Genomic DNA, 115,343 nt, shown 5'->3' on the forward strand with positions numbered 1-115,343 from the left:
CGGTTGCTTGAGCTGGAGCAAGCCGCTTTGGCCGGAGGCGGACGGTGAACCCAAACGACCGGCCTCCGACGACTACCGCTTATACTACGCCTAAGACACTGCTTAATAAGGGGACTGGCTTCCTGTCCCCTTATTCCCACTCGCTTAATCCTTATGCCGGGTGCGCCTTTGCCTGTTCGTATTGTTATGTGCGTCAGCTGCCGGTTGCTTTGTTCCGCAAGCAGGAATGGGGAACTTGGGTGGACATCAAGCAACAGGCAGCAGAGCTTCTCCGCAAGGAACTGCGCAAAGCCAAAACCAAAGGACCGGTGACGATCTTTATGTCGTCCAGCACCGATCCGTATCAGCCCGCTGAGTATAAGGAGCAGATCACCCGGTCTTTGCTGGAAGTGATGGGAAGCGATCCGCCCGACTTTCTGCTGGTGCAAACTCGCAGCCCCCTCGTCACCCGGGATATCGACCTGCTGCTGCCATTGAAGGATCGGGTTCGCGTCAGCTTAACCCTCGAGACGGACCGGGAGGAAATCCGCCGGGCCTTTACGCCCCACGCTCCACCGATTGCGGCACGCCTGCGTGCTGGACGGCTCCTGGCGGAGGCCGGCGTCCCGGTCCAGGCGACCATCGCGCCGGTGCTTCCCAGCAGCGAGCAATTCCCGGCCAAGCTGCTTCCTTGGGCCAACCGCGTTTGCCTGGACGATTACTTTATGGGCGACGGAAGCAGAGGCGCTCGCACGGCTAAGCTGGGTATGCGCTCGATATATGAACAGCTTGGACTCGAATCCTGGTATACGCCGGGAGCTTACAAAGTGGTGTATGAGCGTTTGCTGCGGGTTTTCCCCGAACACCAAGTGTTTCTCAGTCAGGATGGATTCTCCCCCTAAACAGGGAAAACCGCCGGAGCCCTGCTCCAGCGGTTTTTTCGTTTTCCCAACTGTTTTCCACCCTAAGGATGATCACGTTAACATAAATGCACAAAAAAACTCCTGAAGAACATAAAATTAACTCTTTCTACCGTTCCACATGCCCTTTGCCGGACAGCAAACGTTCAATCTCCGCAGCGCTCGGCAACCCTTCCCAATCGCCTACGGCTTGAATAACTTGAGCCCCAACAAGATTGCCTAAGCGAACCGCCTCGACCATGCTGTATCCGCGTATGACGCCCGCCAGAAATCCGGCGCAAAACCCGTCGCCCGCTCCCACCGTATCGATTACATGCTCCACTTTAAAATACGGGACAGAGGTCAGTTGTCCTTGCTCCAGCACGTAGGTGCAATCGTCCCCGCCTTTGATGATACTGATGGCGGACAACTCCTTCAGCTTGCCGAAGATCGTATCCACCGAATCGGTCTCGTATAACAGCTTTAATTCATCGAGCCCCGGCAGGAAATAATCCGCTTTTATCGCCAGCGGCAGCAGGATCTTGCGCGCGTCCTCGATGCTCCACAGCTTCAAACGCAGGTTGGGATCAAAGCTCACCTTCACCCCGTGCCGCTTGGCGATATCCACTGCCGCATGGGCCGTTTCCACGCAAGAGGCGCTGAGTGCCGGTGTAATCCCGGTAAGATGCAGTACCTTGGCTCCGGCAATGTACGACTCGTCCAGATGCTCCGGACGCATCATACTAGCTGCGGACAGCTTGCGGTAGTAGTAAACCGAGCTTTTGCCCGCCACGTTCTCCCGCACCATCATGCCGGTAGGCGCTTCATCCGTCAATTTCGCCCGAGACACGTCAACGCCTTCACCGCGGATCGCCTTCAGCACGCGCCGGCCAAACGGATCATCTCCCAAGCGGCCGCACCATCCGGAGGTTTGTCCCAACCGGGCCAATCCGATCGCTACATTCGATTCCGCACCGCCAAACGATGGCGAGAGAGCGCTTGCATATTCGAGTCCTTTGCCCCCTTCCGCAATCAGCAGGGCCATACTTTCCCCGAAGGTTACGACTTCGGGACTTCCTTGCCGGGTTGAATCGGGAATATTCATCTGTCGCTCCACCTTTTTCTGGATAATCATCATAAATCCTTGCCTTTATTATCTCATGATCCGTTAAAGATGACTATGAAGAATATGGGAGATTAAGAAAGCCGATGCGCACCGGAATCTTTCCCTGTACGATCGGCTGTGTATTGGAGTCGCTAGGTTATCCAAGGGTTACCTTCTCTCCTTAACCCCCTACCCCGTTCTCATAAGCTGTCATTTGGCCCCCATGACCGATGCTGCCGAAGACTCCTGTGCCTAAACTAATGACCAGGACGAACGCCACTACCCACTTCCGCACCTTTCAACACCTCCCCCATCAAGGATTCGTACTCCTGCAGCTGCTCTTGCGATGCAAAGTTACGATGCTGCTCAAATAGCGGAACCATTTTCATGAAGAATTCCTTATGATTGAGAGAAACGGCATATTTGAGCGCATAGATCAATTTCTCCAAGCCTTCCTCCATCTCCTGTTTTCGCAGCAGATAAATCGCCAGCTGATAGTTTAGATCCAAGAACCGGTCCTTATTTACCGTGGAAACATAGTGATTGGGAAACAGGCTATATAAATCCGTATTCACCGGAAACTCTTTTAATACGTCATCGATCAGAAAACCGTTGAGATTGGCGGCTTCGACAATAATCCTCAAGCTGGGAAGAACTTCATAGGGATGCTCTTTAAGCAGGTTAAGATACTCCGGAAGGATCGCTGCATTTCCATTCAAAATCTCCAGGTTGTAGCGATTCGCTCTGGCCCAAACTTTAAACTTCTCGACTTCTTTTAAGCCGGTCTCATCCAGGCCTTCAAACCAGCTTAAATCCTCGTATCCCGCCACACACGCTAACGCTTCCTCATATTTGCCCTGATGCTCCAAAGCCGAGCTTTTTAACAAAAAGCCCTGGCCATAATAGACCACCAGATGGCGCTCACAACGCAGCTCGTGATATGGATGGGGGCTCGATGATTTACGGCATAATTCATACATCTGCCGGGCTAGCGTTTGCAGCTCCTCGGCAAATCTCTCGACATAGGTCCACTTTTGCAACGTGTAATAGGTGTTCGCTAATTGCAGCAGTCCATCGAGCTGAAGATCCTCGGGAAGCCGGTTGCGGTAAGGCTCAAACCAAGTTGCCGATCGCAGGTTGAGCTCCGCATCATCGCCTAGGTTCATCCGGAACAGTCGGTATTGGCTGATCGCCAACCGCTCCGAATGCTGATATTTCTCGTATTCGCATACCGATTGATAGAAGAGCCTCGCCGCTTCGCGCTTTCCCGCTTCATAGAGTTCCTCGCCAATCGCAAAGATCGTCGGGAGATAAGACAAGTCTTCAGCAAGACGGGACAACACCTGTTCAATGCAAGCCAATTCGTCGATCTCCGCACAGCGCAGCAAAAATGACTTTAGCCTCCGCCGGTTTGGATGCCCGGAATCGATACACTCCTCAATGTATAAAGGATAATACCGCCCGATCGGCTGTTCGAGCGCATCGGTGATTAAGTCCAACTGCCCGATCGAGATCGGTTTAGGGGGATTTCCGTTAAGAATGGCGCTGAGCGTTCCCCGATTAATCCCCGAACGGTGGGAAAAACTGTGCAAGGAATACCCTTTCCTTTCCAGCTGGCGACTGATCACGGAACGAATCGTGGGTTCATTCGTCATACGATCTCCCTCCCTCGGAATCTCCTATATTTTTACACATTATACGGAAATACGAACACGGGGTCAAAATCGGGTAGGAGGCTACCCATTAATTGAGTAGCCGACCTCCCACACCACCGTACGTACCGTTCGGTATACGGCGGTTCCTAAGTTTTCGCAGTTACTTGTCGATAATAATCCGAGAAGAAGAGAAATCCTAAGCCCTTGAGGGTGTTATTTCCGAGGGACTTCGAGAGGACGGAGCTATTGGAGATTCTCCAGTAGCCCTTTCTCGTGTTTGCGTATTCCCATGCTTTTTGTCCTTGGATTCCGAGCGATTGCAGTTTCTCGAATTTCGTCCTCACTCGTTTCCACTGCTTCCAGAAGATCATGCGAATCCGCCTTCTCATCCATTCATCCGTGGATTGGAGCATACTTTTCATATCCGCTATTTTGTAGTAGTTGATCCACCCCATGATGTAGCGTCTAAGCTTTTCGGCTCGTTCTTCATTTCCCATCCCGTTGCTTCTGGACGTGAGCTCCTTTACTTTGGCTTTCATCTTGGCAGCGGATTTCGGATGAATGCGGACTCGTGTCTCTCCTTTCCTTTTGTAGAAGGAGAACCCAAGAAATTTAACCTTCCACGCCTCGTCCACCACTGTCTTTTCCCGGTTCACTTTGAGAAACAACTTCTTTTCAATGAAGGGAAGAATGTTCTCCAGTGTCCGTTCCGCGCTCCTTTTGCTTTTGCTGAAGATCAGGAGATCGTCCGCATAGCGCACGAAGCGGTGCCCGCGGCTTTCCAGTTCCTTGTCCAGTTCGTTCAGCATAATGTTGCTGAGAATTGGACTCAGATTGCCCCCTTGCGGTACGCCGATTTCCGTATCCTCGAAGCGGTGCTTCACGACAACGCCGGCTTTCAGGTACTTGTGGATGAGCGAGATGACCCGCCCGTCTTTAATGGTTCGGGATAAGACTTCCACCAATTTGCTTTGGTTAACGGTGTCAAAGAATTTCTCCAAGTCCATATCGACCACGTATTTGTACCCTTCTTCGATGTTTGATTGGCTTCTCTGAATAGCGTTATGTGCGCTTCTCTTGGGTCGGAATCCGAAACTGTTCTCCGAAAACTGTTTTTCGTAGATCGGGGTAAGCACTTGAGCGATCGCCTGTTGGATAACTCGGTCAACAACCGTAGGAATTCCCAGGTTTCTCTTCTTTCCGTTCTCTTTCGGGATTTCTACCCTTCGAACAGGATTCGGACGGTAGGTTCCGTCCAGAATGGATTCCTTGATGGTTTCTCCGTTCTCTCGGAGATATTGTAGAAGTTCATCTACTCCCATCCCGTCGATTCCGTGAGATCCTTTGTTAGTTTTGACCCGCTTGAACGCTTCGTTCATGTTGTCTCTGCTAACGATTTTCTCAAGCAACTCGTCCTTCGACTCGGTTGCGTCGGTGCTGTCGGTTTCAGGTATCCGCTCAGGACTGTGCGCTCCCGCATATTCTCCATGTTCCGCATGTACGTTTTGCGTCGAGCCTTCTCTTCGAAGTTGGCTGCACTTGACTCCTGTTTCGGTACCATTCATTAACCCACACCTCCTTAGGTTCAGCCCTTCCCTCAAGTTGTCGACTAACCGAGGTACTATGGCGTCTGCTGACTTCTCATGATAAATCTTGTTTCAACCATGATTTGAAATTCATCTCCTCACGTCCATGAGACCTCCCACGGTAAGACGCGTAACTTTCATCCCGTATACCCGCCGCATTTACATCCGCGTGTCCGTGCAGTTTATTGGATTTCGTCTTGTTTAGCAGACTCATCCCACTTTGGATGCCTGATGCGATTCGTGTTCCTCAGGCCGGGACTTTGCCTCCAGCTTCCTTCAGATTCCACCTCACGATGGACACCCTTGCTCTTGGCTAATGGTTGGCAACTGCCAGCCCCCATAGCGGACTTTCACCGCCTAGCTACGCGCCATGCGTGGCGCACTAAAAAGAGGAGCCTCCCCATTTCCCGGGAAGCTCCCTTCCAGTTGCTAGACTTCCAGAATAGACGGCATGATGTGCGGAGTTCGTCCGACTTCTTTGGCAAAATACCGCCGCAGTTGCTGCTGTGTCGCTCGCAGCCAAGCGTTCTGATCGTAAGATTCCTTCTCGCCTAGCCGGTTCAAGCTCCGCTTCAGCATCGCTTCGGCCCGGCGCAGCAGCGGCCTGGCATCCTGCATATAGACGAAGCCGCGCGAGACGATATCCGGTCCAGCTAGGATTTGCCGCGTTTTGCGGTCGACCGTCATCACGACGATAACGATGCCCTCCTGAGCCAGCTCCATCCGTTCAACCAGCAGCGCGTCTTCATGGGTAGGGCGCATCTCCCCGTTGCTGATCAGCACCTGCCCGGAAGGTATCGTACGCCCGCGTTTCGCTCGGTTTCGGTACACCGATAACGTATCCCCGATGTTCATGACGAACACGCGATCTTCGGGAATGCCCGTTTGCAGCGCTAAATCCCGGTGATTCAACAGCATCCGATATTCGCCGTGGATCGGGATGAAATATTTCGGACGGATAAAGCTGAGCATCAGCTTCAGGTCCTCCCGGCAACCGTGCCCGGACGTATGAATGTCGAAGATCGATCCGTAAATCACGTTAGCGCCTGCCCGGAGCAGCAGGTCGATACTGCGGTTAATGTTCTGCGCGTTGCCAGGGATCGGCGAAGACGAATAGATAACCGTATCGCCCGGATAGACCTGGACATTTCGGTGGGCCCCCGACGCAATCCGGCTGAGCGCCGCGTTAGGCTCACCTTGGCTGCCTGTGCAGACGATAAGCACTTGTTCCTCCGGATAACGGTCAATATGCTTTACATCGATCAGCATTCCTTCCGGAACACGGATGTAGCCCAGATCCTGGCCGATGGCGAACACTTTCTCCATGCTGCGGCCGATAACGGCGATTTTGCGGTTCACGAGGGTCGCTGCTTCTACGACCTGCTGCAGCCGATGCACGTTGGAGGCAAAGGTGGCGAACAGGATCCGCCCCTGGCAGCCGCGGAACGACTCCAGAATCGCATCGCCAACCCGGCGCTCGGAAGGGGTGAAGCCTTCCTTCTCACTGTTTGTGCTGTCGGCGAGCAACGCCAATACTCCGTCGCCGCCAACGCTGGCCATTTTGAACAGATCCGCCGGACGGTCCTCCGGGGTGAAATCGAATTTGAAGTCCCCTGTGTGCACAATCGATCCGTAAGGGGTGTCGACCACGATACCAAAGGCATCGGGAATACTATGGGTGGTCCGGAAGAAATGAACGGCCAGATGCTTAAACGCATACCGGTCGTTCTCATGGAACACGTGAAGCTCCGCCTGGCCGAGCAGACGATGCTCCTCCAATTTGGCTTTAACCAGCCCGATGGTCAGCGGGCCGCCGTATATCGGCAGCTGGAGCTGGCGCAGCACGTACGGAATGGCGCCGATATGATCCTCGTGACCATGCGTGAGGAACAAGCCTTTCATTTTATGCTTGTTATCAATCAAATAACGAATATCCGGGATGATGCAATCAATTCCGGTCAAACGGGAGTCCGGGAATTTCAGACCAGCGTCAATCAGAATAATCTCATCTCGAAATTCGATGCCGTACATATTTTTGCCGATCTCCCCGATCCCGCCCAACGAGAAAATCCGTACAGGCGGCGGAGACGACTTGGAACGTCGATTCGTCTTTACTGGTTTAGTTGCTGCTACATTCATTAGGTCGATAATCCTCTCTGAAGGGTTCGTTCTATAGGCTCATAAGAGAATTATACTGAATTATCGGCACAATAACTATTTAATTTTTGCAGAATAGAGGAGGAAACCGAGAGTCAAGGAGTAACTATTTAGGCTAATAGATCATTTTGTTTCATTTTGCTGATGAATTCCTGATAAGTATCAATAACATGAGCCGAAGCAAATCCCCTGTAGCGTTCGAATAATTCCACGTATTTGATAATTAATCCGCGATGCGTATTATTCAATTGATTGGATTGCTTCAAGCTCTTGATAAAATAGCTGAACCCCTCTGAGTACCTTGCTTGACGCAGATAGTAGGTCGCTAGTTCAAGGAACAGACGTGAAATGCGATCAAGGATGATTTGTTCGGTGTACATCCCCAGCGCTAACGGTTGATGCTCCAATGCCTGAATCATCATGTCCAATCGTTGCAAGCAGTCATCAATATCGAAACCAAATTTATTTGCATTTTCAACTATATTGCATAACATGATGACTTTATCTTCTTTTCTACTTTCAAAGTAGTCGATATACTCATGTAGCACTGTGGCATCCCCGGAGGAAAGTCTGGTTACAAGAGCATTTGCATACGCCCACTCTTGGAATAAATTCTTCCAATGTAATGTATCCGAATCGGTTTCCTTTACCCAACTTAGATCACTATAGAGTTGGATGAACCGCAGTGCTTCTTTATATTCTCCTCGTAAGTCATATATATTCCCAAGAAGCAAATAGGAATAAGCCAAATAGAAAAATAAAGGTCTTTTTGGCTTTTTGGGAAGCATTGCTATATTATTTTCTGAAAAGTAATAGATTCTAGCTTTGTGTTCCATTCTTCGAACAATGTTCTCTACTTTATCCCAGCGATATAACGCACGGTAAGCATTCGCTAAGTCCTTTAGCGCATCCAGTTGACTTGCCTCATCCAAACGTTCGACAAAGGGCTCAAACTGAATCGCGGCCTGGTAATTTTTATCCTGGTCCGTACCCTGACCAATAAGGAATAAACGGTATTGGCAGAGCGCAAGCCGTTCGGAATGCTGTTTACGTTCGGTCAACGCTACATTTTCGTATAAGATCGCTGCCGCTTCAGTTTTCCCCTCCTCATACAGTTCTTCAGCTAACTCAAATAGAAGATGAGCATACAATGGATTGTCTAGTAGCAGACCGACAATCTCACGAATGTGAGAAAGCTTGTTCAATTCGGCACATTTTAGAAGCAACGGCCTTACCCTGCGCCAATCCGGATCCTTTTCGTGTATATATTCACTAATATAGGCCTGATAAAAATACCCTTCAGGGTGCCCCATTACAGCAGTAAGCCGCTCCAGTTGTTCAACTGCTAGAGGGCGATTACCACTTAGGATAGAACTGACCGTTCCTGGATTCAAATCCAAAAGCTTTGCCATTTGAGTAAGGCTTAGCTTATGATCTTCCATGTATTCTTCCATCGCCATAATAATTGTGGTACGGTGTTTCAAGGATATCCCCCTCATTCTTACAAAAACAACTATACAAATAACATTTTAGGGGATAATGTCTATATTTAGAAAAAGCAAAGTTATTAAGCAAATATTTATTCACAAAAAAAAGCTAGCCTGTATAAGCTAGCCTTTAACATATCAAATTTGATTAACCTGCACCAATGTGAATAAAGAAATTGTATAAATGTTCATTTAACAATAGGAGACTACTTAAGATGAGCAATATCGTCCACTTTCTTCTCATTCTCATACACCTCATTAATAATAGTTTTGTAGGCCAATAATATATCCGATGATGCGTAATCCCTATAGTGTTCAAAGAGTCCTACACATCTAATTATACATGCTTTATTGTTAATACTTGAAGATATTTTCAAACTTTGGATGATATATGTAAATCCGATTTCATATTTTCTTTTACACAAATAATAGATTGCTAATTCGATGAAAAGTCGGGAAATACAATCAGAAATCGTCTGCTCCGTGTACAATCCCAATGGTACAGGCTGTTTGCTTAATAGATCAATTTCCATTTTGTAACGCTCTAAGATCTCATCAACTTCGATATTGAACCGATTAGCATTCTCCATAACATTTAGCAATGAAGGGATTATATCATCCTTATTCGACTCAATTTTGGTCACAAACTCTGGAAATACGCTTAAATCTCCAGAAGATAATTTTGTTAAGAGAGAATTTGCATCAGCCCACTCTATAAATAATTTCATCCAATATCTTGTTTCCTGATCGTTTTCTTTCACCCAGCTTAAGTCCCCATAACATTCGATATAACGTAACGCCTCTTCGTAATTCCCTTGTAACTCGGAAATATTTCCTCGAAGAAGGTAGGAATAAGCTAGATAAAAAAATAAAGGTCTATTGGGTTTATTAAAGGTTGACTTTACCCTTCTATCAGAAAAATATATTAACTTGGCTTTATGCTCGAGCCTCTCAACAATCTTCTCCACTTTATCCCAGCGGTTCAAGGCACGATATGTATTAGCCAAATCTTTAAGCGCATCCAACTGCTCCACCTCATCCAACCGCTCCACAAAGGGCTCGAACCGAATGGCCGCCTGATAATTCTGCTCTTGATCCGTTCCTTGACGGATCATAAACAACCGGTATTGGCAAACCGCCAACCGTTCCGAATGTTGCTTCTGCTCGCTCTCAGCGATCACTTCATACAGGAGTGCGGCTGCATCACGCTTGTTCCTCCGAAAGAAGTCCTCCGCCACCTCAAACAACGGGCTGGAATACATTAAATTGTCCATCAAGAAATCTACGGTTTGTTGAATGCAACCCAGCTTGCCGAGATCGGCGCAGCGGTAAAGGAAAGGTTTGATTCGCCGCCAGTTGGGGGAAGCCTCTGTCAAATAGTCTCTTACATACTCCTCATAAAAGAATCCTTCGGCAAGCCCCATCAGCGCCGTCAACCGATCCAATTGCTCAACGCTCATCACCTTCCTTCCGTTGATCATTGAACTTACCGTACCGGAGTTTAAACCCGCCAGTCTGCTCAATTGGCTAATATTCAGGCTTTCCCGGTGCATGAAGTCGCTTATTTCCGCTAAAATCGTGGTGGTTTGATTCATCCGACAACCACTCCTTACAACCCTTCATTTCCTCTCGTTCCCCGTCACATCACCATGGAATAGGAATCTTCGCCAGTTAATGGGTAATATTGCTATTTCAAATCTAATATACCAGTCTACTCTTGTCAATAATATGCAATATAGAACTTGTAAATTCTTTTTTAACGAATATGCAACTTATAACACTCTGCAGTTCACCCCTCGGCTTGGACTAAACTTATTACGAGAGGTGGCTTCTATGGAAGTAGCTAAGCAAGTCGGGAAGAACGTCAGATACTATCGTAAGCTCAAAGGGCTAACACAGGAACAACTGGCTGAATCTACGGAAACCTATGGTTCCTATATCGGGCGGTTGGAGCGCGGAGAGCAAAATGTGCAGCTCGAAACGCTGCATAAAATCGCGGATGCGCTGCAGATCAGCGTATATGCACTATTTCGCAATCCAGGATACGACGAGCTCCGGGACCAGACGTGGATTTGGCAAATCGTACAGCTGCTGCAGGAGCAGCCCGCGGAAGAACAAGCACGTGCTTACCGTGTCCTGAAGGAAATATTCCGATCCAAATAAAAAGGGTTTAAAACGGAATCCCTCCGCTTTAAACCCTTTTGTTATGTTCGCTTTAGTCCCACAATCCGCTGCGCTCCACGACCTCCAGCCAGCGTTGGGCGATCAAATCGTGGCCCGCTGCCGTCGGATGGACGCCGTCCCAGATCCAGTAAGCGGCATCCGCTTTTTGGGTCGCCGCATCAAAAGCGTCCTGCAAAGGCACAAGCACCGCACCAAACTCCTCAGCCAATTGGCGTACGGTATCCTGGTACCGGCCCACGAGACGCTTCCACTCGGTCCATTTTTCCGCCGTAGCTCCGGTGTTCAGGATAAACGGTTCGCATAACACCAGCTTGGTGTTCGGCAAAACTTCCTTCGTCTCCTCCAGCAAATGACGGTACGCCCGCTCGAAACGGTCCGTCGCCCCGCTAGGTTCACCGCTCATTTGCCGCCATGCATCGTTCACGCCAACCAGCAGACTGATCACGTCCGGCTTCAGGCTGATCGCATCCTCATTCCATCTGGCGTATAGATCGGACACCCGGTCGCCGCTGACCCCTCGATTAATGAAGGTCGGCTGCAGCTCCGCAAATTCGTGACCTAGCTTCGCCGCGATAATATAGGCATAGCTGTGACCCAGAACATGATTCAAATCCGTACCGCGGTCCCGTCTCCCGTCCGTAATCGAATCCCCTTGGAACAATACCGTGCATTGCTTCTTCATGCGTTTCCCCTCTTTCCATTCGTCTCTAGTTCCCCATTATAACTTTGGGAGACAGCGAGCCTCCATGAAGAAATTAGTGCAAAAATACAGCTAATTCTTCAAATTTGTTCTCAAATTCGCGAATTGCTGCAAAAATGCAGTTATTTTTGAGAGTATAAGGGCAAAACCCGTTCATCACCAAAAATAACTGCACTTACGCACTTAATTCGTTATAGGCATCAAAATGACCCCAAAATAACTGCACTATCGCATCTATTATCGTTATGAGTCGCCGCCACGGCAGCTTCACAAGGATAGGAACCCTCTCACTTCACCGCCACAAAAAAGAGCCGGGCCGCATCCTCCACCGCCTCGACCCACTCGAAATCCGCATAGATGGAAACGTCGCGGAAGCCGCAACGCAGCAGCTCGCTCTTCATCCAAGCCGGGTCGTAGGCCCGCTGAATATGCGTCTCTTCAAACCGGCGATACAGACCGGGTCCTTGCTCCTCCTCGCGGGCGAAGATCGTCAGATGATGTTCGATCTCGTTGCGATACGCATCCCGCTCGCACGTCCAGATATAGGACACGCTGGGCTCATCCCAAATGAACGGCTGCTCCTCCTCGTACCGGATCAAAGTGTTAGGATGATGCACGTCGAACAGGAACGTCCCTCCGGGCTTCAACCCCTCGTATGTACGGCGGAAGGTCCGGATGATATCGTCCTCTTCCAGCAGATAGTTCAGGCAATCGCAAAAAGAAATGACGGCATCAACCGGCTCAGGGGCGGTCCACTCCGTCATATCCTGCTGCACCCAACGCACGCTGCCCTCGCGGAACAGCCGGGCTCCTTGGGGTGTGGTTTCCATTTTGCGGCGGGCCACCGCCAGCATGTCGGCGGACAAATCGATGCCCGTCACCTCAAAGCCGGCATTCACCAGCGGGATCGTAATGCTGCCGGTTCCGCAGCCGAGGTCAACGACCGTCTTTGGCATCCCGTGCCGTTCCCAGGCCGTGCGGGCAAACCGGATCCAGTCCGGGTAAGGCATGTCCTCCATCAATTCGTCGTATACATAAGCAAATTTCCGATATGATGCCATGGGCTAGCTCGTCACCGCTTTCTGTCTGGATGCTGCTTATTCCGTTATTTAAGCTTCCGGTTGGTTCGTGTCGTCCCCGCTGGCGGCCGGTTTTTCGACCAAATAGGTCCAGTTTTCCTTCTGAACGACTTTGCCTTCCTTCATCAATTTGCCGATCGCCCGCTTAAACGCGGATTTGCTGATGGCAAACCGCTGCTTGATCAAATCCGGCGGCGTTGCGTCCGAATACGGCATCCCGCCGCCCGGCCGGCTCTCCAGATACGCGAGGATCTTGTCCGCGTCCTGGCCCATGCCGATTTCCTTCCGCGGGGCCATCGCCAGGTTTACGCGCCCGTCCTCGCGGATATGGGCCACGCGGACCTGTAGCCGCTCGCCCAGCCGTAACAGTCGGTTCCGCTCGGTCGAATGAATCATGCCAATCGCGCCAAATCCCAGCACACCGCCCTGAACGACAACAAACGTGCCCATTTGCAGCGGCTTATAGACGATCGCGTCCAGCCATTGGTTTTTCCAGGATTCCGGGGCATGGAAGGTCTGTGGAGCCAGCTCTTGCTCGCCCGCCAGCTTCGCTTTAAGCCGTCCTTGCTTGTCGTGCTCCATGATGACGTACACCTGGTCGCCAACCTGGGGGTGCAGCTCCTTCAGTTCGGGCAGTTCGCGGATCGGCAGCAGCAACTGACGGCCCAGCCCCATCTCCAGGAAGCAGCCCAGCCGCGGATGCACGTCCGCCACTTCGAGCAGCGCCAGCTCACCCAGCGTCAGATACGGCTTTTTCATCGTGGCCGCCAGACGGTCTTCCGTATCGTAGAACAGGAACACCTCTACCGTTTCCCCCGGCTTGACCTGGCGAGTCAGCTCGGAATAATGCAGCAGAACATCCTGCCCCCCAGCGCTAAGAAAATATCCGTACGGCGATACCTCACGATCAATCGGTAAAGATACGATCGTTCCCGCGACCAGACTCATACGGTCTCCACTACTTTGGCATCCGACCAAAGCCGTTCGATATTGTAATATTCGCGCTCATCGCGATGGAACACATGGACAACCACATCGCCCAAATCCATCAGTACCCAGCGGGCGGAATCCATCCCTTCGATGCCGCGGACATTCGCGCCGGCTTCATGCGCTCTTTTTCGGACCTCGGTGGCGATCGCCTGCACCTGTGTGTCCGAGTTGCCGTGACAGATCACGAAATAGTCTGCAATCAGGGAAATCCCCTTCAAATCCAGCGCCACGATGTTCATTGCCTTTTTATCGTCAGCGGCTTGCACCGCCATGTTCATGAGTTCGTTCGAACTTATTGCCATTCACTCAGCCTCCCTAGTTTTTGATCTTATTTACGATTAAATCGTTCCGCGCCAATACCGTCAGCGGGAAGATCGGTTTCCCCTTCTCCAGCAAAAAGGAAATCGTCGAATCAAACCCCGCCACCAGCGCGTCCTCCAGACTCGTTTCCGCCAGCTTGCGAATGTTCTCCACGCCCGGGAATTCGCGACCCGGCTCGATATAATCGGCCAGGCAGACGATTTTGTCCAGCAGGGTCATCCCCTCTCGGCCCGAGGTATGGTAACGGATCGCATCCAGTACCTCCTCGTCCTCCACGCCATAATCCCGCTGGGAGATAAAAGCCCCTACCTCGGCGTGCAGCAGTTGCTTGTCATGCCGGAGCAACTCGGCGTTCAGGCCGTTATCGCGGATAATTGCCTCCTGCTCCTCAATCGGCCAAAACTTGGCCAGATCATGCAGCAGGGCGGCCAAATCCGCCTTGACCGGATCGGCCCCGTACCGTTTGGCCAGGATCACCGCGCTCTCCATCACGCCTTCGACATGCTTCCAGCGTTTGGCCGGCATCCCCGCCGAAACGGCGGCGATCAGTTCTTCACGGCTGTAGCCCATACAATCTGCTCCTTGTCATATATTCATATACGGCGTCCGGCACCATATACCTGACGGAACGTCCGGCGGATAAGCGGCTTCGGATCAGGCTTGAGGAAATATCGACGAGCGGCATTTCCGCAAGCTGCACCGCTTCCTGAATAAAGGGAGGTAGCGCGTCCAGCTCCAGGAAGCTTCCGGGGCGCTGCAGCCCGATAAACGAGAGCATCCCGGCCAAATCCTCAATCCCTTCCCATTTGGGAAGATAATTTACCATGTCCGCCCCGATAATAAAATAAAATTCCAGATCGGGATGCTGCGAACGAAGCTCGCGGATCGTATCCACCGTATAGGATACCCCGCCGCGTCGCAGCTCTATGTCGAGCGGCTTAAAGGCGGGATGGCTGGCGATCGCCGCCCCCACCATCTCCAGCCGCTGCTGGCCGCTGACGCCGGCCTGATGCTTGTGCGGAGGGATATGAGAGGGCATGAACCAAACCTCTTCCAAATGGTATTGTTCTCTAGCGGCCTCCGCCGCCAGGAGATGGCCGAGGTGAATCGGATCAAACGCCCCGCCCATAATTCCGACTTTTTTCATTTTGCCTATCCTCCACGAACCTATGGAAGTTCGATTTGTTTGTATTCGCGGGACTCTTTATACAAGATAATCGTCCGGCCAATGAGTTGTACCAGCTCCGCGCCGGCCCCTTCTGCCAACTCTTCGGCGATCTCCTTCGGATCGTCCAGGTTATTGTTCAGCACGGAGATTTTGATCAACTCCCGACGCTCCAACGCTTCCGAGATTTGTTTAATCATATGCTCGTTCGTGCCGCCTTTGCCCACTTGAAAAATCGGCTGCAGCCCATGCGCCATACTGCGCAGATAACGCTTTTGTTTTCCCGTTAACATATCGTTTTCATAACTCCTTAATATTCAATTATGCGACAACCAACTTTATTGATGCATGCTTGCCAGCACCGCAGCCCGCATCGCTTCGATCGGAGCGGACCGGCCGGTCCAACGCTCAAAAGCATAAGCGCCCTGGTAGATGAACATCCCCAGCCCGCTGTGGATCGTACATCCCCGAACCTCGGCCTGCCGCAGCAGCTCCGTCTTCAGTGGATTATAGATCAGGTCGCTGACGACGATCCCCTCCGGGATCTGCCGCGCATTCAGCGGGCAATCTCCAACGTGCGGATGCATCCCAACCGAGGTCGTGTTGATGATGAGGTCCACCCCCGGCAGCACCGCGTCCAGCTCCTCCATCCCGCAGCCGCTCAGGCTGCCGAGATGGGCCCATTCCGCGGCCAGCTCCCGCGCCTTCTCGGCGGTACGATTGGCAATCGTTACGAGGCCTGGCTGCTCCTGCAGCAGCGCGTAGACGATGCCGCGAGCCGCGCCGCCGGAGCCCAACACCAGCACGCGCTTGCCTTTCAGCTCGGGAGCCGCCTCCTCCTTCAGCGATCGGATATACCCGATGCCGTCGGTGTTATAACCGGTGAGCACGCCTTCGTCGTTGACGATCGTGTTCACCGCCCCGATCAGCCGCGCGCCTTCGTCGATCCGGTCCAAGCAGCTCATCACTTCCACCTTATGCGGAACCGTGACATTGATGCCCCGGAATCCCAGCGCGCGGATGCCCCGGATCGCTTCCTCCAACCGGTTCCCCTTGACGTGAAACGGCAAGTAGGCCCCGGCGATCCCGCAGGCTTCCAGTGCAGCGGTATGCATCGCGGGCGATTTGGAATGCTGAATCGGGTCGCCGATCACGCCCAGCAGCAACGGCTGCTGCCCCGCGCCCGCGCCTTCCGTCGCCCGTGCCTCTTCCCGTTCCCGTTTCTCGTGACTCGCTTGCTCTCCCATTGGTTCTCCTCCGCTTTGCTTTGTTCCGTGCCAACCTCCGTAAAATAAGGTTAAAAAGTAACGCTATTCCCCCTAATCAACCTATTCACGGGAAAATAGCGGTAATAAATCACCTTAATTCCTCGAAAACCGGTCATTCGGACACTCTTCTCCCCAAATAGAGTGAAATCGTAACGCTATTTTATCTAAAATACACATATCGTAGAAAATAACGCTGTTTTATACTCTTATTGAAGTTAAGGAGCGTCAATCACCAATCACCAATTAAATCAACGATGACCGAACCAGCACCTTCACGCCTTTTGGCACGTGTGCGGCAACGACGGCGCCAAAGTCGTTGTTGATCTTAACCCAGCCGAGACCGGAAATAAACAGGTCGCTCCGGCTGCCCTTCGGGATGCGGAACTCGTGCCGCGTCCATTCGGGCAGGGCTTCGAGATGCTCCTTGCTTGGCGGCGCCAGCATTTCCCCGGCATGCGTCGCGAACAGCTCGTCCGCCCGCTCCAGCTTCGTGCGGTGAATCGGCACCCGGCCGCTGACAAAGCAGGTGAACGACTGGCGTTCCCCCTGAATGAAGTCAAACCGGCCAAAGCCGCCAAAAAAGAGCGTCTGCCCCTCATTCAGCTGGTACACCGCCGGCTTCAACGCTTTGTCCGGCATAATCACGCCTAAATCCGCAGGGGCCACCAGCTCGCTGTATCGCGACGGATACATGATCCCCGGCGTGTCAATGATCGCCCGACCGTCATCCAGCGGGATGTGCACCATATCTAGCGTGGTCCCCGGGTAACGCGATACCGTCAGCTCCTGCTCCAGATCGCTGTAATCGCGAATCAGCCGGTTGATCAGCGTCGATTTGCCGACATTGGTCGCGCCAACGACATAGACGTCGCGATCGCCGCGCCGTGCCGCCACTGCTTCCAGCAAGCGGTCGAAGCCGCTGTTTTGCTTGGCGCTGCACAGGACGACGTCTTCGATCTTCAGCCCCATGTCCTTCGCTTCCTTCTGCACCCAGTTCCGCACCTTGTTCCAGTTCGTCACCTTCGGCAGCAGGTCGGTCTTATTTACCGCCAGCAGCACCGGGTTGTTCCCGACGAACCGCTGCAATCCGGAAATCACGCTGCCTTGGAAATCAAACAGATCCACAATATGAATCACCAGCGCTTCCTTGCCGCCGATCTGTGACAGCAGCCGCAGGAACTCGTCCTGCTCCACCGTCACCGATGAGGATTCATTGTAGTTCTTGATCCGGAAACAGCGTTGGCAAATCACCGGTTCTTTCGTTAAAGCTTGCTCCGGGACGAACCCCGGCTTACTTGAATCTTGCGTTTGCAGCGCCACGCCGCATCCGCTGCAACGAAGAGCGCCTTCCGCGCTCCGTACTTCCGTCATCGTTTCTTTTCCTCCTCGAGCCATAATCCTACCTTGCCCAACCGCCGCTTCACGATGCGCTCCATCACGCGGTTCATTTTCGTGCCGATCCCTTCGTCCTGGACGGCAATCGGGAGCACGAGCACAGTGTACAACCCTTGTCGGTTCCCGCCAAATACGTCGGTCATCATCTGGTCGCCAACAACGATCGTCTCCTGCGGGCCGAGGCCCATCATTTCCATGGCTCGGTGAAAAGCCGTGCCGGAAGGTTTTCTGGCTGCGTGCACAAACTCAATATTCAAAGGGTTTGCGAATACCGACACCCTGTCCAAATTATTGTTTGACACAATCACAAGTTTAAACCCGCATTTCTTCACTTTCTCAAACCATTCGATCAGTTCGGGAGTGGCGAGCGGCGCTTTGGCTCCAACCAGGGTGTTGTCCAGGTCGGTGATGATGCCGCGGTAGCCTTGGGCATAGAGTCCTTCCAGATCGATATCGAATACGCTGTCCACGCGTAAATTCGGCATAAACTTCTCAAACAAATACGTTCACCTCGGTTTCATACGACAAACTATACCATATTCTTCCCCCGACATGCTTCTATTTTAAAAAAGAAAACGCCTCCCGCGCAAGCGCGGGGGCGTTGAGGAAGCCAACAAGTCCGAATTGCAGATTCCCGCCGGATGAACCCACATCAGGTTCCGAACAGCGGCCCCCCGGGGGATCACCGATCGAGGAATCGTTTCCCGCCAACCGGCAACGCTTGCCGCAGCCCATTTCCGCCGGCCAGTTTAACCGCTTTACGCGTCATTTCCCGCGCCGCACGCCAATCCGACGCGGCCGGGCTCCGGCCATAGCTCGCTTGTTCATACAAGAGCAGCAGCGGATCCAATACCTCCGCGAGCTGCGGCCGCTCGCGCTTCCACCGCCCGAACGCTTCCCGCAGCGTCTCCTGGTCACTGCGGGCTAGACCTTTTCGGCGCAGCCGCCTTACCAGACGCAGCGTTTCATAAATCGTCTTCTCTCCCGGCGTCAGCGGCCGGCCCAATCGCAGCCGGAGCCAGAGGAAATACAGCTCCGAACGCAGCTGGTATAAGGTCCAAAGCAATAACACGCTGACGGCGGATACGAAAATCCGCTGCATCACCACCGGATCCAGCTTCGAGAAGAAGCTTTCTTCGGCGGCGGCAACCTCTGTATTGGTATCCGTATCCATCGCGAAAGCCTCATCGCTCTCTTCCGGCGCCTCCATGATCGGCGATACGAAGCCCGGCGTTGCCTCAAACGGAATCCAGCCGTAATCGCCGAAATACAACTCCGCCCAGGAATGGGCATCGGCGTTGCTCACATTGTACGCCCGACCCAGCTCCGGACTGCGCATCATCATCTCGTCGCTCGGCTGACTGCCGGGGGCGTAGCCTTTAACCCACCGCGCGGGAACCCCCAGCGAACGGGCCATAACGACCATCGCCGTCGAATAATAATCGCAGTATCCCTGCCGGATTTCAAATAGGAAACTATCGACAAAATCGTCACTGCGCTTCCGGGTTAAATCCGGTTTGTTCGTATATTCATAATTCTGCCGGAGGTATTGCTGCAGCAAATCCATTTTGGCATAAGGCGTTTCGCCCTCCGCAGTAATCTCCTCGGCTAGGTCTTTCACCCGCTGCGGCAGATTATTCGGCAGCTGCAAATACTCCTCCGGCGCGCCCTCCGAATATATTGTTTCATAACTCGCCTGCTCCAGCTTCTCAAGCGGGATCAGCGGAATATTGGCAACCACCTTATACTTCCTAGGATAATCCGGCAAATCGCCGGGATTGCGGTAGCCGTTCCAGAACAGTTCCGCTTGTTTGCCGGCCCAACGCATATCCGGTTGCTGCCGGTCGTCCAGCAATTCGGCGCTTTCGATGGCGTAACCGCCGAACAGCACGGGGTATTCCTTATCGGTATTCATCGTGACCGTTTGCTCCACCCGCATCGTTTCTACCTTGCCCGGCTGTTCGTGCTCAAGCGGATCCTCGTTGGGTGCGCCGCGATAACGTTCCGTATCCCGACCTTCCTCTTCCAGATCCGCCCATCCTTTGCCGGAGTAGAGACGCCGGGTTTCCCCGCGCCAATAGGACCTTACCGGCGTATCAATCGACATCACCGGGCTATAGCTAAATTCGAACCCATCGCCCAGAGTGGTGTCGTCGCGGCTGTAGCCGGAGACGATCTCCTCCTGAACTGCCGCCGGACCTTCTCCCAACACGCCGGACAGGGCCGAGGGCCCGCCTCCGCCTCCCCCGCTGCGCTTGATCCAAGCCGTGTACGGATCGGTCAGCGTGGGCGACACCGACGGCATACTGATCCCGATCAACAGCACGCAGGCAAAGACGATGCCGATATTCACGGCGATTTTGATCGGGCTCTGCCGTAAACGATGCCAGCCCTGCGGATATTTTCGGCGGTATTCATAGAAATGCGCGCTGACCAACCAGCCGAGACCGGCGAACACAATCCAGGCTACGTTTTGCCATAAATAATAATGCGTAAAAGAGTCCAAAATCGCAAACGCAACCAGATGAACCGCCAAAAACGCCAGAATTCTCGGACGAGTAACGACTAGCCGCAATACCGCTTCGAGCAGCAACCATGCGATAAGGGAAAACCAGATATACGGTGTAAAGGTCAACGCCATCCCGCGGATCTGATCAGGAAAAAACGGTCCAAACGGGACATAAACTCCGTAACTAGTCAGAATAAAACGCCATACGGTCAGAAGAACGAAAATTTTGATCGTCCATTTCCACCCCGCCGGCACCGGAAGCAGCCATTCCACCAGCGCCATCATGATTATCGTCACGGTCACCAGGGTGGTCGTCACCGAGAACCAGAGCGGCTCCGTAAAATCAATCCACTGCATGGCGATAATAACGACCCATAGCAGGGTCAATGTCTGATAAGACTTCGGATATTGAGGTTTGGCCGCCGGTTTCATAGCTTCGCACCCCCCATCGCCGCGGGAAGCTCGCGGAGGGAGGAGACGTAGACGCCGCGCAGTCCCCGCTCCTGCAGGGTTCCCTGCCAGGCGGAACGCTTGCCAGCCCGGTAGGCGTTCGGCACGCCCGACGCCGCGGACTCATCCCCGATCTGGATATGATACGGGATCATCTGCCGCGATTTAGCTAACCTAAGCATCGAGAGCACCTTATCGTCCGCCAATGGGCTGATCAGGATAAAGAACGCGCCCGGCTGAAACAGGTCCTGCTGCGCTTCCAGGCGATCCTTATAGTTGCCGAACCCGTCCGCGTTGATATCTACGAGCTGATGCAGCATTTGCTGCCGCTCCAGATAACTTTCGGCCGGCGGGAAGTAACGGAGGGTTTTGCCTAAGGTGCACAGCCCCATGCTAATGCGTTCCCTTGCCCCATATTCCAGCAGCGAAGCGGCCGTGGATACGGCCAACTCGAACTGCGCCGAGCGGAGGTATCCGCTGGTATGAGCGTCTAGCACCAGGAGCATTTTGGGCAGCGATTCATGCTCAAACTCCTTGGACTTCCACGTCCCCGTTTTCGCAGTGGCGCTCCAGTGAATCCGGGAGATCCGATCCCCGTACACGTAGTCGCGCACCCCGTTGATCTGGGTGGATTCCCGCCGGGACAACGCCACGGCCGTCTCCGGGCCGGCGAGACGTGAATTGCGGCTGTAGAGCTCCCAGTGAGGGATAAACACCGTCCGGGGAAGGATGCGAAACTCTCCGCCGGTGTGAAAGGCGCTGGTGTGCTCCACCAGGCCAAAAATATCCTCGGCACTGCAGTGCGTACCGGTAAATCCGTATTTACCGCGCTCAAGCGGCGGCGTTTTATAGACCAGCTCGGACCTGGAACTGAAATAAGGCACAACGCTGTCCTCGAACACCCAGGTATCTCCGTTATGACGCCGGAGCGTTTCCCGGACGACGATATAAGGCAGCGGCAGGAAGGCCGGAAGCTGCAGTTGCAGCTTCACCATTACCTGATCTCCGGCCTGAAGCACCGCGCCCCGTTCACCGGAGAGGGACAAAGTTCTGGATCCTCTGATCCGCTTCACGCCGCCCAGGCCGCCGATCGCCCAATAGAAACCCAGCACCGAAACCATCATAAACAACATCAGCGAGGTTTTCCCGCCTTGAAACAACACGTAGAGCAGGCAGACCAGCCAGACGGACGCAACTCTCCAGAACTTGCGGGAGGTTAAGCCCATTTTGACGCCTTCGACCAGCGCGCGCATCGGTTACCGTCCTACGGCGACCGGTACATGGACCTGCCGGAGAATTTGCTGCAGCACTTCGCCGACGTTCCGGTGCCCCAGACGGGATTCGGGACGCAGCAGGATCCGGTGTTCCAACACAAACGGTGCCAGCGTCTTGATATCGTCGGGCAGCACGTAATCCCGTTCCTCCAGAAAAGCATACGCTTTGGCCGCGGCCATAAAAGCCAGCGAAGCGCGCGGCGACGCCCCCAGCAGCACATCTTCATGCTCCCGTGTCCGGCGTACGATCTCCAGCAAATAATCGGCAAGCGGTTCGCTGATATGCACGAGTTGAACCTCGCGTTGGATGGCGGTGATCTCCTCCATCGTTGTAACCGATTCCAACTGATCGGTCGGTTGTCCTTGGCTATGGGAACGCAGCATCGCTTTCTCCGTACCTGCATCAGGGTAACCGATCCCGATTTTCATCATAAAGCGGTCCAATTGGGCTTCCGGCAGCAGGTAGGTGCCTTCGAAGTCAATCGGGTTCTGAGTTGCGCAGAGCATAAAAGGATGAGGAAGCGGGTAGGTTACGCCGTCGGCGGTTACACTGCGCTCCTCCATGACCTCCAGCAAGGCCGATTGTGTTTTCGTGGTCGCCCGGTTGATTTCATCCGCCAGCAAAATATGCGTCATCACCGGACCTGGCCGGAATACGAATCGTTCTTCATGGGGATGGAAAACCGAAACCCCCGTAATATCGCTGGGCAGAATATCCGGGTTACATTGAATCCGACGGTAATCGCCGCTCATCGATTTGGCTAGCGCCTTGACGAGCTGGGTTTTGCCTGTACCAGGTACGTCTTCGATTAATACATGGCCGCCGGCCAACAGTGCCGAGAGCAGCAGCTTGATCTCAAACGACTTTCCTAAAATACACGACTCCAGGTTGTTCTTTACGGCGTTCAAAGTTTGCATCGATTGCTCATGTACGGGCACGCATTTTCCCTCCCAAATAAGACCTGTATATATCTACCTATTTTACATGAAGATAGATAGGGAGTACACTGATACCCGTAAAAAGCTGAAGGAATTCCAAAAATTTTATCCTTTGGGCCGGGCGACCAGCGCCGCCAAGAAGGAAAAGATGATCGCCGCCGAGATCCCCGCACTGGTTACGTCAAAAATCCCGGTGATGACCCCGATCCATCCATCCCGCTGCAATTCGGTTAACGCCCCGTGAACCAACGAGTTCCCGAAGCTTGTAATCGGCACGGAAGCCCCCGCTCCGGCGAACTTCACCAGCGGATCATACCAGCCGATCGCGTCCATCACCGCGCCTGCGACCACCAGCGAGCTCATCGTATGCGCAGGAGTCAATTTCAATACATCCATCATCAGTTGGCCAACAACGCAAATTAAACCGCCAATCAAAAACGCCCATAAAAATATCATTTTTCGTTATCCTCCTGTTCCAGGGCGACCGCGTGAGCGATGCAGGGGATGCTCTCGCCTTGCTGATAAGACAGCGGCGACAATAGGGCACCCGTGGCAACGATCAGCACCCGGCCCAGTTCCCGGTTCTTTATTTTTCGCAAAATATGGCCGTAGGTGACAACGGCGGAACAACCGCAGCCGCTGCCTCCCGCGTTGACGTAGGTTTGCTTCTCGCGGTCATAGATCATCAGCCCGCAATCGTTAAAATCCGTCTTGTCCATGGCTACGCCGTCTTTGTCAAGCAGATCCTTGACGATGGCATGTCCCACCGAAGCCAAGTCTCCGGTAACGATCAAATCGTAATCCTCGGGTCCGCGCCCCGTATCGCGGAAGTGAGAGACCAATGTATCCGCCGCGGCCGGAGCCATCGCCGCTCCCATGTTAAACGGATCCTTGACGCCAAGATCCTGGATTCGGCCGATCGTGGCATGGGTGATGCGCGGACCGGACCCTTCCTTCGAGACGACTGCACAGCCCGCTCCGGTAATCGTATATTGGGCCGTCCCCGGTTTTTGCGAACCGTATTCGGTTGGATAGCGGAACTGCTTCTCCACGGTACAGTTATGGCTGGCCGTACCGGCCATGACGTAGCGCGCCCCCCCGGCATCCGCCAGAAAAGCTGCAAGCGCCAGGCTCTCCATCGAGGTGGAGCAAGCCCCGAACACTCCGAGGTACGGCGCGGCGATCGTGCGGGCCGCAAACGTGGCGGTAATAATCTGGTTCATCAAATCCCCGCCGATAAAGAAGGACAAGTCCTCCCGGTTGATGCCGGCATGGATCAGCGCGAGCGACGAGGCGTGCTCCAGCAGCTTGCGCTCCGCTTTTTCCCACGTCTTCTCGTCAATCTCCAGATTGTCATAGACAAAATCAAACGTGGAGGACAACGGCCCTTCGCCTTCTTCAGGCCCAACGACCGTCGCCGCCCCGATAATCGCCGGTTTGGAGCGAAACTCCCAGGTTTGCGAGCCGATCAGCATCCGTTAATGCACTCCTCCCAAGCCGAAAATGACATGAATGACGCCTACGATAAAAGCGGCGACAACGCCAAACACAATCACCGAGCCCGCCAGTTTGAACATATTGGCCCCGACGCCGAGGACAAGCCCCTCCGCCTTGGATTCAATGGCCGAAGAGCACATGGAATTGGCAAATCCCGTCACCGGCACGGCGGTGCCGGCCCCCGCCCACTGGGCGATTTTATCGTAGACGCCCAACGAGGTGAGCACGACGGAGATGAAGATCAGCACGGCGACCGTAGGACTCGCCGCCTCCCGCGCCGTCATGTCGGCAAAGGTCATGAACAGCTGCTGGATACATTGGCCGAGCAGACAGATAAGCCCTCCGACCAAAAATGCCCGCAGGCAGTTGCCCCAGATATTTGTTTTGGGTTTATGCTGGTCGGCAACCTGCTTGTACTCTTGCTCCGTCAGCAGCAGGTGGTTTAGCTTCACCCGAGCGCCCGGCTTGTTTTTCGCTTTTGCAGGCAAACGGCATTCCTCCTTATTTTCCTAACTTGCACGGTATACTCATTATTTGTCATCCGACCGCTTGTTATGTTTGGAAAATCATCCATGGTTTTCGGTATGTAAAAACCCGCAGGATTGAGCTCTGCGGGTTCGTGTCAGGCGTATTCACAGATACAGAAGGATAATGACCAGGAGGATAAAAAGAAGACAGATCACCAGCCAATCCATGGCATACCGTTCCATTAAGCCTAGCCTCCCTCACATTCGCCCATCAAGCTGCTGCATGCTGCAGTATATGCCTGCCAAGAAAAGCCGGTGCGGCGAAAGTCTGCCTGATGAATAAAAACCGCAGGGAGAATGGACAATCGAAAAAAGGTAGTTCATACTAAAATAGAATGTTCACTTGCGATTTTGATGACTTCCTTATAAAGAAAAAAAGGAGAGAAAACAATGAACGAGAAAACACGCGAGCTGTTTAAGCAGCTGACGGAATTTCCGGCGGCACCCGGATTTGAACGGGAGCTGCGAGCCCTCGTTAAGAACAAAATGTCGGCCTACACCCAGGAATTCGTACAGGATAACCTCGGTGGGTTGTTTGGGGTATTGCGCGGCGACGAGCAAGGTCCGCGGGTCATGGTAGCCGGCCATTTTGACGAGGTTGGCTTTATGACCACCGGCATCAGCGACAACGGGATGGTCTCGTTCCAACCGCTGGGCGGCTGGTGGAGCCAGGCTGTATTGGCGCAGCGCCTGCAGATTATTACGCCGGCTGGCCGGATCATCGGTGTGGTCGGATCGATCCCCACTCACCTGCTGGACGAGTCGCAGCGCAGTAAACCGGTGGACATCAAGACGATGTATCTGGACATCGGCGCGGACAGCCGCGAGGAAGCGGAAGCCGCAGGGGTGCGGATCGGCCAACAAATCGTACCGATTTGCGAGTTCACCCCGCTCGTGAATCCGAAGAAAATCATGGCGAAAGCCTGGGATAACCGCTATGGCGTAGGTTTGGCTATCGAGCTGGTGGAGGCGCTGCACGGCGAGAAGTTGCCGAATACCCTCTACGTCGGGGCCAACGTGCAAGAGGAAGTGGGCTTGCGGGGCGCGCGGACGGCGGCTAACCTGATTCAGCCGGACATCTTCTTCGCCTTGGACGCCAGCGCCGCCAACGACATGACCGGCGATAAGAAGGCGTTCGGCCGACTGGGCGACGGTGCACTGCTGCGCATCCTCGACCCGACGATGATCACCCATCGCGGCTTGGTCGAGTATATCCGCGATACGGCGGATACGCACAAGATCAAATACCAATACTTCGTGTCGCCGGGCGGTACGGACGCCGGTCAGGTGCATCTCAGCGGCACCGGCGTGCCGTCGAGCGTCATCGGCATCTGCTCCCGCTACATCCACACGTCCTCCTCGATCATCCATACGGACGATTACGAGGCCGCGAAGGAGCTGCTGATCCGCCTCGTGCGCGGGCTGGACCGCACGACCCTGAACACGATTTTGGAGAACAGCTAAGCCTGAGCGTTGCATCGGACGGCTCGCTGACTTCGGCTGGTCCCGTCATTTGGAATGTTGCAAAAACGGCAACATTTTTCCCGCCAAACCGGTCTCTCTGAGCGAAATGTTGTAATTTGTACAACATTCTCTCCCGGTTATGACGAGATCACGTGAAAATGTTGTACAAACTGCAACTTTCCGCTGCGTAACCGCATATCCCGCCGAAAATGTTGCAGGATTTACAACATTTCCAAGGGAACAGCGCAAAAAACCGCAAGGCCGACAACAAATGGCCTTGCGGTTTTTTCAATTACTTCCGGCTCTCCAGGATCACGACACCCCGCCCAGGTACGGTGATCGTGCCCGACACCTCAGCCTGCGCCAGCAGGTCCTTCATGCCTTCAGCCCCGATCTCCACCTCGGCGGCGCCTTCGTTATGGTTGAGCAGGAATAAGAACGCTTTGCCGTCCTTGACGCGGCGCGCCACCTCGACGCCAACTGGCGCGTCCAGCAGCGGGCGGATCCCCTTTTCCTCGCACAGGTTCTTGAGTAACCCTTGCAGGAAAGCGGCGTCCGGGCTGCTCGCCACATAATAGGCGCGGCCTTGGCCAAACCGGTTGACCGTCACGGCCGGCATCCCTTGATAGAAATCGGAGCCGTATTCCGCCAAGACTTCGGCGCCTTCGGCGTGAATCAAATCGCACAGGAGGCCGCATTCGTATTGGCCCGACAGCCCGCCCCAAGCGTCTTTCATCACAATTTGGTTCGTGCGTCCCGGCAGCAACGCATCGATCTCCTCCGCCCAGATGCCCAGGACGGAGCGCAGCTCGCCCGGATATCCGCCGGTCGTCACCAGATCGTTCTCATTGACGATGCCGCTGAAGAAGGTGGTGATAAACGTGCCTCCATTGGCGACAAACGCCTCTACCTTTTTGGCAAACCCCGGCTTCACCATGTACATCACCGGCGCAATCAAGATTTTATACTTGCTGAAATCCTCCTCCACCGACACCATGTCGCTCTCGACGTGCATTTGGAACAGCGCATCGTAATATTTGTGGACCTCGTTCGCATAATTCAAAGCAACGGTTGGGCCGCTGGATAACTCGATCGCCCAACGATTCTCCCAATCGTAGACGATGCCGACCGAAGCTTCGGTCCGCGAATCCAGCAGCGTATCGCCCAGCTGCTCCAGCTCTCGGCCCAGCTCCGCCACCTCGCGGAAGACCCGGGTGTGCTCGTGACCCACGTGCTCGATCACCGCCCCATGGTACTTCTCGCACGCGCCAATCGAGCGGCGAAGTTGGAAGAACAACACCGTGTCCGCGCCGCGGGCTACCGCCTGATAACTCCACAACCGCATCACGCCGGGACGCTTCAGCGAGTTGTACGGCTGCCAGTTCTGCTGGCTTGGCGTCTGCTCCATCAGCATAAACGGCGCACCGCTCTTCAGCCCGCGCATCAAGTCGTGAGTCATGGCCGTGAGGCTGACCGGCGTATCCAGGGATGGGTAGTTGTCCCACGAAACGATATCCATGTGTTTAGCCCATTCGAAGTAATCCAACTCCGGATAAAGCCCCATCAGGTTGGTCGTTACCGGGATGTTGGGGGTATGCTTTTTGATTTCGTCATACTCCAGCTTGTAGCACTCCAGCAATGATTCGGACTGGAACCGCCGGTAGTCGAGCGAAATTCCTTGGAAATTGGTGCGGTTGCCGCCCCATTCCTCGCTGAGTTCGTTGGGCACGACGATCTCTTCCCAGTCATAGAACGTATGGCCCCAGAAACGGGTGTTCCAAACGCGGTTGAGCTCATCCAGCGTCTTGTAACGTTCCCGCAGCCACACGCGGAAGGCGGAAGCACAGTTGTCACAATAACAGTACCCGCCGTACTCGTTGGAGATATGCCAGATCAGGAGGCCTGGATGGTCCTTGTAGCGTTCAGCCAGCTTGCCGGCCAGACGGGTGGAATATTTACGGTAGGTTGGCGAATTCGGGCAGGAATTATGACGTCCGCCAAACCGGCGTTTCCGTCCCTGCACGTCTACGCGCAGCACGTCCGGATATTTATGGGCCATCCACGCCGGATGAGCCCCGGTGCTGGTCGCCAGGCAGATATGAACGCCGCTTTTGTATAGTCGGTCGATCGTTTCGTCCAATTGTGTAAAATCATACGTTTCCTCGTTAGGTTGATTTAGTGCCCAGGAAAAAACGTTTACCGTAGCCACGTCGATCCCGGCCAACTTGAACATCCGCTCGTCCTCTTTCCAAACGTCCGGTCCCCACTGCTCCGGATTGTAGTCGCCGCCGTACCAAATTTTCGGCAATTTATCGTTGATCACCATACCCACATCCTTTAGTGATATATAACTTCTAAGTCCATTGTAAGGTTGAATTTTTCCGCTTTATATATAATAATCTCGAAATGTAATATAATTATATGGATCAAATTTAGGAGGCAATCATCACGATGAGCTCACGGGCCTTTACCCGTTTCGTTTTCTCTCCAGCCGCAACCCCGGATCTTCCCTTGCTCCTGGAAAGTGTCGGCTATAATCCGAACCAGGAGAAAATCGCCCGCCCCGACGGGTACCCTTACTATCATTGGCTGCAAACCGCCGAAGGCGAAGGCGAGTTGACCTTCGGCAGCGGAACGGTTCCGCTCCCGACGGGCAGCGGGCTGTTGTTGCCGCCGGGCATGCCGCACGCCTACGAGGCCAAGCGGAGCTCGAAATGGGAGACGTATTACCTCACCTTTGGCGGAGCGGCCGCCGGGTCGATCCTGGCAACGTTTGGCATCCGGGAGGCCGCCTTGTTCCGCTGGGACGCGGAGGCTCCGCTCACCCCATTGCTTGGTCAACTGCTGACCAAGCTGGACAGCCTCCAGGACCTGTTCGGCCTGGAAACCTCCACAGAGGTATACCGGTTCCTCGCCGTCCTGAGCCAGTTTGGTCAGGTAAGCAGCAGCGCTGTTCCCCGGAATATGGAGAAGCTGGGGCCGCTGCTCGCCTGGATGGAGCGGGAATACGGCAATCCCGACGTTGGGCTGGATACCTTAGCCGAGGTGGTTGGGATGTCGGGCCGCCATCTCAGCAAGCTGTTCCAGCAAACGTTTGGCATCGCGCCGTACAGTTATCTCACGCAAATGCGCATCCATAAAGCGAAGGAGCATCTGGCCAGCGAGCCCGGCGTCACCGTCGCCGCCATCGCCGGCAAAACCGGCTTCCGCGATGCCAGCCACTTCGTCGCCACCTTTCGCAAGCATACCGGCATGACGCCCCAGCAGTTCCGTCGGCTGCATTAGAGCCGAGTTCCGTCCATTTTCGAAGAAAAAACTGCACTTTTGCATCAATTTGACTCATCGCCATCACCACCGCCGCCCGCGAGGTCGCAGGCATAGGTCCCTAGCTTAAGCCTAGCCAAGCCTGGCCTAGCCCACGAGGTACGTCGCTCCCGCTTCCGTAGGGAAGCGTTCGCCCTCCTGCGCGGTTCGGCCGTCCGGCAAGCGGACGGACAGGCCATGCAGCCCGCGCAGCGTGCACTCGCCGCCGACCGTGGACGTGAGGCGCCCACGCCTCCGGCAGCGCCGGCAACAAGTCGATGCCGTCCATATGGCTTTGCAGCAGCATTTCGGCGATGCCGGCTGCGCCGCCAAAGTTACCGTCGATCTGGAACGGAGGATGATCGTCGAACAGGTTCGGGTACGTGGAGCGCGACAGCAGCGTTTCCACGAACCGATGCGCCGTCTCCCCGTCGCCCAGCCGGGCGTATAGGTTGATCAGCCATGCGCAGCTCCAGCCGGTATGGCCTCCGCCGTTCCGGATACGCTCCTCCAGCGTGCGGTGCACGGCCTCGGCCAGCTCCGGCGTCTGACGCACGGTGATCGCATCCCCCGGGTAGAAGCCGTACAGATGGGACACGTGCCGATGTCCCGGCTCGGCTTCCGCAAACGGCTCGCTCCACTCCTGCAGCCGACCGTCCGGGCCAACCTGCGGCTGAGCCATATGCGAGAGCGTATCAGCTAACTCCTGCCGCCAGGCCTCGTCGACGCTGAGGATCTCCGCCGCCCGGATCGTATGCTCCAGCAGCTCGCGGATCAGGAACAGATCCATCGTGCTGCCGGCGGATACGCTGCAGGGCTCGCCGCCGTCCGGCGTCAGGAACTTGTTCTCCGGCGAGGTCGAAGGCGCCGTAACCAGCCGTCCGTCCGGGCCAGCCACCAGCCAATCCTGGCAGAACTCGGCGGCTCCCTTCATCAGCGGATACGCTGTCTCCCGCAGGAACTGCTCGTCCATCCCAAATTCGTAATGCTCCCACAAATGCCGGCACAGCCACACCCCGCCCATCGGCCAAAACGCCCAACTGGCTTCGCCGTCCGACGGCGTTGACTGACGCCATAAATCCACATTGTGATGGGCGACCCAGCCTCTAGCGCCGTAATGAATCCGCGCCGTTCGGGCACCGCTCACGCTAAGGTCGCGGATCAGCTCGAACAGCGGCTCATGGCAGTCAGCCAGCCCGGCAACCTCCGCAGGCCAATAATTCATCTGCGTATTGATATTGGTCGTATAGCCGCAGTTCCACGGCGGCTGCACACGTGGGTTCCAAATGCCCTGCAAATGGGCGGCCTCCGTCCCCGGCCGGGAGCTGGCCATCAACAAATACCTGCCGTAGTGAAAATACAACGCCTCAAGCCCAGGGTCCGCAGCAGCCCCTTTACGGTATGCCTCCAGCCGCTCGTCCGTCGGCTGGGCCGCCCGCTCCACCGCCGCCGAAGCGCTGCCCAGGCGCAGCTCGATACGGCCGAACAGCCCCCGCTCCCCGGCGTCTTGTCATAGCCGGCGAAGTCCGTCGCGGCCGCCAGCAGCAGCGTCACCGCTTGGGCCCCGCGCACCGTCAACCGTCCCGTTCCGTCTGCCTCCGCCGTGCCGCCCTCCGGCAGCGCCAGCACTTGCACCTCGAAGGAGAGGCCTAGCCCTTCCTCGTACAACACCGATTGTGGGTGATCCCCACGATAGTTGTCGGCGACGTGGCTGGGCGCCCGGCCCGTCATAATGATACGGTCCGGTCCACTCCCGAGCTGGTGTTGGAGCAACGAATCCAAGGATGCAGCCAGATTAACGGACTGGTTCCCCAACGCCGCGATCCGCACGACCAACACTTGGTCGACCGCGCTGACAAAGACCTCACGGAGATAGGCCGCCTCGCCGATCCGATAGCTCGTCGCGGCGATCCCTGTGGCCAAATCCAATTCCCGGCGGAACCCGCGAACCGTGCTTTCTCCACCTGTCTGACCTGCCGTCTCTTCTCCTGCTCCTTCTCCCTGCTCCAGCCGCAAATTCCCCAGCGGCTGGTAGGATTCCGTACGCCGGCCCAGCATTTCCGCGTCGATCAGTTGCTCCGCTTCTTTGTATTTGCCGGCAAAAATTAGCTCGCGCGCCGGTCCGAGATGACGCAGCGCATCATAGTTCTGCGGATCCCGAGGAAATCCCGACCATAACGTATCCTCGTTTAGGGCGATCAACTCCCGGTGGATCCCGCCGTAAACCATCCCGCCCATCCGCCCGTTTCCGATGGGAAGCGCCTCTTCCCAGCGGGAAGCGGGCCGGTCATACCACAGCTTCCATTCCGTTTGATCCGAATGGGTCAACGTCGTCACATCCTCTCAAATTCTTCGATATTGGCGCAAAAAGGCCCGAGAAATCACGGGCCTTTTCGCTATTTATTTCATTCTCTAAAATATCAAACTATTGCAATTTCTTGCCGGTAAACAGCTCAACTCTCTTCTTCACCAGTTCCGTATATTCGGCTTCCATTTCCTTGGCGCCGGCTTTATCCAACTCGGCAAGGAATGCGTCATACACTTTGTCAAAGTCGGCTTCTTTCGCCAGAACCGCTTCCGGAATCCGTTTGCGGACGATATCCTGCGTTTTTTGGTAGATCACTTGATAATCTCCATCCGTAGGCGTAGGCATGTTGTACAACGCGCCCCAGTCCTTCGCAGGGAAGGCATCTTCGCCTGGGAACAGGTCTTTCCAGGTCGTTGCGTTATAAGCCTTCAGCGTTTCTTTTTCCGCTTCCGTATAACCGGCTACGATTTGCTCAGGGAAGTTCGTGGTATAGTAGTTGCCCGAAGGATCTTTGACGCCGTCGCCATAGTTCGCACCAAAGATGCGATATTGGCTGATGCCGGATTCCTTCGTAAAGTTCGTGGTGTCATTCACTTTGCGTTCTTGAATGTCGGCCGGAACGACGCGTTGACCGTTTTCGTCAATCGTGTAGTGCTTGCCTTCGACTCCCCAGTTTCTCAAAACTTGACCTTCGTCAGAAGACAACCAGTCGATGAATTTAATCGCGCGAACCGGATCTTTACAAGCCGTCGTGATGCTGATGCCATAGCCGTCAACCCCCGCTTGCTGGAAGGAGTGATCTTCGTATTCCTCCGACAAAGTGACCGGGAAGTGCGCGTAAGTGTACTCGTCTTTCCCTGCCGTCTTCAGGGCGTTCTCGGCATCTTGATAACCCCACTCCTGGTCGATAAGACCAAGCACGCGGCCGCTGGCGATTTTCGCTTTGTATTGGTCTTCTTTTTGAACAAATGTATCTTTATCCAACAGACCTACGTTGTACATGTGGTTCAGCCAGCGGAAGTAGTCTTTCTCTTCCGGACGTTTGTAGTGCAGCATCGCTTCGTACGTTTCCGGATCGACGTAGTATTCTCCATCATCCGGTGCGCCCGTTGCCAGGAACGCCGGGTTCGTGACCGTAATCATGATTCTCCAGTCGTCGGCGCTCAGCGTCAGTGGAATCGTTGGCTGACCGTCCGTCGTTGGGTGTTTCTCCACGTATTGCTTCAGGACGTTTTCGAAGTCTTGTACCGTACGAACCTTCGGATATCCGAGCTCCTTCAGCACGCGTTGCTGGATTTCAAAACCGCCGCCGGCGTCAAAATACTGTTGATCTACGCCGCCGTTCGTAAAGATCGAATAAATCGCTTGATCATCGTTGCTGTATTTCAGGCGGTTCATATTTTCGCTGAACATCTTCTTCAGGTTTGGCGCATGCTCTTCAATCAACGGAGCCAGGTCAACAATCAGTCCCGCATCCACAAGCTTGCTTAATTCGCCTTTGGCAAAAATCAGATCCGGCACGTCGCCACTCGCAGCCATCAAGGCGATTTTGTTCTCACCGCCGCCGGCGCCTACGTCAAACTCGGCTTCGATCGTCACGCCGGTTTTCTCCGTAATGACCTTACCTACATCGTCCTGCATATTGTTCCAGTTCGGACTGGCATCCGCACCAAAGAAAGTAAAGGTAATTGGGCTGGTGTCCGCGGACGCTTCCGCGTTGCTCCCTGCGTTCCCGGTGTTTCCTGTATTTCCGCTATTGGCTGCATTGTTTCCGTTGCTCCCGCAACCTGCCACCAACATCGTACTTGCGAGCAAAATGGCTGCAAAAGCTTTCGGGCTTCTCCATTTCATTTCTACTTTCCCCCTCGTCGTCATAGTAAAACTTGTATTGTATAACAGGCTTTCGCCTGCTGATACCGAAACGGTGTTGACCTTTCCCGGCACATCCGGATAAGAAAGGGCTTACATCATTGGCTGAAAAAGAAATCTACTCTTGAAGGATGCCCCCCGCCGCCAGTCGGCGGCGGAAGCGAATCCATGAACGTGATCCTAGGCTTTGACTGCACCCAATGTCATCCCGTCTACGAAATAACGCTGCAAGAACGGATACACGATCAAGATCGGAACCGTGACGACAATCGTGATCGCCATCTTGATGGACTCCGGTGAGACCTGAGCCATCATATTGGCCATGTCGTTGGCATTGGTCATTCTTGCACCTTGGTTGGTGCTCTGCAGGATTTTCATCAACTCGTATTGCAAGGTTGTTAAGTGCGCCTTATTCCCGTTGTACAGATAGGTATCAAACCAGGAGTTCCACTGGCCTACCGCCAAGAACAAGGCGATCGTTGCCAGAACCGGCTTACAGAGCGGCAGGATGACCTTATAGTAAATCGTAAAGTCGTTGGCCCCGTCCAGCTTGGCGGATTCCTGCAGCGCATACGGCAAGCCGTCGATAAAGGAACGGATGATAAACACGTTAAACGCGCTCACGATTCCCGGAAGGATGTAAATCCAGAATGTGCCGATCAAGTCCAGATGGCGCATCAGCATATAGGTCGGAACCAAGCCGCCGGAGAAGTACATCGTCAGCGCCAGGAACGTGGACACGAACTTCCGGGATTTGAAATCCGGCCGGCTTAGCGTGTACGCCAGCATCGATGCGCTGATCAACCCGAGTACAGTCCCAAGCACCGTCCGGTAAATCGTAATTTTGAAGCCCGTAATCAGGCTGGAATAATTGAAGATCGTTTTATAGTTCTCCAAGGTGAATTCCCGCGGCCAGATGTAGATGCCGCCTCGAACCGTGTCCGTGGAATCGTTGAAGGAGATCGCCAGCACGTTCAGGAAAGGGTACAACGTGATGATCAAAATCACGGTCATCAGAATGAAGTTGCAGATGTTGAAAATTTTGTCGCCCCGCGTGTCGTTAAAAGCTTTGCTTGAGCTTGCCATCGTCGTCTCCCTCCCCCTACATGATGCTTTCTTTGGTTGTTTTCTTCATGATTCCGTTGGCGGTAAGCAGCAGGATAATGCTGACCACGGAAGTGAACATACTGATCGCGGTACCGTACGAGAACCGGCTGATATTAATCCCGTAGTTCAATGCATAGAGATCCAGTACTTCGGAATAGTCGGTCACCAACGAGTTGCTGAGCTGGAACTGCTTCTCGAACCCGATGCCGATCAAATGGCCGATCGACATGATCAGCAGCACCGAAATCGTGGTCCGGATCCCCGGAAGTGTAATGTTCCAGATTTGGCGGAAACGTCCGGCTCCATCGACCCGTGCCGCCTCATAAAGCTCTTTATCGATACCGGTGATCGCCGCCAAGTAAATGATGGCGTTCCAGCCGGTTTCCTTCCATACATCGGAAGCGGTTACAATTCCCCAAAACCATTTCCCTTGGGCCATAAATTGAATCGGCTCGTTAATGATGTTCAGGGATACCAAGAGATCGTTGACGATCCCTCCGTCAATGGAGAGCATTTTGGTGATAATCCCCCCAACGACAACCCAGGACACAAAGTGCGGTAGGTAGGAAACGGTTTGTACCGTCCGCTTAAAGTATTTGCCGCGCAGCTCGTTCAGCAGCACTGCAAAGGTAATCGGAATCACAAATCCCGCGACCAGTCCCATGAGGCTCATGGCCAGCGTATTGCGGAGGACCAGATAGAACCGTTCATCCTGGAACAGGTCCACGAAGTTCTTGAATCCGACCCATTCCTGTTCGGAGAAGGATTTTGACGGCTTGTATTTTTGGAAAGCCATCGTCCAGCCCCAAACCGGCAAATAGTTGAATACAAACAACCAAATGACGAATGGCATGGACATTAAGTATAAGTACTTCTGCTGTAAAATGCTCCGCCAGAACCCGGTCTTCCGCTTCTTCGGCGGCTTAGGGGTTGCGCTTACATTTTTGGTTTCCGGCCGAGGTGACAGCGTTTCCATCTCTTTACTCCCCCCTTGTCTGCTATAGCTTAATGATAAGGCAAGGGGGACCGGTGAAATACCCGAGAGATTTCGAACAAAACCATATAATAATTAGAGATTGCTTCCGGAAGGGATCGTAAAGCTGATCTCGGTGCCAACTCCATAATCGCTCTTAATCCGCAAACCATGCTCTTCCCCGTAGGAGAGCACGAGCCTTTGATGCACGTTGCGCAGCCCGATCCGCTTCTGTTCCGGCTCCTTGATGCCGGAGATAAAGCTCATCACTTCCTGAAGGCGTTCAGGTGTCATGCCCATCCCGTTATCCCGAACCGTGACACGAACCAGCTCATCGGCTCTTTCGATTCTCACCTCGACATGAACGCCCTCTTCCTTGTCCTCCACGCCATGTACGACGGCGTTCTCAACCAACGGCTGAATGATTAACGGCGGCACGCGAATGAAACTCGCCGCGGGATCGATCGACAAGGTATAGCTTAGTCGGTCCTCGTAACGGAACTTCTGAATCTCCAGGTAGGAGCTGACCATCTCCAGCTCTTCCTTCAGCGGGGTGCTCTCCCGGCCGACCTCCAGATTCTTGCGCATCATCTTGCCCAGCAGCCGGACGACGTTGGCGATCTCCTTGTCCCCTTTTAAATGGGCATTCATCCGAATGGACTCCAGCGCATTAAACAGAAAATGCGGATTGATTTGGCTGGCCATCATTTTCAGCTTGATCTCCCGCTGAGCCAGCTCCAGTCGGTTGTTTTGCTCGGTTTTCTCCACGACCTGCTCCATCAGCCGGCGAATGCTGTCTACCATGTAGTTAAATTGCCGGGACAGCTGCCCGATCTCGTCGTTGCCGTCAATCCGCGACACGACGTTTAAATCCCCCAAAGCTAGACGATTTAAGTGGCGGCTCAGCCGCAGCATCCGGCGTGACGTTAGGAACGAGACGATATAGACGAAGGCCAGGGCAATCAGCAAGACGAGCAAAATAATCAGCAAGCCAACCAGACTGACGGTATTCGCGTCCTTCACGATCGGTTCCGTCGCAAACACGGAGATAAATTTCAAGCCGTTCATGCTGGCTTCCGGCGTTAAAGTATCGATGACCAGATAGGAGGGAACCCCCTGGATATCTACTTTAAACGTCCCCTTTTGCTGCGTTCGCAAATCGATGCCATAATCCAGCGCTTCCAGCGTTTTGCCGACGAGCGACGGATTTTTGGCGGCCACGACGTAACCCAAATCATCGGTAATCAGGGTTTCAAAAGGCTCCTGCTGCAGCATCCGGTTGAGCTCCTCCTGATTCATGATGACCATGAGCACGCCGCTCTTTCGGGTTCCTTCAAACGAAATTTGCCGCACCAAGCTCAGCCGTTTGACCGGAACCTCCTGATTATCGTTGATATAAAACCAGCCGATGTCTTTGCTCTGCATCGCCTGCTTGTACCAATACATGCTTTCGATTTCCTCATTAACCGGGATGAGTTCCAAGTTATTGATCAAGGTCGGGTTGTCGTAGTAAAAACGAATCCCCGACACCTCGCGGTACGTCCGGTCATAATTGCGGAAATCGTCATACTCGAGGTACGCCTTGGTCAGCTCCAACACATTGGGATACCGGGTGTTCACCATCTTCTCCAGCCCGCCGTCAAGCATAAAGAAATCGGAGATATCGGTAGGCACGCGAAGCATCGTGGCGGTTCGGGTTTTCACCTTCTCCACGTTGTTGGTGGTTTGGGCAATCGCCCGCTCCATCGCTTGATTACGGAAGTAAGCGGTTACAGTTGCCCCAACGATCAGTACGGGAATCATCACGACGACAATATAGGAAATCAGCAGCTTATGCTTTAATCTCAGGTTATTGGTGATGCGAATCAGTTTGCCCAGCAATCGAATCACCTCTCACAGAAATGGAAATATCCCCTTCTTTAAGGGGAGGGGATATTGAGCCCCCCTGAGCACTTGCCGTACGCAGGGGTGCCTGTCACATATTAAATTACTGAAGCGGTGGGGTCCAGGACCAATTATTTCAAGGTGATTTGAAGTTCGGTTTTCCCTGTGAAGGCTGCGACTTCCACAGCCCCGTTCCCTGCCAATACTGCGCCTTGTACCTCAGCCGCTTCGCCCATGCCGTGCAGCGTGACGAAGAACGGTTTGCCAGCGCCTTCCGCGGTCAATTTAATCGTATTTCCGCTGCGAACGACCGTGACTTGAAGCTCGACATCCCCTTTGGCATTCCGCACCGTACGAGCGAGTGTTACCCCGTCTTCGATCGCGTACAACCCGAGTTCCACGCCGTCTGCAAAGTCATAGTCCGGTCGAACGTCGTTGGCTCCCGTCGCCAGAATCGAGTTTGGACGGACGAACAGCGGTAAGCTGAAGAAGTCGTATTTCTCTTTGCGCCATTTGCCGCCTTCCACCGTCTGTCCGGACAGCAAATGCGTCCACCGGCCTTCCGGCAGATAGTAGGTCACATCGCCCTGTTCGCTGAAGACCGGGGCTACGAGCAGTGAGTCGCCCAGCATATATTGACGGTCCAGCGTATCGCAAGCCGGATCTTCCGGGAATTCGAGGAACATCGCCCGCATCGTTGGCACGCCCTGCTGCGTCGCTTGTACCGCGGTATCAAACATATACGGCATCAACCGGCATTTCAACTTGGTGAAGAACCGAGTAACATCCACAGCTTCATCGTCATAAGCCCAAGGCACACGGTAGGAGCTGCTGCCGTGCAGACGGCTGTGGCTGGACATCAGGCCGAAGGCCAACCAGCGTTTGAACACATGCGCCGGTGCCGTGTTTTCGAAGCCGCCGATATCGTGGCTCCAGAAGCCAAAGCCGGCGAGGCCCAGCGACAAGCCGCCGCGAAGGCTTTCCGCCATCGACTCGTAGTCGGCGTAGCAGTCGCCGCCCCAGTGGATCGGGAACTTCTGGCCGCCAACCGTTGCCGAACGAGCGAACAAAGCCGCTTCATTTTTGCCTAACTTCTCTTCCAGCACTTCAAAGACGACTTTATTGTACAGGTACGTGTAATAGTTATGCATTTTCACCGGATCCGAGCCGTCATGGTAGACGACATCCGTTGGAATCCGCTCGCCGAAGTCGGTCTTAAAGCAGTCGACGCCCATGTCGACCAGCTCCCGCAGATATCCGGCAAACCATTCGCAAGCGGCCGGATTCGTAAAGTCCACGAGCGCCATGCCCGGTTGCCACAAATTCCATTGCCATACGTCGCCGTTTGCTTTTTTCACCAGATAGCCTTTTTCTTTGCCTTCTTCAAACAAACGGGAACGTTGTCCGATATACGGGTTGATCCAAACGCAAATTTTCAGGCCTTTTTCTTTCAGGCGCTTCAACATACCCACTGGATCCGGGAATACGCGCTCGTCCCATTTAAAGTCCGTCCAATGGAATTCGCGCATCCAGAAGCAGTCGAAGTGGAACACGTGCAGCGGGAGATCGCGCTCCGCCATGCCGTCCACGAAGGAATTGACGGTCGCTTCGTCATAATCGGTCGTAAAGGAGGTGGTCAGCCACAGGCCAAAGCTCCAGGCCGGCGGCAGCGACGGCTTGCCGGTCAAATCGGTATATTTGTTCAGCACGTCCTTCGGCTCCGGACCGTCGATCACGAAATATTCAAGCGATTCGCCAGGAACACTGAATTGAACTTTTTTGACTTTTTCCGATGCGACTTCGAAGGAGACTGCGCCCGGATCGTTTACGAATACGCCATACCCTTTGTTGGTCACATAAAAAGGAATGTTCTTATAGGACTGCTCGGAGCTTGTACCGCCGTCCTTGTTCCAGATATCGACGACTTGACCGTTCTTGAGGAACGAGGTGAAGCGTTCGCCCAATCCGTATACCCATTCGCCGACGCGCAGGTCAAGCTCTTCGCGCATATAGGTATTTCCGCCGGTTTCGGTGACGTGCGCCATCGATTTAAAGCCGCTGCCCGTAATCCGCTCGCTGCCGCGATAGAAATCAACGGACCATTGCGGACCTTTGTTGATACGGACGCTAAGGTTGCCGCTTTTTAGTTCGGCATATTGCTCGTTTTCGGAGATTTCGACATGGTCGCCGCCCTGCGCCAATTCGAAATGCGGACCATGGTCAACCGTGCCGGCAAAATGGATCAATTTTACGCCAATCACGCCCGGCAAAGGAGAGTGAAATTGCATCGTCAGTAAAGTCGTATTAATCATATCGCCGCGTCCGCGGAGTGGCGTTGTGGATGCGGAGGCGATCAAAGTGTGGTCTTTAACGTGAAAATCATAGGCCTGCACCGCGGTAGAAAGCGTAAATTCGTCGCGAATCAGCCAGTTGCCATCGGTAAATTTCATGGGTGAAAAACCGCCTTTCTCGTCACATTGTTTTTCAAATGAAAACGTTCTATACTTGCATTATACTGATACGACGTATATTAAACTAACATTATCAAGCGAAAATATAACACTATTTTGACGAGGTGAACAAATATGGATCAAGCGCTCCGCCGCTCCCTGAAGGAGAGCAAGAGCCACGGGAACGATCGGCTGCCGTTCGGCACCTATTGGTACCGCTACGGCCCCGGCGAGCATGTCATCGACTGCCATTGGCATGACGAAGCCGAGTTTTTCTATTGCCTCGAAGGGGAAACGCTGTTTCAGGTCGATACCGACTACTTCCCGGTCCGGGCCGGGGAAGCGGTGTTTATCGACGGCGGCGACATTCACGCCGCCCATGCACACGGCGAGCAGGGTTGCGCGTTCTTCTCCCTGGTCTTCGACACGCAACTGCTGGCCAGTGCGCATTACGACGCGGTCCAGGAGAACCTCGTCCTGCCGCTGCAGGAACGAAAAGCGACGTTCCCCCGTCATATCCGCCGCGAGACAGCGGTAGACCTTGCGCTGCTGGAGCATATCGTGGCACTGATGCGTAGCTGCAGCACCGAATCGCCCGGCTATGAAGGGGCCGTCAAAGGCCACCTCTACCTGATGCTGGCGGAGACAGCAGCGGCTGGCCGGGCCGTGAACCGGTCCCAGGGCAGCAGCCGCAGTGAATCGTCCAAGATCGACCGGCTGAAAACGGTCATTCAGCACATCCAGCAGAATTACGGCCATCCGATCCGGTTAGCGGAGCTAGCAGCGCTGATCCCGATGAGCGAAGGCCAATTCTGCCGCTTCTTCAAGTCGATGACCCGGCAGACGCCGATGGACTACATCAACTCGTACCGGATCCGCCAGGCCGCCGAGCTGCTGCGTGAACCGGAGCGCAAAATCTCCGATATCGCGCTGGAGGTCGGCTTCGACAACATCAGCTACTTCATCCGCGTATTCCGCAAGGCGATGAATTGCTCGCCATCGGAATTCCGCAAGCGGCTGCTGGCGCCGGTGGAGCTTTAGTGCTTTTCGGTCGTGATTTACTGATCGATCGTTCTACTAGAACCTAATTCAGCCGGAACCAGCTGATTTGCGCTTCCCCTTGCAGATGCAGGTATACATCATGCCGGCCCGACAAGCTGACCGCAGCTTCGGCGTTAACCGTCGTCCAGGCTTGTCGTCCGCCAGTAGGCAGGAGCTTGCAGCTCATGACAACCTCGCCGTCCGGGGAATCGAGCGTCACCGCAATTTCGCCGCCCTTCAAGTTCCCCGATACCCGAGCTTCGAACCGGGACGTTGCTTCGCCTAATTCGACATCGCGGAAGGCGATCCAACCGCGCTCGGCTTTCAGCCGGATGCTTTCGCCGCCCTCGCGGCATTCATCAAGGAAAACCTGCTCGTAATCGTCATAATTCACCGCACGGACGTGTTCGCGCAGCGAGCGCGGCGGCACGGTTTCGCCGTCCACTCGTAGTGCAGCCGTCATGGCAATCACGCCCGAGGACGGTCCAACCATCACCGTATATTCGCCTGATTCCACGCAGTAACGATCCCGCGTCACATCCCAGAACGCCAGCTCTTCCGCTTTCAGCGTAAACGTAACCCGCTTCGACTCTCCCGGCTGCAGATGCAGGCGAGTAAAGCCCTTCAACGTCATCAGCGGCCGTTGTACCCGGGACTTCCCAATTCGGACATACAGCTGGGGCACTTCATCTCCGGCCATTTTTCCGGCATTACGCACATCAAACGAAACTTGAACCTCACCGTCCTGTGCAACAGCCGTCCGATCCAACTTAAGTCCGCTATATTCAAACGTCGAATAGCTCAGCCCATGTCCAAATGGGTATAACACCTCTCCGTCAAAATATTGGTAAGTCCGTTTCCCCTTAATAATGTCGTAATCCTTCAGATCCGGCAGTTGGTCCACCGATTGGTACCAGGTCATATTCAACCGTCCCGCCGGATTGTAATCGCCGAACAGCACATCGGTTACGGCATGGCCCAGTTCTTGCGCAGCATGAGAGGTAAACAGGATCGACGGCACATGCTCGTTCTCCCAGTTCACTGCAAAAGGATAGCTGCCGACGATGACGACCACCGTATTGGGATTCGCCGCTCTAACCGCCTGAATCAGTGCTTGCTGCGCCGGCGGCAGTACGATGTCGGCCCGGTCGATCGTTTCCTTCGCATTGATGAACGGGTTGTTGCCAACGAAGACCACCGCTGTCTCCGCGGCTTTGGCCGCCTTCACCGCTTGCTCAATGCCGCTCTCCACGATCTCTACGATCCATTTTTCGCCCGGAAGCTTGCTATCTACCTTAATGGCATTATCAAAAACATTCTCCCCGACAGCCATCAATCCGCCGCGGTCGTTCAGGACGATCGGGCGTCCGTTCCATGCTTTCAACTCTACCGTGCCGCCGGATGCCGCATGGAAGTCAAACGCTTCTTTCACGAACCAGCCGCTGGCTTCATTCGCTGTCGCTGTCAGCAGCCCCGAATCGGTCTCCGTCACGAATTTGCCGGTTTCCGCCAAGCGCAGCGTATTGGAGCCCCAGCCCCAATCGGCCCGCTCAAATACCGCCGCCTCTGCCGCGCTGTCGCCGGACGCCGTCAGAACGGCTTCTGCCCCTTCGCTGGAAGTGATTCGAACATATTGGCCGGTCGCTGCGGAGCGCAAGCGAATCCGGTCCAGGCCGGTTCCGAACTCAACCGGGCGATCGCCCATTTTCTCCTTTATGCCCTGCAAGGGGGTGACCCGGTACGGTGGCGTGCCGCTGTACCAGTCGGTAATCGCCTCGTTGGCGAGCGGCCCAACGACCGCCACGGAACTTAAGGATTGCGGCAAAGGCAACAAGCCTTCATTCTTCAGCAGCACAATTGATTCGCGGGTTGCGGTCAACGACAAGGCCGCATGCTCCGGTGCGCACAGCTTAGCTTCCGGCACGTTGCTGTACGGGTTCCGCTCCTCCGGATCGAACTCGCCCAGGCGGAAGCGAACGCGGAAGGCGTTACGCAACGCACGGTCCAGGTCCGACTCGGCCAGCAGCCCTTGCTCCAGGGCGTTACGCAAAGCCTGGAACATGATCGGCTGATCGTCCGTCATGCTGTCGATGCCCGCCTTTATGGTTCCTGCCACCGCTTCAGCGTAGGATTCCACGTAACGGTGATCCAACACCGTGCCCATCACGTCGCCAGCATCACCAACAACAAAACCGTCCATCTCCCATTCGCCTTTGACGATGTCGTTCACTTCCGAATTTAAGTTGCATGGCGTCCCATTAATCCCGTTGTAAGCCGTCATCATTGAACCGGCCCGGCCTTCCCGGAACGTCCGCTCAAACGCTTTCAAATAATACTCTCGTTTATTACGCGGATCGATGCTCACCGAGTCGCTGCCCCGTCCAACTTCATTATTATTCCCATAAAAATGCTTCAGCGTCGCTACCGCCTTGTAATAAAACGGATGATCGCCCTGCAGCCCCTTTATCAACTCGGTCGTTAAAGCTCCCGTAAGGTGCGGATCTTCACCATAGGCTTCTTCCGTCCGACCCCAGCGCGGATCACGCTCCATATCGACGGTTGGCGCCCAGATCGTTAACCCGTTCACTTCCGGATTCCGCTGATAATACACGCGCGCCTCATCGCCAATCACCGAACCGATTTGCCGCATCAGCTCGGGATTCCAGGTGCAGGCCAGTCCGGTATTTTGCGGAAAGGACGTCGCTTCTCCCAGCCAAGCCACACCATGCGCGCCTTCTGTGCCGTGTTTATATTTGTTAACCCCAAGCCGCGGCACCTCCGTTTGGAATTGGCACATCAGCTCAATTTTCTCATCCAAAGTAAACCGGGACACCAGATCTTCCACCCGCTCCGCCAGCGGCAAGTCGGGGTTCTGAAAAGGATATTGGTACGTTTTGTCCGTCATACGCTCCCTCGCTCCCATCCTCTATAAATTCATTGTAAGCGCTTAAAAGAAACGCGCTGCTTGTTCCCGTATGGGTTTGCCAATCCTATCATAGCCCGCCGCTTTGGGTTTCGATACACGGAAGATTAGCTATGTTTTCATATAAAAATATCGCATCACCGGCCCGTCCGCGGGCACTTAACGTACCTCAGGTACTTCGGGAACTTCGGGAACTTCGGGTGCTTCGGGTGCATCGGGTGCTTCGGGGGCTTCGGGTGCTTCGGGTGCTTCGGTGCTTCGGGAGCTTCTGGCTTCGGTTTTAAAGGCCTCGGCCGGGCTCCGGTGTTAAAGGCTTCGGCCCTTTGTGGGTTCTTCGCGCCCTCCTTTTCGTGATTATCCCTTTCGCTCAGAAATAGGGTTATCGTGGGGAAAATTTGAAAGACAAATTAAAAAAATGGCATTTTTTTCTTGTGATTAGAACATATGTTTGGTATAATTGAACCAAGAGAACATATGTACTCATTTCTTAGGTTGGAGGGATCGGACGTGGAATTAAGTGCGAATACGGAGCTTCATTCTATAAACAGCCGTTTTCAATGCGAAGCGGACTGTATTGCTGCGATCATAGCGAAGAAGTGGCCAAATGGCTTCGTCTGCCCGCGTTGCGCTTATACTGAATGCACCCGTCTCTCCTCCCGCCGCCTTCCTTTATTTGAATGTGGACAATGCGGCTATCAAGCCTCGCCTTTGGTGGGCACGATTTTTGAAAGAACCCATCTGCCTTTGATGAAATGGTTTCAAGCTTTGGAATTGTTCCTGCTTCCCGATGGCATCTCGGCGCTGCGGTTGAGTCAGGAGATCCGGGTTACCTATAAGACCGCATGGCTCATGCTGCACAAAATCCGCCATACTCTCGGCGAATGCGATGCCCAGGAGTTGCTCTGCGGAGATGTGAAGGTGAACTGTGATATGTATGCGAACGATACGTTGCGATTTCACCCCGCTGTTCAACCTTATGCCACCGCGGTCGTCGCCGGAGGCACAGTCACGGAGTCCGGGGAACTGGAACGGGTGAAGATCCAGCTGATCCCCCATAAAAGAGGAGGCGGGCAACGGGCCAACCGACACGATCTCACCTCATTCATCCATAATTTTGTAGACGACCGTGCCTCTAAGCTCGAATCGTTCCCGTTGGCTTTTCGGCTGTATCTGCCTTTGCGGAGAGAAGTAAAATCGGCCTGGAATTCCATCAAACGAACGTATGTCGCCTTGGGAATAACGCATTTGCAAGCTTATTTGAATGAGTACACCGTGCGTCGCAAGTTACTGATGTCCAATTCCGAGGAAGAAAAGCGCCAAAAACTACTGAATATGTGCATGTCCATTCCAGCGATCCCATATCACCAACTCATCACACAACAACAAAACCCGTCCATCGCAGCAGCGGCTTAATCCACTGCTAAATGAACAGGCTACTAAGCGAACGAGAAGGACTGCTTTCGAGATAGGACAGAACGGGCGGGCTAGGTGGGCTTGATTTTGCTAGATCAATTGGATCGATCAATTGGATCGATTTACATCGACTAGCTCGGTTAGATCAGTCAGTTAATTCGATCGGTTTCGGTTAGATCCGTTAGAGGGGTTGGATCTGTTGATCTGTTGATCTGTTGATCTGTTGATCTGTTGATCTGTTGATCTGTTGATCTGTTGATCTGTTGATCTGTTGATCTGTTGATCTGTTGGATCGGTTGGACCAGTTGGTAAAGGGTTGGGATATCTTTATATATTTTTTTTCGAGCGTTTCACGAGCGTTTTAGTTTCTCTTTTCTCCACTTCCTGATGCAAAGGGATAATCGTCAAAAGAGGGCGGATGGTATACAATCCCATCCCCCTATAGAAAAGGGTACACGTCATACAACCCTCGATATAAGAGGGTGGGAGACATACAGCCTCCATCCCGGTTCAAGCATGGTTGGACTGTTTGCGGTAAGCGGAAGGCGAGGTGCCAACGTATTTACGGAATTTGCTGTGAAAATAATCGACGTTGGTGTATCCGACCTTTTCGGCCACCTGATAGACTTTTAAGCCTTCTTCAAGGTAAGCCTTCGCCTTTTCGATCCGTACTTTATCGAGGTAAGTATTGAAATATTCTCCGGTCGTATTCTTAAACAATTTGCCTAAATAAGCGGTGTTATAGTTAAAAATACCCGAGAGCGTCTCCAGTTTGAGGTTCTCACTGTAGTTTCGGTGAATCAGATCTAGCATAATTTTGACTTCCCGGTGCTTGCCGTCCTCGCCGAGTTGATTCATGATTTGCAGCAGCAGGCTTTCCGCTTGTTCGTTGAGCTCCCAGATCGAATAAGCCTTCTGAATTTTGGAAAATCCGTCGGAAAACTCCTTGCCCCGGCTCTGGAGCTCCGGCGACTGCTTCAGCGCCTTGGTATAAATCGTCGTCAGCAGCTCCACGTATCGGTTCTTGATTTCATTCTCCATTGCACCTTCGGTTTGATACGCTTCGCCGAGTTGGCGCAGCAAGGCTTGAACCGCCTCGCGATGACCGATATCAACGGCGTAAAAGAGCTGTTCGCCCAGCTCATCGGGTGCTGTCCCCGGCTCCGCTGCTGCCCCGGACGGTAAGAACTCCGGGGTCAGAATCGCTCCCCGATCCAGGAAGAAATGATGCCGCACCAGCTCGCAGGCCGTCCGATAGGATTCCCGGATTTCCGTTAGGCAACCCACCTTCTCGCCTAGGGCGACGGAAAATGGGATATCCGCATCCGCCGCCTCGGCGAAATCTGCGGCGAGCTCCCGATAAAGGCCTGCAAGCTCGACCGAAAGAAGCGGCTCCTTCAACAGGACCCCAAGCTTGGCATGGATCGCAAATACCCAGCCGCGACCCGGCTCCTCGAACAGTCGAACCAACTCTTTGCGGGCGAGCGTGTTGATCTCGGTTTCGCCGTCCCCTTCCATTTGCGCGGCGAGCAGCAGGATTTGAAACGCCTTACCGCTGATGCCAACCTCGCACGCGCGCTCGCAGAGCGGCGCGGGATCATCTTTGTCTTCCCCCGTCAGGACCGACTGGATCAGCGCCTCGCGGTTCCATTCGGCCGTGACGTGCTTCCATTGCTGCGAGGCGCGCTCCTCATCGATCGTCAGCTTGATCTTCCATAGATAATCCTTCAGCTCGTCCTCATCCACCGGCTTCAGCAAATAACCGTCCGCCCGTTGCGTCATCGCTTTCTTGGCATAGCTGAAATCCGCATAACCGCTAAGTATCAAAATATGCAGGAGCGGGTCCTGCATACGGAGCTTTTCAATCAATTGAAGCCCGTCCATACCGGGCATACGGATATCAGCCACCACCAGGTCAGGACGGTATCGTTCATATTTATCCAGTGCTTCGTTCCCGTTCGCCGCCGTATCTACCACTTCGTAGCCGCAGGCTTCCCAATCGATGAACATACGCAGGCCTTCTCTAAGCTTGGGTTCGTCGTCAACAATAAGCACTTTAATCATTTGGCATTCCTCCGACCGGAAAAGTTCGTTCTTCCAGCGAATTATAAAGCGTTTTCAATTTATTATAAAATAATTTGAGTTTTATCCACAAACATTATTCTGTTGACTTATTGCACTATTTTGATGCCCCTCACTAAAAAAGCTGCCCTCCCTCATCGTTTGATGAGCGATAGAGCAGCCTTTCTATAACGTCTAAACCTGCAGCAGCAAAGGGTTCCTCCTTACCTTTGCTTATGGCTTCACGCGGGCCGAGTCTGGAACTGGAACCCCGAAATTCGGCGTTCCATCCTCCTTCCATCCCAGAATTTGGGCCCGGGTATGCCGGTTCGGATCGTACAGCGGATCGCCGTCGATTTCCTTGTAATTACGGGCATGATAAACCAATACGTCCCGCCCGTCCTCCGAGACGGTAAAACTATTATGACCCGGCCCAAACTGTCCTACAGCCTCATCGGTCGCAAACACCGGACTCGGCGACTTCACCCAGGAGTCGGGATCCAGCAAATTTGCCGATTCGTCCGCGGTGAGCAAGCCCATACAATAGTGATGGTCGGTGGCGCTGGCCGAATAGCTGATGAAAATCCGCCCGTTCCGCTTCAGCACCGCCGGTCCTTCGTTCACTTTGAAGCCGATTGTTTCCCAATCGTATTCCGGTGTGGAGATCATGACCTGCTCTCCGGTCAGCGTCCAAGAGTTGCTCATCCGGGAGATGTAGAGGTTGGAGTTCCCTTCGATGCTCGGGTCCTTCTGCGCCCAAACATAATACCGTTCCCCCTGGTGCTCGAACGTTGTTGCATCCAGCGCAAACGACTCCCATCGCGTGCGGACCTGGCCTTTCTCCTCCCATTCGCCTTCAAGCGGATTGGAGGAGGCGTTCTCCAGCACGTACATCCGATGATCAAACAGTCCTTCGTTCGTCTCGGTCGTTCGCGCGGCAGCAAAATAGATATACCATTTCCCATCGATAAAATGGATTTCCGGGGCCCAAATGTTGGCGCTCAGCGGGCCGGTATCATATTTGCGCCACGCCACAACCGGCTGGGCTTCCCCCAATCCTTGCAGCGTCTTGGACCGGCGAATTTCGATCCGATCATACTCCGGAACCGAGGCCGTAAAGTAATAGTACCCGTCCCGATGCTTATAAACCCACGGATCGGCACGCTGCTCCACGATCGGATTTCGATATTCCTGCGTGTGACTCATCTTGGTTTCTCCTTCTCCTTCTGTCATTTTGTTTCGCTCTGGCCTTCCTCGTACAGTTTGCGGACCACCGCTTCCGTAATCGGTACGTCGTAAACCCGGAGTTCATCCATCTTCCCCTGGAAAGGGGGGTCCCACCAATTCACTCCTAGGCTGAACACCCCTTGATTATCCGGGAAAATATCCGGGAATCCCGTTCCTGCAAATTTCATTTCCCCGTCAACGTACACTTTTACATTTCCAGCATCAACGGTAAAAGCTACGTGATGCCAAGCTCCTGCCGACATCCGCGCGCCCGTCGTCCCGTCATACCAGGCTTCGCCGGACCACAACATCGTGTTATGATCCCAGGAATCCGGCACGAGGCTGATCCAGCTTGTATTGGACTTCGCCCCAAAGAAGCTGGTTGTAAACTGGGTAAATTGCTGCGGATTTAACCAGAGGGAAACCGAATAACGGTTCCCTTGAATCAGACCGTCATCCAGCCGAATACCGGATTTCCCATCAAACCCGGCGGCCAGCCCCTGCACCCCATCCGTGAAGGCGATCGCTCCGCCTTCGGTATCCAGCTTTGCCCCGGTCACCGTGCCATCGCCAAATCGTCCTTCGACCTCCGATAAATCGCCTTCAAAGCGATAGTGGGCCCGCAGTCCATAGGAAGGATCAATCGGAGCAACGACGATTGCAAACGTTTTGACGGCTTTCGCTTTCCCCTTCGTGATTGTTGCGGTTAACGTAGCGCGGGCATCGGCTTCCCCCGGATCGGGCGGGTGGATGACCCCGGCCTCGGGTATGACGCCCGGATCGGAGGTGGACCAGACGATTTGAGCTCCGTGTGTCCCTTCCAACGGCAAGGTCAGGTTGTTCATGACTTTGCGGGTATCCCCCAGCGTTAAATCTTCCTGCACCGCCTTAACGACCTGGCGATCGTTCATGTCCGGCTGCTGGATGCCCCAGATCGCGGTACCTTCACGAGAGATGGCCGTAAAGGTCATTGTCTCCCGACCCTGGTTCTCATCCCAGCCATTGACGAATACGCCGTGGTAAGCCACTCCATCCAGGGTCAACTCCGTTCCATAGGACCCTTTTAGCTTCCAGGTCCCGGCGATCGAGCCCGAAATCGTATGGTCTTTATTCAAAGTAAGATGGACCGAAGTGGGGACCTCCCCGGAATAGCTGAGGCCATGATTCACGAATTGGTAGTCGCCAACCAGCTTGGAAGCCGTTATTTTCTGCAAAGATTCCCCGGCGTAACGCGTAGGTGCCATGACCAGCCAGCCGTTTGGGTTCATGAACAGCTGATGCACTCTGACTTCATGCACCTCTCCCCGCTGCGGGAATCGAGTATGGAACACCGAGAAATATCGCTTTGTCTTCTCGTCATAAAATAGCGAGTTATGCCCTGGCGATGCATAACCGTAACCGATTCCCGTGCCGGGATCGCCGATCTTGCGGTCGAACAGGAAGTTTCCGACCAATTTGATGCCGTACGGCGCGTTGTCCGTGTCTCTTGGCAGCACGGCATTATGTCCGGCCGCGTCAAGGTAAGGGCCGTCCGGACGTTTCGCCCGGAATTGCCGCAAGTTGTAACCGCCATTAGCGCCAAGCCAACCATAGGAAACGTTCAAATAGTAGTATCCCGAAGCTTTATCATATAGTATGAAGGGTCCTTCGCCGGACTTCGTGTAACCTCCGGCAATTTTAGTGCCGAAATAGCGGTCGACAAGGCGACCGTCCGCCGTTGTTCCGTCTTTACCGGGATATTTCACCTGACCGGTGGCCGGATCCAGCTCGACGATAAAGATCCCGCCGGACCAAGAGCCGTACGTCATCCACAGCTTGCCGTCCTTATCGAAGAACAAAGCCGCGTCAATCGCGTTCGGATACATGGCATTATTAAAGGAACCGTCGCTGTTAAACCAGTTTGGGTTGGCTTCCTTCAGCTTTCCTTGGTTCACTAGCTGCTCAAGGTGCGTATTCGTCCACTTCTTATCGACCCGGCTGTTCTCGTCATACGCCGTCTCCTTCGTGAACCCCGAATAAATCACCGTGTCTACGTAGGTGTAGGGCCCCTCGATATTTTTGGATACTGCATACCCAATCGCAGAGCGGATATACGTTGACGAAGCGCTGTAGTACATCATATAAGCGCCCCTCGTTCCATCTGCATTCCGGTAGTGCCCGTTCCAGATCACGCCCGGCGCCCAGACCGCATACCCGCCTTTGCTGTCGGCGTCATCTTCCCCCGCCCAAGCAAATGATCCCGCCAAATTGTTAGATAGATCGCCGTAGATCACGTTCCCCGGGGTTTGATAGCCGTTAGTAAACGTCGACCAGTTCATCAGATCGGTTGACTTAGCAGCTTCGATATGCGACCCAAAGATATAATAGGACGAGCCGGCCTTAACGATGTTCGGATCGTGGACCGAGACGTTGGTAAACGCAGGCTTACGGTTTTTCCCCGAAGGACCGCTGTTTTGAGCGTCGGATCCTCCGCTTGCCCATCCTTCGCCAGGCATCAGCAGGATCAAGATCAAGAGTAATGCCAAGCCCTTGTACATGCTCCTCATCGGACTTCCCTCCTTGCCGGGTATGGCGGGCGCTTCGGTCCTATCCTTTCACCGCTCCCGCCGTCATCCCGTCGATAAAGTATTTTTGAAAAGCAAGAAACAAGATAAAGATCGGAATGATCGAGAAAAAGGAACCCACGATCAGCAAATCATAGTTATTGCCGTAAGGGGTCAGCAGCGTCTTAAGCCCGATTGGCAGCGTATATTTATTGGCGTCGCTCAAGACCATAAACGGCCACAGGAAGTTGTTCCAGCTGTTCATGCCGTTGAGGATGGCCATGGCAGCAAAAGAAGGCTTCATCACCGGCAAAATGATCCGTACGTAGATTCCGTACTCGCTTGCCCCGTCAACGCGGCCGGCGGCGATAATTTCCCGGGGAATTCCCCGCAGGTACTGCCTAAAAAAGAAGATCGTCGCCGCGCTCGCGATCCCCGGCAGAATAATGGCAGAATAAGAATTCATCAGCCCAATATCGTACGTTAACGTATACAGCGGCAGTAGCAGGATTTCAAACGGAACCATCATGATTAGCAGCACGCAAACGAACAGGGTATTTTTCCCTTTGAACTCATAAGCCGAAAACCCATACGCCACCGTAGCGCTGACCAGCAAGGTCACCACCACCTGCACGATCGTTAACAACAGTGAGTTGAAAAACCACAAGAAATAGGAATGATTGCCGGTGAACAGGTAAACGAAGTTATCGAAACTCATGGCCGACAGATCAAACCGCAGGTTCAGACCGTACCGAATCAAATCCTCGCCAGGTTTAAATGAAGCCAGCGTAACGGCATAAAACGGCAAAAGGATCAGCACGCACAAGAAGGCAAAAAACACAAACAGGACGATTTTGATTGGCAAGCCGCGCGTTGATTTCGTCATGCTTCCTCCTCCTTCTTAAACATGCCGGTAAAGGCCAATTGCGTTAGGTTAATGACCATCGTAATAACAAGAAGCACGATGCCAACGGCGGCGGCATACCCCAGGTTGTTCTTTTCGATCCCTTGACGGTATAAGTAGCCCACGATGGTCAAGCCGATATTTTTCGGAGAGTTGTTACCGTTCCAAAGCATCATGCTTTCAATAAACATCGCTAGACCGGCATAAATGCTGATCGTTAAAACGTAAATCGTCGTTGGCTTCAACAGGGGCATGGTGATTTTCATAAACCGCTGGATGGGAGAAGCCCCGTCAATCGAAGCGGCTTCGTAATATTCGTCGGGAATATTTTTGAGCCCGGATAAGAAATAAAGCATGTTTACCCCGGTCCATCTCCAGGTCGCCAAAGCCAACAAGGCGATGAAGCCGGTCGTCTGCCCTTTCAGAAATTTGATCGGCTCCACGCCAAACAACCCCAAGAAGCTGTTGATTAACGAGCCTTCCATTTCTCCAAACATCAGGCGAAAAATGGTCCCGGCCACCACCACCGACGTCAACGCCGGGAAGAAAAACGAGGATTTGAAAAACTCTCTGGCCCACATCAACTTATTGTTGATCAATACGGCGAACAGCATCGGAAACGGAATCAGGATCACCAAGGTCAAAACCATGTAGATCGCACTATTCACAACCGCTTTAAGAAAAATGCCGTCGCCCATCAGCTTCTCGTAATTGTCCACCCCAATCCATGCGGCTTCCTGCCCCAGGGTGACCTTCTGAAAGCTCATGCCGAAGGAGCTGGCCAGCGGATACACCCAGAAGATGAGGAAGACGAGCACGAACGGCAAAACAAATACGTAAGGAGCCACCTTTTGCGAGTAAAGAAATTTTTTGACCATCGCCCTACTCCTTTTTTTTAAACAGAGCTACTCCTTCCGGAGTAGCTCGCTCTGATTTCACCGATTTGCGATTATTTCAGCTCCTGCTCGATTTGCGCCTGCGCATCGTCCAGGGCTTGCTTGATGTCCTTGCCATCTTCAAAAATTTCGTTTAACGTAACCGTGCAGAGCACGTTGTTGATTGTCGGCGACGCCGAGGTCGATTTGATGAGTTGAATTTCATCCTTAATTTCAGCCAGCACGTCAAACGGATTGTTAACAAAATATTGGACAAATTGGTTGTCTGGGTTATGGGTAACGTCTTTCATTTCCCAAACGTCCATGTTCACCGGATCAAAGCCCAGCGTGTTCCAGATTTCAATGTTGGCATCCTCCGACAGTTTGGCAAAAGCCAGGAACTCCTTCGCCAGCTCGATGTCTTTGGCCGTTTTGGTCACAACCGTCCCGGTGCCGCCGCCGCCAACCGAACGTGGCATCCCTTTCTCAATGACCGGAATCGGCGCGATTGCGATTTTTCCGGACAGATCCTTCATATAGTTCGTGTATCTGGACATTTGCCACAACGGCATGAAAGCGGTCGCATAGTTCCCTGCGTTAAACTCCCCGTACGCTTCCTCCGTATCCGGCTGACCGCCGGCGATCGTAGTGAGGACGTTGTTGTCCTGAAGGTCCTTCAGCACCGTGAGCGCCTTCACCATCGCATCCGAATTAACGATCGGATTCCCGGCATCGTCCGTAAAGTCCGCCCCTTGCTGCGCCAGCAACTGGGAGGTTTGCCACGTTGCGCTCGTATCGGCGGTTCCCATGTATTTCCCGGTTTTCTCGTAAACCTGGATTCCGGCTTTTTCGAAATCATCCCAAGTCTCGATCGTCTTGTAATCTACGCCGGCTTCTTCCAAGATTTCCGTGTTGTAAAAAGCGACCGAAGCGCCGACATGGGTTGGAATGCCGTAATTCACGCCGTCCTTGCTGTAAAGGTCGATTCTCGATTTGACGATGGTGTCCCGGTACGGGTCGATAACGTCGTTTAATTCAACCAACTGCGGGGTTCCGGCCAAGAAGTCCGGGAATTTGCCCAGCTCGATATCGGCGATATCCGGCGCGCCAACTCCCGTCTGTACGGCGATCGATAATTTGTTGTGCATATCGTCGTAAGGCATAACGGTAACGTTCAGTTTAATCTGCCGATCGGGATTCGCCGCGTTCCATTTCCCCAGCATTTTCTCAAAATGCTGTCCATGCAGTTCCACAAATGTCCAATAGGAGAGCTCTGTCGCGCTATCTCCTGCACCGCTGTCCAGCACGGAGGTTTCCCCTCCGGCCGTCGTTGACGCCTTCCCGCAGCCCCATAACCATGTGGCCATTGTTAAAATTAACAGCACAATAAGTCCTTTTTTCTTCATCCTTGACCCTCCCTGACAAAATAAAATCTACACACTCCGTTTACAGTCTGTTTCTCTCACTTCTAGGAAAACCGGCAATAAATCGATAGCCATCCGAAGCGCTCGCCTGTTGTGTATAGCTCATGTCATCTATCGTGTAGTCGGGAGATGAAGCGGATGCTCCCCAGCCACGAGGTCTTAAGACCTCGGTTTGCCCAAACGGATAACGTTCCAGGAAGCTTTAGCTAACCGCGCTTTGACATAACCGTCTTGGTATGCGGCATTGCCCCGGGCGTGGGGTTTTACGTTTTCCCGGTCCGCGGTGTTCACGGCTTTCAGGTCCTCGTGCTCCAGCACAAGATGCTCGACCAGGCGGTAGCCTTCAAACCCGCGGATATCGCAATCTAGTTCAAGGGATTCCTCCAGATGACGATTGACCGCAAAAATTGTTAACGTCTCGTCGGCTTCGTTGTACACAATAGCGCTGTCCAGATAAGGAACATCGGTATAATCCTTGGCGTCGTATACCGGAGAGTTAACGACCGGCTGCAGCGAAACGCCTCTTCCGAAGACCGATGCATGCATGTAAGGATAATAGATCGTTTGCTTCCAGGACCGCCCGCCATTCTCCGTCATGATCGGGGCGATGACGTTCACCAATTGGGCCATGCAGGCCATCTTCACCCGATCGGCATGGCGCAGGAACGTAATCAGCATGCTTCCCACCAGCAAAGCGTCCTCAAAGTTGTACACATCCTCCAGCTGCGGAGGCGCGATTCCCCATGGCTCCAGCTTGGTGTCGGCGTCGTTGGAATGGTACCAAACGTTCCACTCGTCGAAGCTGAGGTACATCGTTTTTTTGCTGCGTTTCTTAGCTTTGACATAGTCGCAGGTGGCGATCACCGTCCGGATAAAATGGTCCATATCCATGGAACGGGCGAGGAAATTCGCCGTGTCATTATCCCGGTTGCCGTAGTATTGATGCAGGGATATGTAGTCGGCAACCTCGTAGGTATGGTCCAGCGTCACCGCTTCCCATTCGGGGAAGGTCGGCATCGACGTGCTGGAGCTTCCGCAGGATACCAGCTCGATGTCGGGATCAACTAAACGCATCGCCTTCGCCGTCTCGTAAGCGATCCGGCCGTATTCCTGCGGGGTCTTCTGGCCAATTTGCCACGGACCGTCCATCTCGTTGCCCAGGCACCAGGTTCGGATCTTGTGCGGCTGTTCGTACCCATGGCTGCGGCGTAAATCGCTCCAATAGCTGCCGCCCGGATGGTTGCAGTATTCCAGCAAATTGCGGGCGTCGTCGACGCCGCGGGTGCCGAGGTTCACCGCCATCATCACTTCCGAGCCAACCTCTTTGGCCCATCCGGCAAATTCGTTTGTGCCCACCCAATTGGGCTCAACCGTCCTCCAAGCCAGTTCCAGGCGTTTGGGCCTCGCTTCAACCGGACCCACTCCGTCTTCCCAGTTATACCCGGAGACGAAATTCCCGCCGGGATACCGAATGATCGGGACGTTCAGCTGTTTAACCAGCTCTTTCACGTCGTTGCGGAACCCCAGGCGATCGGCTTCCGGATGCGAAGGCTCATAGATCCCTCCGTATACCGCTCGGCCCAAGTGTTCAATAAAAGAGCCGTAAATTCGCCGATCTATTTCGGCAATCCTAAAGGCTTTGTCGATGACCATCGTTGCTCGCGGTGCTGCTGATGACATGTTGACCACCTTCCGTTTTAAATAATTCTAAACTATTTCGAATAAGCTTGAATGAATCCGTTTACAGGTATAAAATAACATATGAGAATGGGGTTGTAAATATATTTATCTAAAACGTTTTATGTTTTTATAAAATTAATGAGATAAATCATCTTCACTACCGTGAAAATGCTGAAAAACGGTCTGAAATTTCAATAAAATCTTGAAATTTAGTTTAGTTTATATTGAAATGAATCGCGTGTTTATTACAAAATTAAACTATTTCTTGAACCCGATTTACATTTTTTGATTTGATACTTTATTAAACGATCAAGTTAGTTTATAATAATCTAAAACAAAACAATCCATTATTCTATTGGAAGAAGGTTCGAATATCCGATGATCTATATTAAGGATTTGATGAGCGGGATCGACATTTTTAAAGCGTTAAGCTCGGAGATCAGGATTCAAATCCTCGAACTGCTGGCCAAAAATCAAGCCTTAAATCTCAACGACCTGGCCACCAAGCTGGGCTTAAGCAACGGGGCCATCACGATGCACATCAAGAAGCTGGAGGAAAGCGGCTTGATTGAAATCAATACTTCCGTTGGTAAGCATGGCATTCAGAAGATTTGTTATTTGAACAAAGACAAGCTGATGGTCGACCTGCGGAGTAAAGATGTCGACAATTTATACGAAGTGGAAATCCAGGTGGGGCACTACAGCAATTACCAAGCTCTCCCGACCTGCGGGCTCGCCACGAAGGACAGCATTATCGGCGACTTCGACGATCCCCGTTACTTCGCCGATCCGCAGCGGATCGATTCGGAGATCATCTGGTTGTCCGAGGGCTTCCTGGAATACCGCATTCCGAATTACCTCAAGCCCAACCAGACGTTCCGGGAGATTCAATTCTCGATGGAGCTTGGCTCGGAGGCACCCGGGTTTTGCGATAACTACCCGTCTGACATCTATTTTTACTTGAACGGAGTCGAAATTGGTTTCTGGACGAGTCCGGGGGATTTCGGCGATGCGCGCGGCAGGTTTAATCCGGATTGGTGGCCACCGCATCTGAACCAATACGGGATGCTGAAGCTGATCCGCATCAATAATGAAGGCAGCTTTATTGACGGATGCCGTATCTCCGACGTCACGCTGGAACAGATTCAACTCGATTACAAAAGCGAGCTCACATTCCGCATCGCCGTCACCGACAAGCCGCTCAACAAACGCGGCCTGACGATCTACGGCCGGAACTTCGGTAATTACAGCCAGGATCTGTTAGCCCGGGTGCTGTACGATGTCCAAGAGGAATAACGCTAACGCTAACTTTACAAATAGGAAAGCAGCCTTCGGGTCATCGTGATGACCTGAAGGCTGCTTTGTTTTTTGGAGCAGGCGATCTCTACAGGGTCTGCCCGTTGTCGATGGTGAGGATCTGCCCCGTCATCGAAGGCTGCTCCAGGACAGCCGCGATCAGTGCTGCGATCTCCTCAGGCGCGGAGATTCGGTCCAAAGGCAGATGACGGATGAGCGCCCGCATCTGTTCCTCTTTCCCGGCCCACCAACGCGTGTTTACTGCCCCTGGGGCTACGCCGGTAACGCGAACGTCCGGCGCCAAGGCCTGCGCCAGCGATTTGGTTAAGCCGTGCACGGCCGCTTTGGATACCGCATAGGGAAGCGAAGAGCCTTTCCCCGTCATCCCGGCAATGCTGCCGACGTTCACGATCGCTCCCTTGCCCGCCTTCAAGTACGGCGCGGCCGCCCGCGCGCAGTTGAACATGCCTTTTACGTTCACCGCAAACAGGTCGTCCCACGCCTCCTCCGTGACGGCATCCAAATCCTCCATGGCGATATATCGGGTGATACTGGCGTTGTTGACTAAGTAATCGATCGTTCCAAATCGCTTGACGATGTGCTTGATCATAGTAACGACTTCCTCGTTGCTTGAGACGTCGGCTCGGATCGCAATCGCCTGTCCGCCAAATTGCTGAATGGCTTGCACGGTCTCTTCGGCCTCGGCTGCGGAACGGGAATAGTTGACGGCGACGATCGCCCCGCGTTCGGCCAGCAGCAGGGCTGTTGCCCGGCCAATCCCCGTGCCACCTCCGGTCACCAGAACCACTTTGTTATGATAGCTCATGTTTTACATCTCCTCCTGCATTCGAAGTGAACTCGCTTCCTTTGTCTCCTCCTTCGCCTTCGGCTTGCGGTTCCCCTGCCAATTCACCAGGAATACGCCTGCACAGGTCAAGGCTCCGCCGACATAAACGTACCAAGCGATGTGCTCGCCAAGCAGCAACCAGCTGCAGATGACGCTAAAGATCGGAATCAAGAACAGAAACGAACTGGTTTTTCCCGGATCGCTGTGGCTCAGCAAATAAAACCAAAGCGTAAATTGGAGGATTGAGCAGAAAAGAACCAGCCAAACAACCGCCAATCCCGACTCGACGTTTAGTTCGAAGGTGGGCTTCTCCCCCGCAAAGCTAAGGATCAGCAACATCACGCCACCCGCCAGCATTTGGTAGGCGGCCAGCACTCTTTTATCAAATGCCGGCCCCATCCGATTGATCATCAGCGTGGCAACCGTGAAGCAGAACGCTCCCGCTAAAGCAAACACGGTGCCAGGTTCCAGGCTTAAATGCAATCCAAAGGTGATGACGACGCCAATAAAGCCAATCACCACGCCAAACCATTGCCTCACGCGGTACGCAGTGCCCATCAGCGCTCCCCAGACGAGCATCATCAGCGGACTGGTACTCGAAATAATCGCCGACTCCCCGGAGGTGATCCAACGCATGCTGTAGGCGGTGAATCCCATGACCCCAACCGATTGGATTAATCCAAGCAGCACGATTTGCAGCCATTGCTTTGCACCTTGCGGCTGCGGTTTTTTGGCGCTGAACAAGGCCAGCAGTCCCCCGGCCAGAAAGAAGCGGATCCCCATGAGCATGAGGGGCGTCGTATGCCCCATCCCCAGCTTGGCAACGGGATACGCCGTCCCCATCAAGAAGGTTGTCAGCACCAGCAACCCCGTATATTTGTAAATCGACATGTAGCTCTTCCTCCCATGATGTAAGTCATGTTTGTATTGTAAGGGAGGTTTGTGATTATGTATAATGATTGGTAAAGATACTTGATATCACTTTCAATGATACCAATATTATTCAAATGGAGGTCTCCTTTATGGAAAGCGCGGATTTGCGTATCTTTCAAATCGTTGCCCGGGAAGGCTCGATCACGAAAGCTGCCGCTCGAATGGGTTACGTACAGTCCAATGTGACCGCCCGCATCCGGCAGTTGGAAGCGGAGCTGGGGACGGGGTTGTTTTACCGTCATAACCGTGGCATGACCTTAACCTCCAGCGGCAAAATGCTGCTGGATTACGCCGACAAAATCCTCGGCCTGCTGGACGAGGCGGCGGCAGCGCTCTCCTTCTCCGGCGAGCCTACCGGGCCGCTGCTGATCGGTTCGACGCAGACGACGGCGGCGGTGCGTTTACCTAAGCTGCTGAGCAAGTATTACGAGCTGTATCCGAAAGTGGAGCTCACGCTGACGACCGATCTGTCCGACCGCTTGGCAGAGAAGGTGCTGCAATACGAGCTGGACGTTGCTTTTGGCCACTTCCGCTTCAGCCATGACGAGCTCGCCACCATTCCCGTGTATGACGAGGAGGTGGTGGTCATCTCTCCGCCGGGGATCGACAACTTGGACGAAGCGCTGGCAAAACCCAGCCTGGTGTACAGCCGGGGCTGCAGCTACCGCGAAATGCTGGAGAACCTGCAGCATGCTCAAGGCCGAACCTACTTGGGCACGATGGAGTTTGGCACGCTCGAAGCCATCCTTGGCGGCGTCTCCGCCGGCCTTGGCATCTCACTGGTGCCGCGGAGCATCGCCGAGAAGCCGGAGCAGGACGGCACCGTGCGGATCCACCAGGTTCCCGAAGCGATGCGCCACATGAAGACCGAGCTCATCTACCGCAAAAACGCCCATCCGACCAGCGCGCTCCGCGCTTTGATGGAGTTGTTGGGGGTAGCTTAAGGCGGGCTTAGGCGGGGGCTTCGGCCAGGGCCGGAGCTGGGGCGGAGCTGGGGGCGGGACCTGGGCTGGGACCGGGGGCAGGTCCAGGACGTGGCCGTGGCCGGGCCGGATGCAAATAGCGGTAAAAAATCACCTTATTTCCGACGGGAAGCCCGTTTTCTCCGGAATAAGGTGATTTTTTGGTCTTATTTGGCCCCGGAAGCCCCATGGAAGGCGGGATTCGGGGGGATAAGGTGATTTTGTGGCGCTATTTCGCCACAAAATCGATGATTGCGCGAAATAAGGTGATCAATCACCGTTATTTCGCATGAGCCGCCGGCTGGACCTCGGGTATGACGAGGTCCAGCCGGCGGGGTTGACGCGGCCGTGCGCCCGGCGCGGCCGCGGATGGGTTCGCGCGCTAGGCCTGCTCCGCCTCGTTGAGCGACCGCAGCAGCGCGTGGTACACGCGGGCGATCTCTGCGCAGGCAACGCCCACTTTGGCCCCGTGCAGCAGCGCCCGCCGGCCCTGGCGCAGGTACTCCATCTCCCAGTAATGGGAGAGATGGTGCTCTGCGCCGGAGGCCGGGTGCGACTGCCCGAACAGCAGCATGGCGATGCCTGACTCGATCAGCGCCGTCATCAAGGCGCGGATCCCGTCTTCCGTGCGCGCGCCAATCGCATCGGCGTGCGACACGCAGCTGAGCAGCGCGCGCTCGGTAATCGCTGCGGCCTGTTCGTCATAAGGTTCCCCCGCCGTCAGGTGGGAGAACTTCCAATCGAACAGGCTGGTGTACTTCCCGAGCATATCGCCAAAGCCCGCAGCAACCAACCGCTGCGGGGCCGCCACAAGAACATCGAGGTCGGCGAAAATCGCCACCGGCGGCACAGCCGGTACCGTCTTCTTGACCCCGCACACAATCAGCGGCGCGCCTGCGGACGTGAAGCCGTCCACGGACGGCGCCGTTGGCACCGACACAAACGGCTTGCCGGTTTTGTGGGCGGCGAACCGGACGATGTCGTGGATCGTCCCGGAGCCCACGGCAAGCAGCACGTCCGTCTCCTCGGGACGGACCTCCAGCAGCAGTTGGACGAGCGCGATCTCGTCGGCAACCACATCTCCCTGCGCGTCCGGCCTAATCAGACAGCCGCGTGCATCCACGCCCTCGGCCTCCAGCAAGCCCGTCAATTGCTCACCTGCCGCCGCATACGTAGTTTCATCCGCCACCAACAGCACATGGGCATAGCCTAGTTCCCGCAAGTAAGGCGCAACCTTTCGGATCGCTCCTCGCTCTAATTCAATCACCTTCAATTGCTCCAAGATCCTGTCTTGCCGCATGGTATCCCCTCCCTGGGCCCTCCATCAACTTCCTGCGCTTTTCTGAAACTCCACTACCAACTCCCCAAACGCCTCACTCCAACCATCAACTCTTACTCCGCTGCCTGCTTCATCCGCTTCAGCCGCTTCATCACGTCGTTTTCGCCGCGGCCGAAGTAGTCGTGCAGCTTGCTGTATTCCTGATACAGCTTCTCGTACACTTCCACATGGGCCGGGATCGGCTTGAACGTTTCCTCCTTGACGCGGGCCATTTTCCCGGTTGCATCCAGAATCGAATCGTAGCCGCCCGCCTCCGCGCCTGCGGCTACGGCCGCAAACATCGCCGCGCCGAGGGCCGGCGTCTGCTTGGAATCCGCCACAAAGATCTCGCGGTTCGTCACATCCGCATAAATCTGCATCAGCAGACGATTTTTCTGCGGCAACCCGCCGCAGGCATACAACGCGTCCACGCGCACGCCGTTCCGATCAAACGCGTCCACGATTTTGCGCGTCCCAAACGCCGTCGCCTCCAGCAGCGCCCGGTAGATTTCCTGCGGCTTGGTCAGCAGCGTCATCCCCAGGATGAGGCCCGTTAAATCGGTATCCACCAGCACGGAACGATTGCCGTTCCACCAATCGAGCGCGAGCAGGCCGGTTTGCCCTGGTTTGTACGCAGCAGCCTCCTGCTCCAACCATTGGTGCACGTTCAGGCCTTCCTTCTCTGCGGCCTCCTTCACGTACGCCGGCAACGCTTCCTCAACGTACCACTCAAAAATATCGCCCACGGCCGACTGCCCGGCCTCATAACCGTACAGGCCCGGAATGATCCCGTCCTCCACCACGCCGCACATGCCTTCCACCTGTTTCTCTTCCGTTCCCAGCAGCATGTGGCAGATCGAGGTGCCCATCGCCATCACCAGCTTGCCCGGCGTCACAACGCCAACAGCCGGCACGGCCGCGTGCGCGTCCACATTCCCCACCGCTACAGCGATGCCCGGCGTCAGGCCCATCATCTCGGCCATCTCCGGCAGCAGTCCACCCGCGTTGGTCCCGAGCGGAATCACGTCGCCGCGCAGCTTCGTATCCGTCAAATCCTCCAACCGGGGATCCAGCGCTTTCAAATACGCCTTGTTTGGATACCCGTCCTGCTTATGCCAAATTGCTTTGTAGCCCGCCGTACAGCTGTTGCGGACGATGTTGCCGGTCATTTGCGCGATGACCCAGTCGGTCGCTTCCAGAAACTGATCGGCCTTCTCGTAGATCTCCGGCGCTTCGTCTAGGATTTGCCATACCTTCGCAATCATCCACTCGGACGAGATCTTCCCCCCATACCGCGGCAAAAACGCCTCTCCCCGCGCAGCCGCAATCGCGTTGATCTTATCGGCCTCCGGCTGGGCTGCATGGTGCTTCCACAGCTTTACCCAGCTATGCGGGTTATCGGCCAAGGCCGGATCGAAGCTCAGCGGCTGGCCTTGCGCATCCACCGGCAGCATCGTGCAGGCGGTAAAATCGATCCCCATCCCGATCACATCTGCCGGATCGATCCCCGATTCCTGCAGCACCGCAGGTACCGAGCGCCGCAGCACCTCCAAATAATCGCCGGGATGCTGCAAAGCCCAGTCGTGCTCCAGCTTCACCCCGGAGCCAGGCAGCCGCTCATCGATCACGTGATGCGGATAGGGCGTGACATGGTCAGCGACCTCCCGGCCGTCCGACAAATCAACCAGCACGGCGCGACCGGACTGAGTGCCGTAGTCGACGCCAATCGTGTATTTTTTCCCCATGCTCATGGTGATCCCTCCCCCTTATTTCTGCCCGTAATAGGCATTCGCTCCATGCTTCCGCAAAAAATGCCGATCCAGCAGCGTCTGATCCATCGCCGGCGTCTCCGGATTAATCTGCAACATGCGGGCAGCGATCTTCGCTACCTCTTCCAGCACCACCGCGTTATGGACCGCATGATGCGCGTCCTTGCCCCAGACGAACGGCGCGTGTGAATGCACAAGCACGCCCGGCACCTGGCCTGGATCCAGCCCCAGCTCGGCAAACCGCTCTACGATCACATTCCCCGTTTCCAATTCGTAAGCGCCTTCAATTTCTACTCGCGTCATCGGCCGCGTCACCGGAATCTCCCCGTAAAAATAATCCGCATGCGTCGTTCCATACGCCGGTAACGCCCGCCCTGCTTGGGCCCAACTGGTTCCCCACGGGGAATGCGTGTGCACGATCCCGCCGATCTCGGGGAATTCACGGTAGAGCACCCGATGGGTTGGCGTATCGGAGGACGGGCGCAGATTCCCTTCCACCACGTTGCCGTCCAGGTCAACCACGACCATATGCTCCGGCTTTAATTCCTCGTACGGCACACCGCTGGGTTTAATGACAAACAATCCGCTTTCCCGGTCAATTCCGCTGACGTTTCCCCACGTAAACGTGACCAGTCCATACTTCGGGAGCTCCAAATTGGCTTCCCATACCTGCTGTTTTAAGGCTTCCAACATCGCAAGCTACATCCCCTTTCCTCATCCCAAAAGATCCTCTGCAAAAAAGGTACGTACAAGTTACCAAGCACCTGCTCCAGCCAAAAGCGGCACCGCCCCGCCAACCTCCAGCAGGACGGTGGCTCCGCCAAATTGTCTCGTTCCTATTGACTCGTTCTTATACTCTCGAATTTCCGTTTGTTCTCTCGTTCCAGTTTATTTCAAATCCGTTTGTTCCAGCACCGAATCCCGTTCAATCAGCTCCGGCTCAAACACCGTATCGCCAGGTCTCTCTCCCCGTTCAATCATCCCGATCAACTGACGGGCGGCGAGCTCGCCCATCGCCGTTTTGGGATGCGTCAGCGTCGTTAGCTTCGTGCCCGAGGCCGCCGCCAGGCTGGAATCGTCAAAGCCGATGACGGACAAATCCTCCGGAACCCGCAAGCCGCACGCAGCGGCAGCGTCCATCAACCGTACCGCTAACTCGTCGTTGTAGCACACCAGTGCCGTTGGCCGCTGATCGTCCGTTTTTTGAAGCAGCTCCAGCGCTTTTTGATAGGTGTAGTCGCCTTTTTGCTCCGTCGTAAACGTCACCACATGCTGCGGGGACACCGCAATCCCGAAGTCCCGATGGGCGGACAGGAACCCCTTTAACCGATTTACGCCCTGCAGGTCATCCCTTTTGAAGAAGCCGGCGATCTGCCGATGCCCTTTCTCCAACAGGTAACGCGCCGCCTTCCGTCCTCCCGCCTCGTCGTTCACCTTCAGGCAGGGACATTCCAGCTCATGGTATTTCTCGTTGATCATCAGATACGGAATGCCCTTCTCCTGCAGCTCCAAAAAATACCCCAAATTCGGGTTGCCCTCCGCGCTTTTCGTCGGCTCGATGATCAGTCCGCTGAGCGGTTGGCTCGTCATGAGCTGCAGGCTGTCCATCTCCTTCTCCTTCGTGTTGTCCGTGCTCGACAGCAGCAGGCGATACCCGTGCTGGCGCAGCTCCGCTTCCGCCCCCCGAACGATATGGGGAAAAATATAATCAGAAATATACGTCGTCATAATCCCGATCGTCTTGACCGCTTCGCCTTCCCGTCGTCCGGGATGCCGGACAAACGTGCCTTTGCCCTGGATGCGCTCCAGCCAGCCTTCTTTCTCCAGTTCGCCAAACGTCTGCCGAACCGTCTGCCGGCTTAAGCCAAACTGCTCGGCAATTTCGTTTTCCGAGGGCACCTGTTTGCCGGGCTGAAGTTTTCCTTGCTCAAGCCAAGACAATAGTTCGTTTTTGAGCTGCATATATTTTGGAATTTTCCGGTCGTTCATGTTTCGTCCACCCTTCACCAATGCCACCGTTCTCTTTACTACCCGTTATTGTAACATAGGCCGGGCAAACGCAGAGGGCTGTTTCCACACCTGATGTAAAAGCAAGTCTGATTCACTTCACACAGCTGCTGCGACTCGCGTCACTACCACTGCGATTAACGCAGCCGGTATGCCGCATCGCTCCATCGCAACTCGTTCTTAAAGCGCGGTACCGAGGTATCCTTGTCGATGATCACCGCTTCGATGCCGGCCATTTCCGCCCAGTCGGACAGGTTCTCGGCTGTAATCGCGTAAGACAGCACCGTATGATGCGCCCCGCCGGCCAAAATCCACGCTTCCGCCGATTCGCGCAGCGAAGGCTGCGGCTTCCACAACACACGGGCCACCGGCAGCTTTGGCATCGGCTTCTCCACCTTCACGCCGTCCACCACGTTAACCAGGAGCCGGAAGCGATGGCCCATATCCACGAGCGAAGCGTTCACCGCCGGACCAGCCTGGCCGTCGAATACGATCCGAGCAGGGTCGGCTTTCCCGCCGATGCCCAGCGGATGCACCTCGATCATCGGTTTCGTTGCCGCAATCGTCGGGCACACCTCCAGCATGTGCGCGCCAAGAATCATATGGTTGCCCGGTTCAAAATGATACGTGTAATCCTCCATAAACGAAGTGCTTTGGTTGTTCGCCAGCACCTTCAGCACTCGCGTTAGGGCTGCGGTTTTCCAATCGCCTTCGCCGCCGAAGCCATACCCGGCTTCCATTAGCCGCTGCACGGCCAGACCGGGAAGCTGCTTGAGCCCATGCAGGTCCTCAAACGTTGTCGTAAACGCACCAAAGCCGCCTTGCTCCAGGAACCGCTTCATGGCGATTTCGAGCTTCGCCTGATAAGCGATGGAGTCGCGAACGGGTCCGCTGCTTAAGCCCGCTTGCGTAATCGCGTACTGCTCGGCGTACTCTTTTAGCAGCGCTTCGGCTTCCGCATCGGTGACTTCATTTAACACCTGCACCAGATCGCCAACGCCATACCCGTTCACCGACCAGCCAAACTTGATTTGCGCTTCGATCTTATCGCCATCCGTCACCGCCACCTCGCGCATGTTATCGCCAAAGCGCGCCACCTTCAACTGCCGGCTCTCAGCATAAGCGGCCGCCGTGCGCATCCAACCCGCCAGCGATGCACGAACCTCCTGGTCCTCCCAGTGCCCAACCACGATTTTGCGGGCAATGCCCAGCCGGGCACCGATATGCCCATACTCGCGATCGCCGTGGGCGGATTGATTCAGGTTCATGAAGTCCATGTCAATCGTTTCCCATGGGATATCACGGTTAAACTGCGTATGAAAGTGGAGCAACGGCTTTTGCAGCTGGGACAAGCCGGCGATCCACATTTTGGCTGGCGAGAACGTGTGCATCCAGGTGATGATCCCCGCGCAAGACTCGTCGCCGTTGGCGGCCAAGATCAGCTTGTAGATCTCGTCCGGCGTCGTGACGATCGGTTTGAACACGACCGGGAATCCAATCGCCGGGTCTTTATCCAGTTGTTCTGCGATGATGCGGGAATGGTCAGCCACCTCCTCTAACGTTTCGGGGCCGTACAAGTGCTGGCTGCCGGTCACGAACCAAAAAGAATGCGGTTTCAATTTCATGCCAAAGCGCCTCCTAATAAAAGATGATTGCTCGCTAACTTGTACATACCACACCGTTAAATTTGATATTTCGTCGCTAATTGTACGTACAAGTTGATTTACCCTCATTGTACTTCCCCCTGCTCAAAATGACAATAGCATTCACAAAATTGATACCCGCATTGCGCTATCCACCACTAACGGACTGGAGCGCCCTTATTGGGTCCATTCCCGTCTCCCCAGCTCTAAGGGACTGGAGCGCCCTTAATGGGTCCATTCCCACCTCCCCCAGCTCTAACGGACTGGAGAGCCCTTATTTGGACCATTTCCACCTCCTCCAGGTTCTAACGGACTCAGATGACCTTATTTGCTCCTAATTAGACGTCTTCAGCTTGTTTTTGGCGAAATAAGCGCACTGGAGTCCGTTAGATGGACATACCGCCAATTTGAGCTCGAATAACGCCTCTGGGTCCGTTAGCTAACAAAGTTCCTTTAGTAGCAACTCAGCAGCTTCTTCACGGTTAAAGCCTCCTCCATCCCCGCTGCATCACTGCTATATCTAGCATCACCATCCACGTCACAACACTGCTACATCCAGCATGCATCCACCATCCCGCAGCAATCCCTGCCCCACCCAGCTCTAAGGGACTGGAGCGCCCTTAATGGGTCCATTCCCACCTCCCCCAGCTCTAACGGACTGGAGAGCCCTTATTTGGACCATTTCCACCTCCTCCAGGTTCTAACGGACTCAGATGACCTTATTTGCTCCTAATTAGACGTCTTCAGCTTGTTTTTGGCGAAATAAGCGCACTGGAGTCCGTTAGATGGACATACCGCCAATTTGAGCTCGAATAACGCCCCCTGGGTCCGTTAGCTCCCAAAGTTCCTCTAGTAGCAGCCTTTTCACGCAAAAAAAACAGACCCCGTGCACGGAGTCCGTATCTGTCCTGTACATTACTAATGTCTATATACTTTAGTCCTGGATTATTGTTCTTTTGTCTTTGTTCTTTGTACTTTGTACTTTGCACTTTGTTCTTTGTTCTTTGTTCTTTGTTCTTTGTTCTTTGTTCTTTGTTCTTTGTACTTTGTACTTTGTTCTTTGTTCTTCGGATTTTGTACTTTTGAAGCTACTTTTGCTCTCCTCTATTCTATCTCTCCATCACTATCCCTTTTGCTCTCCACTCACTGCCCCAAGCCTCTCCGCTATACTACCCTAGCCCAAAACCCCCGGCTGCGGGGTCACGCCAAATGCGGCGGCCAGGTCGCGCAGCTGGGCGTCGGTGATCTTTTGCAGCACGGGGCGGTCGCCGAGCAGCATGTAGATTTGCGCCGCCTTTTCCACCGTCTCGATCAAGCCAAACGCTTCGTCCATCGTTGTGCCGGTGCCAAAAATCCCGTGCTGCGGCCAGACGACAACGCGGTGCTCGCGCATCTTTGCGGCGGTCGCCCGCCCGATGTCCGGGCTGCCGGGCACCATCCACGGCACGATGCCGATGCCGTCGGGGAACACCACCAGACATTCCGTGCACATTTCCCACAGCGTTTTCGTCAGCTTTTTCTCGTCCAGCTCATGGACAAACGTCATCGCCAGCGCATGGGTTGCGTGGCAGTGCATGATGATGCGGTGCGCCGGGTCCACTTTCAAACGCTCGATATGGCTCATAAAATGCGCTGGCAGCTCGCTTGTAGGTACCGCCCCATCCCGCAATCCCCACAACACTTCAACTTGGTCGCCGCTCTCAGCCACCCGCAGCACGCCTAGGTTCGCTTCCGGATCGGAGATCACGTTTTTGAAATACTTGCCCGAGCCCGTCACGATAAAATAACGTCCCGCCAGCTCCTTCACCGGAAAAGCGAGCGGCAGCTTGCGGCGCCCCGCAGCAGGGGAGGTGCTCCCTAAATATTTTTCTACCTCCACCTCATCCAGCAAATAGCTGATATTGCCCCCGTTGCGCTCATCCCAGCCCAGCCGCCACATATGGTACGTGATTTCCGCCATCTCCCGGATAAAAGGGACTTCCAGTCCCGGGATCCGCCAGCCTTGCTCCACTTCCGTTAACGTCGTACTCACAGTAGGTTCCTCTCCTTTAATCAAGCTTATATTGTGAAAAAAAGCGAATCACCCTAGTTACCGAGCCGATAGCACATTCGACTCGTAGTCTTTCACGTCCGCCAGCCAGGCTTCGCGCACCGGCACGCCTTGCGAAGCGCAGAAGTAATCCCAAATCGCGCCATACGGATACGATTTAAGCTCTTCAACCAGCGCCAGCCGCGACGTATAGTCGCTGTCCAGCTCCAGCTTCTTCAACGTGTCGACCGGCTCCAGCAGCGCCCGCAGCAGCGCTTTTTGCGTGTTGCGCGTCCCGATGACCCAAGCCGCAATGTGATTGATGCTGCCGTCGAAGAAATCGAGGCCGATATGCGTGCGGTCCAACAGCTCGCCGCGAACCAGCTCGCGGGCGATTTCCAACAGCTCATCGTCCATCGTCACGACGTGGTCGCTGTCCCAGCGCACCGGACGACTAACGTGCAAGAGCAGTTCGCGCCCAAACAACAGCCAAGAGGATAGCTTGTTGGAGATCGTCTCTGTCGGATGGAAATGGCCGGCGTCGAAGCAGACCGCTTTGCCGCGCGATAACGCATAACCCATGTAAAATTCATGCGAGCCCACGACGTAACTTTCCGAGCCGATGCCAAACAGCTTGCTCTCCACCGCATCGATGTTGTACTTCTCGTCGATCGGCTCAGCGAAAACTTCATCCAGCGCCTCCATCAGACGAGCCCGCGGCGTCAGCCGATCCACCGGCGAATCCTTGAAGCCGTCCGGGATCCAGACATTGGTCACGCAAGGCTGGCCGAGCTCCCGGCCAAACGATTCGGCGATTTTGCGCGACGCTTTACAATGGTCGATCCAGAACTTACGAATCTCCGGGTCCGGATGGCTAAGCGTAAACCCGTCGTTGGCCTTCTCGTGTGAGAAACAGGTTGGGTTAAAATCCAACCCCAGCCCCCGCTCCTTCGCCCAATCCACCCAACCGGCAAAATGCCGCGGCTCCAGCGCGTCCAGCTCAACCGGTTCGTCCGTATCAGCGTAAATCGCGTGAAGATTAACTTTATGCTGACCCGGAATCAGGCGAAGCGCCTGGTCCAGATCTTGGCGCAGTTCGTCCGGCGTCCGCGCCCGTCCCGGATAACTGCCGGTTACCGCCAGGCCGCCGCCAAGCTCCTGCTCCTTGCGCAGGAATCCCTTAACATCATCCCCCTGCCAGCAATGCAGCGAGATTTTGATTTGAGCCAGCAAGGCCAGCGCGGCGTCGACGTCAACGCCATGGCGCTCATATAGCTTTTTCGCTTCGTAATAGCTGGTTTGAATTGCGTTGTCCATGTTTGCTCCTCCTCATGGCATAACTTAAATCACCTATCTCATCGGTTAATGCTCCAACCAACCGTCACCGGGCTAGTAAATCCGCAAACCGTCTCCGCGCTTCTGCAATCTGGTCGGCATTTGTCCCCCGAGGAACATACGTCCGGATCGAAAAAGACCGCCGAATCAGCTCCCGCCCTTCGCCGATATCGCGAATCGCGCCGCTGCTGATCATCTGCACCAACAAATTCCCCAGCGCCGTAGACTCCGTTGGCCCGGCTTCGACCGAAATCCCCGCCACGTCCGCCGTCCATTGGCACAGCAGCCCGTTGTTGGCTCCGCCGCCGACGATATGCAGTGTCTCCGGCTTTTGGCCGGTCAGCCGTTCAAGCTCCTGCAGGTACACGTCATAAGATAAAGCCAAGCTGTCAAAAATGCACCGCGCCACCGCGCCCGGCGTATCCGGAACGGGTTGGCCCGTCTCCACACAAAACCGACGAATCTCTTCGGTCATCTGCACGGGATTCAAGAACCGGTCATCGTTACAATTCATCAAGGATCGGAACGGTGGCACAGCCTCGGCCAGCTCCACCAGTTCCGCATAACTGTGCTGTTTTCCATAATCCTTGCGGACCTCCTGGATCAGCCACATGCCCATGATGTTTTTCAAAAACCGGTACGTGCCATACGCGCCCCATTCATTCGTATAGTTGCGTTCCATCGCTTCCGGCGTCGCCAGCGGCGTCTGCCGCTCCAGGCCGATCAGCGACCAAGTCCCGCTGCTGAGATACGCCCACGAAGCGCCGCTGGCCGGAACGCCCAGCACGGCGGAAGCCGTATCGTGCGTCGCCGTCACAATCAACTCGCATTCGGGCAGCCCGTATTCCCGGACCAGCTCCGGCTTGATCGAACCCAGCCGCGTTCCGGGCTCCGTCAGAGCCGGAAACTTCGACCGGGACAACCCCAGCAGCCCCAGCAAATCCGGGTCGTAATCGCGGGTTTGCAAGTTCAACAAGGCGGTAGTTGAGGCATTTGTCAGCTCGTTCATCTTCCGCCCCGACAACAAATAATATAGATAATCCGGCACGAGCAGGACTTCCTTGGCCGCTGCCAATTCCTTTGGATCGTGCGCGTACAATTGATAGAGGGTATTAAAAGTCAAATGCTGAATGCCGGTTATCTCGTAGATCCGCGCAAACGGATAGGCCGCGTGCACCTGAGGAACCGCCTCAAGTGTGCGGGAATCGCGATAGGCGTAAACTTCGCCGATCCGCTCCCCTTTCTCATCCAGCAGAGCATAATCAACCGCCCAGGTATCGATGCCTAGCGTGCAGCGCTCGATGCCCAGCTTTTTGGCCTGCTGCAGGCCGCGGAGGATCTCCCGGTACAAATGGTCGATATCCCAATAACAATGCCCGTCCCGCTCGGAAAACCCGTTCTCAAACCGGTGGATTTCCTGCAGCGCCAACCGTCCGTCCTGCAGCGTTCCCCTGACTAGCCTCCCGCTGGAGGCGCCGATATCAACGGCAACGTAATCTCTCATCGCTCCGCGCTCCTCGCTCTGAAATGCTGCCTGTTCTTACTTCTATCCTATGTCCGTTTTCTTTGATAGTCAACACAAACAAAGATGTTATATGTTGTTTTACTTCTGTTTTTGTCTATTCCGTGAAAAAACACCATTCCCCACCGCCGTCAGATTCCTCAAATTGGTTGCCAAGCGCCCCTTTTTCTCGCTATGATGGGAAGGAACCAAGACCCTGGCGTCTTGATATTACGAACGGATCCCGAGGTGAACGCCATGCTGGCGGCAGAACGCAAACAAAAAATCATTGATTTGCTTCATCAGGACAAGCGTGTCCTGGTATCCGAGCTTAGCCGGATGTTCGAAGTGACGGAGGAGACGATCCGCCGCGACCTGGAAAAGCTCGAGAAAGAAGGCATCGCAACCCGCTCCTACGGCGGTGCGATGCTCAACCGACACACCAACGAAGATTTGCCATATACGACTCGGAACACGCTAAATGTAGAGATCAAGCGGGACATCGCGCTGAAGGCTATCGACCTGGTGAACGACGGTGACACCTTGATGATCGATCCAAGTTCAACCTGCTTTGAATTTTTGAGGACCCTGCATTCCAAAAACAACCTCACCGTCATCACCAACTCCGTTAGCGTGCTGCATGAATTCGCCGGCTCGAACCTGAACATTATCTCGACCGGCGGTTCGCTGCGCGCCCGTTCCCTATCGCTGGTTGGCCCCGCCGCCCAGGAGACGGTGCAGAAATACAACGTCGACACCGCGATCATCAGCTGCAAAGGCATGTCGCCGGACAAAGGCATCTCCGATTCCAACGAGCCGGAATGCGAGCTGAAGAAGCATATGCTCCGCCATGCCGACAAAGTGATTTTGCTGGCCGACCATACGAAGTTTGATAAGAATGCTTTCGTCAAGCTGGCCGACTGGGAGCAGATCGATTACCTCATAACAGACCAGCGTCCTTCCGACGCTTGGCTCGAGCTGCTCCACGACAAGAACATCGAAGTCCTGTATTAGCGCCGGTTCTTATCTCCCGGGCCTCAACCAACCAGCAGGGCAAAAACAACGCCCGGCCCATGCACGCCAATCGTGAGATCGTTTTCAATATCCGCCGAACGGCTGGGGCCGGAGATAAAATGGATGCCGGCAGGAAGCGCTTCCCGCCCGGCCTTATCAAACGTCTCCAGCACCTCTCCCAAGCGGGTTTTAAGCCGATCCACGGGGACGATGGCAAACAGCGCCGTCGGCAGCAAGCTGACTGAGCGCCCCTTCTCCGGGGCGGACCGAACGACCAGCGAACCGGTGTAGGCAACGGCGTAGTCCGCCGCCACGATGCCGAAGTCCGCCTCCGCCGCCCGGGTGATCCATGCCTCGGAACGATGCCCGTTCCATACGGACACCCGAGCCCCTTCAGCGGTAAGCACCTCATCAACACCCAGCTCCGCTAGCAACGGATCGTCCTGGCGCAAAATGTAACGGGCCCCCAGCGTCTGCGCCATAGCGGCAATATACGCCTTGGCGGCTTCGAAGTTGGCCAGCCGGACGACATGCCCCCCCGCCGCCGTAAAGTTCTCCTCAAAGCGAGCCAAACGCTCCTCCAGACTCCAATCCAGCTCTCTCCAGTACGCCGGCGCTCCCCGGAAAGGATGAGCCGGAGCCTCCCGCTGTCTCGGCCGCTTCAGCTTTCCGGCGATCCGGTCCATAAACTGCTCCTGCTTTTGCCGTGCTTCCGCTTCCTTCGTTTTCAGCCATTCATAATATTCGTTATCCATCATAGGTTTGACCTTCTTTCCGTACTGTCGCATTTCCGTCTTGGTCTCCGGAAACTTCATGCGTTCGCCCAGGGACTCCATTGCCTTCGGGTCTCGCCGCCGCACGCTGGAGCAGCGCCTCCCTCATCCGCTCCTGCGCGACTGCTCCGGTCCCGGTTTGCTCGACGGACGCCCGCAGCTCATGTTGAAGCGAATCCCAGCGTTCGCGGAACGGCTGGTTTGCCAGGCTTGGCGCAACCCGGTAGCGGTTCCAGCCTTTCAGCGGGCCGATTTGCGCCGGGATTTCGCCGTTGCGAACGACCAAACGCTGCAACACCCTCCCTGCCTTCAGCACCTGGTGGAATCGTTTGGAGTTCGCCGTCACCGCGGCGAAGCCCTTCATCCCCGCTGTCTCCAGCTTGTTGCCATAGCCTTGCTCGACCTTACGCCGACGCAGATAGACTAGCATGTCGTGCAGCGGAATTTTGACCGGACACGCTTCATAACAGGCACCGCACAAGCTGGAGGCCGAAGCGATATCGTCCCATTCCGCTACGTTCTTGTTCAGCGCTGGCGTCAGCACCGCCCCGATTGGGCCGCTGTACGTTCCGCCGTAGGCATGGCCTCCAATATGGCGGTATACCGGGCACGCATTCAGGCAAGCGCCGCAGCGGATGCAGTTCAGCAGCTCCTGGAACTCTGGATCGCCCAACTGCTCGGAGCGGCCGTTATCGAGGATAATAATATGCATCTCCTCCGGACCGTCTCCATCCGCGGAGCGACGCGGACCGGTGATGCCGGACATATAAACCGTCAGCTTCTGACCGGTCGCCGAGCGCGGCAACAGCGTCGCCATGACCTCCAGATCGCTCCAGGAGGGGATGATGCGCTCCATGCCCATAAACGTAATTTGTGTTTTCGGTACCGTGGACACCATCCGAGCATTGCCTTCGTTCTCGAACAGCACGATCGAACCGGTCTCGGCGATCGCGAAGTTGCAGCCGGTCATGCCGATGTCTGCCTCCAGAAACTTGGCCCGCAGCTTCCGACGTACGAAGCCCGCCAGCACGCTCGTCTCCGGCGGCAGCTCTTCCCCTGCCTCGCGGGACAGCAGCTCGGCGATCTGGTAACGGTTTTTGTGAATTGCCGGAATGATGATATGCGAAGGAGCTTCCCCGGCAAGCTGAATGATATACTCGCCCAGATCGGTTTCGACCGTCTCCACACCCGCTTCCTCCAGCGCCCGATTGACGTGCAGCTCCTCGCTGACCATCGATTTCGACTTCACGACGGAGCGCGCTTGCTTGCGGGCGGCAATCTCCAAAGCGATCCGCACCGCCTCTTCGCCGGTCGAGGCAAAATGAACATGCGCCCCATTCGCCCGCGCCTGCTCGGCGAACCGATGTAAGTAATAATCGAGATGCGCGATCGTATGCAGGCGAATTTGCCGCCCGCGTTCCCGCCATTCCTCCCAGTTCCCATGGTCATCGGCGGCTTTCCGTTTTCCGTCGCGCAAACGCTCGGTCGTAAAGCGTACCGCTTTGCGCAAAAAGTCGTTGTTCAGCGCCAGATCCGCCCGCTCTTTCACGCTGCTCATGTCCCGCTCACCCCCTCATCCAGCAACTCCGCTAGATGCATGACGCGGACTGATTGCTGGCGGTGCCGCAGTTGGCCGGCGATGTTCATTAGGCAGGCCATGTCCAGTCCGGTCAACACCTCGGCGGATGTCTCCAGCACGTGATCGGCTTTTTCCGTCACCATCGCCCCGGAAATATCGGCCATTTTCACCGCAAACGTCCCGCCAAAACCGCAGCAATCCTCCGCGAATGGAAGCGGGATGAGTTCCATGCCTTTTACGTTTTGAAGCAGCGCCATCGGCTCCTCCTTAATCCCAAGCAAGCGGCTGCCATGACAGGACGGATGATACGTCACCTTATGCGGAAAAGACGCCCCCAGATCGGTTACGCCCAGCACCTGAACGAGGAACTGGGTAAATTCATACGACTTCGCTTTCAGCTCCTCGGCCATCTTGAGCCGAACCGGATCGTGCTCAAACAGCTTTGGATAGTGATGGATCATCCCGATACACGAGCCCGAAGGTCCAATCACAAAATCACTGTCAGCAAAAGCCTCCAGCAACGTGGACGCCGATCGTCGCGCTTCCTCCCAATACCCGCTATTGAACGCCGGCTGGCCGCAGCAGGTTTGCCCTGGCGGAAATTCCAGACTAACCCCCAACCGCGCCAGCAACCGGGCCATCGCTTCCCCGATGCGCGGGTATAAGGCATCGCCGATACAGGTGGCAAACATCGATACTTTGATGTTGGTCTTAGCTGTGTCCGCTGCCCCTGCCATCGACGTCACCGTTGCCGTTATCGTGTCCGCTTGATTCCTCCGCTCCATCCTCGCACCTCCTCTGATTTTGATCGACTTTCTTCTATCCTTCTCCCTCAGTCAAACTCCGCCTTATCTTACAAAAGCCGCCGGCACGCCGCCGTCGATCGTCAGCATGCAGCCGGTTGTTTTTGCCGCCTTGGACGATGCAAAGAACGCGACCCCCTCGGCGATATCCTTCGGATAAATGTTCACCAGCAGCGTCGTACGCTTGCGGTAATACTCCTCCAGCTGGTCCGGCTCAATCCCGTAAGCGGCCGCTCGCTCATTTCGCCAGTTGGAATTCCAAATCGCCGAACCTTGCAGAATCGCATCCGGCAAAATCGTATTTACCCGAATGCCCAGCTCCCCGCCTTCCGCCGCAATACAACGCGCCAAATGAGCTTCCAGCGCTTTGGCGGAGCTGTAGGCGGTGACGTTTTTGCCGGCGTACACTGAGTTTTTTGAGCCGATGAACACCATGCTGCCGCCAAGCCCTTGTTCCTTCATGAGCTTGAACGCTTCCCGGGCAACGAGGAAATACCCGGTTCCAAGCACGGACATATTCAGATTCCATTCCTTCAGCGACGTTTCCGTGAACGGGCTGGATGTGGCTAGGCCGGCGTTGTTGACAATAATGTCGACGCCGCCGTAGGTTAAAGCGGTTTCGGCGTAAGCCGCGGCAATCTGCTCCTCCTGCGTGACATCCATCTTCACCGCAAGCGCCCGGTTCTCGCCGTATTGGGCATTGATCTCGGCAGCTACCTTTTGTGCGCCTTCGAGGTTCAGATCTGCCAGCACGACATGCGCCCCTTCTCCGGCCAATCGCCGCGCCGTTTCGCTGCCGATGCCGCCCGCGCCGCCGGTAATCAACGCAACCTTACGGGAAAACTCCGCTTCCGCCGGGGCCAACGACAATTTGTACAGCTCCAGCGGCCAGTATTCCACATTGTAGGACTCGTTTTCGCTAAGCGATACGAATCTGCCGAGTGCAGTCGCACCCTTCATCACCGCGATAGCTCGATGATACAACGCCCCGCTGAGCTTGGAGTTGACCCAGCTTTTGCCGGTGTTGAGCATGCCGACACCCGGAATCAGGATGACGCGCGGCGCGGCGTCGAACATCACGTCATTCGCCTGCTTATTGCGCTCGAAATAAGCTTGGTAACGCGCTTTGTAGTCGGCGATTCCCGCCGCTAGCTTCTCCTTGAGCCCGCTGAGATCGGCGGCATCCGGCTTCCAGTCGATGAACAGTGGCACGACCTTGGTGTGCACCAAGTGATCGGGACATGCCGCGCCAACCTGTGACAGCTCGCCCGCATCCCGGCTGCCGGTAAATTCCAGTACGTCCGCCTCGTCATCAAACGTTACGATGACCGGCTTTTCGCCGCTTGCCAGCCCCCGGACCAGCGGCATCACCTCAGCGGCAATCGCCCGGCGTTGCCCCGCTTCCAACGGCTCGGCGGCCTGCCCGCCAAACACGCGGCCTTCTGCGGCTTGAGCGCCGCTTTTTGCTTCAATATACGCTTCCGCTTCATTAATAATCGCGATCGTTTTAGCGTAGCATTCCTCCTGCGTGTCGCCCCAGGTCACTAGCCCGTGCTTCTCCATCAACACCAGCTCCGCATTAGGGTTGGCCCGCACGCCTTCGGCGATCATTTTGGACAAGGTGAACCCTGGGCGGATATAAGGAACCCATACAAAGCGGTTGCCGTAGATTTCCCGGGCAATGCCTTGGCCGTTGTCAGCGCAGCATAAGCTAATGATCGCGTCCGGATGCGTATGATCCACATGCTTAAACGGCAAAAACGCATGCAGCAGCGTTTCGATCGAAGCCCGCGGATGTTTGGCATCAATCATGCAGTTTGCGAGATAAGCCACCATCTCTTCATCCGGCATTTCCTCCCGCTCAAACAACGGCCGAATGTCGTCCATACGTAATCCTGTAAAGTTGCCAGCCTTCATGGTCGCGAGATCCGAGCCGCTGCCCTTCACCCACATCACCTCTACATCTCTACCGCGAAAGTCCTTCTCGATCGTCTTGCTCGACGTGTTGCCGCCTCCCCAGTTACATACCCGCCGATCAGCGCCAAGCAGATTCGAACGGTAGACCAGCTGCTCCAATCCTGAGCCTAAAATCGATCCTTTGGATGAGTCCCATAAGTTCTGTACCATAATTACCTCCATTTTTGATTGTTTGGTTTTTTCTTTATTTTTGTTTGTTTTAATTTTAAACGATTTGGTTTGTTTTGGGTATAGCGCTTTCAAAAATATTTAATCCGTTCGAGTTGGTGAGCAGGAGGGCTGCTCCTCGAGGTATGTACTTCACTCAGGAAAGGTAGTTTCTCGGATTATGTACATTACTCAGTAGAACTGTTTCTCGCATCATGTACTTTACTCAGCAAAGCCGTTCCTCGCATTATGTACTTTACTCAGCAATGCCGTTCCTCGCTTTATGCACTTTACTCAGTAGGGCTGTTCCTCGCATTATGCACTTTACTCAGTAATGCCGTTCCTCGCTTTATGCACTTTACTCAGTACGGCGACTCCTCCAACTTCTCGCCACGCATCACAGGTGGACACTTTCTCCACCAAGCATCCTAACGGAACTCAGAGCCGCTATTTGTCCTATTTGGCGATGTCCCGTTTTCTAACGGAACCAGAAGACCTTATTTCGGATAAAAGTAGCGAAAATAATGCGAAAAGGGCCGAATAAGGTCTCTCAGGTCCGTTACAGTTGGGAAATGCTGCGAAAGGAGCAAATAAGGTCTCTGAGGTCCGTTAGGGTTACCTCTAGCATGCTAGGTTGACGCCCCCCCACGCATGTCCACTTATTTTCGCCCTAATCCATCAAATTTGTCTCCACGCTCCCCATCCAGCCAATAGCTCGTCGTCACCCCACTATCCCTGGTACCATGCTCATCCAGTTACTCCAAGCCCACATTTAACACAACACAACACCAGTTACTTAATCCTGCCACTCAACACACTGCTACACCGTTACTCCAATCCCACACTTAATACAACACGCCATCGGCTACTCCGATCCTGCCCCTCAACACAGGCGACACCGTTACTCAATCCCGCCACTCAACACTATTGCGACACCGGTTACTCCAATCTCACCACTTAACACAACATGCCACCGACTACTCCAATCCCACACTTCACACAACTCGACACCAGTTACTCCAAACCACTCCATCCAACACTACTCCAATGCCCTATGCCGCACCGCCCCAAGGCCATGCTATCCCAGTTACAAGATCGCCCCTTACTTCTTTATACTTTCTATGTTACTTTGACTTTTTATTTCAACTTCTCCTCATCCTGATCGAACGGGATAATCGTCAAAAGGGCCGGCCACAGATACCTCCCACTCCCTCTCCCCCCTAACTTCCTCCCAACAAAAAAAGAACTGATCCCCTTAGCAACCCAGCTAGTTGCCTGTTACTCAAGGATCAGTTCTTCTTCAATTTCATTTCAATTTATCTAGCCGCCCATTTCGCCCCGCGACGCAACAGCTTCGCTACCTCGGGGTGCTGAAACGAAGGCAGATGATGACCCGGCATCAGGAATACCACCTTGCCGAGTCCGTAGGCATGCGCCCAAGCCGCCGGCCAATCCTGGCCCTCGTGGCGGTACGTGAGCAGCACCTCTTTGGCGCAAAACGGATCGAACTCAAAGCGGTAAGGTTCCTCCGCCAGGGTAAACGGTTCGATCCCTTCCACGACCGGATGTTCCGCGCCTGCCACCACCTGAAACTCAAGCTTCGTATAGGGCGGATGCTCCGTAAACTTGGCGCCGATCAACTGGGCCAGCTCCGGTCGGACCTGCAAGGAGATGCCGGTGTGCACGACCAGCAACCCGCCCCCATTGGCCACGTAGGTGAGCAGCCCCGCTGCCTGCTCCGCGTTAACCGCGTCCTCCCAACGATCCGTGTAGGAGATGCAAAGATCGTATTTCTCCAGATTTCCACCGGCTAGCCCATCGTAATCGAGGCTAGAGCTGAGTTCGAAATCATCCTGCAGGATTTGCTCCAGTTCCTCCTGTACCGCACTTAGCGGATGGTAAGGCGCGTCTGCGTTATTTCCGATTACCCATGCGTTTTTGCGTGAGTTGCTCATGTCCGTTCTCTCCCCTCCCTTTTACCAAGCGTAGGCTTGCGGTGCCGAGCCGCCTGGGCCCGGGAAGATTTCATCCAGCCGCTTCAGCACGGCATCCTCCAGCTTGATGTCGACCACCCGGAGCGTATCCTGGAATTGCTCCAGCGTACGCGGTCCGATAATTGGCGCGGTCATCGCCGGATGGACCAGCGTCCAAGCCAAGGCCACGTTGGCTTCGCTTTCGCCCAGTTCCTGGCAGAGCGCCGAAAACGCCTCCAGCTGCGGACGGAACTGCTCATAACGATTGTCATTCGCCGTACGCGAACCCGCTTGTTTCTTCGCCGCGTTACCGCCGAGCAATCCGCCTTCGAGCGGGCTCCAGGCAACGACGCCGATCCCCAAATGCTCGGCCGCAGGCAGTACTTCCAGCTCCGGTAAACGGCAGAGCAAGCTATATTTATGCTGCTCCGAGACAAGACCCAGCATATGACGGTTTTTCGCCTCATATTGCGCCTTCACCAAGTCCCAACCCGCAAAGTTACTTGAGCCGACATACCCGATTTTTCCTTGCGTAATGGAAACATGGAAAGCCTCCCACAATTCATCCCAAGATACGTTGCGGTCGATATGGTGCATTTGATACAGCTCGATGTGATCGGTTTGCAGCCGGCGCAGCGAGCCTTCCAGATGCCGGCGGATTTTGTACGAGGACAACCCAGCTGGGCTGTTAGGTCCGTCCAACGGATCGCTCATATCGCCATGAACTTTGGTCGCCAGTACTACTTTCTCACGCCGTCCTCCACCTTGCGCGAACCAGCGTCCGATGATCTCCTCAGTTTTCCCGGCGTTTTTGCCCCATCCGTAAATATTAGCCGTATCAAAAAAGTTCACGCCCGCATCCAATGCTGCGTCCATAATCCGGAACGCTTCCTGCTCGTCGGTATTTACACCAAAGTTCATTGTGCCTAGGCAAAGCTTGCTCACTTTTAACCCGGAACGTCCCAAATACGTATATTCCATTTATCGATTCCTCCGTTTTCGATTGGTATGCTGCTTCTACATCTCGAACTCTTCCAGCTTTTCTACCACGGTAAGACATGGCCCTCCACATCAAGGAATACCGGCGCTTCCGCCGGTTCGCCTCGACGTTCCATCGCCTCACGGATCAACCCCCACAATTTGCCGGCCGACTGCTCCGGTGTGAGGGTCGCGGCGGAATCCTTCTCCCCGCGCATAAACGTCTGCACCCAACCCGGATGCAGCACCAGCACTTGGCCGCCACGTGCTTTTACGCCCTTATGTACGACGTTCGAATGCATATTCACCGCCGCTTTCGACATCGTATAGGCGAACCAGCTGTCTCTGTAGCACTGCCCGATGCTGCCCGCTTCCGAGGAGATGTTGGCGATCGTGCGCGACGGACTGTTCAGAATCAGCTCGATTAACGCATTTGTTACCCGCAGGCTTCCAAGAGCATTAACGTTAAACACCTGCAGCATTTCATCAAAATCCAGCTCGCCGAGCACCGTCGTTTCAATATCGCCTAGAATCGCCGCATTATTGATCAACAGATCCAGCGAATCCGTATGCTCCCGCACCTTGGCGGCTGCCGCCTGCACGCTGGCATCGTTGCCCACATCCAGATCTAGGAGGATCAACTGCTCCCCAAACTCGGAAGCCAGCTCCGCCAGCCCCTGTTCCTCCGGGTTAAATCTCCCGGCAAACACCCAGTGGCCCTCCTCCAACAGCCTTCGCACCAGTTCAAATCCGATGCCGTGATCGGCACCGGTCACCAATGCCGTATAGCTCATTGCCGTCACTCCTCTCCTCCGAAGCCTACCTGTACATCCTCCTGCCCAGGCTGCGGTCTCTTTTATTGTAAACGCTTTTTCCCAGCGATAAAAGGGGACTGCCCTTCGGCAGTCCCCCTTTGCTTCGTTCCCCTTATTTTATGATGTAACTACGCCTTTTTTCAGGATGACGTTGGCGTACAACGCTTTTTCTCCGGTCGAGACGATCGCATACGCCTGTTTGGCCCGCTCGTAAAAAGCAAACCGCTCAACCTCCTCAAACGGCTGATCCGCGATATGATGGCGGCTGACGATGCTGCGGTACTCGTCCCAGATCGGCGTTTCGACCGGATCGCCGGGCGTTACCGCCATCAGAGCAACCGGCCGGTCCACGTATACGTCCAGCGGAAACAGCGGAAGGATCGCTTCCAGCAGCTCGGGGATGCCGTGGCCGTCGGAACGGATCAACCGCTGAGCGTGGCTTGCAGCCGGAAAATTGCCGTCAGCGAGCACGATCTCGTCCGAGTGCCCCATCTCCATCAAAATTTTCAGCAGCTCCGGCGATAGCAGGCTGGATATGCCTTTTAACATTTCATCGACCTCCCGAGTCGTTCGAATCGTGCGTAGGCCTCGGTCCAAGCTGCCCGGCGCTCTTCTGACTCCGGCTCGTAAACCTGAATTGGGAACGAGGCTTTCACCAGGTCGAGGCCTTCCTGCAGATCCGTAAGCCAGCCGCCAGCTCGCAGTTGGACTAGCAGGTTGCCGATCGTGCTGGCTTCCACCGGCCCCGCCCAGACCGGGCGACCGATCGCCTCCGCCGTCAAGCGGCAGAGCAGCTCGTTCTGAATGCCGCCGCCAACCATATGCAGCCCGGCAAACCGCGAGCCGATCAGCTCTTCAGCCTGCTCCAGCACCTGCTGATAGCGGAGCGCCAAGCTTTCAAGGATGCAGCGGGTGAACGCGCCGGGCGAATCCGGTACGGGCTGGCTCGTTTCCCGGCAATAAGCCCGGATCTCCTCCGGCATGTCGGCCGGATTCATAAACCGCAAATCATCCGGATCAATCAAGGTGTACAGCGGCTTCGCCTGTTCCGCCAATTGCACGAGCTCGGCGAAGGAATAAGCTTCGCCGTCCTGCTCCCATTTGCGTTTACATTCCTGGAGGATCCACAGGCCCATGATGTTTTTGAGCAAATGGTAGGTGCCGTCCACGCCGCCCTCGTTGGAGAACTGGCGCTCCAGTACCGCCGGTGTCAACAGCGGCTTCGCCATTTGCGTCCCCAGCAGCGACCAGGTGCCGCTCACGAGGTAGGCGAACGCTGGTGAATCCGCCGGAACGGCCGCGGCAGCGGATTCCGTGTCGTGCGAGGCAGCGGCGATGATTCGGATCGGCGGCACGCCAAGCTCGGCGCAGACCTCCGCCGTTAATTCGCCGATGACGGTACCCGGGGGCACCGGATCGGGGAAGATCTCGCTGGGGATGCCAAGCTCCTCCATCAACGCGCTGTTCCATGTGCCCCTCCCCGGGTCGTACAGCCCCGTTGTGGTCGCCATCGTAAATTCACAGACCCGCTGACCGGTCAGGAAAAAGCTCAGCAGATCCGGCGTCAACAGCAGCGTTTCGGCCAGGTCGAGCTTGGGGGAACCGGCTTTTTTCAGGGCATACAGCTGATATAGCGTGTTAAAAGGCATAAACTGCAGCCCGCTCTCGCGGAACAATCGCTCCGCGCCAATCTGAGCCGAAACTTCCTCAACCAACCCTTCGGTTTGACGATCCCGATAATGGTATGGGATGCCGAGCAACTCACCGTTTCGATCCAACAGGCCAAAATCGACGCCCCAGGTGTCGATAGCGCAGCTCTCCGGCCGATACCCGGCCTGGAACGCTTTGCGGATGCCGGCCTTGATCTCCCGCAGCAGCATCGGCGTATCCCAATGCAGGTGGCCGCCGATTTGGACCGGCACGTTAGCGAAACGATGCACCTCGGTGATTTTTAGTTTCCGAACGCTAGAAGCGTCACCCGGGTGCTCGGAGATGATTTCGCCGACGAACGCACGGCCGCTGCTGGCACCCAGATCAAATGCAAGCACGCAAGGAAAACGTTGTTGTTCCGATGACATGACCTTCACCGTCCCATCACTTCATTTTTTGCAGCAGCGTGATCCGGTAGTCTTCGCTTTCGAGCGCAGCGATGTCCGCGACCTCTTGATCGGTCAACGGGATCGGCGTTCCCGCCGCCTTCGCGCTTAAGTAGATTTTCGCGCTCTCCTCCACGACCTGGGTCCGGTAATAAGCCTCCCGCAAATTGCGGCCCGTCGTCACCAGTCCATGGTTCCCCAGCAGGATCGAGCTCGCCTCGTTCACCTTCTCGGCGACTGCGTTTGCCAGCAGATCCGTGGTTGGGATCAGATACGGGATAAACGCCGTCCGTCCGACCAAAGCGGCTTGATCCGGGAACATGATCGGCAGGTCCCGTTCGATCAGCGTAAAAGCGATGCAATGGGACGGGTGCGTATGTACCATCGCTCCCATATCCGGCTTTTGGCGGTAGCCGTATAAATGCATCAGCACCTCGGACGACGGGCGCAGGCCGATATCGGTCACCTCTCCCGTCGGAATATCCACCTCGATCCATTGCTCCGGCTCGATCTCCTCGAGCGCGAAGCCGCTGGGCGACAGATACATCTTGTCGCCGGCCCGAGCGCTGATGTTGCCGCCCGGCCCAACGACCAACCCGCTGTCCACGATTTTGCGGGCATATTTGCACAACTCTTGACGTGTTTCCATGTTTTGCATCTCGTTTAGCTCCTTTTTGGCTTGAATCACAATGACGGATTACTTGTACAGCGGCCCAAACGTAGTGCAAGCCCGGAAGTCGGCGCTCTCCGCATCTTCGGTGCCAAACAGGCCCCAGGCCCGCGGACGGAACACCTTCTCCTTCGGCACGTTGTGCATGCTGACCGGAATGCGCAGGATCGACGCCAGCGTGATCAGGTCGGCGCCGATATGGCCGTAGCTGATCACCCCATGATTCGCACCCCAGTGGTCCATCACGTCATAGACGCTGGCGAACGCGCCGCTGCCGGTCAAGTTTGGTGCAAACCAGGTCGACGGCCACGTCGGGTCGGTCCGTTTGTCGAGCGTGTCATGCACGTGCTGCGGTAGGTCCACCGAATACCCTTCGGCGATTTGCAGCACCGGACCTAATCCTTTGACCAGGTTCAACCGGGTCATCGTCATCGGCATGCCGCCGCGGGTCAAATAGTCGGTGGAAAATCCGCCGCCGCGGAAATACTCCAGTGAGGCCGGACGGAATTGTGTCGCTTGAAGCATGCGATCCACTTCCTCCTCGCGGATCTCCCAGAACGGCTTGATGACGGGGGCGCCGTCTTTCATTTGCTCGCCGGTTCCGTCAAGCGCCGCCGAACCGGAGTTGATCAGGTGCAGGATGCCACCAGCCGCGCGGCCTTCCAGCTTATGGCCGGTCACCCGCTCCACGGAGGCCGGGCTCCAGTACGTCCGCACATCGGCAAAAATCTGCGCCGTATTCGTCAGCAAATGCCCAAACAGCATACCCACGCCGTTTAAGCTGTCGTTCTCCGTCGCCACGAGGTACGGAGCGCGCGTGCCGTTCCAGTCAAACGACGAGTTGAGTAACGTCTCCATGAAATCGCCGTTCGGGAAATGATCCGTCCACTGACGTTGCCCTTGGAAACCAGAAGCGATGGCGTGATGGCCTTGCGCTTCTTCCTCATACCCCAGCTCGGCAAGACGCGGGTTGCCGATCATCAAGTCGCGCGTAATCAGCGTCATTTTCACGACTGTCTCCCACTCTTGGTCCTTGCGCTCCCGCGACGTCTGCAGATGGGCCGGGTTGTTGTCTGGTCCTTCCTGGCAGTTCTTTTTCACCCAAGCCAATGCCGCTTCGTATTCCTCGGGATCATAGATCCCTTCCTCCATCCGCCGCGTGAACTCGGTCATATCGATGTACTCGTTGCGCATCCCCAGGTATTCCTGGAAAAAGGTATCGTTCACCATCGACCCGGCGATCCCCATCGACACCGAGCCCATCGACAGATACGCCCGGTCGCGCATCAATGCCGCTGCCAGCCCGCCGCGGGCAAACCGCAGCAGCTTCTCCTGTACGTCGGCTGGAATCCGGTCGTCGCCTTCGTCCTGCACGTCTTCGCCGTAGATGCCAAATGCGGGCAGCCCTTTTTGCGCATGTGCGGATAACACCGCCGCCAGATACACCGCACCCGGACGACCGGTGCCGTTAAAGCCCCATACCGCCTTCGGAATCTGCGGATCCGTGTCCATCGTTTCGGTGCCGTAGCACCAGCACGGCGTCACGGTGATCGATACGCCCACCTCGGCCGCCTTAAACTTCTTCGCTGCAGCCGCAGCTTCCGCTACGCCGCCGATACACGTATCGGCGATCACACATTCCACCGGCTGCCCGTTCGGATAGCGGAGCTCCGCCTCCAACAGTCGGGCTACCGCCTTGGCCAGGTTCATCGTCTGCTCCTCCAGGGACTCGCGTACACCTCTTCTTCTGCCGTCGATCGTCGGGCGAATGCCGATTTTCGGAAATCCGTCCCGCCATCTGTAACCGTTTTCAACCATAGCCAATTGCCTCCTTGGACATTGAATTATAGTCCCATTCTAAAGTTGCCTTGCCTGTACGAGAACCTCCTATATTGCCCTCTTGCCACCGCAACATCGCAAAATAGTGAACCATCCTCTTCTCCGCTAAATTTTCCTGCAAATTCCTCCCCTCCGCCTTCGCTTCCGCTATAATGGGAGTATCCAATGTTCGGGAGGTACTCCATCGTGCCGAAAATCGAAATTCCTCATCACAAAAGCGACCGCTTCCGTTTCAAAAAGACGCCCGAGCTGCTGTACGCCGGCCAGGTCGTGGACGAACGCCGGTTTTACGCGCCGCCGCAAATCCATGATTATTGTGAAATCATCTATATCGTCGAAGGCCGCGGGGAATTTCGCATCGGCGGCACCACCTATGAAGTGCATCCCGGCGATGTGGCCGTTTATAATGCGGGCGTCCCGCACGAGGAACGTTCGGTTAGTTCAGACCCGTTCAAATTAATTTACTGCGGCGTAGGCAATGTGCATGTTGACGGCGTACCGCCGGGGCAACTTCTGCCGGCCTCCGTCGACCCGGTGATCCCCTGCGAAAAATACGCCTACAAAGTGGAGAGCTATCTGTCGGAAATCCTCCAGGAATGCGATTCCCAGGTGCTCGGCTACGAGACGCTCAGCAATAACCTGCTGATGTCGCTGATCACACTGCTGTACCGGATCGTGGACGTCAAGCATCCGTTTGACCCGCTGAAGGACAAAAATGAAATTACCGTTCGCACCAAACAGTTTATCGATAAAAACTACACCCGCAGCATCACGCTCAAAGAAATCGCCGATACCCTCTACGTCAGTCAGCACTACTTATCCCATCTATTTAAAAAGGAACTCGGGGATTCGCCCGTCAACTATTTGATCAACCGCCGGATTGAAGAGGCCAAGCGCCTGCTCCGCGAAACGAACGCGCCGATTCATGAAGTTGCCGCCCGGGTGGGGTACGGAAATGACAAATATTTCTCCATGTTGTTCAAAAAAATAACCGGCCTGTCGCCCAGCGCTTTCCGGGAAACGAAATGAAGCCTCGCAGCGGTCGGCTGCGAGGCTTCTGATTTGACCCGTTTCAATTAGGTAACCTTCAGTTGGAAAGCCATATGTGAGACGTCCTCTGGTGATACCGGGCGATAGGGATAAATGATCTCCACGCAGCCGCCGCCGTCCCGTTCGCGGACGATCGGCTCTGGCGCTTCCGCCTCCACGCGAAGCGACAATCCGGGGAACGTCCATACTGAAGGCGACACGTTCGCGGCGGTCACCCCGGGGCCGCACACCTCGAAATAGACGTCAAGCGCCTTGCCGCCGGTCTCCAGCGTCACCGCGGCGGTCAGCTTGCCCGGCGAGGCTGCCGCATCAATGGAATAGCCGCGCAGATGGGTGTTCCAGCCGCCCTCCGGCTCCCGGCGGATCAACCGCAAGGAGTAGCGGCCACCAGCGCCGCTGCGCCAATGCATCGTTGCCGGATGAAGCTGGCCGTTCGTATTGCGGCTACCTGAACATGCGCCGATCATCAGGTTGCGCTCCAGCCATGCGGTTGCCGTGCACACGAAGCGGTTCTTGCCAGGTTGATCCCGCTCGCATAGCTCGCGGTAGCGCCGGGTTACCAACCGCTCCTCCGGCTCGCCGAGCAGCTTTCGCTTTACCTGCTCCGGCACATCCACACCAACCAGCGCGATCATCGGATCATGCCCGGTCTCACAATTGACCGCGGCCAAATGCTTCAACCGTTCGCCAAACGCCAGGTACAAGAACACCCCCATCGAACTGTGGGCGGTCATCTCCATTTCGTAGGCCCGGGCGTAGGGGCCGGCCATATTTTCCAGCCCCGGGTGATAGAACAATGCTATCGTCTCCCATAACCCGTGTTCAATCGTATGTCCTATCGCTTTGAAACGATCGGTTCGGGCATATTGACGGATAAGGCCAAGCACGGTGAGATCGACCCCATAGTAGGTCGTGGAGTTGAATTCCGCGAGGGTGCCGAATTCGGCAAAATCCTCAAGGAACTGCTCGGCTTGATGGTCAGCATGGCGAATCCACGCCTCGTTGCCATAGCGATGCCCGTAATAATGAACGATAAACAGATGCATCAGCTCGATGTTCGTGTTCATCGGCACCGCATCCGACAGCCGGCGGTCGATGGAGCCGGTCACGGCTTTATCCATCGCTTCGTCCATGCGCCGGACCAGCTCCGGGGGAAGCTGCGGTTCGAAATGCTCCAAGATCATTGCAAAAGCGCAGGCGATAAACTCCCGCCAGTTCGGATCATAACTCCGCCATACCGGGGGAATCACCCGATCCGCAGCCCGCGTCAAGGCTTGCTCGACGTCCTTCCCTCCGACGTGTTGTCCCCCCTCGCCTTCCGCGCCAAGCTCCTCCGCAAGATGGCCCGAGATCTTCTCCAACGTGCTTGTAAGGTAATACGCGAAGCCGGGCCCAAAGCGCTTCCACGGGTAACCCCCTCGCGGCGGCTCCGCCGCCTGCGGCGAGGTTTTGAACGTGCCGTGGAAGATTTCGTCCGGGGCATCCAACTGCTGCTTCAGCACCTGGTCCAAAACGGCGCAGGCTCGCTCCACATCCTCTTCACCGTTCCGAATCAACAGGCCAACGGCATAATGGGCGCTGCCGCGGGTGGAATGCCGATCACCCCGGCCATCCTCCACGTTTCGCAGCATACGTTTTTCCTCGTCATAGTGACGGTCCATCTCCTCCATCGCTTGCTCTACCAAAAACACTTGTTCCCGCGTCATTTGCTCCAGCATACTGCCCGCCATCCCGCAGCCTCCTTCCTTTAACGTTAAGCGTCAACAGGTTCAGACCGACTCGAAAGTGGCTTCATTCGTTTCGCTTAGCTTCACCGGTCGGCCCAGGCGCAAGGAGGTTGCCGCCGCGCGGGCCATCAGTTGAGCCTGCAGGCCGTCTTCGCCCGAAACGGGGACCGTGCTTCCCTCCGCGATACTGGCGATAAACTGACGTACTTCATCCCCGTAAGCATCGTTGTACCGCTCCAGGAAGAAATGCAGCGGATTATCGCGGCGTACGCCTTCGGCCGTATGAATTTCCGCGGTGTTCGGGTAGTCGTTAGTGACCGCGACGCTGCCGCCCGATCCAAACACCTCAACGCGTTGGTCGTAGCCGTACACCGCCTGCCGGCTGTTATCGATGATGCCGATCGCACCGCTGGCAAAACGGATCGTCACCACGGCGGTATCCACGTCGCCGCAGCGCTCGAAGACGGGATCGATCAGCACGCTGCCTACGGCGCTGATTTCCACCGCTTCCTCTCCGGTGACATACCGGGCCATGTCAAAGTCATGGATCATCATGTCCATGAAGATGCCGCCGGAAGAGCGAAGGTAAGTTTCGCTTGGCGGATTGGGATCGCGGGACGTGATTTTGACGAGATGCGGCTGCCCGATTTGCCCGCCGGCCACGATCTCCCGGATCCGCTTGAAGTTATGGTCGAACCGCCGGTTAAATCCAACCTGCAGCTGAACACCGGCGGCTTGGACCGCCGCCAGCGCCTCCCTCGTCTCCTCGATGTCCATACTAACCGGCTTCTCGCAAAAGATATGCTTCCCGGCCGCAGCCGCTTGCTTGATCAACGCCACATGCGTATCCGTCGGCGAACAGATGAACACGGCCTGGATCGCCGGATCGTGCATCCATTCGTCCGCCTCCTTCGTCACGGCCCGAATGCCGCGTTCCGCAGCCCATTGCCGCAGCGCCTCGTCGGCATACGGGTCGCTGAGGGCAACAACCTCCGCCTGGCCCAGCCGCTGCACATGCTCGGCATGGATTTTCCCGATCCGCCCGGCGCCGATGATGCCAACCTTGATTTTCCCAGTTCCCGTCCCCTTTACCTGCTTCATCTCCATCTCCATCTCCATATCCATATCCATATCCTCCCTTGCCATCGTCCTCATCCCTTGTTATCTAAGCTTCGACTGGCTTACCAACGTGCCGTAACCATCTTCTTGCGCGTATAAAACTCCACCCCGTCCATGCCGTTCGCATGCAAATCGCCGTAAAACGATTGCTTCCAGCCCGAGAACGGAAAGAACGCCATCGGGGCCGGTACGCCCAAATTAATGCCCAGCATCCCCGCATCGATTTGATCGCGGAAAGTTCGGACATGGCTGCCGTTGGTCGTAAACAAGCAAGCGCCGTTGGCAAACTCGGAGCGGTTGGCGAGAGCAATCGCCTCTTCCAGCGTAGCGACTCGGACCACCGACAGCACCGGCGCAAAAATCTCGTCCTGCCACAGCTTCATCTCCGTGGAGACGTGATCAAAAATCGTCGGCCCCACAAAGTAGCCTTGGCCGTCCGCGGCCGCATCCTTGCGCCCATCGCGGACCAGCAAAGCCCCTTCTTGCTCGCCAAGCTCGATATATTGCAGCGTGCGGGCCTTATGCGTGTCGCGAATGACGGGGCCGAGGAACACGCCTGCGTCGAGGCCGTTGCCGATCTCGATCGCATCCGCCGCTTCCTTGAGCTTCGCGATCAATGGATCGGCGGCTTCACCGACCGCGACCACAACCGCGCAGGCCATGCACCGCTCGCCGGCCGAGCCAAACGCCGCGCCGAGGATCTGCTTCACGGCCGCATCAAGGTCGGCGTCCGGCATGACGATCGAATGGTTTTTGGCTCCGGCGAGCGCCTGAACCCGTTTGCCGTGGGCGGCTCCGGTCTTGTAGACGTATTCGGCGACCGGCTGCGAACCAACGAAGGAGATCGCCTTCACGTCGGGGTGCTCCAGCAAGCCGTTGACGATGTCATGCGCGCCGTGAACGACGGACAAGACGCCCTTGGGCAATCCGGCTTCCAGGAACAGCTCTGCCAACCGGTTAGCCAGCAACGGCGTCCGCTCCGACGGCTTCAGGATAAACGCATTGCCGCAGGCAATCGCCAGCGGGAACATCCAGCACGGCACCATCATCGGGAAGTTAAACGGCGTAATGCCTCCAACCACCCCAACCGGGTAACGGTACATCCCCGATTCCAGGTTGGTTGCGATATCGGGGAGCTGCTTCCCCATCATCAGCGTTGGGGCCCCGGCCGCGAATTCCACGCATTCGATTCCGCGCTGGACCTCGCCGTATGCTTCCTCGTAGCTTTTGCCGTTCTCGATCGTAACGATGCGAGCCAGCTCCGCCCAATGCTCTACCAGCAGCTGCTGGTATTTGAACAGGATGCGCGCCCGCCGCGGCACCGGCGTACGGCTCCAGGCTCCAAACGCCTCCTTCGCCAACTGCACGGCGGCGTCAAGCTCCGGCTTTGTCGATAAGGGGACATAGCCCAAAATCTCCTCGGTTGCCGGATTCACGACCGGCAGCGTCTGCGCGGAGGTCGAAGCGACCCATTCTCCGCCGATCAGGTTTTGTATCGTGTTCACTTCTGTGGTCATCGTGGTTGGCCCCCTTTTTATTTCACACCGTCAACCGCATCGGCGTTTGTGGAAGCGGCAATAAAGTCGTCGATCTGCCGAGTTGTCGGCATCGCATCGGAGCAGCTATGGCTGGATACGACAATCGCCGCAGCCGCGCTGCCGTAAGTCATGCTTCGCTCGATCGTCCAGCCCTGCATCAAGCCGTACAGCATCCCGGCGGCATACGAATCCCCCGCCCCAAACGTCTTGATGACCTGGGCTTGGAAACTGCGCGCCCGATGGCTTGTGCCGTCCTTCACATAAGCGATCGAACCGTCCTTCCCATGTTTGATCACGACGAGCTTCGCGCGATGTTCGAACCAGCCGGAGGCAGTCACCTGATCGCTGCGCTCCGGATTGGCTTCAAAGCGCTCCATCCGGTCAAACTCCTCGCGCGTTCCGATCAGAATATCGCAATACTCCGCGGCCAGATTGTAATAAACGGCGGTCTCCTCGTCGCTTCTCCACGTATACGGCCGATAATCCAGGTCAAACGCGATCACAGCCCCATGCTTGCGCGCATAACGCAGCGCTTGAAATACCGCCTCGCGGGAGGGGCTCTGGGCCAGCGCTGTCCCGGAGATTAGCAGCAGCTTCGCCTCCGAAATCCGCTCCTCCTGCACTTCATCGGGTGTCAGCAGCAGATCGGCGACATTGTCGCGGTACATGAGAATGCTGCAATCCGTGGGGCTTTGGATTTCCGTAAAAGCCAACCCCGTCACGGCGCCGGTATGGTCCGTCACGACGTTACGGGTGTCGATGCCGTTTTGCTCCAGGTAACGGACGATAAATCGCCCCATCTGATCATCCGACACCTTGCCGATAAACCCGGCCTTCAGGCCAAGCCGCGACATGCCGATGCAAATGTTGGCTGGCGAGCCGCCGACATACTTCGTGAAAGTGATCGTATCCTCCATCGGCCGGTTGATTTCGTTGGCGTTCAAATCGATGCACAGCCGCCCGATCGCTACAAAATCAACCGGCTTGCTTGAATCAATAACCAGCTTGCTCATCTCGCGATCTACTCCTCTCCGGTTCTGCCGTTCTGTCGTAACGACGCTAAGTAGTCCAAGGATCGCCGCGCATACGCATAAGCCGGATGAAGCGTCGGATCCTGCTCGCCTTCCAGCATCGCCCAGCCTTCGTAACCGCGGACGGCCAGCTCCTCCAGAATCGGACCAAAGTCGATCCCGCCGTCGCCGGGAACCGTAAACACCCCTTTGCGAATACAGGTCACGAAGTCCACGCCTTCACGGCGAGCTTCTTCCAACACGGGGAAGCGGACATCCTTCAGGTGAATGTAGGCGATCCGGTCCGCATGCTTGCGCAGCAGCTCCAGCGGGTCGGCTCCCCCGTAATAGGCGTGGCCCGTGTCATACAGCAGATACACCAGCGAAGGATCAGTTAGCTCCATTAAGCGGTCGATCTCCTCCGGCCGTTCTACTACAGTTCCGCCATGATGGTGATACGTTAACTTCATCCCGTATTCCGCGGCGATTCGCCCCGCTGCGTTAAGCCCTTCGGCCAAGGCCGCCCAGCCGGCGTCGTCAAGCCGAAGCACTTCCTTCTCGTACGGCGTGCGGCGCGGATCGAAATGCAGCGATCCCCCCACCTCCGCCGTGCTGATCACCGGGCTGCCCATCTCATGTAAAAAGGCGACATGCTCCCGGTACGCCTTCAGCTCGCTCTCCTGGTAAGCCGGGTCGGAGAACAATACCGACTTCCATTGGGAGACGAGCTGAATCCCCCGGCTCGCCAGCGTTTCCTTTAAGACCGTCCGATCCTTCGGAAATTTGCGGCCCATTTCGGTTCCGGTCAGGCCCAGCTTTTGAATCTCGTCAAGGATCTGTTCATAGGTTGTTGCCTCCCCATGCTCCCGCACGTCTTCGCCAACCCAGTTAATCGGATGAATCCCCAGCTTTAGCTTTAGTCCGTCCAGCATCTCTTCCCCTCCTTCAGATATGCTTGCGATTTACGTTATGTCCGTTGTTTCTACATCCATTTCCGCCCTTCGGCTAGACCCCTGACGGCTGGGCCGCCGCACACCTTGCCTTAGAGTGGTCTTGCCCGCTCAATCCGCTGGCGCATAGCTTGGTGGGCCTCCACGACCTTTGGACTGGACGAGACTTCCGGCACGCCAACCCTCCACCAGGAGTCGTAGCCATCGGTGTGGGAGCCCGGCACAACCTTGATATCGATCAGCGTTGTACACGGCTCCTGCTTCGCTTGAATCAGCGCTTCCTGGAGCTCCTCTGCGGTTGTCGCCGTATAAGCCTTCGCTCCCATGCTCCGCGCATGGGCCGCAAAGTCGATCGGTAAATACGCCCCTGTCAATCCCCCTCCGGCGGCGTCCCGTCTGCGGAATTCATTGCCGAACCCGTCGCTGCCCTGGCTGCGCTGCAAGCTGTGAATGCATTGGTAACCGTGGTTATCAAATAGCAGAAGGGTGATTTTGCGGTTTTCCTGCAAGCTGGTCACAAGCTCCGAGTGCAGCATGAGATAGCCGCCGTCGCCCAGAACCGCGTAAACATGGCGGTCCGGCTCCGCCAAGGCAGCCCCTAACGCGCCGCTGACTTCGTACCCCATACAGGAAAAACCGTATTCCGCATGATAGGTGCCCGGCCGCTCCGTTCGCCAAAGCCGGTGCATATCGCCCGGGAGACTGCCGGAGGCCAGCAGCACGATATCCTCCTCGCCGAGGTACCGGTTGATCACGCCCAAAGCTCGGGTTTGCGCCAGTCCTTCCTGCAAATCCATCGTGAACAGGCGCTCCACCTCTTGGTCCCAATCCGCCTTGAGGCCGGCGAGCTCCGCTGCGTCATACCCGCTTCGGTAAGCGCGATCGAGCAGCGCGGCCCGCAGCGCCGCCAGCCCTTCCCGGGCATCCGCGGCAACCGATACGCCGCCTAGCTTCACCACGTCCTGCCCGTTTACATTAAGATTCACGAAGGACGTATTCTCGCCAAAGGCGGATTTGGACGCCGTCGTGAAATCGTTGTACCGGGTCCCCACGCCGATGATGACGTCGGCTTCGCGGGCCAGCCGGTTGGCAGCGGCCGTTCCGGTCACTCCGACGCCCCCCATGCCCAGCGGATGCTTCCACGAGATCGCGCTTTTGCCGGCTTGAGTTTCGGCCACCGGGATGCCAAATGCCTCCGCAAAACCGAGCAGCTCCGCCGTCGCTCCGCTGTAATGCACGCCCCCGCCAGCGATGATCAGCGGACGCTGCTTGCCGGCGATCAATGCCGCAGCGCGCTCAATCGCGTCCTTCGCCGGCGGCCGTCGGTCGATCACATGAATACGCTTCCGCAAAAACTCAACCGGATAGTCGTAAACCTCGGTCTGCACATCCTGAGGCAGAGCCAACGTCACCGCCCCGGTCTCGGCCGGGTCGGTCAACACCCGCATCGCTTGAAGCGCCGCGCTCATCAGCTGCTCCGGTCGGGATATCCGGTCCCAATATCGGCTGACCGGGCGAAAGGCATCCACCGCGGAGATCGTGTAGTCGTTGGGCACCTCCAGCTGCTGCAATACCGGATCCGGCTGACGGCAGGCGAAATTATCGCCGGGCAACAGCAGCACCGGAATCCGGTTGACCGTTGCCGTCGCCGCGGCTGTAACCATATTCAGCGCCCCCGGGCCAATCGAGGTCGTGCAGGCGAAGATTTGGCGGCGGGCTTTTTGCTTGGCGTACGCCACCGCGGTGTGCACCATCCCCTGCTCATTTTTACCTTGGATAAACGTAAGTCCCGTCTTCTCCCGCTCGATGGCTTCCCCGATCCCCGTAACGTTGCCGTGCCCAAAGATACCGATGATCCCCTCGACGAACTTCGTCTCCTTGCCGTCCAGCAGGAGGTATTGGTTATCCAGGAAGTGCAGCAGCGCCTGAGCCATCGTCAGCCGTACCGTCTCTTTCATCCGAACTCATCTCCTTTGAATACCCGCTATTCATTAGCATGTTTATTCCCGAGCTACGGCGTTATGTTTGAATCGGCCAGCGCCGCCTTCAGCTGCAACACTTCAACGGCGGCCAGCATCATGATGCCGATGCCGTGGTTATCGTTCCGAACCGTGCGCAGATCCTCCATATAATAAAAAGGGGAGAAGGAGTAACGTGAACCGCTGCACACGCCGTGCACATTCCCCTGGCGGTCGATCGCCTCCGCCGTCAGTCCCCTCCAGCCTTTGATCGCTGCCTCGGCATAAGGCTCCTTGCGATCCAGCCAACCAAACCGGATGCCGCGCGAAAAGGCATAAACGAACATCGCCGTACAGGAAGCTTCCAAATAGGCGTCCGCCCGGTTTAAGACCTGATGCCATAACCCGGATGCGGATTGAAGCGCAGCGATCCCTTCGCTGAGCTCTCGGAACATCGTCAAAAGCTGCTCCCGATCCGCATGATCCTCGGGGAGCCGCTCCAGCAGCTCGGTCAGCGAGAACAGCACCCAGCCGTTGCCCCGCCCCCAAGGGACTCGGGTTGGCTTGCCGTATTTGAAATCGTAGACATGAGACATGATTTGCTGATCACTCATATACAGATAGCGCTTGAACCGCAAAAACTGCTTCGCCGCTTCATTAATGGCGTCCGCCTCTCCCGAAATCTCGGAATATCGCGCAAGAAACGGCGCGCTCATATACAAATCGTCGGCCCACATCGTGTCGGCCGAATATTCCCCTTCACAACGCCGGTAAAAAGCTCCGTCCTCCCGCCGCTCCAGCCGCTTTAACATAAAATCGGAGATGCGATCCGCGATTTTGCGGGATTCCGCAGGCTCCCCTCCATCCAAGCTCGCCTGCAGCATCGCCGACCCGAAGGACCCGCAATTATCGAGCATCCGCAGCAGTACCAGCTGATGGTTGATCGCCGGAAATCCATATTCGACGCGGTCCCATAACGAATATTCATACCATTCCGTACAGCTGGAAATATGGGAGAGCGCATAGGCCCGGATGTCCGGGCGGTTTAATTCCTTCGCCGTGCGGAGCAAACCGTACATCGTCACGCCCAGCGGGTAATCCCAGCGCCCGAAATTGGTTGCACCTCCAGTCGTCCACTTGTTGCTCAGCATCGCATTCTCGTAAAAAGGACGCACGCGCAGCTCTGGAGCATCCACCGCCCAGTAAACGCGACCGATCAACCCTTCAAACGTTTTGTTGACCAGACGCACCTGCTCCGGCGGCAGCACCTCCTCAACCGGAAGAGGCGCCAGGTACAACCACGCGCTGGGATTGCCATGTACCTTTACCGGTTCAAAAAAAGCCAGCGGCTCTCCGTTTGCTTCCACCGCCAACTCAAAGCCCCAGCCTTCCTTCGCATTTTCCGTCCGCACCACGATTTGCCGGATTCCCGGCTTCACTTCGGTTTGAATTCGAAAAGGTCCCCCTCCCGCAACCGTCACCGCCAGCGTATCGTCCACCCAGATCTGTGTCGCTCCCCGAACGCTACCGTTCAGCTCGATTCGTTCGGCGGAGGCCGGGACATGGACCGTGCTCCAGGCATACGCTGCCGCAGGCTGAGCCGGATGGCCGTAGATCCGTTCCAAATTCGGCAGCCCCCGTAGGTGCTCCGGCCATTTGACCGCCGGCAGCCAGTTCAGACCGCTCGCTGCTTCATCTGCTTGCCCGTCCGGAAACGGCTTTCCATCGGAGCCGAAGCAAACCGTCTTCACCGGCTCGGAATACACCCATCCGGCGCTCCCCTGCCGGTCGGTAAACGGGGCCGCGACCTGCAGGATCCGCACCTTCGCTTCATCGGCTCCAAACCGGCAGCCAAAGCCGGATGCGGTTTTTCTCGCCTCCAACAGCAGCGTGTTCCAGCCTGGGGTCAATTCGAGCGGCACCTGGATCCGCGCTTGGGGATCGAGTTCATCCACGACCGTAGAAAGGTACGTCAGTTGCTCGTTTACGAACAGCCGTACCGGCCCAAGCGGTTCCATGACACCGTCGATCGAACGCTCTCCATCGCTCCAGACCAGACCGTACGCATACGCGTAATCACCATCCTCCGCTTGCGGGTGCTTGGCGGCAAAGTCCATATCGTACAAACCTTCCGCCGTCTGCAAAATCCCCGCTTTGGAGAAGGTGCGCAGCGCAAACGGGATCGGCGGATTCGCCCCGATATACCTAGCGGCGATCACTTCCAAGATCCGTCCGTCTTCGTCGCCAAACCAATAAGAGGAACTCTCCCTCGCGTCGATATATTCGCCCAAGTTGATGTCTCCTTCCCTTCTATCCTATCCATCCCAGAGCTTGCTCGAGTGCTAAGTGCTTGATTAGTAAGACAGCTTCAGATCAATCGTTCGGTCGTAAGGCGTCAACAAATTGACGACCAATACCCGGCAACCGGCAGGAACCCCCGTGTTGTTCAGCCCTTCGGCTTGATGCTCCATCCCGCCGCCATTCAGCTCGATCCAATCCTCCCCTGAGGTCAAGCGAACCTTCCCCTGCTTCCAGAAAAAGATCCCGCTCTCCGCTTGCTCCACCGCCTCGCCCGCCATTTCGCTTTCCAGGCCGAAGAGGAACGAAAGCTGCGTTAATATCGGCTCCTCCCGGGCGCATTGAACGCGTATTCTCCAACCCTCGGCAGTTTCATGAACCTCGACTTCTACGTGTTGCTGCTGCTCATGGGTGACTTCCCGCCGATGATGGGGCAGCAAATACCAAGGGCTCACCGGCCCTTTGGCCGTTGCCGGCAACAGCTCCTTTGCAACGGGAGCATAATAACCTTTGCGTTCCGTTGCGGTTAACCGGTACCCCTGCCCTTGATGGATCTGCTCCAGCTTCTGCAGCTTCACGTAACCCGGCGCGAACGCAGACGCAAGCTGAACACCCAGCAACCGCACTTGGCCGTGGCGCAGCGCAAAGAACGAATTCGACTCCGTCATTACGGTGGCGCTCATCGCACCGCGCCGATGTCGGGCGATTGGCGCGCCGAAATCGGGATGCAGCTTGCTGTGATAGATTCGCTCGTGATGCCCGGCCTTTTCCATGCCGCTTAAATAACGCTCGCGCGGAAAACCGCCGTTGAGCACCACCCGATAGTTTTCCGGCAAAGGGACGAGCGGGACCGCGGGCTGGAGAAGCTCGGGATAACGAAGTAATCCCAGGAGCGCATGGTTCGGCAAACCGCCCGGATGCCTGAGCGAACGGCCGGCCAACTCGGCGATGGCTTCGAACAGCGGATTTTTGTCGCGATTCGCCAGCCATTTGGCGGCGAGGAAATACCCGCTCAGATCAAACGGATGGCCGAAATCCTGGCGCCCGGAATAGTCCGTGACCACCTCTCCGCCCGGGTGGATCAAGTAAGCCATCATCCGCAAGTTGCGGCGGACCGGCACAAGCAGCCCGGGAAGCTCCAGTTGCTCGGCGGCCCAAATTAAAACGATATCGCTAACGGCGTTATAAATTCCGTTGCTCCGCTCGGTCCACTCTCCGTCCGGTGTACAGTCAATGCCCTCCGCAAGCCAGGCTTCCGCCCGCTCCTTCAGCTCCGGCTGGCCCGTCAGCTTATACAGGAACCCCAGCGCCGAGCACAGCACCCACCGGTGATTGGGCGTATGGCACCCGCCCGTCAACAACAGCGGAACCGTCCGCTCGAGAAAGAGGCGAATGTCCTCCGCCACTTTACAGACTCGCGGATAACGCGCAGCATGAGCGCAAAGCAGCTCATACACCTGGGCGAGGCCGCTCACCACAAAAGCGGTGTCGGGCGGTGAATGCAGATTCGTCCAGGGCGGCGAGATCGAGCCGTCGGCATGCTGCGACCGCAGCATAAACTGCGCCGCCAACTCCAGCCGCTGCAGCAGCGCGTCCTCATGATAAAACCGGGAGTCCTCATTTACGAGAGCGCAAGCCCACATCGCCATATCCAGAGGGGTACCGCCGTGGCTCGGCCAGGCGATCCCGTTCGCCGGATCGATGACCCCGCCATAGAAACGGCTGTCCGGATCCAGGATTTGCCGCTCCATTGCCGTTTGCGCGAACTCGTCGTTTAGGGTCACCAGCTTGTCGTAGATTTCCATGTTCAAGCCTCTACTCCCCCTTCACTGCATCGCTATAGCGTTTCGATTTGCACTACTCCGTGATCTAGTGATCTATCTTCTATCCCTTCACCGCACCCAGCATAACGCCGCTGACGAAATAGCGCTGCAGCCACGGATACACCAGCAGGATCGGGATCGTCGCAAACATGACGCTCGCAGACTTTAAGCCCTCGGATACCAGCTTCGTAACCGCACCGGCACCTTCCGCCGCCAAGAGATCGGAGATCATGTTGTTCTGAATTAGCTGATACAGCTTTAATTGCAACGGGTACAGCTCCGGGCTGTTAATGTACATCAACGTATCCTGAAATCCGTTCCAACGCCCTACCGCATAGAACAGGCTGAGCGTAGCGATCACCGGAAGCGAAAGCGGTAGAATGATATGCGTCAAGGTGCGAAAATGGCTGCTGCCGTCAATCTCCGCGGATTCCTCCAGGCCTTCCGGAATGTTGTTAAAGAAGGTGATCAGGATGATGAGGTAAAACGGGTTGACCAACCCTGGAAGCACCAGCGCCCAGATCGTATCCAACAGGTTCAGGTTGCGGACGAGAATATACTCAGGGATGATCCCGCCGCTGAAGAACATCGTGATGACCACAATCGTCATAAAGATTTTGCGGCCTCTCAGCTTACGCTTGGACAACGGGTAGCCGGCGGCGATCGTCATCAGCATGCAGAGCAGCGTAAACAAAGCCGTCAGCAGTACCGTAAAGCCCAAAGAGCGCAGCATCGCCGGGTCGGTGAAGACCTGCTTGTAGGAATCAAATGTGAGCTCAACCGGCAGTAAGCTGACTTTTCCAGACAGGATCGGCCCTGCTGAGCTGAGCGAAACGGCGAGAATATGGATAAACGGAGCCAGACAAAGCAGCGTGGCGACAGCGATCACGACAAAATTGACAATATCGAACACGCGGTTAGCAGTCTGTTCTTTCACGGACGTCCGCTCCTTTCATAACATGTTGACCTCCTTACATGATCCCTTCATCGGTAAGCTTCTTGGAAATGTGGTTGGCCGACAGCACCATCACGAGCCCAACAACCGCCTGGAACAATCCGACGACCGTCGCCAGCGTGTATTGGCCGGATTGCAGCCCGATGCGGTAAACGAACGTACTCAGCACATCAGAGTACTCGCGGACTGCCAGGTTGCCGATGACATACGGGCGGTCGAAGCCAATCGTAATCAAGTGGCCTAGGTTAATGATCAGCAGCATCACGATTGTGGATTTCAAGCCGGGGAGCGTGATATGCCAAATTCGTCTCATTCGGCTGGCACCGTCGATGCTCGCAGCTTCGAACAGCTCTTTATTGATGCCCGTGAGCGCTGCCAAATAGATGATGGTTCCCCAACCTGCGCTTTGCCACATCCCGATCAGCAAATACGTCACCAGCCAGGTGTTCTTCTCGGTTAAAAAAGGAATGGCTTCATACCCCAATGAGGTAATCACATTGTTGATCATGCCGGATTGGGTCCCGAAGACCTGGGCGGCAATCCCCCCGATAATCACCCAGGAGATGAAGTGAGGGATGTATAGAATCGTTTGCGACAGCTTTTTGAACCAGTTAATCTGCATCTCATACAGCAATACCGCCAAAATCAGCGGAGCCGGAAAAGAAACCAGCAAATCCAGAAAATTCAGCATCAGCGTATTGCGCAGCGTAAGATAGAAATCCCGCATCCCAAACACTTCCCGGAACGCCTCAAACCCAATCCATTCGCTGCCCTCAATCCCCTGAAAGAAGTTAAAATCCTTAAACGCAATTTGAATCCCGTACATCGGGCCGTATCGGAATATGACAAAATAAGCGAGCGGTAACGCAAGCAACGCATACAGCTGCCAATATCTGCGGAAATAGACTTTCCAGCTCACAGCGGTCCCCTCCTTAGGCGATAGGAAACTGCGGGGGAAGGGGAAGCCCCTTCCCCGCAATGACCCGGATCTGACTTATTTGGACTGCATTTCTTTGTAGACGGCTGTACGCTCGTCAAGGATCGCCTGGCCTCCGCTGGCCATATAGTCTTTCAGCATCGATTCGTATACGCTTTCAAATTGATCCGGCTTGGTCATCGTCACTTTGACGAGCATTTCATGGAATTTCTCCTGCAACGTCGTGCCGTATTTCGTTTGCGCTTCAATCGGCTTGCTCATCACGATCGGTTGGATCAGATCCGTGTTCGCGATCGTTTGGGCTTCGGCGACATCCTTCTGATATTGCGTCGGGAATTGCATCGCCCGGGCTTTCATGTTGAGTTCATCGTTGCCGAGCTGCTTGCCGTTCGAGATAATCGCCATATCTCCGCTATTGTAAAGGCGGTTGATCGCTTCCTCGGTTTGATTCTCCATGACGACCGGTACGCCGTCGACCATGGTGTAGTTCTCGCCTTCAATGCCGTTTTGCATATGGAACAGATGATCATCCGAAGCCATCCATTCCAGATACTTGATCGCTTCTACCGCACGTTCGCTTGTTTTCGGAACCATGATATACATGCCGTTTGGATTGTACATCGGTTTGGCATGCTTCCCTTCGGAGTTCGTAAAGACATCTACCGATTTAAGAATGGAGCCGGGAACATTTTGCTGGAGCGTGGCGTAGGAGCCGTTTTCGTAGAAAGGATTGACGTCGTCCTCGCTGAAGAAGCCAACCTTGCCTGAGGATACGTCCTCGCCTAACTTCTTCTTGTCGGTATCAAGCGCAAAATCCTTGCTGATCAATCCTTCGTTGTACAGCTTATTCATAAACTGCAGCGCGTTCTTGAAGCCCGGCAGCAGTGTGGGGTAATCATTGGAACCCAGCGTTTGGGTTAAGGTGTAGCTTTGTTCTTCGGTTAACGGTTCGATGAAAGACCAGAGGAGAGGTTCGTATTGCGCGTTGGCTACCGTCATCGCCATGGGGATAACTTGCCCGCCGGTTTTGCCCGGATCCTTCTCCTTAAAAGCCTTCAGCGTATTGTATAACTCCTCCGTGGATTGAGGAACGGGGAGTCCCAGTGCATCCAGCCAATCTTGGCGGATAAAAGAAGCGTATTTACCGAGCTGTGTACGTTTGGCGGGAACAGCGAATTGCGTACCTTCATACCGGCCGTATTGCAGGATGTCCTCGCCGAGGAATGCCGTTAAATTAGGGGCGTGTTGCTCAAGAAGTGGAGTCAGGTCCGTCAAACCGCCTTGGGAGGCGTAACGGTTAAACGTGTTGGTGTCATACGTAAAAACAATGTCCGGGACGTCGCTGCCGCTTGCCATCAGAACATTAAGCTTCTCAACTTCCTCGGAACGGGGGATCGGTACGAATTCCACATCGATGTTGTTCGGATCCCCAAAGTTCTCTTGCACGTATTTCGTCAAATAGTTCTCCGTGATCGTTGATCCGGCCGGCGAGTTCCCCCGATCGAACACTTCAACCTTCAGCGTGACCCGCTTACCGGTGGATTCGCCTCCTGGCGACGCACTGCCCGGATCATTGGATTTCGAATTCGATGAAGACGAACATGCCGTAAACAACAAGGAAGTAATCAAAAGTACCGCAGTGATGGCCAACCCTGATCTTTTTTTGTTTCCAATCATTTTTTCATCCCCTTCTTCGAATAGATGTATCATCCGATCGGAAGACATGGATACGTGCTGTCCACTGTGGCTGCTGCCGCCCGTCCGGATTGACCCAAGTATGCCATGGCCCGGAAGAAGCGGTAAATAAACTAGTTTCGGGCGGATAAACCGTCGTCTAGATATCCAGATAATGGATAAATAAAGCGAATTCCCGCAATAAACTTCTTTCGTTAAATCCCGGAATGACGGGTCCTATCAGGCTTTAGCTTCAGCTTTCGGTAGTCGCCCGGCGTTACGCCAACGATCCGTTTGAAGACGCGCCCAAACGTAATCGAGTTCGCATAACCTACGCGAATGGAGATATTTTGGATCGTATCGTCGGTTTCAGCCAGCAGCTCCTGGGCCCGCTCCATCCGCAGTTGAACGATGAAGTCAACGAATTTCAGATTAAACTCCTCTTTAAATAAATAACTGGCGTATTTCGCCGAGATATGAAAACGGTCGCTGATATGCTTTAAAGAGAGATCCGGATTTTCGAAATTCTCCTCGATGTAGGTTTTTAGCTCGCTCACCATGGCCCGATGGTTTTTGGTCTCACTATGCGCCACATATAAACGGTACAGCCCGGTTAAGTGCTCGGAGTACAGCGATTTTAATTGTTCCAGATCCCCTGCCTTCTCCGTGTCCTTGCGCAGCCGCTTCCCCTCGGGTCCTTGAAAAACATCCCGAAGCTCAGCGGAGAGCGGGATCATCTCATAACCCAGCATGTCCATCATCATCTGCAACAGCATGCGAATATCTTCGTCCTTGAGGCAATCCTGGCTCATCTGCTCAAACCACTGGTCCAGACGCATGCGCCAATCGCCGTCCAAGTGGCGGAAGTCCCGTACCAGCTCGGAAATCATCCTCACATATTCATGCCACTTGCGGTCGGCCGCCTCCGGCAAATCCTCGCTCATCAGGATCGCCTCCTGCCCCAGCGATAGCTTGTGTTGGAGAACGTCAAGCGCGGCCTTGTAGGAGCGGTCGATTCGTTGCCAATCGCGCTCGACATGGCCAACGCAGAACAGCAGGGGAAACCGAAAATGCTGCTCAACCCAAGCCTTCCCTTTATCCACAAACCCTCGGATAGCCTCCGCCGCAGACAGTTCGTTCCGGCTTACGCCAACGATCATACCCATCCGTTCCTCGGCGATCCATTCCGTCCAGCCGTACAGGCCGTCGATTTGCGCCAGCTCCTGAAGCACGTTGGTGAGCGCGAATTTTAACGTATGCTGATCCCGCTCGGAGAACGAGCTGCGAAAATCCGGATAGTTGCGGATCTCCACCACTACGAAAGCCAATTGCAGCGGCTCCTCCTTCGGCAACACGCCTAGCTTCTTCAAGCGATCCTCCAGCCTGTCCGGGACCTCACCCTGCATCAGGTCATAAAAGAGCTGCCGACGCCCGATCAGCAGATTGTCGCGCTGCTGTTTCTCATAATCGGCCGCTTGCCGGATCAAATCTTCCAGCGCCCGGTCGATCATGGACAGCTCATCCCTCTTCAGCCCAAGCTCGTCCTCCCGCTGCCGCAGCGATTCGATTCGGCCGACCATCGCCCGGATCGGCTGATAATTTTTTCGTGTAATAAAAATTAGATACAGCAGGGCCGCAACCACCGTTACAATGCCAAGCACAACCCATATGTATGAAATAAACGAGACCCACGTAAACAGCTGCCCGGCGGCCAGGCCGCTCTCGAACTGCCATCCCAGCACCTCCGACGTCACTCGATTCACGACGCGGCCCTTCTCCCCTTGTAGCGCCATGTCGGCTGAACGCGTGGAGAACACCAGCTCGCCGGATGCATCGCGAACATCCAGGAAGGACACTTCGCTGCTGTTCATGGAGCGGATCGTCCGTTCGACCGCATACATGTCCAGATTGATCACGACCAGGCCGTCATTACCGAAGGGGAGGGGCTCTCTCCTATAAGCGGAAATCACGCGTTTTTCCTGGTTGGAGCTAAATTCTCGATAGCCGCGAATCGGCGACCAGCTGCGATCGTCCAACTTCGTTAATGCCTCCTCGAGAAAAACGCGGTCGGCAAACGTTTCTAAATCCATCAGCCCGCTGCGCGTCAGCACTTTTTGATCTTTCATCCGATAGATATAGATCGATTCGATCAGGCTGTCTCGGGACGCCAATTCGCGGATGCTGCCCGCCACGTCCAGGATGATCTCGCTGTCCTGTTCGGTGAGTCCGACATTGAGGAAATCCTCGTAACGTTTGTTTTTTTCAACTTCCTCCAGCACGTCCATTTCGATGCCTTTCAACGAGCTGGTCAGGCGGCCCACCACATAATCCGTGGTGATCCGGTCGGCCTTGACCGTCTGCTTGTACGAAATATCGCTCACGATAATTACGAAGATAAAGAACAACACCGCCACCGTGATCAAAAAGATGGGAAAGTACGATAACAGCATCCGTCGGTACCAATTTCCTCTCATTTCATCACTCCTATTTCGCGTGCATTTCCTTTCGCCCGAAGAAAGCGCTTTCTAGGTAATTGTATGGGACATCTTTTCGCGAAGTCAACGAATTGGGAGAAGATTCTGTTGGTAGTGTCTGTACGACAGTATATGAACATGTCCCTCAAAATAGAGGAGCGAGATGTCCATTGCCCCCTCTTTTTCACCATTATCCCTTTCGTTCAGGTGTGAAGCGGCTAATGATTCTCGCCCCTCTCTCGATCTGTCCCGCACCACGGATCTATCCCGATCACCTGACTGAATAAACGGGATAATCCCGCAAAGCGACCGACAAAGAGGGGGACTCGCTCATCCCAAAACAAAACAGCGCAAGCACCGGGGCAATTGCCTCAGTACTTGCGCTGCTAAATAAAGAAACGGTCTTATCGTTAACCTAAAACGGTGAACTCGGCGGAAAGCGTATCGCGACTGTTCCCTCCGACTTGAACCGTCACTTTACAAGGAACCGCCGCAAAACGCAGCTCTTGGTTCCAGATGCCCAGCTCCTCCCGGCCCAGCTTAAACTCAACAACTCGGCGTTCTCCTGGATTCAGCTCGATTTTGCTGAACCCTTTCAGCTCGGCGATCCGCCGGGTGATCCCCGATTGGCGGGCCCGGATGTACAGCTGAACCGTTTCCGCCCCGCTTCTCGCCCCCACATTTTCCACTTCGACGCGAACCGTCACCTGTTCCCCGTTCTCCAGTTCAGCCGCCGACACAGGATCTCGGGACAAGGATACATTCGCATAAGTAAACTGCGTGTAGCTTAACCCGTAGCCAAACGGGTACAACGGCGCAGACGGCATATCGACGTAATTTCTGGCTCGACCGGGATCCTTTTGATTGTAATAGACGGGAAGTTGGGCAGAGGATCGCGGCAGCGTCACCGGCAGCTTCCCGCTTGGATTCGCCATACCGAACAGGAGCTCGGCGATCGCCCGGCCGCCTTCCGTCCCGGGATACCACGCACAAAGGACCGCATCGCTCAAATCAACGACTCGCGTGAGCGCATGCGGCCGCCCTTGAACGATCACGGCGACGATGGGCGTCCCGGTGGCCGCAATGGCCTCGACCAGCTCCTCCTGCACCCCGCCGAGGGACAGGTCTGCCAGGTCGACGCCTTCGCCGCAGTCCATCTCGGACGGACTGCCCTCTTGGACGATCGCCGCCCCATTGTCCTCGAAGTCGCCGCCGAATTCCCGGGCACTGCTCCCGCCGAGCACGAGTACGGCGAGGTCCGCACCTTGGGCAGCCGCAACCGCCTCAGCGAAACCCGCCGTGGACCGGTCACGAATGCCGCAGCCCAGGGCGTATACGATATCGGCGCCTTCCGGGGCGCACGATCGGATGCCTTGCAGCACGGTCGTGCCTGTCCCTTCCCGCTGGACACTCGTGTAATCGCCGAGCTGATTGTATAAGCGGTCGGCGTTCGGGCCGATCACGGCAATCCGACGCGGCTGATCCACGATCGGCAGCAGATCGCCTTCGTTCTTGAGCAGCACGACCGATTCGCGGGCCACCTGCAGGTTCACGTCACGGAACTCCGGACTGCCTACGACGCAAATCGCCCGGAGCTCCGGCACGTAAGGCCGATCGAACAGCCCCAGCTGAAACTTCAGCCTCAGCACGCGCGCGGCCGCCCGATTGATTTCCGCTTCCTGCACCAGCCCTAAACGAACCGCCTCCTCCAGCGTGGTAAAAGCGGTATCCCACAAGCTAAGATCCACGCCCGAAGCCAGGGCGAGGGCCGCCGCAGACTCAGGGGTGCCGGTGAGCGCCAGCAGCCGGTCTACCGCGCAGCCGTCTGCCATCACCAATCCTTCGAAGCCCCATTCCTCCCGCAGGATGCCGGTTAACAAATCGCGGTTGGCATGGCACGGCACCCCGTCGATTTCGTTGTAAGCTGCCATGAAACCCGCGGCTCCGGCGTTCGCTCCCGCCCGGGCAGCCGGGAGGTGAATCTCCCGCAGCTCCCGCGGCCCGATAGCCGCCGGACCGGCGTTACGCCCTCCCTGAGCCGCTCCCTGTGCGCATAAATGCTTCAGGACGACCGCGACCCGGTCCGGCGCGTCCAGCTTCCGCGGGTCGTCGCCCTGCATTCCGCGCACCGCCGCTTCCGTGAAGCGGGCGGCCAAATAAGGATCCTCGCCGTAGCATTCTTCGGAACGTCCCCAGCGTGGTTCCTGCAAAATATCCAGCGCCGAGACCAGCCCAACGTGCGCGCCGCGGCTGCGGATTTCCGCCGCCACATGGGCGTACACTCGCATCATCAGCTCCGGATTCCAGGTTGCTCCGGCGCTGAGATTCACCGGCAGCAGCGTTCCGTCCAACGCTTGGTGGCCGTGCGGGCACTCCTCCGTCAACAAGACAGGAATGCTAAGACGGGTATGCTCCAGCACGTACCGCTGCACCATATTCGACACCCTCGCGCTATCCGCCGCCGTAATTCCATTCGTATAATTCACACCGGACCAAGGGTCGCTGCGGAACAAGCCGTACAGTGCCCCCATTCCGCCGCCTTTGGCTACTTCCTCCTTAAACGCATCGGTCAGCTCGAACGTTTCGCCTTTTCGCTCGTAGGCATCCCAGCCGTACATCCGCTGATTGAGCTGCCCGACCTTTTCCCGGAGCGTCATCCGGGCCAGCAAATCCGCCACCCGCTCTTCCAATGGAGCCAACGGCTGTTTGTAAGTTTCCATCCGTGTTCCCCTCGCTTATCGGCCGGTGGCCCCATGCCATCCGGCACCTCCTAGTCTGTTTCCGATTCCGTACTGACCAGCGCTCCCCCGCCGCTTTCGGACGTCTCCTTGCAGACGCGCAGACCGCGGTATTCCTTTGGCGTCATGCCTGTATATGTTTTAAATACGGACACGAAATACTTATACTCCTTATAACCGACCTTATCCGCAATTTCGAAGACTTTATCTTGCGTCGTGGCGAGCAGGTTTTTGGCTTGATCGATCCGCATTTCGTTCATATATTCCGTAAACCCTTTCCCCGTGCTTTGCTTAAAAATGTAACTGAAATAGCTTGGGGTGATTTTCAGCCAAGCGGCGACCTCGGAAGCCTTGAGATCCGTACGGTAACGGTCGACGATAAATCGCTTCGCCTTTTCGACGATCCAATAGGATTTGTCGATGCCGTTTTGATCAATTAAACGCTGCAGCTCCTCCATATCCCCAAGAACCACCGTTTCGAGTCCAGCGTAGGAGTTATAAATATTCGGATCCGGCTGCCCTCGGCGGGCCAAGTCCAACCCGGTCATCCCGCTCTTGCGCAAGCGCTGGCGGAGCAGCGCGGACAGCTCCTCATACAGGTTCCAAACTTCCGGGAGCAAATACTTAGACTCTCGAAAAAAACGGAACATTTCCTCCACCATCCGACAAACTTCCGGCCGATCCTGCTTAAATAACGCGGATACGAGACCTTGTACCGTTTCCGTAATATCGAAGCCCGGCAGTATCCGGTCGGACATCGCCGCGTCTCCGTAGTCCGCCGTGAGGACCCGGCGGCCATCCAGTACATGTAGCATGAGCAGCCGCACCGCTTCGGCACAGCGGTCCGCGGTTTCCCCGAGATCCTCATACACGGCAGAAGCGCCTGCGTAAATGCAGCCCTCCACTCCAGGGTCAAGCGTCCCTATTGCCGATGCCAGCCGTTCGTCCCATACGTGAAGATCGGTTTGTTCCTCCGAGACCAACAAGGTGATCAGCAGGTTTTCATGGTCGAAAACGGACACCGCCCGAAAGTGATCTCTCTCCAAACGGCTGTGCAGCCCAAGCAACCAAGCCTCCTGGACCGCTTCATAGCGATCTGCCTCCATATCGGCAAAGCGGTCATGAAAGTTGGCGAGTTGGGTTGCGACGATGCGGAATTGGACACCGTCCAGCGAAGGCGGCGGCTCTTTGCCGTAGGCCGAGCCGTGCCGGGTCATGCCCGAAAGCCACAGCTCAATCGCCTGAGACTTCTCTTCCTTGTCGCTGGTTTGGATGTCAGCGACGATTTTTTTCACAACGGAACTCAGTTCCTCGATGTCGACCGGCTTCAGCAAATAGTCGCCCACGCCAAGCCGGATGGCTTGGCGCGCATAATCAAAGTCCTCATACCCGCTGATCATCACGACCTGTACCGCGGGATATCGTTGTCGCAATTGCTTGGCCAGCTCCAGCCCGTCCATGCCGTCCATGCGGATGTCCGATAACACCAGTTGGACACCCTGCTCCTCGACCAGCCGCAGCGCCTCTTTCCCGTCGTACGCCTCCCCTACGACTTCCACGCCCAGCTTCGTCCAGTCAATCGTATAACGCAGACCCTCGCAGATGACCGCTTCGTCATCCACAATCAGCATTTTTACGTGTTTACCTCTACCAACAGGATTAGAACTTGTTGTTCGATTCTCGGGATTCATAGGTTTCACCTCCGGGATAGCCAACCTCGGCAAAAGGGAAACGAAGCCGTACCCTCGTGCCTTTGGCCGAAGTCTCAACGATCTCCAAACCATAGTCCTGTCCAAAGAAAATCGACAGTCTTTCGTGAATGTTATGCAAAGCGCCTGTGGTTCCGCCGGTTCCTGCCCGCTGCAGAGCGTTTCGGACGGCTTCCGCCTTGCCGGGCTCCATACCCCTGCCGTTATCGATGACATCCACAAAGATTTCGCCATCACGGGAATAACAGCGAACGTGAACTTCTCCATAAGGTTTGCTGCGGTCTAGGCCGTGTTTGATGAAGTTTTCCACCAACGGTTGGATCGTGGCCTTCAACGTCACGGCTTCCTCAATGCCTGCCTCGGTATGAAGCGAATATTTCAACTTCTTCTCCCCGAGCCGACGCTGCTGCAGATACAAGTAAGATTGGGCGAATTCCAGCTCTTTGCGCAGTGTAGTTTGATAACTTCCGTTATTCAGACTGGACCGGAAAAACTTCGACAGCATTTCAATCAGTTGGCTCGATTTTGACGCCTGTTCCAAGCGTGCCGTCCAACGGATCATATCCAGCGTGTTGTACAGAAAATGCGGGTCCATCTGGTTCTGCATCAGCTTCAGCTCCGATTCCCGCTCCCTCAGCTCCAGCTTGTATTTATGCTCGATGAGCTGCTGGATCGTTGCGACCATCTCATTGAACTTCCGGTTTAATTCGGAAATTTCGTCGTTGGAATTGATCGGAACCCGCGCGTTAAAGTCGCCGTAAGTGACCTTGCTGGTTTCCTTCTTGAGACGCAAAATCGGACGAATGATCGTATAATGGAACCCGATCAACGCGGTTAACCCCAGGAGCATAATCGCCGTCAGGATCACCAGCATCGTCATCTTGATCCCACGGAACTCTTCGGACACCTTCGCTTCGGGGATCATTGCAATCAGCTTCCATTCCGTATTTTCCATCTCTTTATATAAGGTTAAATAGTGTTCGTCGTTCACTTCGTACGTCAGGTCTCCTCGTCCGGACGACAGCTTGTCCAGCAGCGGCGATCCCGGTTGGAGGACGTCCGGCAACGGAGCTTTCGATCCCACAATCACCTGATCTTCCGCGCCGACGATAAACACGCCCCCCGCCCCGTCCTTAAATATGCTCTTCTCCAGCAGGCTTACGATGCTTGCTTCATCCAACCGGATGATCAACCTTCCCAACGGTTTGGTAATCTCGCTGTAGGAGTTGAGGACGCGGAACATGGACAGGACGCGAACCTCGCCGTTCCAATCGCTGTGGAGCGCATACCCCTCGGTCCAGGTAATCCCGCCTTTGCGCGCTTTGGCGGCCAGTTCCCATTTCGACTCGTCGCCGCTGAACGGCTCGCCCATTTCGATCACGCTGCCGTTAAAACCGTAAATTTCGATGGACCGAATATACCCCTTCGACATCAGCTGAAAGGTCAAAAAATCCTCGATGTTCCGCTTTAGCTGGGCTTGCTGCTCATTGCTGAGCGGAGGTGAGGTGCGCAGGAAGTTTCGCATATCCGGACTCAGGATCAAATAGTTGGCGATATCCTCCACCATTTTGGTCTGCTCGCTAAGCTGACCTGCTACGTTATCGAGATTTCGCTTGGTCGAATTGATGAACTGATCCCGCAGCACCTCGTTAAATTGAATTTGCACGACCACGCCGACGCCAAACGTCGGAAGGATGACGAAAATGAGGAAGATAACAAGCGCCTTCCGCTTTAACCCAAAATTGCCGAGCCATCTTCTTGAGCTTGGCATCACCCTCACCTCCGTCTAATCGTGGTGTAATTAGCCTTTGACCGCTCCTGCGGTCATGCCGGTAACCAGCTGCTTCTGCAGCAGCAAATAAAAGATAATGATCGGAATCAGCGCCATCGTCAGCGCCGCCATTTGCAGCGTAAGGCTCGCCGTTTCGATTCCCACGAAGTTGGCCAAGCCAAGCGGCAGCGTTTTGAGTGCAGAGGAACTGATCAAGACCAAGGCAAATAAATACTCATTCCAGTTGTATATGAAGTTGAGGATGACGACGGTCGCCATCGCGGGTCGGGTGATCGGGAGAATAATCGACCAGAAAATCCGAAAAATGCCCGCGCCGTCCATCACGCCCGATTCCTCCAAGTCTTTGGGGAATCCCCGCATGAAGCCCTCCAAAATTATGATCGTTAAGGATAAGTGGAACGCCGTATACGGCAAAATCAATGATAAATGCGTATCCAGCAGATGTAATTTTTGCATGATCAGAAATATCGGAATCAACGTCGCATGAATCGGCACAAGCATGCCAAGCAGAAACACGCCGTAAGTGATCCCGCGCAGCTTGAATTGAAACCGCGACAGAAAATAGGACGCCAAGGCCCCAAAAAATACGGTGACGATCAATGAAGCAAACGTGACAAACAGGCTATTCAGAAAGTATACATTCATATTCGCAACCTTCCACGCCTCCGCATAGTTGGAAAAATGCAGGGCTTCCGGAAACGAAAACGGATCGGCCGCGTATTCCTGTTCATTTTTAAACGAGTTGACGACCATCCAGAACAGCGGAACTATATTCATCATAGCGAATAGGCTCAAAAAAGTGTACGCCAATATTCGGAAGCCGGCTGACTTCTTATTCATGGGAAAACCCTCCTTCCTTAAGCATCTTTATCTCGACCTAAACGATTCACCACCGAAATGACAACCAAGCTGAACAGCAGGATCAGGATCGAGACCGCGCTGCCGTATCCGTAGCGCATATTCATGAAGGCACTGTTGTACATGTGGATCGTCATGACCTCGGTTTGGTGGGCCGGACCGCCGCCCGTCAAGATCTGAATCAGGTCGAAGACGCGGAAGGAGTTGCTGATGCTGTAGACGACTCCAACCAGCAGCGTGCTGCGAATCATCGGGATCGTAATGCGGAAGGTGCGTTTTAACCCGGTGGCCCCATCCAGCTCGGCCGCTTCGTTAACCTCGTCGGGGATGTTTTGCAGCGCAGCCAGGAAAATCACCATATACAGACCACAATTCTGCCAGATGTACGCGATGCTGATCGACAGCATCGACCACCGGACATCGCCAAGCCAATTTTGCTTCCAGCCGTCGAGGCCGATGAGGCCCAGCAGGTTGTTCAGCATCCCATACTCCGTGTTATAGACCATGCCCCAGATCAGGGACACCATAACGGATGAAATAACTACCGGCATAAACCCAACCGTCCGAAAAAAACCGGATCCCTTGAGCCCGCGGTTCAGCAGCAGGGCAAGCAATAACCCCAGCGGAATTTGGCCGATCAGGCCGGTCACCATGATGATGACGTTATTTTGGACGGATAGCCAGAAGGTGTCATCGCCTAGGATCTTCACGAAATTATCCAGGCCGATGAACTTCATCGAACCGATGCCGTTCCAATCCATGACTGAATAGTACAGAGACATTCCGATCGGAACGATGGCAATGCCTAAATAGATGAGCAGCGCCGGAAACAACCCGATAAAGATCGCCAGCTTCGTACCACGTAACGTTTGCACCAGAGGTCCCCTCCTTTTCCTTTATGTCGTATCTAGGTTCAAGCCCGATGAATGAAGAAAACCCGGGAGTCGGGTTTTCTTACACGCATCGATTTTGAAGACGTTTGTTAGTTTAGTTGCTATAGTTATCCATCGCTTCCTGTACTTCCTTCGCCAGCTCTTCCGGCGTGCCGCGGCCCACAGTCAAAGCTTGCAGTCCATTTTGCAGGACGTCCACCACTTGGGTAGGAATGACGCTATCGAACACCGGCGAGGTGCCGTTTCCGGTCAGCGCCAGCATTTCTTTCAGGTACGGGCTAGCATCCTCCGGAATTTCCACTTTAGCCGGCACGACGACCCCGTTACGGATCAATTCTTTGTACAAATCTTCATTTACGAAAAATTTCAAGAACTCTTCGGCAGCCGCCTTTTTCTTCTCATCAAGCCCGTTCTTGATGGCAATGCCGTATTGCACGATCCCGGCGCTTTTCTTCGGATCACCTTTGCCACCCTCTACGCTTGGGAACAACGCGATGCCGAATTTGTCGCCCTCTTCGTTGTTAATCCGCACTCTTCCGTCAACAGTCGCGGAGGAGATGTGCATCGCCGCTTTGCCTTGGATAAAGTAGTCTTGGCCTTGAACGGAATCCATGTTGTTGGCATCCGTATTAAACGCGCCTAGCTTCGTCAACTCATCAATCACCGCTAGCGCCTTGACGAACTCGGGGTCGGTGAACTTCGCTTTGCCCTCAAGGACGGCCGGCAGGAAATCGCTTCCGGTGAATCGGTCGCCGATGATCGAAATGTAAGACGATTGCAGCGGCCATTGTTCCTTATTGCCGAGGGAAATCGGGGTAATTCCCGCCGCTTTCAGCTTCTTCACCGCGTCGATGAATTTATCGTAGGTGTCGGGGAACTGATCGTAACCAACTTGTGCGAACATCTCTTTGTTGTAATAAA

At 55.3% G+C, this 115,343-nt stretch carries 87 protein-coding genes and 1 pseudogene (2 of these 88 running past the window's edge); 11 read left to right on the forward strand and 77 right to left on the reverse strand.

Annotated features, from left to right (window positions below; all coding sequences use genetic code 11):
* Positions 1 to 48, forward strand: the 3' end of a protein-coding gene (locus BN3277_RS16065) for a methylated-DNA--[protein]-cysteine S-methyltransferase (protein WP_059044289.1). The gene continues 489 nt to the left of window position 1, outside the view; 48 of the gene's 537 nt are visible here — the last part of the coding sequence; its start codon lies beyond the left edge, outside the window; it ends in the stop codon at positions 46 to 48.
* Positions 45 to 881: an SPL family radical SAM protein gene (locus BN3277_RS16070; RefSeq protein WP_059044291.1), complete on the forward strand. Its 837-nt coding sequence runs from the start codon at positions 45 to 47 to the stop codon at positions 879 to 881. Before BN3277_RS16065 ends, BN3277_RS16070 begins: the two co-directional genes overlap by 4 nt.
* 127 nt (positions 882 to 1,008) lie before the next feature.
* Here BN3277_RS16070 and BN3277_RS16075 read toward each other — a convergent pair whose 3' ends face one another.
* From BN3277_RS16075 to BN3277_RS16100, 6 genes are all read right to left on the reverse strand, one after another.
* Positions 1,009 to 1,983 (reverse strand): sugar kinase, encoded by a 975-nt coding sequence (locus BN3277_RS16075; RefSeq protein ID WP_059044293.1) that lies wholly within the window; start codon positions 1,981 to 1,983, stop codon positions 1,009 to 1,011.
* A gap of 257 nt (positions 1,984 to 2,240) precedes the next feature.
* Complete coding sequence (locus tag BN3277_RS16080; RefSeq protein ID WP_059044294.1) at positions 2,241 to 3,638, reverse strand: helix-turn-helix domain-containing protein; 1,398 nt, start codon at positions 3,636 to 3,638, stop codon at positions 2,241 to 2,243.
* A gap of 146 nt (positions 3,639 to 3,784) precedes the next feature.
* Positions 3,785 to 5,203 carry a group II intron reverse transcriptase/maturase gene (gene ltrA / locus BN3277_RS16085; protein WP_059041238.1) on the reverse strand — a complete coding sequence of 473 codons (1,419 nt, stop codon included), beginning with the start codon at positions 5,201 to 5,203 and terminating at the stop codon, positions 3,785 to 3,787.
* Positions 5,204 to 5,653: 450 nt separating this feature from the next.
* On the reverse strand, positions 5,654 to 7,363 hold the full coding sequence (rnjA, locus tag BN3277_RS16090; RefSeq protein WP_059044295.1) for a ribonuclease J1: 1,710 nt from the start codon (positions 7,361 to 7,363) through the stop codon (positions 5,654 to 5,656).
* A 128-nt stretch (positions 7,364 to 7,491) separates the two neighbouring features.
* Positions 7,492 to 8,865 carry a helix-turn-helix domain-containing protein gene (locus tag BN3277_RS16095; RefSeq protein WP_059044297.1) on the reverse strand — a complete coding sequence of 458 codons (1,374 nt, stop codon included), beginning with the start codon at positions 8,863 to 8,865 and terminating at the stop codon, positions 7,492 to 7,494.
* A gap of 209 nt (positions 8,866 to 9,074) precedes the next feature.
* A complete protein-coding gene (locus BN3277_RS16100) occupies positions 9,075 to 10,463 on the reverse strand; it encodes a helix-turn-helix domain-containing protein (protein ID WP_059044299.1) in 1,389 nt (462 codons plus the stop codon).
* Positions 10,464 to 10,701: 238 nt separating this feature from the next.
* Here BN3277_RS16100 and BN3277_RS16105 point away from each other — a divergent pair, with 238 nt between their 5' ends.
* Positions 10,702 to 11,031: a helix-turn-helix domain-containing protein gene (locus BN3277_RS16105; RefSeq protein WP_059044301.1), complete on the forward strand. Its 330-nt coding sequence runs from the start codon at positions 10,702 to 10,704 to the stop codon at positions 11,029 to 11,031.
* 52 nt (positions 11,032 to 11,083) lie between these two features.
* Here the strand turns inward: BN3277_RS16105 and BN3277_RS16110 are convergent, their stop codons facing one another.
* The 16 genes from BN3277_RS16110 to spoVAC all read right to left on the reverse strand — a co-directional run bounded on the left by BN3277_RS16110 (position 11,084) and on the right by spoVAC (position 25,127).
* Complete coding sequence (locus tag BN3277_RS16110) at positions 11,084 to 11,734, reverse strand: SGNH/GDSL hydrolase family protein (RefSeq protein ID WP_059044304.1); 651 nt, start codon at positions 11,732 to 11,734, stop codon at positions 11,084 to 11,086.
* A 305-nt stretch (positions 11,735 to 12,039) separates the two neighbouring features.
* Positions 12,040 to 12,813 carry a class I SAM-dependent DNA methyltransferase gene (locus BN3277_RS16115; protein WP_059044306.1) on the reverse strand — a complete coding sequence of 258 codons (774 nt, stop codon included), beginning with the start codon at positions 12,811 to 12,813 and terminating at the stop codon, positions 12,040 to 12,042.
* Positions 12,814 to 12,861: 48 nt separating this feature from the next.
* Positions 12,862 to 13,779 carry a CvfB family protein gene (locus tag BN3277_RS16120; protein WP_059044308.1) on the reverse strand — a complete coding sequence of 306 codons (918 nt, stop codon included), beginning with the start codon at positions 13,777 to 13,779 and terminating at the stop codon, positions 12,862 to 12,864.
* Positions 13,776 to 14,123: a ribosome silencing factor gene (gene rsfS, locus BN3277_RS16125; protein ID WP_059044309.1), complete on the reverse strand. Its 348-nt coding sequence runs from the start codon at positions 14,121 to 14,123 to the stop codon at positions 13,776 to 13,778. The genes BN3277_RS16120 and rsfS overlap by 4 nt, the downstream gene beginning before the upstream one ends.
* A 13-nt stretch (positions 14,124 to 14,136) precedes the next feature.
* Positions 14,137 to 14,712, reverse strand: a complete 576-nt coding sequence (gene yqeK / locus BN3277_RS16130; protein WP_059044311.1) for a bis(5'-nucleosyl)-tetraphosphatase (symmetrical) YqeK — start codon at positions 14,710 to 14,712, stop codon at positions 14,137 to 14,139.
* Positions 14,696 to 15,289: a nicotinate-nucleotide adenylyltransferase gene (locus BN3277_RS16135; RefSeq protein ID WP_059044313.1), complete on the reverse strand. Its 594-nt coding sequence runs from the start codon at positions 15,287 to 15,289 to the stop codon at positions 14,696 to 14,698. Before BN3277_RS16135 ends, yqeK begins: the two co-directional genes overlap by 17 nt.
* Before the next feature lie 20 nt (positions 15,290 to 15,309).
* Positions 15,310 to 15,600, reverse strand: a complete 291-nt coding sequence (yhbY, locus tag BN3277_RS16140; protein ID WP_059044315.1) for a ribosome assembly RNA-binding protein YhbY — start codon at positions 15,598 to 15,600, stop codon at positions 15,310 to 15,312.
* A gap of 45 nt (positions 15,601 to 15,645) precedes the next feature.
* On the reverse strand, positions 15,646 to 16,554 hold the full coding sequence (gene aroE / locus BN3277_RS16145; protein WP_082691478.1) for a shikimate dehydrogenase: 909 nt from the start codon (positions 16,552 to 16,554) through the stop codon (positions 15,646 to 15,648).
* A gap of 264 nt (positions 16,555 to 16,818) precedes the next feature.
* Entirely contained in the window at positions 16,819 to 17,946 is a 1,128-nt protein-coding gene (yqeH, locus tag BN3277_RS16150) for a ribosome biogenesis GTPase YqeH (protein ID WP_059044317.1), read from the reverse strand.
* Complete coding sequence (locus BN3277_RS16155) at positions 17,943 to 18,470, reverse strand: YqeG family HAD IIIA-type phosphatase (protein ID WP_059044319.1); 528 nt, start codon at positions 18,468 to 18,470, stop codon at positions 17,943 to 17,945. Before BN3277_RS16155 ends, yqeH begins: the two co-directional genes overlap by 4 nt.
* A gap of 182 nt (positions 18,471 to 18,652) precedes the next feature.
* Complete coding sequence (locus BN3277_RS16160) at positions 18,653 to 20,911, reverse strand: DUF4129 domain-containing transglutaminase family protein (protein WP_059044321.1); 2,259 nt, start codon at positions 20,909 to 20,911, stop codon at positions 18,653 to 18,655.
* Positions 20,908 to 22,182, reverse strand: a complete 1,275-nt coding sequence (locus BN3277_RS16165; protein ID WP_059044323.1) for a DUF58 domain-containing protein — start codon at positions 22,180 to 22,182, stop codon at positions 20,908 to 20,910. The genes BN3277_RS16160 and BN3277_RS16165 overlap by 4 nt, the downstream gene beginning before the upstream one ends.
* A 3-nt stretch (positions 22,183 to 22,185) precedes the next feature.
* Complete coding sequence (locus tag BN3277_RS16170; protein ID WP_059044325.1) at positions 22,186 to 23,142, reverse strand: AAA family ATPase; 957 nt, start codon at positions 23,140 to 23,142, stop codon at positions 22,186 to 22,188.
* A gap of 105 nt (positions 23,143 to 23,247) precedes the next feature.
* A complete protein-coding gene (spoVAE, locus tag BN3277_RS16175) occupies positions 23,248 to 23,598 on the reverse strand; it encodes a stage V sporulation protein AE (RefSeq protein ID WP_059044327.1) in 351 nt (116 codons plus the stop codon).
* The gene (spoVAD, locus tag BN3277_RS16180; RefSeq protein ID WP_059044329.1) at positions 23,595 to 24,617 is read right to left on the reverse strand and encodes a stage V sporulation protein AD; all 1,023 of its coding nucleotides are present in this window, start codon (positions 24,615 to 24,617) and stop codon (positions 23,595 to 23,597) included. The genes spoVAE and spoVAD overlap by 4 nt, the downstream gene beginning before the upstream one ends.
* A 3-nt stretch (positions 24,618 to 24,620) precedes the next feature.
* On the reverse strand, positions 24,621 to 25,127 hold the full coding sequence (spoVAC, locus tag BN3277_RS16185; RefSeq protein ID WP_059044331.1) for a stage V sporulation protein AC: 507 nt from the start codon (positions 25,125 to 25,127) through the stop codon (positions 24,621 to 24,623).
* A gap of 429 nt (positions 25,128 to 25,556) precedes the next feature.
* Between spoVAC and BN3277_RS16190 the strand changes: the two genes are divergently transcribed.
* On the forward strand, positions 25,557 to 26,630 hold the full coding sequence (locus tag BN3277_RS16190; RefSeq protein WP_059044332.1) for a M42 family metallopeptidase: 1,074 nt from the start codon (positions 25,557 to 25,559) through the stop codon (positions 26,628 to 26,630).
* A 292-nt stretch (positions 26,631 to 26,922) separates the two neighbouring features.
* Here BN3277_RS16190 and BN3277_RS16195 read toward each other — a convergent pair whose 3' ends face one another.
* Positions 26,923 to 28,953 (reverse strand): beta-galactosidase, encoded by a 2,031-nt coding sequence (locus BN3277_RS16195; RefSeq protein WP_059044883.1) that lies wholly within the window; start codon positions 28,951 to 28,953, stop codon positions 26,923 to 26,925.
* Between the two features lie 128 nt (positions 28,954 to 29,081).
* Here BN3277_RS16195 and BN3277_RS16200 point away from each other — a divergent pair, with 128 nt between their 5' ends.
* A complete protein-coding gene (locus BN3277_RS16200; protein ID WP_059044333.1) occupies positions 29,082 to 29,915 on the forward strand; it encodes an AraC family transcriptional regulator in 834 nt (277 codons plus the stop codon).
* 100 nt (positions 29,916 to 30,015) lie between these two features.
* Here BN3277_RS16200 and BN3277_RS26300 read toward each other — a convergent pair whose 3' ends face one another.
* The 7 genes from BN3277_RS26300 to yicI all read right to left on the reverse strand — a co-directional run bounded on the left by BN3277_RS26300 (position 30,016) and on the right by yicI (position 40,524).
* Positions 30,016 to 31,377 carry a glycosyl hydrolase family 95 catalytic domain-containing protein gene (locus BN3277_RS26300; RefSeq protein WP_316244810.1) on the reverse strand — a complete coding sequence of 454 codons (1,362 nt, stop codon included), beginning with the start codon at positions 31,375 to 31,377 and terminating at the stop codon, positions 30,016 to 30,018.
* On the reverse strand, positions 31,266 to 32,261 hold the full coding sequence (locus tag BN3277_RS26305) for a glycoside hydrolase family 95 protein (protein WP_316244811.1): 996 nt from the start codon (positions 32,259 to 32,261) through the stop codon (positions 31,266 to 31,268). Before BN3277_RS26305 ends, BN3277_RS26300 begins: the two co-directional genes overlap by 112 nt.
* A gap of 97 nt (positions 32,262 to 32,358) precedes the next feature.
* Positions 32,359 to 34,092, reverse strand: coding sequence for an ABC transporter substrate-binding protein (locus BN3277_RS16210; RefSeq protein ID WP_059044334.1), 1,734 nt, complete (start codon positions 34,090 to 34,092; stop codon positions 32,359 to 32,361).
* Positions 34,093 to 34,290: 198 nt separating this feature from the next.
* Positions 34,291 to 35,196: a carbohydrate ABC transporter permease gene (locus tag BN3277_RS16215; protein WP_059044335.1), complete on the reverse strand. Its 906-nt coding sequence runs from the start codon at positions 35,194 to 35,196 to the stop codon at positions 34,291 to 34,293.
* A 16-nt stretch (positions 35,197 to 35,212) separates the two neighbouring features.
* Complete coding sequence (locus BN3277_RS16220) at positions 35,213 to 36,193, reverse strand: ABC transporter permease (protein ID WP_059044336.1); 981 nt, start codon at positions 36,191 to 36,193, stop codon at positions 35,213 to 35,215.
* 93 nt (positions 36,194 to 36,286) lie between these two features.
* The gene (locus BN3277_RS16225) at positions 36,287 to 38,071 is read right to left on the reverse strand and encodes a sensor histidine kinase (RefSeq protein ID WP_059044337.1); all 1,785 of its coding nucleotides are present in this window, start codon (positions 38,069 to 38,071) and stop codon (positions 36,287 to 36,289) included.
* A 134-nt stretch (positions 38,072 to 38,205) separates the two neighbouring features.
* A complete protein-coding gene (gene yicI, locus BN3277_RS16230; protein ID WP_059044338.1) occupies positions 38,206 to 40,524 on the reverse strand; it encodes an alpha-xylosidase in 2,319 nt (772 codons plus the stop codon).
* 135 nt (positions 40,525 to 40,659) lie between these two features.
* On the opposite strand from yicI, the gene BN3277_RS16235 reads away from it, so the two are divergent.
* On the forward strand, positions 40,660 to 41,565 hold the full coding sequence (locus BN3277_RS16235) for a helix-turn-helix transcriptional regulator (protein WP_059044339.1): 906 nt from the start codon (positions 40,660 to 40,662) through the stop codon (positions 41,563 to 41,565).
* Positions 41,566 to 41,608: 43 nt separating this feature from the next.
* Here BN3277_RS16235 and BN3277_RS16240 read toward each other — a convergent pair whose 3' ends face one another.
* Complete coding sequence (locus tag BN3277_RS16240; protein ID WP_059044340.1) at positions 41,609 to 44,470, reverse strand: glycoside hydrolase family 3 protein; 2,862 nt, start codon at positions 44,468 to 44,470, stop codon at positions 41,609 to 41,611.
* A 525-nt stretch (positions 44,471 to 44,995) separates the two neighbouring features.
* Between BN3277_RS16240 and BN3277_RS16245 the strand changes: the two genes are divergently transcribed.
* Entirely contained in the window at positions 44,996 to 45,901 is a 906-nt protein-coding gene (locus BN3277_RS16245) for a transposase (protein ID WP_059044341.1), read from the forward strand.
* Between the two features lie 510 nt (positions 45,902 to 46,411).
* Here BN3277_RS16245 and BN3277_RS16250 read toward each other — a convergent pair.
* From BN3277_RS16250 to arfA, 7 genes are all read right to left on the reverse strand, one after another.
* On the reverse strand, positions 46,412 to 47,965 hold the full coding sequence (locus BN3277_RS16250) for a response regulator transcription factor (protein WP_059044342.1): 1,554 nt from the start codon (positions 47,963 to 47,965) through the stop codon (positions 46,412 to 46,414).
* A 231-nt stretch (positions 47,966 to 48,196) separates the two neighbouring features.
* Positions 48,197 to 49,168, reverse strand: coding sequence for a glycoside hydrolase family 43 protein (locus BN3277_RS16255; protein ID WP_059044343.1), 972 nt, complete (start codon positions 49,166 to 49,168; stop codon positions 48,197 to 48,199).
* Positions 49,169 to 49,191: 23 nt separating this feature from the next.
* The gene (locus tag BN3277_RS16260; protein ID WP_059044344.1) at positions 49,192 to 51,735 is read right to left on the reverse strand and encodes a LamG-like jellyroll fold domain-containing protein; all 2,544 of its coding nucleotides are present in this window, start codon (positions 51,733 to 51,735) and stop codon (positions 49,192 to 49,194) included.
* A 40-nt stretch (positions 51,736 to 51,775) separates the two neighbouring features.
* On the reverse strand, positions 51,776 to 52,618 hold the full coding sequence (locus BN3277_RS16265) for a carbohydrate ABC transporter permease (protein ID WP_059044345.1): 843 nt from the start codon (positions 52,616 to 52,618) through the stop codon (positions 51,776 to 51,778).
* A complete protein-coding gene (locus tag BN3277_RS16270) occupies positions 52,615 to 53,514 on the reverse strand; it encodes a carbohydrate ABC transporter permease (protein ID WP_059044346.1) in 900 nt (299 codons plus the stop codon). The genes BN3277_RS16265 and BN3277_RS16270 overlap by 4 nt, the downstream gene beginning before the upstream one ends.
* Positions 53,515 to 53,585: 71 nt before the next feature.
* Positions 53,586 to 54,917: an ABC transporter substrate-binding protein gene (locus BN3277_RS16275; RefSeq protein WP_059044347.1), complete on the reverse strand. Its 1,332-nt coding sequence runs from the start codon at positions 54,915 to 54,917 to the stop codon at positions 53,586 to 53,588.
* Positions 54,918 to 55,094: 177 nt separating this feature from the next.
* Entirely contained in the window at positions 55,095 to 56,615 is a 1,521-nt protein-coding gene (gene arfA, locus BN3277_RS16280) for an arabinosylfuranosidase ArfA (RefSeq protein ID WP_059044348.1), read from the reverse strand.
* Between the two features lie 378 nt (positions 56,616 to 56,993).
* Between arfA and BN3277_RS16285 the strand changes: the two genes are divergently transcribed.
* Positions 56,994 to 57,911, forward strand: coding sequence for an ArsR/SmtB family transcription factor (locus tag BN3277_RS16285; RefSeq protein WP_059044350.1), 918 nt, complete (start codon positions 56,994 to 56,996; stop codon positions 57,909 to 57,911).
* A gap of 88 nt (positions 57,912 to 57,999) precedes the next feature.
* On the opposite strand, the gene BN3277_RS16290 is transcribed toward BN3277_RS16285, so the two are convergent.
* Together BN3277_RS16290 and BN3277_RS16295 are read right to left on the reverse strand one after the other, a co-directional pair.
* Positions 58,000 to 58,737, reverse strand: coding sequence for an SDR family NAD(P)-dependent oxidoreductase (locus BN3277_RS16290; protein ID WP_059044352.1), 738 nt, complete (start codon positions 58,735 to 58,737; stop codon positions 58,000 to 58,002).
* Between the two features lie 3 nt (positions 58,738 to 58,740).
* Positions 58,741 to 59,649: a DMT family transporter gene (locus tag BN3277_RS16295; RefSeq protein ID WP_059044354.1), complete on the reverse strand. Its 909-nt coding sequence runs from the start codon at positions 59,647 to 59,649 to the stop codon at positions 58,741 to 58,743.
* 131 nt (positions 59,650 to 59,780) lie between these two features.
* Here BN3277_RS16295 and BN3277_RS16300 point away from each other — a divergent pair, with 131 nt between their 5' ends.
* Positions 59,781 to 60,635: a LysR family transcriptional regulator gene (locus tag BN3277_RS16300; RefSeq protein ID WP_059044357.1), complete on the forward strand. Its 855-nt coding sequence runs from the start codon at positions 59,781 to 59,783 to the stop codon at positions 60,633 to 60,635.
* A 400-nt stretch (positions 60,636 to 61,035) separates the two neighbouring features.
* Here the strand turns inward: BN3277_RS16300 and BN3277_RS16305 are convergent, their stop codons facing one another.
* From BN3277_RS16305 to rhaB, 8 genes are all read right to left on the reverse strand, one after another.
* Positions 61,036 to 61,953: a sn-glycerol-1-phosphate dehydrogenase gene (locus BN3277_RS16305; RefSeq protein ID WP_082691482.1), complete on the reverse strand. Its 918-nt coding sequence runs from the start codon at positions 61,951 to 61,953 to the stop codon at positions 61,036 to 61,038.
* A gap of 92 nt (positions 61,954 to 62,045) precedes the next feature.
* Complete coding sequence (locus BN3277_RS16310) at positions 62,046 to 63,716, reverse strand: ribulokinase (RefSeq protein ID WP_059044884.1); 1,671 nt, start codon at positions 63,714 to 63,716, stop codon at positions 62,046 to 62,048.
* 21 nt (positions 63,717 to 63,737) lie between these two features.
* A complete protein-coding gene (gene araD / locus BN3277_RS16315; protein WP_059044359.1) occupies positions 63,738 to 64,433 on the reverse strand; it encodes an L-ribulose-5-phosphate 4-epimerase in 696 nt (231 codons plus the stop codon).
* A gap of 195 nt (positions 64,434 to 64,628) precedes the next feature.
* Entirely contained in the window at positions 64,629 to 65,729 is a 1,101-nt protein-coding gene (locus BN3277_RS16320; protein ID WP_059044361.1) for a GntR family transcriptional regulator, read from the reverse strand.
* A gap of 155 nt (positions 65,730 to 65,884) precedes the next feature.
* A complete protein-coding gene (gene araA / locus BN3277_RS16325) occupies positions 65,885 to 67,372 on the reverse strand; it encodes an L-arabinose isomerase (protein WP_059044364.1) in 1,488 nt (495 codons plus the stop codon).
* 1,192 nt (positions 67,373 to 68,564) lie between these two features.
* Positions 68,565 to 69,422: a rhamnulose-1-phosphate aldolase gene (gene rhaD, locus BN3277_RS16330; protein ID WP_059044366.1), complete on the reverse strand. Its 858-nt coding sequence runs from the start codon at positions 69,420 to 69,422 to the stop codon at positions 68,565 to 68,567.
* Between the two features lie 57 nt (positions 69,423 to 69,479).
* The gene (gene rhaA / locus BN3277_RS16335) at positions 69,480 to 70,736 is read right to left on the reverse strand and encodes an L-rhamnose isomerase (RefSeq protein WP_059044368.1); all 1,257 of its coding nucleotides are present in this window, start codon (positions 70,734 to 70,736) and stop codon (positions 69,480 to 69,482) included.
* Positions 70,737 to 70,800: 64 nt separating this feature from the next.
* A complete protein-coding gene (rhaB, locus tag BN3277_RS16340) occupies positions 70,801 to 72,258 on the reverse strand; it encodes a rhamnulokinase (RefSeq protein WP_059044369.1) in 1,458 nt (485 codons plus the stop codon).
* Positions 72,259 to 72,513: 255 nt separating this feature from the next.
* Between rhaB and BN3277_RS16345 the strand changes: the two genes are divergently transcribed.
* Positions 72,514 to 73,269, forward strand: a complete 756-nt coding sequence (locus BN3277_RS16345) for a DeoR/GlpR family DNA-binding transcription regulator (RefSeq protein ID WP_059044371.1) — start codon at positions 72,514 to 72,516, stop codon at positions 73,267 to 73,269.
* A gap of 23 nt (positions 73,270 to 73,292) precedes the next feature.
* Here the strand turns inward: BN3277_RS16345 and BN3277_RS16350 are convergent, their stop codons facing one another.
* The 11 genes and pseudogenes from BN3277_RS16350 to BN3277_RS16400 all read right to left on the reverse strand — a co-directional run bounded on the left by BN3277_RS16350 (position 73,293) and on the right by BN3277_RS16400 (position 86,898).
* Positions 73,293 to 74,024, reverse strand: coding sequence for a LutC/YkgG family protein (locus BN3277_RS16350; RefSeq protein ID WP_059044886.1), 732 nt, complete (start codon positions 74,022 to 74,024; stop codon positions 73,293 to 73,295).
* Positions 74,025 to 74,079: 55 nt separating this feature from the next.
* Positions 74,080 to 75,600: pseudogene (locus BN3277_RS16355) on the reverse strand (LutB/LldF family L-lactate oxidation iron-sulfur protein); the annotation flags it as partial.
* Positions 75,597 to 76,325 carry a (Fe-S)-binding protein gene (locus tag BN3277_RS16360; protein ID WP_059044888.1) on the reverse strand — a complete coding sequence of 243 codons (729 nt, stop codon included), beginning with the start codon at positions 76,323 to 76,325 and terminating at the stop codon, positions 75,597 to 75,599. The gene BN3277_RS16360 and the pseudogene BN3277_RS16355, both read right to left, overlap by 4 nt.
* A 144-nt stretch (positions 76,326 to 76,469) precedes the next feature.
* On the reverse strand, positions 76,470 to 78,551 hold the full coding sequence (locus BN3277_RS16365) for a bifunctional rhamnulose-1-phosphate aldolase/short-chain dehydrogenase (RefSeq protein WP_059044891.1): 2,082 nt from the start codon (positions 78,549 to 78,551) through the stop codon (positions 76,470 to 76,472).
* Between the two features lie 1,313 nt (positions 78,552 to 79,864).
* Positions 79,865 to 80,503 carry a ThuA domain-containing protein gene (locus BN3277_RS16370; protein WP_059044373.1) on the reverse strand — a complete coding sequence of 213 codons (639 nt, stop codon included), beginning with the start codon at positions 80,501 to 80,503 and terminating at the stop codon, positions 79,865 to 79,867.
* Positions 80,504 to 80,524: 21 nt separating this feature from the next.
* Positions 80,525 to 81,502 carry an aldo/keto reductase gene (locus tag BN3277_RS16375; protein ID WP_059044375.1) on the reverse strand — a complete coding sequence of 326 codons (978 nt, stop codon included), beginning with the start codon at positions 81,500 to 81,502 and terminating at the stop codon, positions 80,525 to 80,527.
* 62 nt (positions 81,503 to 81,564) lie between these two features.
* Positions 81,565 to 82,293, reverse strand: coding sequence for an SDR family NAD(P)-dependent oxidoreductase (locus tag BN3277_RS16380; protein WP_059044376.1), 729 nt, complete (start codon positions 82,291 to 82,293; stop codon positions 81,565 to 81,567).
* Between the two features lie 138 nt (positions 82,294 to 82,431).
* On the reverse strand, positions 82,432 to 82,863 hold the full coding sequence (gene fucU, locus BN3277_RS16385) for an L-fucose mutarotase (protein ID WP_059044379.1): 432 nt from the start codon (positions 82,861 to 82,863) through the stop codon (positions 82,432 to 82,434).
* Positions 82,857 to 84,392 (reverse strand): rhamnulokinase, encoded by a 1,536-nt coding sequence (locus BN3277_RS16390; RefSeq protein WP_059044381.1) that lies wholly within the window; start codon positions 84,390 to 84,392, stop codon positions 82,857 to 82,859. The genes fucU and BN3277_RS16390 overlap by 7 nt, the downstream gene beginning before the upstream one ends.
* A gap of 16 nt (positions 84,393 to 84,408) precedes the next feature.
* Positions 84,409 to 85,068 (reverse strand): class II aldolase/adducin family protein, encoded by a 660-nt coding sequence (locus tag BN3277_RS16395; protein ID WP_059044383.1) that lies wholly within the window; start codon positions 85,066 to 85,068, stop codon positions 84,409 to 84,411.
* Positions 85,069 to 85,107: 39 nt separating this feature from the next.
* Complete coding sequence (locus BN3277_RS16400) at positions 85,108 to 86,898, reverse strand: L-fucose isomerase (RefSeq protein ID WP_059044385.1); 1,791 nt, start codon at positions 86,896 to 86,898, stop codon at positions 85,108 to 85,110.
* A gap of 207 nt (positions 86,899 to 87,105) precedes the next feature.
* Between BN3277_RS16400 and BN3277_RS16410 the strand changes: the two genes are divergently transcribed.
* On the forward strand, positions 87,106 to 87,948 hold the full coding sequence (locus BN3277_RS16410) for an AraC family transcriptional regulator (RefSeq protein WP_059044389.1): 843 nt from the start codon (positions 87,106 to 87,108) through the stop codon (positions 87,946 to 87,948).
* 47 nt (positions 87,949 to 87,995) lie between these two features.
* On the opposite strand, the gene BN3277_RS16415 is transcribed toward BN3277_RS16410, so the two are convergent.
* From BN3277_RS16415 to BN3277_RS16500, 18 genes are all read right to left on the reverse strand, one after another.
* Positions 87,996 to 89,699 carry a hypothetical protein gene (locus tag BN3277_RS16415; RefSeq protein ID WP_059044390.1) on the reverse strand — a complete coding sequence of 568 codons (1,704 nt, stop codon included), beginning with the start codon at positions 89,697 to 89,699 and terminating at the stop codon, positions 87,996 to 87,998.
* 39 nt (positions 89,700 to 89,738) lie between these two features.
* Positions 89,739 to 90,821 (reverse strand): inositol 2-dehydrogenase, encoded by a 1,083-nt coding sequence (gene iolG / locus BN3277_RS16420; protein ID WP_232436442.1) that lies wholly within the window; start codon positions 90,819 to 90,821, stop codon positions 89,739 to 89,741.
* Between the two features lie 56 nt (positions 90,822 to 90,877).
* A complete protein-coding gene (locus BN3277_RS16425) occupies positions 90,878 to 92,332 on the reverse strand; it encodes a CoA-acylating methylmalonate-semialdehyde dehydrogenase (RefSeq protein WP_059044392.1) in 1,455 nt (484 codons plus the stop codon).
* A gap of 17 nt (positions 92,333 to 92,349) precedes the next feature.
* Positions 92,350 to 93,366, reverse strand: coding sequence for a 5-dehydro-2-deoxygluconokinase (gene iolC, locus BN3277_RS16430; protein WP_059044394.1), 1,017 nt, complete (start codon positions 93,364 to 93,366; stop codon positions 92,350 to 92,352).
* Positions 93,367 to 93,374: 8 nt separating this feature from the next.
* The gene (iolE, locus tag BN3277_RS16435; protein WP_059044396.1) at positions 93,375 to 94,295 is read right to left on the reverse strand and encodes a myo-inosose-2 dehydratase; all 921 of its coding nucleotides are present in this window, start codon (positions 94,293 to 94,295) and stop codon (positions 93,375 to 93,377) included.
* Positions 94,296 to 94,405: 110 nt separating this feature from the next.
* Positions 94,406 to 96,271 (reverse strand): 3D-(3,5/4)-trihydroxycyclohexane-1,2-dione acylhydrolase (decyclizing), encoded by a 1,866-nt coding sequence (gene iolD / locus BN3277_RS16440; protein WP_059044399.1) that lies wholly within the window; start codon positions 96,269 to 96,271, stop codon positions 94,406 to 94,408.
* 53 nt (positions 96,272 to 96,324) lie between these two features.
* A complete protein-coding gene (locus tag BN3277_RS16445; protein ID WP_059044401.1) occupies positions 96,325 to 98,562 on the reverse strand; it encodes a glycoside hydrolase family 88/105 protein in 2,238 nt (745 codons plus the stop codon).
* A 63-nt stretch (positions 98,563 to 98,625) separates the two neighbouring features.
* Positions 98,626 to 100,374, reverse strand: coding sequence for a hypothetical protein (locus BN3277_RS16450; protein WP_059044895.1), 1,749 nt, complete (start codon positions 100,372 to 100,374; stop codon positions 98,626 to 98,628).
* Positions 100,375 to 100,453: 79 nt separating this feature from the next.
* The gene (locus tag BN3277_RS16455) at positions 100,454 to 101,329 is read right to left on the reverse strand and encodes a carbohydrate ABC transporter permease (RefSeq protein ID WP_059044403.1); all 876 of its coding nucleotides are present in this window, start codon (positions 101,327 to 101,329) and stop codon (positions 100,454 to 100,456) included.
* A gap of 34 nt (positions 101,330 to 101,363) precedes the next feature.
* Positions 101,364 to 102,266, reverse strand: coding sequence for an ABC transporter permease (locus BN3277_RS16460; protein ID WP_059044405.1), 903 nt, complete (start codon positions 102,264 to 102,266; stop codon positions 101,364 to 101,366).
* A gap of 75 nt (positions 102,267 to 102,341) precedes the next feature.
* Positions 102,342 to 103,961 (reverse strand): extracellular solute-binding protein, encoded by a 1,620-nt coding sequence (locus tag BN3277_RS16465; protein WP_059044407.1) that lies wholly within the window; start codon positions 103,959 to 103,961, stop codon positions 102,342 to 102,344.
* Between the two features lie 212 nt (positions 103,962 to 104,173).
* A complete protein-coding gene (locus tag BN3277_RS16470; protein WP_059044409.1) occupies positions 104,174 to 106,432 on the reverse strand; it encodes a helix-turn-helix transcriptional regulator in 2,259 nt (752 codons plus the stop codon).
* Positions 106,433 to 106,842: 410 nt separating this feature from the next.
* Positions 106,843 to 109,152, reverse strand: a complete 2,310-nt coding sequence (locus BN3277_RS16475; RefSeq protein WP_059044411.1) for a glycoside hydrolase family 3 C-terminal domain-containing protein — start codon at positions 109,150 to 109,152, stop codon at positions 106,843 to 106,845.
* Between the two features lie 50 nt (positions 109,153 to 109,202).
* Positions 109,203 to 110,861 carry a response regulator transcription factor gene (locus BN3277_RS16480; RefSeq protein ID WP_059044413.1) on the reverse strand — a complete coding sequence of 553 codons (1,659 nt, stop codon included), beginning with the start codon at positions 110,859 to 110,861 and terminating at the stop codon, positions 109,203 to 109,205.
* Entirely contained in the window at positions 110,830 to 112,650 is a 1,821-nt protein-coding gene (locus BN3277_RS16485; protein WP_059044415.1) for a cache domain-containing sensor histidine kinase, read from the reverse strand. The genes BN3277_RS16480 and BN3277_RS16485 overlap by 32 nt, the downstream gene beginning before the upstream one ends.
* A gap of 30 nt (positions 112,651 to 112,680) precedes the next feature.
* Complete coding sequence (locus BN3277_RS16490) at positions 112,681 to 113,511, reverse strand: carbohydrate ABC transporter permease (RefSeq protein WP_059044416.1); 831 nt, start codon at positions 113,509 to 113,511, stop codon at positions 112,681 to 112,683.
* Between the two features lie 17 nt (positions 113,512 to 113,528).
* Complete coding sequence (locus tag BN3277_RS16495; RefSeq protein ID WP_059044418.1) at positions 113,529 to 114,404, reverse strand: carbohydrate ABC transporter permease; 876 nt, start codon at positions 114,402 to 114,404, stop codon at positions 113,529 to 113,531.
* Between the two features lie 112 nt (positions 114,405 to 114,516).
* On the reverse strand, positions 114,517 to 115,343 hold the 3' portion of the coding sequence (locus tag BN3277_RS16500) for an extracellular solute-binding protein (protein ID WP_059044420.1). It continues 499 nt past the right edge of the window; only the last 827 of its 1,326 coding nucleotides appear in the window; its start codon lies off the right edge, out of view; its stop codon occupies positions 114,517 to 114,519.

Source organism: Paenibacillus rubinfantis, from assembly GCF_001486505.1.
GTDB classification, from domain to species: Bacteria; Bacillota; Bacilli; order Paenibacillales; family Paenibacillaceae; genus Fontibacillus; species Fontibacillus rubinfantis.

What these genes read in the sequence shown, in the direction of transcription:
- BN3277_RS16100 (WP_059044299.1), bottom strand. Translation starts at nt 10,463, where the DNA reads ATGAATCAAACCACCACGATTTTAGCGGAAATAAGCGACTTCATGCAC.
- BN3277_RS16215 (WP_059044335.1), bottom strand. Translation starts at nt 35,196, where the DNA reads ATGGCAAGCTCAAGCAAAGCTTTTAACGACACGCGGGGCGACAAAATT.
- aroE (WP_082691478.1), bottom strand. Translation starts at nt 16,554, where the DNA reads ATGGGAGAGCAAGCGAGTCACGAGAAACGGGAACGGGAAGAGGCACGG.
- BN3277_RS16415 (WP_059044390.1), bottom strand. Translation starts at nt 89,699, where the DNA reads ATGGCGGGCAGTATGCTGGAGCAAATGACGCGGGAACAAGTGTTTTTG.
- BN3277_RS16265 (WP_059044345.1), bottom strand. Translation starts at nt 52,618, where the DNA reads ATGACGAAATCAACGCGCGGCTTGCCAATCAAAATCGTCCTGTTTGTG.
- BN3277_RS16260 (WP_059044344.1), bottom strand. Translation starts at nt 51,735, where the DNA reads ATGAGGAGCATGTACAAGGGCTTGGCATTACTCTTGATCTTGATCCTG.
- BN3277_RS16275 (WP_059044347.1), bottom strand. Translation starts at nt 54,917, where the DNA reads ATGAAGAAAAAAGGACTTATTGTGCTGTTAATTTTAACAATGGCCACA.
- BN3277_RS16350 (WP_059044886.1), bottom strand. Translation starts at nt 74,024, where the DNA reads ATGGATAACGAATATTATGAATGGCTGAAAACGAAGGAAGCGGAAGCA.
- BN3277_RS16345 (WP_059044371.1), top strand. Translation starts at nt 72,514, where the DNA reads ATGCTGGCGGCAGAACGCAAACAAAAAATCATTGATTTGCTTCATCAG.
- BN3277_RS16075 (WP_059044293.1), bottom strand. Translation starts at nt 1,983, where the DNA reads ATGAATATTCCCGATTCAACCCGGCAAGGAAGTCCCGAAGTCGTAACC.
- rhaA (WP_059044368.1), bottom strand. Translation starts at nt 70,736, where the DNA reads ATGGACAACGCAATTCAAACCAGCTATTACGAAGCGAAAAAGCTATAT.
- BN3277_RS16135 (WP_059044313.1), bottom strand. Translation starts at nt 15,289, where the DNA reads ATGAAAAAAGTCGGAATTATGGGCGGGGCGTTTGATCCGATTCACCTC.
- BN3277_RS16220 (WP_059044336.1), bottom strand. Translation starts at nt 36,193, where the DNA reads ATGGAAACGCTGTCACCTCGGCCGGAAACCAAAAATGTAAGCGCAACC.
- fucU (WP_059044379.1), bottom strand. Translation starts at nt 82,863, where the DNA reads ATGTTAAAAGGCATATCCAGCCTGCTATCGCCGGAGCTGCTGAAAATT.
- BN3277_RS16110 (WP_059044304.1), bottom strand. Translation starts at nt 11,734, where the DNA reads ATGAAGAAGCAATGCACGGTATTGTTCCAAGGGGATTCGATTACGGAC.
- BN3277_RS16270 (WP_059044346.1), bottom strand. Translation starts at nt 53,514, where the DNA reads ATGGTCAAAAAATTTCTTTACTCGCAAAAGGTGGCTCCTTACGTATTT.
- BN3277_RS16285 (WP_059044350.1), top strand. Translation starts at nt 56,994, where the DNA reads ATGATCTATATTAAGGATTTGATGAGCGGGATCGACATTTTTAAAGCG.
- ltrA (WP_059041238.1), bottom strand. Translation starts at nt 5,203, where the DNA reads ATGAATGGTACCGAAACAGGAGTCAAGTGCAGCCAACTTCGAAGAGAA.
- araD (WP_059044359.1), bottom strand. Translation starts at nt 64,433, where the DNA reads ATGTTGGAAGCCTTAAAACAGCAGGTATGGGAAGCCAATTTGGAGCTC.
- BN3277_RS16235 (WP_059044339.1), top strand. Translation starts at nt 40,660, where the DNA reads ATGGATCAAGCGCTCCGCCGCTCCCTGAAGGAGAGCAAGAGCCACGGG.
- iolG (WP_232436442.1), bottom strand. Translation starts at nt 90,821, where the DNA reads ATGGATATGGAGATGGAGATGGAGATGAAGCAGGTAAAGGGGACGGGA.
- yicI (WP_059044338.1), bottom strand. Translation starts at nt 40,524, where the DNA reads ATGAAATTTACCGATGGCAACTGGCTGATTCGCGACGAATTTACGCTT.
- BN3277_RS16250 (WP_059044342.1), bottom strand. Translation starts at nt 47,965, where the DNA reads ATGATTAAAGTGCTTATTGTTGACGACGAACCCAAGCTTAGAGAAGGC.
- BN3277_RS16475 (WP_059044411.1), bottom strand. Translation starts at nt 109,152, where the DNA reads ATGGAAACTTACAAACAGCCGTTGGCTCCATTGGAAGAGCGGGTGGCG.
- BN3277_RS16450 (WP_059044895.1), bottom strand. Translation starts at nt 100,374, where the DNA reads ATGGAAATCTACGACAAGCTGGTGACCCTAAACGACGAGTTCGCGCAA.
- rnjA (WP_059044295.1), bottom strand. Translation starts at nt 7,363, where the DNA reads ATGAATGTAGCAGCAACTAAACCAGTAAAGACGAATCGACGTTCCAAG.
- BN3277_RS16320 (WP_059044361.1), bottom strand. Translation starts at nt 65,729, where the DNA reads ATGAACGACCGGAAAATTCCAAAATATATGCAGCTCAAAAACGAACTA.
- BN3277_RS16080 (WP_059044294.1), bottom strand. Translation starts at nt 3,638, where the DNA reads ATGACGAATGAACCCACGATTCGTTCCGTGATCAGTCGCCAGCTGGAA.
- rhaB (WP_059044369.1), bottom strand. Translation starts at nt 72,258, where the DNA reads ATGAGAGATTACGTTGCCGTTGATATCGGCGCCTCCAGCGGGAGGCTA.
- BN3277_RS16300 (WP_059044357.1), top strand. Translation starts at nt 59,781, where the DNA reads ATGGAAAGCGCGGATTTGCGTATCTTTCAAATCGTTGCCCGGGAAGGC.
- BN3277_RS16480 (WP_059044413.1), bottom strand. Translation starts at nt 110,861, where the DNA reads ATGAATCCCGAGAATCGAACAACAAGTTCTAATCCTGTTGGTAGAGGT.
- iolD (WP_059044399.1), bottom strand. Translation starts at nt 96,271, where the DNA reads ATGAAAGAGACGGTACGGCTGACGATGGCTCAGGCGCTGCTGCACTTC.
- BN3277_RS16490 (WP_059044416.1), bottom strand. Translation starts at nt 113,511, where the DNA reads ATGAATAAGAAGTCAGCCGGCTTCCGAATATTGGCGTACACTTTTTTG.
- BN3277_RS16485 (WP_059044415.1), bottom strand. Translation starts at nt 112,650, where the DNA reads ATGCCAAGCTCAAGAAGATGGCTCGGCAATTTTGGGTTAAAGCGGAAG.
- yqeK (WP_059044311.1), bottom strand. Translation starts at nt 14,712, where the DNA reads ATGGGCTACAGCCGTGAAGAACTGATCGCCGCCGTTTCGGCGGGGATG.
- BN3277_RS16305 (WP_082691482.1), bottom strand. Translation starts at nt 61,953, where the DNA reads ATGCGGCAAGACAGGATCTTGGAGCAATTGAAGGTGATTGAATTAGAG.
- rsfS (WP_059044309.1), bottom strand. Translation starts at nt 14,123, where the DNA reads ATGGCAATAAGTTCGAACGAACTCATGAACATGGCGGTGCAAGCCGCT.
- BN3277_RS16210 (WP_059044334.1), bottom strand. Translation starts at nt 34,092, where the DNA reads ATGAAATGGAGAAGCCCGAAAGCTTTTGCAGCCATTTTGCTCGCAAGT.
- BN3277_RS16310 (WP_059044884.1), bottom strand. Translation starts at nt 63,716, where the DNA reads ATGGGGAAAAAATACACGATTGGCGTCGACTACGGCACTCAGTCCGGT.
- yhbY (WP_059044315.1), bottom strand. Translation starts at nt 15,600, where the DNA reads ATGTTAACGGGAAAACAAAAGCGTTATCTGCGCAGTATGGCGCATGGG.
- iolE (WP_059044396.1), bottom strand. Translation starts at nt 94,295, where the DNA reads ATGCTGGACGGACTAAAGCTAAAGCTGGGGATTCATCCGATTAACTGG.
- BN3277_RS16395 (WP_059044383.1), bottom strand. Translation starts at nt 85,068, where the DNA reads ATGCAAAACATGGAAACACGTCAAGAGTTGTGCAAATATGCCCGCAAA.
- araA (WP_059044364.1), bottom strand. Translation starts at nt 67,372, where the DNA reads ATGAAATTGAAACCGCATTCTTTTTGGTTCGTGACCGGCAGCCAGCAC.
- BN3277_RS16370 (WP_059044373.1), bottom strand. Translation starts at nt 80,503, where the DNA reads ATGAGCAACTCACGCAAAAACGCATGGGTAATCGGAAATAACGCAGAC.
- BN3277_RS16365 (WP_059044891.1), bottom strand. Translation starts at nt 78,551, where the DNA reads ATGGTACAGAACTTATGGGACTCATCCAAAGGATCGATTTTAGGCTCA.
- arfA (WP_059044348.1), bottom strand. Translation starts at nt 56,615, where the DNA reads ATGTCATCAGCAGCACCGCGAGCAACGATGGTCATCGACAAAGCCTTT.
- BN3277_RS16115 (WP_059044306.1), bottom strand. Translation starts at nt 12,813, where the DNA reads ATGGCATCATATCGGAAATTTGCTTATGTATACGACGAATTGATGGAG.
- BN3277_RS16165 (WP_059044323.1), bottom strand. Translation starts at nt 22,182, where the DNA reads ATGCGCGCGCTGGTCGAAGGCGTCAAAATGGGCTTAACCTCCCGCAAG.
- BN3277_RS16160 (WP_059044321.1), bottom strand. Translation starts at nt 20,911, where the DNA reads ATGAAACCGGCGGCCAAACCTCAATATCCGAAGTCTTATCAGACATTG.
- spoVAE (WP_059044327.1), bottom strand. Translation starts at nt 23,598, where the DNA reads ATGATATTTTTATGGGCGTTTTTGATTGGCGGTTTAATTTGCGTTGTT.
- BN3277_RS16200 (WP_059044333.1), top strand. Translation starts at nt 29,082, where the DNA reads ATGAGCTCACGGGCCTTTACCCGTTTCGTTTTCTCTCCAGCCGCAACC.
- BN3277_RS16465 (WP_059044407.1), bottom strand. Translation starts at nt 103,961, where the DNA reads ATGATTGGAAACAAAAAAAGATCAGGGTTGGCCATCACTGCGGTACTT.
- BN3277_RS16425 (WP_059044392.1), bottom strand. Translation starts at nt 92,332, where the DNA reads ATGACCACAGAAGTGAACACGATACAAAACCTGATCGGCGGAGAATGG.
- BN3277_RS16390 (WP_059044381.1), bottom strand. Translation starts at nt 84,392, where the DNA reads ATGTCATCGGAACAACAACGTTTTCCTTGCGTGCTTGCATTTGATCTG.
- BN3277_RS16240 (WP_059044340.1), bottom strand. Translation starts at nt 44,470, where the DNA reads ATGACGGACAAAACGTACCAATATCCTTTTCAGAACCCCGACTTGCCG.
- spoVAD (WP_059044329.1), bottom strand. Translation starts at nt 24,617, where the DNA reads ATGCTGATCGGCTCGCAAACCTGGGAGTTTCGCTCCAAACCGGCGATT.
- BN3277_RS16290 (WP_059044352.1), bottom strand. Translation starts at nt 58,737, where the DNA reads ATGAGCTATCATAACAAAGTGGTTCTGGTGACCGGAGGTGGCACGGGG.
- BN3277_RS16375 (WP_059044375.1), bottom strand. Translation starts at nt 81,502, where the DNA reads ATGGAATATACGTATTTGGGACGTTCCGGGTTAAAAGTGAGCAAGCTT.
- BN3277_RS16255 (WP_059044343.1), bottom strand. Translation starts at nt 49,168, where the DNA reads ATGAGTCACACGCAGGAATATCGAAATCCGATCGTGGAGCAGCGTGCC.
- BN3277_RS16400 (WP_059044385.1), bottom strand. Translation starts at nt 86,898, where the DNA reads ATGGTTGAAAACGGTTACAGATGGCGGGACGGATTTCCGAAAATCGGC.
- iolC (WP_059044394.1), bottom strand. Translation starts at nt 93,366, where the DNA reads ATGAGCAAGCTGGTTATTGATTCAAGCAAGCCGGTTGATTTTGTAGCG.
- BN3277_RS16120 (WP_059044308.1), bottom strand. Translation starts at nt 13,779, where the DNA reads ATGAGTCTGGTCGCGGGAACGATCGTATCTTTACCGATTGATCGTGAG.
- BN3277_RS16470 (WP_059044409.1), bottom strand. Translation starts at nt 106,432, where the DNA reads ATGAGAGGAAATTGGTACCGACGGATGCTGTTATCGTACTTTCCCATC.
- yqeH (WP_059044317.1), bottom strand. Translation starts at nt 17,946, where the DNA reads ATGACGGAAGTACGGAGCGCGGAAGGCGCTCTTCGTTGCAGCGGATGC.
- BN3277_RS16295 (WP_059044354.1), bottom strand. Translation starts at nt 59,649, where the DNA reads ATGTCGATTTACAAATATACGGGGTTGCTGGTGCTGACAACCTTCTTG.
- BN3277_RS16380 (WP_059044376.1), bottom strand. Translation starts at nt 82,293, where the DNA reads ATGAGCTATACGGCATTGGTGACCGGTGCCGATCACGGCATCGGATTT.
- BN3277_RS16105 (WP_059044301.1), top strand. Translation starts at nt 10,702, where the DNA reads ATGGAAGTAGCTAAGCAAGTCGGGAAGAACGTCAGATACTATCGTAAG.
- BN3277_RS16190 (WP_059044332.1), top strand. Translation starts at nt 25,557, where the DNA reads ATGAACGAGAAAACACGCGAGCTGTTTAAGCAGCTGACGGAATTTCCG.